Annotated in this window: 109 protein-coding genes and 1 tRNA gene (2 of these 110 only partly in view); 62 read left to right on the top strand and 48 right to left on the bottom strand. The window is 59.5% G+C overall.

Going from position 1 to position 113,573, the window contains the following annotated elements; all coding sequences use genetic code 11:
* Positions 1-140, top strand: partial view of a M24 family metallopeptidase gene (locus tag HPDFL43_RS14930; protein WP_040449262.1) — the end only. Its footprint begins 1,060 nt before the window's first position; 140 of the gene's 1,200 nt are visible here — the last part of the coding sequence; the start codon falls outside the window, past its left edge; its stop codon occupies positions 138-140.
* A 22-nt stretch (positions 141-162) separates the two neighbouring features.
* On the opposite strand, the gene HPDFL43_RS14925 is transcribed toward HPDFL43_RS14930, so the two are convergent.
* Positions 163-624 (bottom strand): Lrp/AsnC family transcriptional regulator, encoded by a 462-nt coding sequence (locus tag HPDFL43_RS14925; RefSeq protein ID WP_007198211.1) that lies wholly within the window; start codon positions 622-624, stop codon positions 163-165.
* 154 nt (positions 625-778) lie between these two features.
* Between HPDFL43_RS14925 and HPDFL43_RS14920 the strand changes: the two genes are divergently transcribed.
* Positions 779-1,519, top strand: a complete 741-nt coding sequence (locus HPDFL43_RS14920; protein ID WP_156970288.1) for a maleate cis-trans isomerase family protein — start codon at positions 779-781, stop codon at positions 1,517-1,519.
* A gap of 71 nt (positions 1,520-1,590) precedes the next feature.
* Here HPDFL43_RS14920 and HPDFL43_RS14915 read toward each other — a convergent pair whose 3' ends face one another.
* The 5 genes from HPDFL43_RS14915 to HPDFL43_RS14895 are packed head-to-tail and all read right to left on the bottom strand — an operon-like array spanning position 1,591 to position 6,401.
* On the bottom strand, positions 1,591-3,069 hold the full coding sequence (locus HPDFL43_RS14915; protein ID WP_007198209.1) for an aldehyde dehydrogenase: 1,479 nt from the start codon (positions 3,067-3,069) through the stop codon (positions 1,591-1,593).
* Between the two features lie 8 nt (positions 3,070-3,077).
* Entirely contained in the window at positions 3,078-4,112 is a 1,035-nt protein-coding gene (locus HPDFL43_RS14910) for an LLM class flavin-dependent oxidoreductase (RefSeq protein ID WP_007198208.1), read from the bottom strand.
* Between the two features lie 3 nt (positions 4,113-4,115).
* Positions 4,116-5,039, bottom strand: a complete 924-nt coding sequence (locus HPDFL43_RS14905) for a flavin reductase family protein (RefSeq protein ID WP_007198207.1) — start codon at positions 5,037-5,039, stop codon at positions 4,116-4,118.
* Complete coding sequence (locus tag HPDFL43_RS14900; RefSeq protein WP_007198206.1) at positions 5,036-5,830, bottom strand: alpha/beta fold hydrolase; 795 nt, start codon at positions 5,828-5,830, stop codon at positions 5,036-5,038. Before HPDFL43_RS14900 ends, HPDFL43_RS14905 begins: the two co-directional genes overlap by 4 nt.
* A complete protein-coding gene (locus HPDFL43_RS14895) occupies positions 5,802-6,401 on the bottom strand; it encodes an amino acid synthesis family protein (RefSeq protein ID WP_007198205.1) in 600 nt (199 codons plus the stop codon). Before HPDFL43_RS14895 ends, HPDFL43_RS14900 begins: the two co-directional genes overlap by 29 nt.
* Positions 6,402-6,509: 108 nt before the next feature.
* On the opposite strand from HPDFL43_RS14895, the gene HPDFL43_RS14890 reads away from it, so the two are divergent.
* Complete coding sequence (locus HPDFL43_RS14890) at positions 6,510-7,352, top strand: LysR family transcriptional regulator (RefSeq protein ID WP_007198204.1); 843 nt, start codon at positions 6,510-6,512, stop codon at positions 7,350-7,352.
* Positions 7,353-7,534: 182 nt separating this feature from the next.
* On the opposite strand, the gene tkt is transcribed toward HPDFL43_RS14890, so the two are convergent.
* Together tkt and HPDFL43_RS14880 are read right to left on the bottom strand one after the other, a co-directional pair.
* Positions 7,535-9,490 carry a transketolase gene (gene tkt / locus HPDFL43_RS14885; protein WP_007198203.1) on the bottom strand — a complete coding sequence of 652 codons (1,956 nt, stop codon included), beginning with the start codon at positions 9,488-9,490 and terminating at the stop codon, positions 7,535-7,537.
* Complete coding sequence (locus tag HPDFL43_RS14880) at positions 9,483-10,823, bottom strand: NAD(P)H-dependent oxidoreductase (RefSeq protein ID WP_007198202.1); 1,341 nt, start codon at positions 10,821-10,823, stop codon at positions 9,483-9,485. The genes tkt and HPDFL43_RS14880 overlap by 8 nt, the downstream gene beginning before the upstream one ends.
* A gap of 182 nt (positions 10,824-11,005) precedes the next feature.
* Between HPDFL43_RS14880 and HPDFL43_RS14875 the strand changes: the two genes are divergently transcribed.
* Genes HPDFL43_RS14875 through HPDFL43_RS14860 form a run of 4 tightly spaced genes read left to right on the top strand, consistent with a single transcriptional unit; the run spans position 11,006 to position 14,584 of the window.
* Positions 11,006-11,857 (top strand): transketolase, encoded by an 852-nt coding sequence (locus tag HPDFL43_RS14875; protein WP_007198201.1) that lies wholly within the window; start codon positions 11,006-11,008, stop codon positions 11,855-11,857.
* Positions 11,854-12,906: a transketolase family protein gene (locus HPDFL43_RS14870; protein WP_052093214.1), complete on the top strand. Its 1,053-nt coding sequence runs from the start codon at positions 11,854-11,856 to the stop codon at positions 12,904-12,906. Before HPDFL43_RS14875 ends, HPDFL43_RS14870 begins: the two co-directional genes overlap by 4 nt.
* A gap of 1 nt (position 12,907) precedes the next feature.
* Positions 12,908-13,795 carry an NAD(P)-dependent oxidoreductase gene (locus HPDFL43_RS14865; RefSeq protein WP_007198199.1) on the top strand — a complete coding sequence of 296 codons (888 nt, stop codon included), beginning with the start codon at positions 12,908-12,910 and terminating at the stop codon, positions 13,793-13,795.
* Between the two features lie 36 nt (positions 13,796-13,831).
* On the top strand, positions 13,832-14,584 hold the full coding sequence (locus HPDFL43_RS14860) for an SDR family NAD(P)-dependent oxidoreductase (RefSeq protein WP_007198198.1): 753 nt from the start codon (positions 13,832-13,834) through the stop codon (positions 14,582-14,584).
* A gap of 7 nt (positions 14,585-14,591) precedes the next feature.
* Here HPDFL43_RS14860 and HPDFL43_RS14855 read toward each other — a convergent pair whose 3' ends face one another.
* On the bottom strand, positions 14,592-15,569 hold the full coding sequence (locus HPDFL43_RS14855; RefSeq protein ID WP_007198197.1) for a LysR substrate-binding domain-containing protein: 978 nt from the start codon (positions 15,567-15,569) through the stop codon (positions 14,592-14,594).
* Between HPDFL43_RS14855 and HPDFL43_RS22175 the strand changes: the two genes are divergently transcribed.
* Positions 15,568-15,723 (top strand): hypothetical protein, encoded by a 156-nt coding sequence (locus tag HPDFL43_RS22175; RefSeq protein ID WP_210165598.1) that lies wholly within the window; start codon positions 15,568-15,570, stop codon positions 15,721-15,723. The genes HPDFL43_RS14855 and HPDFL43_RS22175 overlap by 2 nt on opposite strands.
* Before the next feature lie 151 nt (positions 15,724-15,874).
* On the opposite strand, the gene HPDFL43_RS14850 is transcribed toward HPDFL43_RS22175, so the two are convergent.
* On the bottom strand, positions 15,875-16,669 hold the full coding sequence (locus HPDFL43_RS14850; RefSeq protein WP_210165597.1) for a GntR family transcriptional regulator: 795 nt from the start codon (positions 16,667-16,669) through the stop codon (positions 15,875-15,877).
* Positions 16,670-16,752: 83 nt separating this feature from the next.
* Between HPDFL43_RS14850 and HPDFL43_RS14845 the strand changes: the two genes are divergently transcribed.
* From HPDFL43_RS14845 to HPDFL43_RS14805, 9 genes are all read left to right on the top strand, one after another.
* Positions 16,753-17,766, top strand: coding sequence for a TRAP transporter substrate-binding protein (locus HPDFL43_RS14845; RefSeq protein WP_007198193.1), 1,014 nt, complete (start codon positions 16,753-16,755; stop codon positions 17,764-17,766).
* A gap of 126 nt (positions 17,767-17,892) precedes the next feature.
* Positions 17,893-18,699, top strand: a complete 807-nt coding sequence (locus HPDFL43_RS14840; protein ID WP_007198192.1) for a TRAP transporter small permease subunit — start codon at positions 17,893-17,895, stop codon at positions 18,697-18,699.
* 3 nt (positions 18,700-18,702) lie between these two features.
* The gene (locus HPDFL43_RS14835; protein WP_210165596.1) at positions 18,703-20,328 is read left to right on the top strand and encodes a TRAP transporter large permease; all 1,626 of its coding nucleotides are present in this window, start codon (positions 18,703-18,705) and stop codon (positions 20,326-20,328) included.
* 83 nt (positions 20,329-20,411) lie between these two features.
* A complete protein-coding gene (locus HPDFL43_RS14830; RefSeq protein WP_007198190.1) occupies positions 20,412-21,500 on the top strand; it encodes a mandelate racemase/muconate lactonizing enzyme family protein in 1,089 nt (362 codons plus the stop codon).
* Between the two features lie 11 nt (positions 21,501-21,511).
* Entirely contained in the window at positions 21,512-22,453 is a 942-nt protein-coding gene (locus tag HPDFL43_RS14825) for a phytanoyl-CoA dioxygenase family protein (protein WP_007198189.1), read from the top strand.
* Positions 22,454-22,515: 62 nt separating this feature from the next.
* Positions 22,516-24,006 carry a UxaA family hydrolase gene (locus tag HPDFL43_RS14820; protein ID WP_007198188.1) on the top strand — a complete coding sequence of 497 codons (1,491 nt, stop codon included), beginning with the start codon at positions 22,516-22,518 and terminating at the stop codon, positions 24,004-24,006.
* Complete coding sequence (locus HPDFL43_RS14815) at positions 24,003-25,064, top strand: Gfo/Idh/MocA family protein (RefSeq protein ID WP_007198187.1); 1,062 nt, start codon at positions 24,003-24,005, stop codon at positions 25,062-25,064. Before HPDFL43_RS14820 ends, HPDFL43_RS14815 begins: the two co-directional genes overlap by 4 nt.
* 16 nt (positions 25,065-25,080) lie before the next feature.
* Entirely contained in the window at positions 25,081-25,971 is an 891-nt protein-coding gene (locus HPDFL43_RS14810) for an NAD(P)-dependent oxidoreductase (protein WP_007198186.1), read from the top strand.
* Positions 25,972-26,019: 48 nt separating this feature from the next.
* The gene (locus tag HPDFL43_RS14805; protein WP_007198185.1) at positions 26,020-26,949 is read left to right on the top strand and encodes a DMT family transporter; all 930 of its coding nucleotides are present in this window, start codon (positions 26,020-26,022) and stop codon (positions 26,947-26,949) included.
* 66 nt (positions 26,950-27,015) lie between these two features.
* Here the strand turns inward: HPDFL43_RS14805 and HPDFL43_RS14800 are convergent, their stop codons facing one another.
* Both HPDFL43_RS14800 and HPDFL43_RS14795 read right to left on the bottom strand, forming a co-directional pair.
* Positions 27,016-27,753, bottom strand: coding sequence for an SDR family oxidoreductase (locus tag HPDFL43_RS14800; protein WP_007198184.1), 738 nt, complete (start codon positions 27,751-27,753; stop codon positions 27,016-27,018).
* 51 nt (positions 27,754-27,804) lie between these two features.
* Positions 27,805-29,586 (bottom strand): IlvD/Edd family dehydratase, encoded by a 1,782-nt coding sequence (locus HPDFL43_RS14795; RefSeq protein WP_007198183.1) that lies wholly within the window; start codon positions 29,584-29,586, stop codon positions 27,805-27,807.
* Between the two features lie 102 nt (positions 29,587-29,688).
* On the opposite strand from HPDFL43_RS14795, the gene HPDFL43_RS14790 reads away from it, so the two are divergent.
* Genes HPDFL43_RS14790 through HPDFL43_RS14775 form a run of 4 tightly spaced genes read left to right on the top strand, consistent with a single transcriptional unit; the run spans position 29,689 to position 31,944 of the window.
* Positions 29,689-30,171: a hypothetical protein gene (locus HPDFL43_RS14790; protein ID WP_156970287.1), complete on the top strand. Its 483-nt coding sequence runs from the start codon at positions 29,689-29,691 to the stop codon at positions 30,169-30,171.
* Entirely contained in the window at positions 30,171-30,884 is a 714-nt protein-coding gene (locus tag HPDFL43_RS14785; RefSeq protein WP_007198181.1) for an AzlC family ABC transporter permease, read from the top strand. Before HPDFL43_RS14790 ends, HPDFL43_RS14785 begins: the two co-directional genes overlap by 1 nt.
* Positions 30,881-31,204 (top strand): AzlD domain-containing protein, encoded by a 324-nt coding sequence (locus HPDFL43_RS14780; protein WP_007198180.1) that lies wholly within the window; start codon positions 30,881-30,883, stop codon positions 31,202-31,204. Before HPDFL43_RS14785 ends, HPDFL43_RS14780 begins: the two co-directional genes overlap by 4 nt.
* 41 nt (positions 31,205-31,245) lie before the next feature.
* Positions 31,246-31,944, top strand: a complete 699-nt coding sequence (locus HPDFL43_RS14775; RefSeq protein ID WP_007198179.1) for an RraA family protein — start codon at positions 31,246-31,248, stop codon at positions 31,942-31,944.
* Between the two features lie 39 nt (positions 31,945-31,983).
* On the opposite strand, the gene HPDFL43_RS14770 is transcribed toward HPDFL43_RS14775, so the two are convergent.
* From HPDFL43_RS14770 to HPDFL43_RS14760, 3 genes are read right to left on the bottom strand one after another with little or no spacing between them, the layout of a single operon-like run.
* Positions 31,984-32,874 (bottom strand): phytanoyl-CoA dioxygenase family protein, encoded by an 891-nt coding sequence (locus tag HPDFL43_RS14770; protein ID WP_007198178.1) that lies wholly within the window; start codon positions 32,872-32,874, stop codon positions 31,984-31,986.
* Between the two features lie 15 nt (positions 32,875-32,889).
* Entirely contained in the window at positions 32,890-33,816 is a 927-nt protein-coding gene (locus tag HPDFL43_RS14765; RefSeq protein ID WP_007198177.1) for an NAD(P)-dependent oxidoreductase, read from the bottom strand.
* A gap of 13 nt (positions 33,817-33,829) precedes the next feature.
* Positions 33,830-34,591 (bottom strand): SDR family oxidoreductase, encoded by a 762-nt coding sequence (locus HPDFL43_RS14760; RefSeq protein WP_007198176.1) that lies wholly within the window; start codon positions 34,589-34,591, stop codon positions 33,830-33,832.
* A gap of 124 nt (positions 34,592-34,715) precedes the next feature.
* Here HPDFL43_RS14760 and HPDFL43_RS14755 point away from each other — a divergent pair, with 124 nt between their 5' ends.
* The 6 genes from HPDFL43_RS14755 (at position 34,716) to denD (ending at position 40,836) form a co-directional block, all read left to right on the top strand.
* Entirely contained in the window at positions 34,716-35,747 is a 1,032-nt protein-coding gene (locus HPDFL43_RS14755; RefSeq protein WP_007198175.1) for an L-idonate 5-dehydrogenase, read from the top strand.
* A complete protein-coding gene (locus tag HPDFL43_RS14750; RefSeq protein WP_007198174.1) occupies positions 35,747-36,346 on the top strand; it encodes a LysE family translocator in 600 nt (199 codons plus the stop codon). The genes HPDFL43_RS14755 and HPDFL43_RS14750 overlap by 1 nt, the downstream gene beginning before the upstream one ends.
* Positions 36,346-37,722: an FAD-binding oxidoreductase gene (locus HPDFL43_RS14745; RefSeq protein ID WP_052093213.1), complete on the top strand. Its 1,377-nt coding sequence runs from the start codon at positions 36,346-36,348 to the stop codon at positions 37,720-37,722. Before HPDFL43_RS14750 ends, HPDFL43_RS14745 begins: the two co-directional genes overlap by 1 nt.
* Positions 37,723-37,734: 12 nt before the next feature.
* A complete protein-coding gene (locus HPDFL43_RS14740; protein ID WP_007198172.1) occupies positions 37,735-38,886 on the top strand; it encodes a fumarylacetoacetate hydrolase family protein in 1,152 nt (383 codons plus the stop codon).
* A 64-nt stretch (positions 38,887-38,950) separates the two neighbouring features.
* A complete protein-coding gene (locus HPDFL43_RS14735) occupies positions 38,951-39,874 on the top strand; it encodes a sugar kinase (RefSeq protein WP_084594671.1) in 924 nt (307 codons plus the stop codon).
* Positions 39,871-40,836: a D-erythronate dehydrogenase gene (gene denD / locus HPDFL43_RS14730; RefSeq protein WP_007198170.1), complete on the top strand. Its 966-nt coding sequence runs from the start codon at positions 39,871-39,873 to the stop codon at positions 40,834-40,836. The genes HPDFL43_RS14735 and denD overlap by 4 nt, the downstream gene beginning before the upstream one ends.
* Before the next feature lie 89 nt (positions 40,837-40,925).
* Here denD and HPDFL43_RS14725 read toward each other — a convergent pair whose 3' ends face one another.
* From HPDFL43_RS14725 to HPDFL43_RS14705, 5 genes are all read right to left on the bottom strand, one after another.
* Positions 40,926-41,693 carry an HpcH/HpaI aldolase family protein gene (locus HPDFL43_RS14725; RefSeq protein ID WP_007198169.1) on the bottom strand — a complete coding sequence of 256 codons (768 nt, stop codon included), beginning with the start codon at positions 41,691-41,693 and terminating at the stop codon, positions 40,926-40,928.
* A gap of 10 nt (positions 41,694-41,703) precedes the next feature.
* Positions 41,704-42,642 carry a 2-hydroxyacid dehydrogenase gene (locus HPDFL43_RS14720; RefSeq protein ID WP_040449261.1) on the bottom strand — a complete coding sequence of 313 codons (939 nt, stop codon included), beginning with the start codon at positions 42,640-42,642 and terminating at the stop codon, positions 41,704-41,706.
* A gap of 374 nt (positions 42,643-43,016) precedes the next feature.
* Positions 43,017-43,106: transfer RNA gene (locus tag HPDFL43_RS14715), tRNA-Ser, on the bottom strand.
* A gap of 59 nt (positions 43,107-43,165) precedes the next feature.
* A complete protein-coding gene (locus HPDFL43_RS21715; RefSeq protein ID WP_169743254.1) occupies positions 43,166-44,308 on the bottom strand; it encodes a tyrosine-type recombinase/integrase in 1,143 nt (380 codons plus the stop codon).
* Positions 44,309-44,440: 132 nt separating this feature from the next.
* The gene (locus HPDFL43_RS14705) at positions 44,441-45,541 is read right to left on the bottom strand and encodes a porin (RefSeq protein WP_007198166.1); all 1,101 of its coding nucleotides are present in this window, start codon (positions 45,539-45,541) and stop codon (positions 44,441-44,443) included.
* Positions 45,542-46,140: 599 nt separating this feature from the next.
* Here HPDFL43_RS14705 and HPDFL43_RS22005 point away from each other — a divergent pair.
* From HPDFL43_RS22005 to HPDFL43_RS21425, 4 genes are all read left to right on the top strand, one after another.
* The gene (locus HPDFL43_RS22005) at positions 46,141-46,317 is read left to right on the top strand and encodes a hypothetical protein (RefSeq protein ID WP_156970286.1); all 177 of its coding nucleotides are present in this window, start codon (positions 46,141-46,143) and stop codon (positions 46,315-46,317) included.
* Positions 46,314-47,432 (top strand): porin, encoded by a 1,119-nt coding sequence (locus tag HPDFL43_RS14700; RefSeq protein ID WP_007198164.1) that lies wholly within the window; start codon positions 46,314-46,316, stop codon positions 47,430-47,432. The genes HPDFL43_RS22005 and HPDFL43_RS14700 overlap by 4 nt, the downstream gene beginning before the upstream one ends.
* A 184-nt stretch (positions 47,433-47,616) precedes the next feature.
* The gene (locus HPDFL43_RS21430; protein ID WP_007198163.1) at positions 47,617-49,383 is read left to right on the top strand and encodes an OmpA family protein; all 1,767 of its coding nucleotides are present in this window, start codon (positions 47,617-47,619) and stop codon (positions 49,381-49,383) included.
* Positions 49,384-49,762: 379 nt separating this feature from the next.
* A complete protein-coding gene (locus HPDFL43_RS21425; RefSeq protein ID WP_156970285.1) occupies positions 49,763-50,290 on the top strand; it encodes an NADH-quinone oxidoreductase subunit E in 528 nt (175 codons plus the stop codon).
* A gap of 59 nt (positions 50,291-50,349) precedes the next feature.
* Here the strand turns inward: HPDFL43_RS21425 and HPDFL43_RS14685 are convergent, their stop codons facing one another.
* Positions 50,350-51,276, bottom strand: coding sequence for an alpha/beta fold hydrolase (locus HPDFL43_RS14685; RefSeq protein WP_007198161.1), 927 nt, complete (start codon positions 51,274-51,276; stop codon positions 50,350-50,352).
* Positions 51,277-51,387: 111 nt separating this feature from the next.
* Complete coding sequence (locus HPDFL43_RS14680; protein ID WP_052093212.1) at positions 51,388-53,445, bottom strand: lytic transglycosylase domain-containing protein; 2,058 nt, start codon at positions 53,443-53,445, stop codon at positions 51,388-51,390.
* 341 nt (positions 53,446-53,786) lie between these two features.
* Here HPDFL43_RS14680 and dapA point away from each other — a divergent pair, with 341 nt between their 5' ends.
* Positions 53,787-54,668, top strand: coding sequence for a 4-hydroxy-tetrahydrodipicolinate synthase (dapA, locus tag HPDFL43_RS14675; protein WP_007198158.1), 882 nt, complete (start codon positions 53,787-53,789; stop codon positions 54,666-54,668).
* Between the two features lie 2 nt (positions 54,669-54,670).
* Positions 54,671-55,153 carry an SsrA-binding protein SmpB gene (gene smpB / locus HPDFL43_RS14670; protein ID WP_007198157.1) on the top strand — a complete coding sequence of 161 codons (483 nt, stop codon included), beginning with the start codon at positions 54,671-54,673 and terminating at the stop codon, positions 55,151-55,153.
* A 33-nt stretch (positions 55,154-55,186) separates the two neighbouring features.
* On the opposite strand, the gene HPDFL43_RS14665 is transcribed toward smpB, so the two are convergent.
* Together HPDFL43_RS14665 and HPDFL43_RS14660 are read right to left on the bottom strand one after the other, a co-directional pair.
* On the bottom strand, positions 55,187-55,828 hold the full coding sequence (locus HPDFL43_RS14665) for a uracil-DNA glycosylase (protein WP_040449260.1): 642 nt from the start codon (positions 55,826-55,828) through the stop codon (positions 55,187-55,189).
* Between the two features lie 39 nt (positions 55,829-55,867).
* Positions 55,868-56,458 carry a LabA-like NYN domain-containing protein gene (locus HPDFL43_RS14660; protein ID WP_007198155.1) on the bottom strand — a complete coding sequence of 197 codons (591 nt, stop codon included), beginning with the start codon at positions 56,456-56,458 and terminating at the stop codon, positions 55,868-55,870.
* Between the two features lie 351 nt (positions 56,459-56,809).
* Between HPDFL43_RS14660 and rpoZ the strand changes: the two genes are divergently transcribed.
* The 9 genes from rpoZ to HPDFL43_RS14615 all read left to right on the top strand — a co-directional run bounded on the left by rpoZ (position 56,810) and on the right by HPDFL43_RS14615 (position 64,605).
* Positions 56,810-57,211: a DNA-directed RNA polymerase subunit omega gene (gene rpoZ, locus HPDFL43_RS14655; protein ID WP_007198154.1), complete on the top strand. Its 402-nt coding sequence runs from the start codon at positions 56,810-56,812 to the stop codon at positions 57,209-57,211.
* Between the two features lie 134 nt (positions 57,212-57,345).
* A complete protein-coding gene (locus HPDFL43_RS14650) occupies positions 57,346-59,586 on the top strand; it encodes a RelA/SpoT family protein (RefSeq protein WP_007198153.1) in 2,241 nt (746 codons plus the stop codon).
* A 207-nt stretch (positions 59,587-59,793) separates the two neighbouring features.
* Positions 59,794-60,405: a DUF2062 domain-containing protein gene (locus HPDFL43_RS14645; RefSeq protein ID WP_052093211.1), complete on the top strand. Its 612-nt coding sequence runs from the start codon at positions 59,794-59,796 to the stop codon at positions 60,403-60,405.
* On the top strand, positions 60,402-60,803 hold the full coding sequence (gene acpS / locus HPDFL43_RS14640; RefSeq protein WP_007198151.1) for a holo-ACP synthase: 402 nt from the start codon (positions 60,402-60,404) through the stop codon (positions 60,801-60,803). Before HPDFL43_RS14645 ends, acpS begins: the two co-directional genes overlap by 4 nt.
* A 107-nt stretch (positions 60,804-60,910) precedes the next feature.
* Positions 60,911-61,657, top strand: coding sequence for a signal peptidase I (gene lepB, locus HPDFL43_RS14635; RefSeq protein WP_040449259.1), 747 nt, complete (start codon positions 60,911-60,913; stop codon positions 61,655-61,657).
* On the top strand, positions 61,654-62,388 hold the full coding sequence (rnc, locus tag HPDFL43_RS14630; protein WP_007198149.1) for a ribonuclease III: 735 nt from the start codon (positions 61,654-61,656) through the stop codon (positions 62,386-62,388). The genes lepB and rnc overlap by 4 nt, the downstream gene beginning before the upstream one ends.
* Positions 62,372-63,310: a GTPase Era gene (gene era / locus HPDFL43_RS14625; protein ID WP_007198148.1), complete on the top strand. Its 939-nt coding sequence runs from the start codon at positions 62,372-62,374 to the stop codon at positions 63,308-63,310. Before rnc ends, era begins: the two co-directional genes overlap by 17 nt.
* An 18-nt stretch (positions 63,311-63,328) precedes the next feature.
* Positions 63,329-64,099 (top strand): DNA repair protein RecO, encoded by a 771-nt coding sequence (recO, locus tag HPDFL43_RS14620; RefSeq protein ID WP_007198147.1) that lies wholly within the window; start codon positions 63,329-63,331, stop codon positions 64,097-64,099.
* Positions 64,096-64,605, top strand: a complete 510-nt coding sequence (locus HPDFL43_RS14615; RefSeq protein ID WP_007198146.1) for a PaaI family thioesterase — start codon at positions 64,096-64,098, stop codon at positions 64,603-64,605. Before recO ends, HPDFL43_RS14615 begins: the two co-directional genes overlap by 4 nt.
* 87 nt (positions 64,606-64,692) lie before the next feature.
* Here HPDFL43_RS14615 and HPDFL43_RS14610 read toward each other — a convergent pair whose 3' ends face one another.
* Together HPDFL43_RS14610 and HPDFL43_RS14605 are read right to left on the bottom strand one after the other, a co-directional pair.
* Positions 64,693-66,684 carry a PhoX family protein gene (locus tag HPDFL43_RS14610; RefSeq protein WP_007198145.1) on the bottom strand — a complete coding sequence of 664 codons (1,992 nt, stop codon included), beginning with the start codon at positions 66,682-66,684 and terminating at the stop codon, positions 64,693-64,695.
* 304 nt (positions 66,685-66,988) lie between these two features.
* Positions 66,989-68,224 (bottom strand): MFS transporter, encoded by a 1,236-nt coding sequence (locus HPDFL43_RS14605; protein WP_007198144.1) that lies wholly within the window; start codon positions 68,222-68,224, stop codon positions 66,989-66,991.
* 400 nt (positions 68,225-68,624) lie between these two features.
* Here HPDFL43_RS14605 and nadA point away from each other — a divergent pair, with 400 nt between their 5' ends.
* The 5 genes from nadA (at position 68,625) to HPDFL43_RS14580 (ending at position 75,903) form a co-directional block, all read left to right on the top strand.
* Entirely contained in the window at positions 68,625-69,704 is a 1,080-nt protein-coding gene (gene nadA / locus HPDFL43_RS14600; protein WP_040449258.1) for a quinolinate synthase NadA, read from the top strand.
* A 48-nt stretch (positions 69,705-69,752) separates the two neighbouring features.
* On the top strand, positions 69,753-71,348 hold the full coding sequence (locus HPDFL43_RS14595; protein ID WP_007198142.1) for an L-aspartate oxidase: 1,596 nt from the start codon (positions 69,753-69,755) through the stop codon (positions 71,346-71,348).
* Positions 71,349-71,351: 3 nt separating this feature from the next.
* A complete protein-coding gene (gene nadC, locus HPDFL43_RS14590; protein ID WP_007198141.1) occupies positions 71,352-72,227 on the top strand; it encodes a carboxylating nicotinate-nucleotide diphosphorylase in 876 nt (291 codons plus the stop codon).
* A 357-nt stretch (positions 72,228-72,584) separates the two neighbouring features.
* The gene (locus HPDFL43_RS14585; protein ID WP_007198140.1) at positions 72,585-74,375 is read left to right on the top strand and encodes a methyl-accepting chemotaxis protein; all 1,791 of its coding nucleotides are present in this window, start codon (positions 72,585-72,587) and stop codon (positions 74,373-74,375) included.
* Between the two features lie 193 nt (positions 74,376-74,568).
* A complete protein-coding gene (locus tag HPDFL43_RS14580; RefSeq protein ID WP_007198139.1) occupies positions 74,569-75,903 on the top strand; it encodes an NAD(P)H-dependent oxidoreductase in 1,335 nt (444 codons plus the stop codon).
* A 39-nt stretch (positions 75,904-75,942) separates the two neighbouring features.
* On the opposite strand, the gene HPDFL43_RS14575 is transcribed toward HPDFL43_RS14580, so the two are convergent.
* From HPDFL43_RS14575 to HPDFL43_RS14520, 12 genes are all read right to left on the bottom strand, one after another.
* On the bottom strand, positions 75,943-76,836 hold the full coding sequence (locus HPDFL43_RS14575; protein ID WP_007198138.1) for an AEC family transporter: 894 nt from the start codon (positions 76,834-76,836) through the stop codon (positions 75,943-75,945).
* A gap of 295 nt (positions 76,837-77,131) precedes the next feature.
* Positions 77,132-77,701, bottom strand: a complete 570-nt coding sequence (locus HPDFL43_RS14570; protein ID WP_245271053.1) for a c-type cytochrome — start codon at positions 77,699-77,701, stop codon at positions 77,132-77,134.
* An 8-nt stretch (positions 77,702-77,709) separates the two neighbouring features.
* Positions 77,710-78,972, bottom strand: a complete 1,263-nt coding sequence (locus tag HPDFL43_RS14565) for a PQQ-dependent sugar dehydrogenase (RefSeq protein ID WP_007198136.1) — start codon at positions 78,970-78,972, stop codon at positions 77,710-77,712.
* Positions 78,973-79,301: 329 nt separating this feature from the next.
* A complete protein-coding gene (locus HPDFL43_RS14560; RefSeq protein ID WP_040450283.1) occupies positions 79,302-80,315 on the bottom strand; it encodes an NUDIX hydrolase in 1,014 nt (337 codons plus the stop codon).
* A gap of 7 nt (positions 80,316-80,322) precedes the next feature.
* The gene (locus HPDFL43_RS14555) at positions 80,323-80,892 is read right to left on the bottom strand and encodes a tyrosine phosphatase family protein (protein WP_007198134.1); all 570 of its coding nucleotides are present in this window, start codon (positions 80,890-80,892) and stop codon (positions 80,323-80,325) included.
* A 3-nt stretch (positions 80,893-80,895) separates the two neighbouring features.
* Positions 80,896-81,510, bottom strand: a complete 615-nt coding sequence (locus HPDFL43_RS14550; RefSeq protein ID WP_040449257.1) for a YfbR-like 5'-deoxynucleotidase — start codon at positions 81,508-81,510, stop codon at positions 80,896-80,898.
* A 2-nt stretch (positions 81,511-81,512) separates the two neighbouring features.
* Positions 81,513-82,364, bottom strand: coding sequence for a CAF17-like 4Fe-4S cluster assembly/insertion protein YgfZ (gene ygfZ, locus HPDFL43_RS14545; protein WP_040449256.1), 852 nt, complete (start codon positions 82,362-82,364; stop codon positions 81,513-81,515).
* Positions 82,365-82,518: 154 nt separating this feature from the next.
* Positions 82,519-83,292 (bottom strand): hypothetical protein, encoded by a 774-nt coding sequence (locus tag HPDFL43_RS14540; protein WP_007198131.1) that lies wholly within the window; start codon positions 83,290-83,292, stop codon positions 82,519-82,521.
* Positions 83,293-83,312: 20 nt separating this feature from the next.
* Complete coding sequence (locus HPDFL43_RS14535; protein ID WP_007198130.1) at positions 83,313-83,582, bottom strand: hypothetical protein; 270 nt, start codon at positions 83,580-83,582, stop codon at positions 83,313-83,315.
* A gap of 92 nt (positions 83,583-83,674) precedes the next feature.
* Positions 83,675-84,100, bottom strand: a complete 426-nt coding sequence (locus HPDFL43_RS14530; RefSeq protein WP_007198129.1) for a TIGR02301 family protein — start codon at positions 84,098-84,100, stop codon at positions 83,675-83,677.
* Positions 84,101-84,156: 56 nt separating this feature from the next.
* Positions 84,157-85,185 carry a DUF3179 domain-containing protein gene (locus HPDFL43_RS14525; RefSeq protein WP_007198128.1) on the bottom strand — a complete coding sequence of 343 codons (1,029 nt, stop codon included), beginning with the start codon at positions 85,183-85,185 and terminating at the stop codon, positions 84,157-84,159.
* A 106-nt stretch (positions 85,186-85,291) separates the two neighbouring features.
* Positions 85,292-86,200 carry a homocysteine S-methyltransferase family protein gene (locus HPDFL43_RS14520; protein ID WP_007198127.1) on the bottom strand — a complete coding sequence of 303 codons (909 nt, stop codon included), beginning with the start codon at positions 86,198-86,200 and terminating at the stop codon, positions 85,292-85,294.
* A gap of 325 nt (positions 86,201-86,525) precedes the next feature.
* Here HPDFL43_RS14520 and HPDFL43_RS14515 point away from each other — a divergent pair, with 325 nt between their 5' ends.
* Positions 86,526-87,155: an NAD(P)H-dependent oxidoreductase gene (locus tag HPDFL43_RS14515; RefSeq protein WP_007198126.1), complete on the top strand. Its 630-nt coding sequence runs from the start codon at positions 86,526-86,528 to the stop codon at positions 87,153-87,155.
* A gap of 71 nt (positions 87,156-87,226) precedes the next feature.
* Here HPDFL43_RS14515 and HPDFL43_RS14510 read toward each other — a convergent pair whose 3' ends face one another.
* A complete protein-coding gene (locus HPDFL43_RS14510) occupies positions 87,227-87,649 on the bottom strand; it encodes an NUDIX hydrolase (protein ID WP_007198125.1) in 423 nt (140 codons plus the stop codon).
* Positions 87,650-87,687: 38 nt separating this feature from the next.
* Here HPDFL43_RS14510 and HPDFL43_RS14505 point away from each other — a divergent pair, with 38 nt between their 5' ends.
* From HPDFL43_RS14505 to rarD, 9 genes are all read left to right on the top strand, one after another.
* On the top strand, positions 87,688-88,485 hold the full coding sequence (locus HPDFL43_RS14505; protein WP_052093210.1) for an SOS response-associated peptidase: 798 nt from the start codon (positions 87,688-87,690) through the stop codon (positions 88,483-88,485).
* Positions 88,486-88,499: 14 nt separating this feature from the next.
* Positions 88,500-89,114 (top strand): LysE/ArgO family amino acid transporter, encoded by a 615-nt coding sequence (locus HPDFL43_RS14500; protein WP_210165668.1) that lies wholly within the window; start codon positions 88,500-88,502, stop codon positions 89,112-89,114.
* Positions 89,115-89,307: 193 nt separating this feature from the next.
* Positions 89,308-90,825 carry a cysteine--tRNA ligase gene (gene cysS / locus HPDFL43_RS14495; RefSeq protein WP_007198122.1) on the top strand — a complete coding sequence of 506 codons (1,518 nt, stop codon included), beginning with the start codon at positions 89,308-89,310 and terminating at the stop codon, positions 90,823-90,825.
* A 215-nt stretch (positions 90,826-91,040) separates the two neighbouring features.
* Positions 91,041-91,415: an endonuclease domain-containing protein gene (locus HPDFL43_RS14490; RefSeq protein WP_007198121.1), complete on the top strand. Its 375-nt coding sequence runs from the start codon at positions 91,041-91,043 to the stop codon at positions 91,413-91,415.
* Complete coding sequence (locus HPDFL43_RS14485) at positions 91,405-91,821, top strand: VOC family protein (protein WP_007198120.1); 417 nt, start codon at positions 91,405-91,407, stop codon at positions 91,819-91,821. Before HPDFL43_RS14490 ends, HPDFL43_RS14485 begins: the two co-directional genes overlap by 11 nt.
* Positions 91,818-92,285, top strand: a complete 468-nt coding sequence (locus HPDFL43_RS14480) for a GFA family protein (protein ID WP_007198119.1) — start codon at positions 91,818-91,820, stop codon at positions 92,283-92,285. Before HPDFL43_RS14485 ends, HPDFL43_RS14480 begins: the two co-directional genes overlap by 4 nt.
* Positions 92,286-92,405: 120 nt before the next feature.
* Entirely contained in the window at positions 92,406-93,368 is a 963-nt protein-coding gene (pip, locus tag HPDFL43_RS14475) for a prolyl aminopeptidase (RefSeq protein WP_007198117.1), read from the top strand.
* Positions 93,365-94,984 carry a citramalate synthase gene (gene cimA, locus HPDFL43_RS14470; protein ID WP_007198116.1) on the top strand — a complete coding sequence of 540 codons (1,620 nt, stop codon included), beginning with the start codon at positions 93,365-93,367 and terminating at the stop codon, positions 94,982-94,984. Before pip ends, cimA begins: the two co-directional genes overlap by 4 nt.
* A gap of 136 nt (positions 94,985-95,120) precedes the next feature.
* A complete protein-coding gene (rarD, locus tag HPDFL43_RS14465) occupies positions 95,121-96,053 on the top strand; it encodes an EamA family transporter RarD (RefSeq protein ID WP_040450276.1) in 933 nt (310 codons plus the stop codon).
* Positions 96,054-96,129: 76 nt separating this feature from the next.
* Here the strand turns inward: rarD and HPDFL43_RS14460 are convergent, their stop codons facing one another.
* Both HPDFL43_RS14460 and HPDFL43_RS14455 read right to left on the bottom strand, forming a co-directional pair.
* The gene (locus HPDFL43_RS14460) at positions 96,130-97,089 is read right to left on the bottom strand and encodes a flagellin N-terminal helical domain-containing protein (protein ID WP_040449255.1); all 960 of its coding nucleotides are present in this window, start codon (positions 97,087-97,089) and stop codon (positions 96,130-96,132) included.
* Between the two features lie 309 nt (positions 97,090-97,398).
* On the bottom strand, positions 97,399-98,016 hold the full coding sequence (locus tag HPDFL43_RS14455; protein WP_007198113.1) for an LOG family protein: 618 nt from the start codon (positions 98,014-98,016) through the stop codon (positions 97,399-97,401).
* 146 nt (positions 98,017-98,162) lie between these two features.
* On the opposite strand from HPDFL43_RS14455, the gene HPDFL43_RS14450 reads away from it, so the two are divergent.
* The 3 genes from HPDFL43_RS14450 to HPDFL43_RS14440 all read left to right on the top strand — a co-directional run bounded on the left by HPDFL43_RS14450 (position 98,163) and on the right by HPDFL43_RS14440 (position 102,821).
* On the top strand, positions 98,163-100,316 hold the full coding sequence (locus tag HPDFL43_RS14450; RefSeq protein ID WP_169743253.1) for a LysM peptidoglycan-binding domain-containing protein: 2,154 nt from the start codon (positions 98,163-98,165) through the stop codon (positions 100,314-100,316).
* Between the two features lie 209 nt (positions 100,317-100,525).
* Positions 100,526-100,927 carry an ArsR/SmtB family transcription factor gene (locus HPDFL43_RS14445; protein WP_007198111.1) on the top strand — a complete coding sequence of 134 codons (402 nt, stop codon included), beginning with the start codon at positions 100,526-100,528 and terminating at the stop codon, positions 100,925-100,927.
* A gap of 1 nt (position 100,928) precedes the next feature.
* Positions 100,929-102,821 (top strand): ABCB family ABC transporter ATP-binding protein/permease, encoded by a 1,893-nt coding sequence (locus tag HPDFL43_RS14440; protein ID WP_007198110.1) that lies wholly within the window; start codon positions 100,929-100,931, stop codon positions 102,819-102,821.
* A 20-nt stretch (positions 102,822-102,841) separates the two neighbouring features.
* Here the strand turns inward: HPDFL43_RS14440 and HPDFL43_RS14435 are convergent, their stop codons facing one another.
* Entirely contained in the window at positions 102,842-104,032 is a 1,191-nt protein-coding gene (locus tag HPDFL43_RS14435; protein WP_007198109.1) for an NADH:flavin oxidoreductase/NADH oxidase family protein, read from the bottom strand.
* Positions 104,033-104,289: 257 nt separating this feature from the next.
* Between HPDFL43_RS14435 and HPDFL43_RS14430 the strand changes: the two genes are divergently transcribed.
* Complete coding sequence (locus HPDFL43_RS14430) at positions 104,290-105,000, top strand: phosphatidylserine decarboxylase (protein WP_342586396.1); 711 nt, start codon at positions 104,290-104,292, stop codon at positions 104,998-105,000.
* 30 nt (positions 105,001-105,030) lie between these two features.
* On the top strand, positions 105,031-105,915 hold the full coding sequence (locus HPDFL43_RS14425; protein WP_052093208.1) for a CDP-alcohol phosphatidyltransferase family protein: 885 nt from the start codon (positions 105,031-105,033) through the stop codon (positions 105,913-105,915).
* A gap of 36 nt (positions 105,916-105,951) precedes the next feature.
* On the opposite strand, the gene HPDFL43_RS14420 is transcribed toward HPDFL43_RS14425, so the two are convergent.
* From HPDFL43_RS14420 to alr, 6 genes are all read right to left on the bottom strand, one after another.
* A complete protein-coding gene (locus HPDFL43_RS14420) occupies positions 105,952-108,195 on the bottom strand; it encodes an AMP-binding protein (protein ID WP_007198106.1) in 2,244 nt (747 codons plus the stop codon).
* Between the two features lie 139 nt (positions 108,196-108,334).
* A complete protein-coding gene (locus tag HPDFL43_RS14415; protein WP_007198105.1) occupies positions 108,335-109,072 on the bottom strand; it encodes an SDR family NAD(P)-dependent oxidoreductase in 738 nt (245 codons plus the stop codon).
* A gap of 9 nt (positions 109,073-109,081) precedes the next feature.
* Complete coding sequence (gene purF, locus HPDFL43_RS14410) at positions 109,082-110,593, bottom strand: amidophosphoribosyltransferase (RefSeq protein ID WP_007198104.1); 1,512 nt, start codon at positions 110,591-110,593, stop codon at positions 109,082-109,084.
* A gap of 52 nt (positions 110,594-110,645) precedes the next feature.
* Positions 110,646-111,206, bottom strand: coding sequence for a CvpA family protein (locus tag HPDFL43_RS14405; protein ID WP_007198103.1), 561 nt, complete (start codon positions 111,204-111,206; stop codon positions 110,646-110,648).
* Between the two features lie 67 nt (positions 111,207-111,273).
* Positions 111,274-112,677: a DNA repair protein RadA gene (gene radA / locus HPDFL43_RS14400; protein ID WP_007198102.1), complete on the bottom strand. Its 1,404-nt coding sequence runs from the start codon at positions 112,675-112,677 to the stop codon at positions 111,274-111,276.
* 115 nt (positions 112,678-112,792) lie between these two features.
* A protein-coding gene (gene alr / locus HPDFL43_RS14395; RefSeq protein ID WP_052093335.1) for an alanine racemase crosses the window boundary here: on the bottom strand, positions 112,793-113,573 show its 3' portion. The gene runs 296 nt beyond the window's last position; only the last 781 of its 1,077 coding nucleotides appear in the window; its start codon lies off the right edge, out of view; it ends in the stop codon at positions 112,793-112,795.

Genomic DNA, 113,573 nt, shown 5'->3' with positions numbered 1-113,573 from the left:
TGGTGCTGACACTGGAGCCGTCGGTTGATCTGGGGGGCGGGCGGATGATGGTACATGAGGAAAACCTCGTGCTGACAGAAGACGGCCCGGTCCTGCTCACTCGACCAGCGCCGAAATCCCTGCCGCTGATCACCGTTTGAGCAGGCGCGCTGGCGCCGCGGTTCAGCTCAGAGGCACATCCAGGCTGACCTTGGTGCGGTCCATGACCACGGAGGTTCGAAACCGTTTGACGTTGGAATCAGCGAAAAACAGCCGGTGTGTTAGCTGTTCGTAGTCCTCCATGTCCCTGGCCAGGGCGATCAGCGCAAAGTCGGCCTCTCCGGTGATGTAGTAGCACTGTTGAACCTGGGGCTCCGCCTTGGCTTTTCTGCGGAAGGCGTCGATCTGGTCGATGCGCTCGTGCTCCAGCTCGACAAAGACCAGGAAGGTCATCGCGTAGCCGACGGATTTCGGATTGATCACCGCGCTTTCCGCGATGATTGTGCCATTGTTCTTCAGATTGCGAATGCGGCGTTGCACCGTTGCGACGGACAACCCGGTTTCCGCCGCGATGGCCTCCAGCCGTTCGCGCGAATTTTCCTGCAGCATGCGCAGGATGGTCTGATCAGAATCCGTGGTTTCCATGATGCATCTACTCGGTCATTTTTTCATCTGAAGTGAAGGTTTTTCCCATTCTGGGTGGAATTGGCGGGAACTTCCATCAAAAAACTCTGCTAGCATTGTCTCGGTCACAACCGATCTGTCCTGGGCAGATTGGAAGCCTGGAAAGGGGTTGAGCTTGGGATTGGCATTTGAAACCGAACCGCGCAATGAACCCCGGCTGGGGCTTGTGGTTTTGCAAGCAGACGAAACCATCGAGGGCGATTTCCGCCGGATCATGCCGTCCGATGTGGATCTCTACGTGTCGCGGGTCCCCAGCAGTGTGGACGTTACGCCGGGCACCTTGGCTGAAATGGAAAATCATATCGGGCAGAGTGCCAGCTTGTTTCCAACGCCCGCGTCTTTTGATGTGATCGGCTATGGGTGCACGTCCGGCACTTCGGTGATCGGCATTGAACGGGTCGGCGATCTGGTCCGGTCGGGGGCGTCGGTCAAGGCCGTCACCGAACCGATTTCCGCCCTGTTGGCAGCAAGCGGGCATCTTGGCGTCACGCGGCTTGCGTTCCTCTCCCCCTATATCGAGAACGTGTCTTCGGCCTTGCGCTCGGTTCTGGCGGAAAACGGGATTGAAACACCGGTATTCGGCTCATTCGAGACAGGTGAGGAAGCCGTTGTCGCGCGCATTTCTCCCGCGTCGCTGATCGAGGCGGCGGTTGAAATTGGGAAAAGCACGGACGCGGAGGCGATCTTCATTTCCTGCACGAACCTGCGCACACTCGATATCATTTCCACGATAGAAGACCGGGTCGGGAAACCGGTACTTTCAAGCAACCAGGTTCTGATCTGGCACATGTGCCAACTTGCGGGCGTCAAGACCGGAAAAGCCGGGTTTGGAAAGCTCCTGTCCGGCGTGCAGTAGTCAAGGGCCGAGAAGGCAATGACGGGTTGCTGGACCGGCGTTTGCAAAGCCTTCCGGGCGCGTGTTCCAATTCAACGCATGACGAACGGATTTGCCATCGGTTTGTCCGAGGTGTTGATCCAGGTGGTTTTGGTGCGGGTGTATTCGTGGATCGCATCGATCCCCGCCTCGCGCCCGTAGCCGGACTGATTGTAGCCCCCGAAGGGCGCGATCGGGGAAACGGCGCGGTAGGTGTTGATCCAGCAGATGCCCGCCTTCAGCCGCGCAGACACGCGATGAGCCCGTGCAAGATTCTGGGTGAAGACACCGGAGCCCAGTCCAAAAGTTGAGGCATTTGCAATCGCGATGGCCTCCTCTTCGTTGTCGAAGGGGATCAGTGACATCACGGGCGCAAACATCTCGACCTTCAATGTCTCGGTGTCGGTGCTGGCACATTCCACCAGGGTTGGCGCCATGTAATTGCCGGCCTGCGCCAGTGGTTCACCACCGAAGTGTATTGTGGCGCCCTGGGCTTTCGCGGCAGTCAGTGTCGCAACTGTTTTTTCGATCTGCGCAGCCGTGCAAAGCGGACCAAGCTGCGAGCCGGCATCCATCGGATCGCCGACGACGATGTGCGACGCCTTTTCCTTGATCCTGGCAATCAACTGCTCAAGAATCGGGCGATGGACCAGACCACGTGATCCGGCGACGCAGCTCTGGCCTGACGCGCCGAAATTGCCTGCGATCAAGCCATTGGCCGCGCCTTCGAGATCGGCGTCTTCAAACACAAGGATCGGAGACTTACCACCAAGTTCCAGCGAGGTGACGGCAAAGTTCTCAGCCGAATTGCGCACCACATGGCGTGCTGTCTCGGGACCGCCGGTGAAGGCGATCCGGTCCACGTCCGGGTGTCTGGTGAGCGGGATCGCGCAGTTCTCCGCGTCGCCGGTGATGACCGAGACCACGCCTGCTGGAAAGCCTGCTTGCTCGATCAGTCTGGCGAAGGCAAGCATTGGGGCAGGGGCAATCTCGGATGCCTTCAGCACAACCGTGCACCCGGCTGCGAGGGCTGGGCCGAGCTTTGTTGCAGTCAGGAACATCTGTGCATTCCACGGCACGATCGCTGCGACAACCCCGATCGGTTCACGCCGGGTGAAGACATGCATGTCCGGTTTGTCGATCGGCAGCACAGCCCCTTCGATCTTGTCGGCAAGGCCCGCATAGTAGCGATAGTAATCGCCGACATAGGCGGTCTGGCTTGATGTTTCCGCCAGCAACTTGCCGCTGTCGGTTGTTTCGATCCGCCCGAGCTCCTGTGCATTATCCTCGATCAGTTCGGCCAGGCGGTAAAGCAGTTTGCCCCGCTGAGTCTGGCTTATGTCGCGCCATGCCGGATCGTTCAACGCCCGGCGGGCAGCAGCGATCGCCCGGTCCACATCCTGCGGTGCGGCACAGGCGAATGTTGCCCAATCCTCGCCGGTTGCAGGGTTTTGCGTGGCCATGGTCTGGCCCGTATGGCCATCGGTCCAGGCGCCGTCGATATAGATTTGGAAATGGGGAAGTTGGGACATCTTGGTTCTCACGTAAATGCTGGCATGACGTCATCGATGAAGCGCGCGAGCGATGCGCGCTTGCGCTCGGAACTCATGCCGCTGTCGATCCAGAAGGCGAATTCATCATAACCCAGATCTTCATAGCGCTTGATCTGATCAATGACCTCTTGCGTGGTTCCGATTGTCAGGTCGCGCAGCATGTTTTCGGGTGACATCATGGTGTTCGCGGCGATTTCTTCCTCGCTCAGATTTTTGATCAGCCCCTGGCTGACCGGGCGCTTGTTTTGAAACCACGCACCGAAATAGCAGTAGAACTCCGAGAGCTCTCTGGCCGCTTGTGCCACGTCATCGCTGTCGGCACCCACATAGGTGTGGTGCAGCAGCATGATTTTCGGGCGTGGCCCGTTATAGGCGGCGCAGGCCTGGTTGAATTTGTCCATCAGGCTTTCGATCTCGGCCATTCCCTGCCACAGCGGCGTGACCTGAATGTTGAACCCGTTGTCGACGCCAAAGGCGTGGCTGTTGGCATCGCGAGCGGCGATCCAGATTGGAGGGCCCTCAGGTTGCACGGGCTTTGGTGCCGATGTGGTCGCGGGGAACTGATAATATGTCCCTTCATGGGCGCAATCGCCTGCCCAGAGCTGGCGCAGCAAAGGGGCGCTCTCGCGCATCCGCTGTCCCGCATCCCAGGCGTCCATGCCGGGCATAAGCCGTTCATATTCATAGGAATAGGCACCGCGGGCGATGCCGAGTTCAATGCGCCCGTTGGTGATCAGGTCGGCGGATGCCGCTTCGCCTGCAAGTTTGATCGGATGCCAGAATGGCGCAATGACAGTGCCTGTTCCAAGCCGCAGGTTTTTGGTGTGATAGCTCAGGTCAACAAGGCTCAGGAACGGGTTGGGCGCGATGGTGAAATCCATCCCGTGATGCTCCCCGGTCCAGATCGCCCGCATACCGCCGTCATCCGCCATTTTTGCCAGCGTGATCAGGTCTTCACGCAAGGTACGCTGCTCCTGGTCTGGCCTGATCCGCTCCATATGTGCAAAGAGAGAAAAATCCATCTTCTAGTTCCCTGCTGCTAGAGTGTGGATGGCACCGTCTTCGGTGTCTCCGAGGTAAAGGGCGAAGTTTCGGGTCTGCGCTTCAAGCGCGAAACGGGTCATCATCCGCCCGATCGCGGGGGTGGCGAATGTCTGGTCCGGTAGCTCGGAAATAGGCACGGAAATGACTTCTGAGGATGCCGCTTTGAGCTGGCCCGTGGCCAGAAAATAGGTGTGGTGGGCACGAGGTTTGATGCTTTCAAAAACCGAATAGGCTTGTCCAAGCTCGGCCGTGATCCCGTTGCTCGCCAGTGTGTCGCGCAGGTCGTTGATCAATCGTCCGCGTTCGCTATGGGTGCATTGGGGTGGACGCAACCCATCAACGGTCTGGACCATCAGGACCCGGTCACCATCCTCGACGATCGCACCGCAAATGGCGGGGCCGCTGGTCTCTTCAAAGACCGCGCGTTCCAGTCCGAGGCTGAAATATTGTCCGCCGACATAGCCAAGCCCGGCACCGCCGGCATGCGCGAAATCGTCAACCCGCCCGATCAGGATGCAATGATCGCCGGCCGGAATGATCTGATCTGTGCTGCAGGAGAACTGTGCAGCGGCTCCGTCAATAAGAGGAACTCCATGCAGGTCGAGACGATGCGGCGCCTGGGCAAAACGGTCGCCCTTGAAACTTGCGAACAGGTTCGAAACAGCTTCCTGCCCCTCCGACAGGATGTTCACCGCAAAATTGGTGCAGCTGGCAAAGGTCTCGTAACTCGAGAGGAACTTGCCCGGGCAAACGAGCAGCAGGGGCGGGTCGAGCGAAACCGATGAAAACGAATTCGCTGTAAATCCGACCGGTGTGCCGTCCTTGCGAAGGGCCGTCACCACCGTGACCCCGGTGATGAAATTGCCAAAGGCGTTTCGCAGCGCGCGGGGGTCTATTTGTGTCATTTTGCTTTGTCCTGAATGAAGTGCTTCAAGATTGCGTTGACCTGTGCCGCATGGGTCATCGGCAACATATGCGCCGCTCCGGCCAGGATTTCAGACTGCCCGCGTGGCGCCAGTGCTGCCATGCGCCGGGACATTTCCGGGGTCGAATTTGGTTCGTCAGCACCTGTCAGAAACAGGGCAGGGCAATGCAGATTTCTCAGCGCCTCTTCGGAAGGGCCGTCCTGGGATGCAAACACGCGGTAAGCATCCTGGTAACCGCTCGCGTCCACTTCACGAAGCCAGCCGCGACAGGCATCTCGCTCTGCCGAGGGCTCTGAGCCGAACCATCGGACCAAGGTTGCCGTCGGGTCGGCAATTGTCATGCCGTCAAGACTTGCCGCTCTCGCGTTCACGGCCGCTTTGGCAGCATCATCGCGTTGATGTATCGCGTTGAGAGCGGCCACGGCTCGCACCTTGTCTGGATATCGGGTCGCCATATCCATTGCGATCATCGCCCCGAAGGAGTGCCCGATCACCACGGCGGGCTGATCGAGCGTTGCGGCTATGGCATCGGTGTATCCGGCCAAATGCGGCCCAACAGCCTGTGGATCAACGGGAAGCCGCGCACTTTCCCCATGTCCGGGCATGTCAACCGCCATGACATGACAGTTCTCAGCCAGTGTATCGGTTTGCGCGGCCCATGCTTCGGCACGCAAACCAACCCCATGAATCAACAGAACTTTTGGGCCCACGCCTTTGGTGATGGCGGCAATTTGCCCAAATCTAGACCGCGGCTGGGTTGTCCAGGTCATGGCCCAGATCCTTCAAGTCCTGGTAGCGATCACCAATGCGGTGATGCGGACGGCCACTTGTGGCGGCGCCAAGCACCACAACGATCTCGTCATCACGCGGTGCGTCGGGGATGGCGAACTGGATCGTGAGGTAATGCGAACGGCGGCCGGCGTCGTTCTTGTCCATCAGCGGCACCATGATCGGCGCATTCGCCCCGCCACGCGTGTTGGTGAAGGCGAGATAGGATTTTGCACCAACCGCCTCGCGGTAAAAATTGCCGAACCGAAGCGTGTGGATCAGCCCGGAGGCATGCTCGATTTCGCCGTTCAAACCGACCACGGCAGCCTTGCCATAGGCCTCGATGGCGTCGCCTGATCCTGCAAGCCGGATCATCCGCTCGGTCATCATCTCGCCCAGCACCGGGCCATATGCCTGGATTTCAGGCTTCAGATCCTCAACATACCTGCCTGCCCAGGGATTGCGCACGATGGCGGCCGTGGCGAACATGCGCCAGGGGCGTTCGGCGACCCGAAACCCCTCAACCAGAATCTCTTCGTCATACGTCACCAATTTCCTGATCTCTGGCTGCATAAGCGTCTCCTTGCTGTGTGCACCAAGACTATCGGTCAGCGCCGTGCCGTTTGACAAACGAATGATCAGGAGGCTTAGCTATTAGAATTACTAATAGGTGACTTGCCCATGGTGAAAGCGTTGCCACCCCTTGCCTGGTTCCGCGCATTTGAAGCGGCTGCCCGGCGTCTGAGTTTTACGGCGGCGGCCGAGGAAATCGGCATGACGCAGTCCGCGGTCAGCCAGCATGTCAAATCGTTGGAAATGTCACTTGGTGTTCCGCTGTTTATCCGCCGCGCGCGCGGACTGACCCTGACGGATCACGGTCGCAGACTGTTGCCGCAAGTGGGCACTGCGCTGGAGACTTTGAGCGCGGCAGCCAGCGCGTTTGATCCGATCCCGACACAGAATGTGCTGACGGTCGCGTCATCGGTCAGCGTGGCGCAATGGATCATATCGCCTGGTCTTGCCGAGTTCACCAAGATCCACCCGAATATCCGGATCAGATTCCTGAGCACGATCTGGCCAGACGATTTTCACACGGTCAGAGCGGATGTGGAAATTCCCTTCGGCTCTCAAAAACAGGTCGGGCGTGATGCAATCATGCTCGAACCTAACGGGCTCATCGCGCTGAAGTCCCCCAGTCTCGAGGGCACTTTGCAATCCCTGCCATTGATCGAATCCGTCGGCACCTCAGACGGTTGGAAAACATGGGGGGATGTCGTGGGGGGAAGCCCCAAGCCTCACATCTTCGTCGACAGCTATGGGGCAGCGTTGAACCTTGCTGTGGATGGAAACGGTGTTGCGCTTGTCAGTGAAGTGCTGGCTCAGCACGCAGTGCGAACCAGGCAACTGGTCCGGGCTGATGATGCGATTGCACCGTGCAAGGAAGGCTACTTTCTGCGCATCAATGAATCGGATCCCACCGCAAAACAGTTTCGGGACTGGTTCCTGGCACGGATCAGCCACTGAACCGAAGGAGCCACCGTTCCAGATCTTTGATGGATAATGGATGGCAGGTCAACTTGATGGCGGTGGAGACAGGATCGACAACGAACTTTCCCCATCGGGTCGCGGCCAAATGATCTTTGGGAAACGAGATCTGATCTGAGGGCGAATGGGTAACGAACCTGCCGGGGATAAAGACCGGGTGTTCAGTGTCCAGTCAGACTTTTGCCAGTCGCAACGATCCGCTCTGTGGTGATGCCGAAATGTTCGTAGAGTTCAGGTGCCTTCGCGGACGCACCGAAGCCGGTCATCCCGATGAACGCGTCGTCCGGTCTTAACCAGTTTTCCCAGCCGAACTTCAATGCCGCCTCGATCCCGATGCGCGGAGCCGCACCCAGAACAGCAGCGCGATAGGCGGCGTCCTGATCCTGGAAAAGTTCCCAGCAGGGCATGGATATGACTGCCGTGCGAATGCCGCATTCTTCCAGGATGTGCCGGGCTTTCATCGCCAAGCCGACTTCGGTGCCCGTGGCGATCAAAGTCAGGTCGCGGTCTGTTTCCGATCCTGCAAGAACGTAGGCGCCCCGGCGAGAGAGGTTTTCTGACCCATCCTTGCGCACCTGCTCTGCATCTTGCCGGGACAGGGCGAGCATTGACGGGCCGTCTCGGATTTCCAATGCAATCTGCCATGCCTCTGCGGTTTCGATGGCATCGGCCGGACGGAATACGCGCATATTGGGCATCGCGCGATAGCTCGCCAGGGTTTCCACGGGTTGATGTGTCGGGCCGTTGCTTCCCACACCGATGGAATCGTGACTGAAGACAAAGATCGCGGGCAGCCCCATCAGTGCTGCCATACGCATTGCGGCGCGTTCATAATCCGCAAAAGCGAGATAGGTCACATTCACCGGCCGCAGACCACCATGCGCCGCGATCCCATCGGCCATCGCCCCCATCAAATGTTCGCGCACACCGCAATGGACATATGACCCGTCGCGACTGTCGGCCGTGAATGCCTTGCGGCGGCGTTTGTGGTTTGTCGGTGCTTCGAGATCGGCGCACAGGACGATGGTTTCAGGAAGGCCGTCCAACAGGGCATCGCAGACATCGCCCGAGGACTGGATCGTCGGGCGCGCTTCTGAGCTGGTCTCGGGCAAGGCATCAAGCCAGCCGTCGGGCAAGGCGCCATTGGTCCAGCGGAGAAACTCTGCATGGGCGGGATGTTTTTTCAGCCGCTCCTGCCAATCGGACTTCGCCGTCCGTCCCTGCATCATCGCTTTATCCCAATCAGAGTAAACCTCCTGAGGGATATGGAATGGCGGATGGGGCCATTTGCGTGCCGCGCGCGCCTCCTGGGCATCTTGAGGCGTGAGTGGCGCACTGTGCCCGCCGCGCTGGCCCTGCAGGCGCGGAATGCCGCGCGCGATTGTGGTGCGGCAGGCGATCAGAGTTGGCCGCGGATCGGCTTTGGCCTCGGCGATGCTTTTGTCGATACAGGCAATGTCGTGCCCGTCCACCTCAATGACATGCCAGCCCGCGGCGCGAAACCGAGCCGGGATATCCTCGGAAACCGACAAGGCGGTGTCGCCGTCATCGGTGATGTGATTGTCGTCCCACAGGAAGGTCAGCCGCCCGAGTTGCAAATGCCCTGCAAGCGAGATCGCCTCTTGCCCCATGCCTTCCTGAAGGCATCCGTCGCCTACAAACGCCCAGGTCCGGTGATCCACCAGATCACGGCCAAAGCGCGCGGCGAGGCGTTCTTCGGCAACCGCCATGCCGACGGCGCAGGCAATGCCCTGACCGAGAAGACCGGTGGTGATCTCAATACCGGCATCCTGTTCGATCTCCGGGTGTCCGGCGCAGACCGAATGCAGTTTCCTGAAAGCCTTCAGCGCCTCGACCGTCACCTTTTTGTATCCCGACAGGTGCAGCAGGCCATAAAGCAACATGGAACCATGGCCGTTCGACAGCACAATGCGGTCTCGGTCGGGCCATAGCGGATCATCCGGGTCAACCTTGAGGTGTTTGGCATAAAGGGTTGCGGCGATTTCCGCCATTCCCAGTGGCACACCCTGATGGCCTTCGCCTGCGTTCAGGATGGAGTCGATGGAAAGAAACCGGATCGCATCCGCCATGTTCTGAATGTTCAGTGTTTCAGGCATCGAGCAGCCTGTTTTGGTCAGAGCGCAGGGCGTGAATGTCCAGATCGTCCACAATCTCCACATCGTCGAGAGTGACGATCTGGTCGCGTTTGATGGCGCGTTTCAGTTTGACATGATGTGCCAGGCCGATCGGCAAGGCCGCCAAGGCGGAAGCCTGGGTAGCGGGTATTGCCTTTGCCCAAACCTTGAACCCGCCCTCACCATCGAGCATCTCTCCTGCTGCAAAATCACCTTTGGACGTGGCGACCGCATCGGCGCGATAGCGTTTTGACACACCGGTGGGTTCATTTCGCAAGGCTGCGGACAGAACGGAGACTGATGTTTCCAGGCCGATCAGGTGAAAGGGGCGCCACATGCTGCCATACCAACCGGATTTGTCCGTCATCAGGCCGTATTGGTTGAAGCATTGGCGGGTGTATTCGTCAGGTGCCCGGAAGGTCACGAACATGCCGTACTGGATATTGTTGAGCACCACGCGCCCGTCGGGTTCGCGGCTGGACGCGATATCGACGATGCCGGCCTTTTCCAAGCGCCCGCCTTCACTGATGGGTTTGAAAACCTCGGCGAGGTCCTGCAGACCGGCTGGCGGGAATGCCAGCCCATCGCTGGGGCAATCCAATTCCGTGGCATTCGCGACGGCGGCCATTTCGATTGCGGCCTTCGTGCCGTCGGTAAATGAGTTGTACATCTTCGGATTGAAGTCGCCGGCCGCCACCTGTTCTTCGGTAAAGTCGAAATAGTCCCAGACAGTGCTGGGCGTCGAATACCTGTAACTCGGGCAGAAATTCATACCCTTGCCGGCTGCGACCAGCTCGAACCCACAGCTGTGGACCCAGTCGACCAACTCGCACATGGCTGCCGGTTGATCGCCATAAGCCATCGAATAGACCACACCCGCCTGGTGCGCCCGTTCAGCCAGGATTGGCCCGCACATCACATCCGCTTCGACATTGACCATGACCACATGTTTTCCAGCGCCGATAGCCGCCAGGGCGTGGCGAACGCCTGCGATTGGATGTCCTGTGGCTTCGATGATCACTTCTATTTCAGAATTGGCAAACAGGCTGGCCGCGTCATCGGTGACATGGGTCGTGCCGGTTGAAACGGCTTCCGCCAAAGAGCTGGCTGAATACCGGTCTTCATCCCAGTGCACACGTGCAAGGGATGCCCTGGCTTTGATCACGTCCAGATCCGCGATGCCAACGACGTGATACCCGGGAATATGTTTGGCCTGGGCAAGGATCATTGATCCGAATTTACCCGCGCCGATGAGGCCGATCCGAACCGGCTTTCCTTTGGCGGCACGGGCGGCGAGCAAGGCTGAAAGGTTCATGACACGGCTCCTCCGATGATCGCTCCGGATCAGGATACCGGGGCAGTGGGTGAAGAAGCCATCAATATTTCAAACGTAACTGTTAAGCTGAGCTAAATAGTGGTTAACGATTTCCCGCTTGTCGATTTCTGTTTTTCGCGGAGATTCAGTCAGTCCAGCGCGCGGACGGGAGGAGGCCAGGTTTGTCGAAGATCAGCGAGACCGAGAAATCAAATGTCAGCCTCGCACAAAGGGCATGGTCGATCCGCCGATATGCGCTTCAAATGGCTGAAGTGCAGGGACAGGGATATATCGGGCAGGCGCTTGGTGTGGCGGATGTGCTGGCTGCGTCGTATTTTCATGCGATGACCTACCGCGCCAACGATCCCGAGTGGGAAGGCCGGGACCGGTTCTACCTGTCGATCGGGCACTATGCCATTGCGCTGTACGCCGCCCTGATCGAGGCGGGCATCCTGCCTGAGGACGAGATCGAGACCTATGGCATGGATGACAGCCGCATGCCGATGTCGGGCATGGCGGCCTACACTCCGGGCATGGAAATCACCGGCGGCTCCCTGGGTCAAGGATTGGGCATTGCCGTTGGTGCAGCACTTGGTTTGAAACGCAAGAAGTCGTCGGCCTTTGTCTACAACATGCTGTCCGATGGTGAGCTTGGAGAGGGCTCGACCTGGGAAGCGGTGATGTCTGCGGTTCAATGGAAGCTGGACAATCTGATCGCAATTGTCGACTTCAACAATCAGCAGGCGGATGGACCAACACTGGATGCGCTTGCGACATCAGAAGAAGCGCCGAAATGGGCTGCTTTCGGATGGTATGCGCAGGAGGTGGATGGCAATGACCTGACAGCGCTGGTGCAGGCTTTCGACAATGCCCGCAATCATCGCGAACTGCAGCCGCGTGTCATTATCTGCCGCACCAAGATGTGCAAAGGCATTCCCTTTCTTGAGCAGCGCGAAAGCACGCATTTTATCCGGGTCGAAGCCGATGAATGGGCAAAAGCCATCGCCTTGCTGGATGAGGACAAGCCGCAATGACCATTCCCTCGTTCTCACGGCGCAAGTCGAAATACACGCCTCGTACCCTGCCCGATTCACAGACCGGGGAGCGGGTGGCAACGAGTGCAATGATTGCCTCGCTCGATTCCGAAGGACGAGAGGCTATTTCGGCCCCGTTCGGACACGCTCTGGTCGATCTGGCAAAGACCCGGGACGGCATTGTCGGAATGTCGGCGGATCTGTCGAAGTACACGGATCTGCATGTCTTCGCTGAGGCCCATCCTGACCGCTTCTATCAGATGGGGATGGCTGAGGCGTTGCTGATGTCCGCCGCCGCAGGTCTCGCCCGCGAAGGCTTTGTGCCATTCGTGACGACCTATGCGGTTTTTGCGTCCCGTCGCGCCTATGACTTCATCGCAATGGCGATTGCCGAGGAAAACCTGCCGGTCAAGATTTGCTGCGCGCTTCCGGGTCTGTCCACCGGATACGGCCCCAGCCATCAGGCGACCGAAGACCTCGCGATCATGCGTGGCATGCCGAACCTCACGGTTCTGGATCCTTGCGATGCGGTGGAGATCGATCAGGCAACCCGTGTAATCGCTGATACGCCGGGGCCAGTCTACATGCGGCTGCTGCGCGGCAAGGTGCCCAATGTGCTGGGCGAATATGGCTACCGGTTCGAATTGGGCAAGGCGAAGATGATCCATGATGGGACCGACGTGCTGTTCATCTCGTCGGGCTTCATGACGATGCGAACGCTGGATGCGGCAAAGGCGCTGGCGGCGGAGGGTGTGTCCTGTGCCGTACTGCATTCGCCAACGATCAAGCCCCTGGACGCGGAAACGATCTGTGCTGAGGCGTCCAGGGGCGGGCGCCTTGTGGTGACGGCGGAGAACCATTCGATCACGGGTGGTCTGGGTGAAGCCGTTGCTGGTGCGTTGATGCGCGCGCAGGTACATGTGCCGTTCCGGCAGATCGCGTTGCCTGATGAATTCCTTGATGCCGGTGCCTTGCCGACATTGCACGACCAGTATGGGATCACCGTCGATCGGATCACCGCGCAGGTCAAATCATGGTTGGACATGTAAGATGGCAGATGCAGCAATAGTCGGGCTGGGCATGATGGGACAGGGCATGGCCCGCAACATCATGTCTGCAGGTATCGCGTTGCGGGGGTTCGATCTGTCAGCTGTCGCGCGTGCCCGCTTTGTGGAAGCCGGAGGCAAGACCGGAGAGAGCGCGCCAGAGGTGGCTGCTGGTTGCGACCTGCTTCTGGTGATGGTGGCGACGGCTGCGCAGGCGGAGGCGGCTCTGTTTGAAGGGGTAACCGCAGCTTTGGCTCCGGGGGCGGTTGTCGTCCTGTCGTCCACGGTTGCGCCGTCTGAGGCCCGCGCGATCGCGGCACAGCTGAACGACGCGGGTCATCTGATGCTCGACGCGCCGGTGTCCGGTGGACAGGTCGGGGCCGACAGTGGAACGCTCACGGTTATGGCGTCCGGCCCTGATGCCGCTTTCGAACGGGCAGGCGATATGCTCGCCGCTGTTTCCAAGAAGGTGCACCGTTTGGGCGACCAGCCGGGCATGGGCGCGACATACAAGGTGGTTCACCAATTGGCCGCGGGGGTGCATCTCGTGGCGGCGGCAGAGCTTATGGCGTTTGGCACGAAGGCGGGGTGTGATCCTCAAAGACTGCTGGAGATCGTGTCGAGCTCGGCCGGACAAAGCTGGATGATGGATGACCGCGTGCCGCGCATGATGCAAGAATCGGCGCCCCCGACTTCGACTGTCGATATCTTCATCAAGGACCTTGGTCTTGTGGTTCAGACCGCACGGGATGCGGGCGCTCCGGTTCCGCTGGCAGCCCAGGCCTTTCAGATGATGGTCGGGGCTGGCGGCATGGGGCTGGGCCGGGAAGACGACAGCGCCGTGATCCGCGCCTACGAGGCGCTGACGGGCTGTAAGGTTCGCGAAAGCTGAACGCGGGTCGAAGACCCGGCGGACAAGGATGGTGTCATGAAACTTCTGGACGGACAAATCGCAATCATTACCGGTGCTGCGAGCCCGCGGGGCCTTGGCAAGGCGACGGCGCAGCTTTTTGCCGACCATGGCGCGCGCGTCGTGATCCTTGATCTGGATGCGGCACAGGCCGAGGATACGGCTGCAGATATCGGTGAAGGTCATATCGGTCTGGCCTGTGACGTGACGCGCAAGGCAGATTGCGAAGCTGCCGTCGCGGTGGTGCTCGAGGCCTATGGCCAGATCGACATTCTGGTCAACAATGCGGGCATCACACAGCCATTGAAGATCATGGATATCACGCATGAGGATTATGATGCGGTGCTGGATGTGAACCTGCTTGGCACCTTGAACATGAGCCAGACCGTGATCCCGCATATGCGGGAACGCAAGACCGGCAAGCTGATCAACATGTCATCGGTATCGGCGCAGCGTGGTGGTGGAATCTTTGGCGGACCACATTATTCCGCTGCCAAAGCCGGTATCCTTGGGTTGACCAAGGCGATGGCCCGTGAACTTGCGCCCGATGGAATACGGTCAAACGCCATCTGTCCCGGGTTTATCGCGACAGACATCACAGCGGGTAAACTGACGCCGGACATGATGGACCAGATTCTTGCCGGCATTCCGATGGGGCGCGCGGGCGAAGCATCTGATGTGGCCGGCTGCGCGTTGTTTCTGGCGTCGGATCTGTCCGCCTATGTGACCGGGTCCGAGTTGGATGTGAATGGTGGGTCGCTGATTCACTGATATGGTTTCAAGCGCCCGTCAGTTGACCACCGTCCAGTTTCAGTTCTTCGACGCTCAGGTCGTGCATTGTGAGGACGTGTGAAACCTGTGCGGAATGATCATCGACTTCCCCGTCCAGCCAATCGAGGAACAGATGCACGGCGCGGCGGTTGAGATATCGCGCAGGGCAAATCGTCCAATAGGACGGGAAGGTCAGCACTGGCAGTTTGGGCAAGACCGGAACAAGCCGGCCGTTGGCTACTTCAGGCAGGGCGAGGGCCAGCGACTCCAGCACGATACCGGCTCCGTCCAAGGCCAGCTGCAACGCAATTGATGACCTGTCCATGAGGATCGATTTGCGGTTGCTGCTTGTTTCAATACCATTGTGATAGAGCCAGAAATCCCACTGGCACAATGCCCTGGCGCTGTCGATCAGCCGGGCTTGATCGAGCAGGGCACCCGGATTGTCTGATGCTTTCAAACCGGAGAGATACCTGGGGCTGCACAGGGGCAGGACATGATCGTGAAGCACTGGCCGGGCATGCAAACCCTGCCAGTCGCCGTTGCCATAGCGAATGTCGAGGTCCATCACTTCGCGTTCGAAATTGGTGGGGTCGGGTGCGGCATCGACCCGCAGATCCCAATCGGGGTGTTCAGCAACAAACCCTGCAAGCCGTGGCGCCAACCAACGGACACCGAAACTGGGTGTCACCCGCAGGTTGAGCCTGTGGGTTTCACGGGTTTTTCCAAGGTGCCGTCCGGTGTCGCGCAGCATTCTTAGCGCTGTTGTTGACACCTGAAACAGCTGTTCCCCTTCCAGCGTCAGGCTCAGCAACCGACCGTCACGGCGAAACAGTTTTACCCCCAGCCGCTGTTCCAGAAGTTTGACTTGCTGGCTTACAGCCGAAGGCGAAATCGACAGTTCCTCCGCGGCGTGGGTGATGGTGCCGCGCCGTGCAACAGCTTCGAAATACAGATAGGCGTTGAGGTTCGGGGTCAGTGCCATGAACGGTTTTCGCACCTCGCCGAATACTGGTTGCGTGATCTCATGTTGCGATGACGGTCGGTTGGCGCCGGCCACCAAGGCCCTCGACTTCGATCTCAATCACATCGCCGGGCTTGAGGACGCGCGGGGGTCTCATGCCAAGGCCGGCGCTTGATGGCCAAACTGAAACGACCGCTGCGACACATGGTTGCCGGCAAGATCATCGACTTTGCCGGACAGATCACGAACCTGCTCAACAACGTCCAGCACGCCTGATCTTTCCTGGCCCCTGGGGCCATATCGCAAAAGCTTCACCGCTGTCGTCCTCAGCTGTCTCGGTGCGCAATCTCGTGTTGGATGACGGATTGGATGTCATCGGCCAGGTTTTGCAAATGGTTGTTGATTGCGTCGCGTGCGGCTTGCCCGTCGCGGGCATGCATCGCATCCAGGATTGCCGTATGCTGGTTGACCACGCGTTCCCGATTCCGCCGTTGCCGTGCTGCCAGGTATCGCGCACGCCACAGCCGCCTTAGAAAAGTCCCATGCGTCTCGGCCAATGCCTTGTTGCCCGAGGCTACCGCGATGGCCGTGTGAAAAGACATGTCGACTTCAAACATGTCCAGCGGGTCAATCGAGTTATAGTGCTCCGCCATGTAGGCGACGATGGTTTCAAGGCGTTTGAGGTCCGCTTCGGTCGCGTTCTTGCAGGCCAGCTCTGCGGACAATTTTTCCGGTGCAATCAACACCTCGGTCTGATCGGCGATTTCCTTGAAATCGGACAGCGCAACAATCGGGCTGCGCGAAGGCCGCAGCTCGACCAGACCTTCCTTGGATAGAATTCGGATCGCTTCACGTATTGGCGTCCGGCTCACATTCATGTCCGAAGCAATGTCGCGTTCTTTGACTGACATGCCGGGCGCGCGGTTTCCCCGAAGGATGTCCCGACGCAGGTGATTGGCAATCTGTTCGGCCAGGGTTTCTTTAGGCATCCGAATTTCCTGCACAATAAATGCGCTGAACATGCGTGGCAGAACGCAAAATCTCACCCTCTCGGAAGAGATTGAATTTTGGTATACCAAAAATTGTTGATTGTCGAGTTTCCATTCGCTACGTTCCCCCATGATGGTATACCATCTTCACGGTGCGTTTCCATGCACCAAGGTTGGACAGGCGGTTGAGGAGAGCCGCCAAGGGAGGACTAAACATGAAATATATGTCGACACTGATGGCGGCAGGTGCAGCTGCACTGATGGCCACCTCTGCTCTGGCCGATCCGGTCACGCTTCGGATCCAGACACACTATGCAACCGAGCACCCCACTGGCAAAATGCTCGCTACATGGATTGACGACGTTCAGACCATGTCGGGCGGCGACATCACCATCGAGATGTTCTATTCGTCTTCGGTTGTTGCCACGACGGAAACATTCGACGCAGCGATCAACGGCATCGTCGATTGTGACGCGACCGGTGGTGCTTACCAGACCGGCAAGAACCCCGCGTTCCAGTTTGTCGGCGATATCATGGGTGGCTATGACACGCCCTGGCAGCAGTACAGCTGGCTGTACTACGGCGATGGCTATGAGGCCGCACAAGAGCTTTACAATGCGCAGGGTATGCAGCTGATCGGTTGGGCCATCTACGGTCAGGAATCGTTCGCATCGTCCAAGCCGATTGCCGGTCCGGAAGATCTGGTGGGCTGGAAGTTCCGTTCGCCTCCGGGCATGGAGACAGAGATTTTCGAAAAGTTGGGTGCGTCACCCATCGTGATGGATTTCACCGAAATCTTTACCGCGCTTGAAACCGGCATCATCGACGGTGCTGATGCGTCTGGCCTTGCGAACAATGTGGGCCTTGGCCTCTATGACATCGTGAAACACGCAAACTATCCGGGCTTCCACTCGATGCCCTCTGACCACCTTGCGTGCAACAAGGATGTCTGGGACGGCCTGACAGAACAGCAGCGCCGCATCATGGACACAGCGTGGCAGAAGCTTTCCTTCCAGATCGCCATGGCCAATGAGAAGGCAAACACCGAGGCAGCCGCCGAGCTGCAAGCCAAAGGTGTGACCCTTTACGCGTGGTCTGACGAGGATCGTGCAGCCTTCCGCAAGGCCGCACAGGCCGCGTGGGATGACTGGGCAACCCGTAGCCCCGAAGCCGGAGCGCTTGTGGAAAGCCACAAGACCTATCTCAGGCAGCTTGGTCTGATCGATTGATCCAACGGGCCCGATTGATGGCCTGTTGACCAAATCATTCAAGGGCCCCGTTTTCGGGGCCCTCATATCCTACTGCTTGAAAACAACAGACAATAGTTTCGTTTTGTCTCTCCGGGGAGGATGAGCATGGAACAGAAAAGTGTATGGCTTGGGTCCATGCGGCGACCCGTGCGCATGATTGCGGTTGCGCTAACGGCCTTGGTCGCTTTGATTTTTCTGTGGTTGGTGGCGAACCGGATCATATCGGACGATGCGTTTGGCATGCACGAGATGATCCGGCCCGAGGGGCGGCCACTTGTCTCGGTTATGTTGTGGGCCATTGCCGGCTCCATTTTGTTTGTGTCTTTGTATCTTTCGGACACGCGCGGTGCGATCGAGACAGAACCAGACGGGTTCTTTGACATCGTGTCTCTGGTCTGTTCGCGCATCGCGATGATCATGACCGCCCTGATCGTGATCGTGATGTTCTATGAAGTGGTTTCGCGCTACGTGTTCGCGCGACCGACCCTTTGGGCCAACGAACTTTCTCTCTGGATAGCGGCTTTCGTGTTCCTGCTGGCTGGCCAATACGCCATGCAGCAACGCAGCCATATCCGCATCTATGTCATCTACGACATGATGCCCCGCTTTTTTCAGAAGGCTTCGGACGTCTTGTCCCTGGCGCTGCTGCTCTTTTTTGTCTTTGCGATGATTTGGGGCGGATATGACGATGCCATGCGCAGGTTCTTGCGGATGGAGACCTTCGGCACGGCCTGGGATCCGCCCATTCCGGGGATCGTGAAGCCAGCCATTCTCATCATCATCGTCCTGGTGGCGATTCAGGCAATCTCAAACCTGATTTCCGACTGGAAAAAAGCGCCCGAACACCACGGCCCCGACGAGATCGATGAGGTCGAAATCGAAAACATCCGCCGCACTCTTGAGGACAAGTAAATCATGGAACTCCTACCTTACCTCGAGTGGATGAAGGCTCCCGACATTGCAACGCTAAGCGTTGTTCTGCTGTTGGGTATGTTTTTCCTTCTTGCCATCGGGATGCCGCTTGGCTTTGCGTCGGCCTTCCTGGCTGTCGCCGTTCTGGTCATGAAATTCGGTCCCGAGTTGCTGTTCAGCGATTTCGGCAAAGGGCCCTTGTCGGTGCTGTCGCAAGCGGTCTACCGACAAATGACGAATTACGTTCTCATATCGATACCCCTGTTCATATTCATGGCCGCGCTTCTTGAACGCTCGGGGATCGCCAAGGACATGTACAACTCGCTCAATGTCTGGTTGTCAGGCACCCGTGGCGGGATTGCCATTGTCACCTCGATCATGGCGGTGATCATGGCGGCTATGTCCGGCATCATTGGCGGTGAGGTTGTTCTTCTTGGCCTGATTGCACTGCCGCAAATGCTCAGGCTCGGCTACAATCAGAACCTCGCGATCGGAACGATATGCGCCTCAGGTTCTCTGGGGACGATGATTCCACCGTCCATCGTTTTGATCTTCTACGGCCTGGTTACGGAGACTTCGATCAAGGCGCTGTTTACGGCATCGTTCCTGCCGGGTTTCATGTTGGCGTCCTTCTTCATCATCTACATCATTGTCCGCACGCGCTTGAATCCCTCGCTTGCGCCGCTGCCGGAAATCGACCCGGAAGCGCCTGCAGGTCGGGAAAAAGGGCTGATGTTTGTCGGTTTCCTGGCCAAGTTTGGGCTCTGGATTATTGGCGTGCTTTTCCTGCGTGCGCTGTTTTTCACGGTGACGGGCCAGAACACCTTGCAAGAGGGTGAAGACCCGATTGCACTCGGGATGGTCTATCATCTGCCCTGGATTGCAGCCGCCTTTGCCGTTGCCCTGGGGATCGTGTTCGCTGTCGGAAAAGAGCGTGTGGCAACTGGTTGGGACATGGGCAAAGGGCTGATCGCACCCGTCGTGGTGATCGGCGTTGTGCTAGGCTCTATCTATATGGGCATCACCGGCATCACGGAAGCTGCCGGTATGGGGGTTGTTGCGGTCTTCACCATCAGCCTGATCCGGCGCGAAATGACGTTCGAGATCGTCTGGGACAGTCTGATCCGCACGTTGAAATCCACCGGAACAATCATCTGGGTGACCATTGGCGCAGCCGCACTTGCGGCGGCATACACCCTCTCGGGGGGGCCGACTTACGTCGCAAACATGATCATCGCAGCGGAGCTTCCGACCATGTCGATCATCCTGGTCATGATGCTCATTTTCCTGATCATGGGAATGTTCATGGACTGGGTTGGTATCGTGCTCTTGATCATGCCGGTGTTCCTGCCGATCGTGCTGAAACTCCCGATTGAGGAAATCGGCTTCTTTGGCCAATTGGAACCGCGCCATGTGGCGATCTGGTTTGGTGTTGTGTTCTGTATGAACATGCAGGTCAGTTTCCTGTCACCCCCGTTTGGGCCGGCGGCGTTCTATTTGAAGTCTGTTGCGCCGTCGCACATCACCCTGACGCAGATCTTTGCCGGGTTCTTGCCTTTCATCGTGCTCCAGTTGATCGCGCTGACGGTGCTTGTGGTTTACCCGTCGATTGTGACGGTGTTCCTGTGATGGGTGAACCAATTGTTTGAAACATCCCGATGGGGGCGGAGTGACTCCGCCCCCGTTTTTTGGCTCAAGAGGCTGGCAACTCCATGACCACCACCATTTCTCATGTCAAAACCGACCACTACCTGATCCCTCTGGCTCAGGTGCTTGAGGACAGCATGCATGGCGTGATGACCGGGTTCGAGGTTGTGACTGCCCGCGTCACCGACAGCGATGGGGCTGAAGGGGTGGGTTACACCTTCACCTGCGGTGTGAACGGCGGGGCGATTGCTGACATTCTGGCGCGCGAGATGACACCACGGGTCATCGGCCGTGACCCCTCGCTGATTGAAGCGATCTGGAAAGAGCTTTGGTGGGCCTTTCACTATGGTGGGCGCGGTGGACCAACGGTCCTGGCCCTGTCGGCGCTCGACATGGCGCTCTGGGATCTCAAGGCGAAACGCGCAGATATGCCGCTCTGGCGATTGCTCGGCGGATATGACGCCAGGGTGCCTTGCTACGCTGGCGGCATCGACATGCATCTAAGCCCCGAAGAACTGGTCGCCCAGACCCATGACAACATCGCCAAAGGTCACCGCGCAATCAAGATGAAGGTGGGACGCGACCTGTTGCGTGAAGACATTGCCAAGCTTGCTGCTCTGCGCGACGCTTTTGGGCCGGACATGCCGCTGATGGCCGATGCGAACATGAAATACAGCGTTGATGGCGCTGTCCGCGCCGCCAAGGCGTTTGCCCAGTTCGACCTGACCTGGTTCGAAGAACCGATTCCACCCGAAGATCCTGCCGGCCATCGCCGTGTTCTGCTCGAAGGCGGCATCCCCATCGCATCGGGAGAAAACCTCCGGTCTGTTTGGGAGTTCCGCACCGCAATTGAAGGCGGTGTGACGTTCCCCGAACCTAACGTGACAAACTGCGGCGGCGTGACCCCGTTCATGAAGATCGCCCGTCTGGCCGAGGCGTTCCACCTTCCTGTCACAAGTCATGGCGCACATGACATCACGGTTCAATTGCTGGCCGCTTGCCCGAACCGGTCTTACCTGGAGGCCCATGGATTCGGGCTGGAAAAATACATTGAGAGTCCGCTTCAGATCGTCGACGGATATGCCATTGCGCCCGAGTGTCCCGGCCACGGCGTGGCCTTTGATTGGGAGCGTTTGAATTCCTTGCGCGTTTGAGGACAGCCGCCATGTTGACACAGCAGCAGATCGACGAGTTCCACAGCAACGGCGTCATCATTGTGCCCGACGTGTTGCCAGCGGCGGTGCTGAACGCGGTCAAAGACGAATACGCGTTGCTGCTTGATGAGCTTTATGAGCACTGGCATGCTCAAGGCTTGGTGCCCGCGCCCGATGGCATGGATTTCTGGCAGAAGCTGCTGGTGAGTTATGCGGCGGGCTGTGACTGGTTTCAACCGATGGATATCTCCTTGCCTGGTGGAGAGATCCGGCCTGATACCCCATTTCACTTTGGTCCGGCCGTCTTTGACATGATCACCGCGCCGAGGCTGCTTGATCTGGTCGAATGCCTGATCGGATCCGAAATCACGTCGAACCCGATCCAGCATGTCCGGCTGAAGCCGCCGGCGCCAACGTTGAGCGGCGTGGAAAACCGCGCGCATATCATGATGACCGACTGGCATCAGGATCGCGCTGTTGCACATGAAGAGGGCGACCGGACGGATATGGTCACCGTCTGGCTGGCGATTTCGGATGCGACTGTCGAAAACGGGTGCCTGCAGGCGATCCCTGGAAAGCCGCAGATGTATCCGCATTGTCCCAGGAAGCAGACCGCCATAGCTGATGGGTTTCTGGATTTGGAAAAGGCACAGCCATTGCCGGTAAAGGCGGGCGGGGCGGTCATTTTCCATCCGCTCACACCGCATGCGTCGCTGAACAATGTTTCGGACAGGTTCCGTTGGTCCTTCGACATCCGCTACAATGTGACCGGCCAGCCGACCGGCCGCGCGCATTTTCCCGACTTTGTTGTCCGGTCGCATAGAAGGCCTGAAAACGTGCTGACCGACTGGCAGGAATGGCGGCGCATGTGGCTTGCCGCACGTGCGCGTCTTGCAGGTCAACCTCATATCCCGATTCACAGATGGACAAGTGACAGCCCCGCCTGCGCATGACCGTTGCTTTTCAGTCGCAAGTGGCCGTGTGCCTTCCTTGACCCCAGCAGAGATGCCATACCATGAAGACTGTACGCCTTGCCCCTGAAGACAATGTCGTCACCGCCATCGCGCCGCTCGATGCCGGGCAGGACGGGGCCATCCAGTTGATCCCGCGTGGTCATAAGATGGCCGTCAGCGATATCCCCAAAGGTACCGCTGTCAGGAAGTATGCGCAGGTCATCGGTTACGCGGCCGAGGATATTGCGATGGGGGCGCATGTGCACACGCATAATCTGGAATTCCGCAACGTCGAGACCGAGTACGAGTTTTCCACCAATCTGCGTCCTGTCGCTCCCGCTGCTCAACAGGACACGTTTATGGGGTATCTGCGCAAAACTGGACGGGTCGGGACCCGCAACTATATCGCGGTTTTGACGTCGGTGAACTGTTCGGCCACCGCCGCGCGCATGATCGCAGGACATTTTACGCCAGATGTGCTTGCGCCTTATCCCAACGTCGATGGCGTCACGGCCTTTGTGCACGGCACAGGGTGTGCCATGGGCGGAGATGGCACCGGGTTCGAACTGCTCCAGCGCACGCTCTGGGGCTACGCACGCAACCCCAATGTCGGCGGTGTTCTCATGGCGGGCCTGGGCTGCGAAATGATGCAGATCGACTGGCTGATCGAGGCTTATGGCCTGACGCCCGGCCCGTTGTTCCAGGCGATGAACATTCAGGATGTTGGCGGGCTGGCCCAGACCGTCGAAATGGGCATCCGAAAAATTGAGGCGATGCTGCCTTTGGTCAATGACGTGCAACGTGAGGAATGCCCTGCATCCGAGCTGATGGTCGCCTTGCAATGCGGCGGGTCCGATGCATGGTCCGGCATCACGGCGAACCCGGCTGTGGGGTATGCCTGTGATCTGCTTGTTGCGCAGGGGGGGACCGGTGTCCTGGCCGAAACGCCGGAGATTTATGGCGCCGAGCATCTGTTGACCGCCCGCGCAGTGGATCGCGCGGTGGGGGACAAGCTGATCAGCCTGATCAAGTGGTGGGAGGATTACACCGAACGCAACCGCGGGAACATGGATAACAATCCAAGTCCCGGCAACAAAAAGGGCGGTCTGACGACGATCCTTGAAAAGTCGTTGGGCGCTGCGGCCAAGGGGGGCACGACCCCGCTGACTGGCGTGTTCAAATATGGCGAGCCTGTCACTGCGAAGGGGTTCACCTTCATGGACAGCCCCGGATATGACCCGGCCAGTGTCACCGGACAGATAGCCAGTGGCTGCAATCTGGTCTGTTTTACCACCGGTCGCGGATCGGCCTTTGGATCCAAACCTGCGCCGACGATGAAGGTGGCGACCAACACCGAGATGTATGAGCGGCTGACACCTGACATGGATGTGAACGCAGGACGGATCCTGTCGGATGGAGCCAGTGTCGAAGAGGTGGGCCGCGAGATTTACGCCATGTGGTTGCGCATGGCGAGTGGTGAAAAATCGAAATCAGAGGCGCAAGGGCTTGGGGACTATGAATTTGTACCCTGGCAGGTCGGGTCGGTGATGTGACGCAGCTGCCGGTCGCCATCATCGGGGCAGGTTCGATAGGAATGCGCCATGTCGAGGTTGCGCAAGCCTGTCCTGCCACGCGGATATCCGCCGTGGTCGAACCATCGGAGGTGCGACGTGCGGCCTTGGCGGCTCTGGGTCTGAATGCGGTTGCAACGCTCGATGCGGTTCCGACCGAAACGCGCGCGGCCATCGTGGCCACACCGACACAGGACCACCACGTCTCCGCGCTCGCTTGTCTCGACCGGGGATGGCCGGTGATCGTGGAAAAACCAACCGCTGCAACGCTTGATCAGGCGCGGGAGGTTGTTTTGCGCGCGGCGCAGAAAGGAGTTCCGCTGTTCACCGGGCACCATCGCCGCTGTCATCCGTTTTCACGCGCAACCCGTGATGCCTTGACCCAGCTCGGTGATCTTGTCGGGGTTCAGGGCCTTTGGTCGCTGCGAAAGCACGATACATATTATGATGCGGACTGGCGCCGTCAGCCTGGGGCGGGACCGCTGCTCACCAACCTGACCCATGAAATCGATCTTTTGTGCTTCTTCCTGGGCGAGATTGACGAGGTCACCGCCCTGTCCTCAAATTCACGCCGGGGGTTGGCGATCGAAGACACCGCAGCGCTGGCATTCCGCTTCGGCGATGGCGCGCTTGGGTCCTTTCTGATTTCTGATGCCGGTGCATCGCCCTGGTCATTCGAGGCGGCATCTGCAGAAAACCCTGCCATCGCCGCGTCGCATCAGGATTACATCCGCTTCGTGGGCACCGCAGGTGCGTTGGAGTTTCCGTCCTTGACGTTCTGGGGACGCTCCGGCCCGGGGGAGATAGAATGGTCCAAGCCGTTGATTGCAACGCCCGGGCCGCATTTCGACAAGGTGGATCCGGTGCTCAAACAGATCGGGCATTTTGCTGCAGTGGTTGCGGGCGGCGATAATGACCTTCTTTGCTCCGGTGAAGACGGGATGAAGGCGCTGGAAATCACGCTGGCCGCCGCGTTGTCGGCCAAGGAACACAGGCCGGTGCGCGCAGGCGAGGTGCCGGGGGACTATACTGGCGTTTAATTCAAGGGAGATCGAGATGACGAAACCAAAAATAGGGTTCATCGGGTTGGGGCTGATGGGCCGGGCCATGGCAGAGTGTCTTCAGACCGCAGGCTATGAGTTGATCGTTCTCGGAAATCGCGACCGCACCGGTGTGGACGAGGTCTTGGCCCGCGGCGGGGTTGAGGCAAAGAGCGGCAAAGCCCTGACCGAGCAGAGCGACATCGTGATGATCTGTGTTGGAACATCTGAACAGGTGGAAAGCCGCATTTACGGCGAGGACGGTGTTCTGGCGGGTGTAAAACCTGGGCAGGTGGTGATTGATTTCGGAACCTCTTTGCCGGAATCGACACAAAAGATCGGTGCGGATCTTGCCGCGCAAGGCGCGACCTATCTGGATGCCCCTCTGGGCCGCACGCCAGCCCATGCGAAAGAGGGCAAGCTGAACATCATGTGTTCTGGCGACAAAGAAACATATGACCAGGTGAAACCGGTGCTCGATGTGTTGGGAGAGAACGTCTTTCACCTTGGCGCTCTTGGAAACGGGCATACCATCAAGCTGATCAACAACTTCTTTGGAATGACAACCGCTGTTGCCATGTCTGAGGCTTTCGCGGCGGCCGATGCGGCGGGAATTGACCGGCAGGCTCTTTATGACGTGATGTCCGCCGGGCCACTGCGCTCTGGCATGATGGATTTCATACGCAACTACGCGGTAAACGGTCAGAACGATCTTGGTTTCGCCATCGGCAACGCGGCCAAAGACGTGGGGTATTACGGTCAGATGCTGTCAGACATGGGCATGCAAAGCCGCATGTCCGGTTGCACTGTGAACGCGCTTTCCGCTGCCGTGGACGACGGGGACGGGGACCGGATGGTGGCGGAAATGGTGGACTGGATGGGCAAGAACCTGAAGGGAAAAGCGTGACCCATCCGGCGGAAAATCCGGCTTTCATCGCGGTGGACGGGCCGTGATATGAGCGCCCCCATCCCGCGCGAAGACCGCGCCGCCGCAGGCGTCTTGACCATGTTGTTTGCAGTGGTCTTTTTCACCTGTATCGACACCTCGGCCAAATGGCTGGTGCTTGCGGGTTTGCCTGTCATACAGGTGGTCTTTGTGCGGTACTTCGGACATTTCGTCTACGCGATGATCTTCTATTTGCCGAAAGAGCGCGCCGAGGTTTTTGTGTCACGTGCGCCGTTCAAGCAATTTCTGCGGTCGCTGTTCCTGTTTGGGTCGACGATTTGCAATTTCTATGCGTTGCAGTCTTTGCCAATCACGCTGACGACAACGATCATGTTCGCAGGGCCGATTGTTGTCACGCTTCTGGCGATCCCGATCCTTGGCGAAAAGGTCGGAATCCGGCGGATCGCGGCGGTTTGCGTGGGTTTCATCGGCGTGCTTGTGGTGATTCAGCCCTGGGGGGCCGAGTTTGACCCGGCAATGTTCTTTTCCCTTGCGGCATTGCTGATCGCTTCGCTGTATTTCATCATGACGCGGATGCTTGCCGGGGTGGAAACCAACGCGACGCAGCAGGTCTGGTCCTCCGGTTTCGCGTCGATTGCGCTGGCGCCCTTTGCCCTGTCGGCCTGGATCTGGCCGGAGAATGGGCTGCAATGGCTGATCATGTGTCTGATCGGCGGGTTCGGGATGATGGGGCACAGTCTTGCGACCCTTGCGCATCGCTGGGCCGACGCATCGATCCTGGCCCCGATGGTGTACAGCCAGATCTTTCTTGCGGCCTTGGCGGGGATATTTGTCTTTTCCACCACGCCGACCATCTGGACGCTGGCCGGTGGGCTGATCATTATTACATCGGGACTGTATATCTGGCGCCGTGAGCGGCAAAGGGGACACAAGCAAACCCGGGTCGCGCAGCTCCCGCCCCATTCGGGGAACCTTTAAGCTTCGGGGCTTTGGCTTGATCCGATCCCTGCCCACAGGCTCCCGTGGCGTGGCGTTGCCGCCGGCTCAGCCCCTGCCGATATAGGGCATGTTGGTCGCCATCACCGTCATGAACTGCACGTTGGCATCCAGCGGCAGGTTTGCCATATGCAGTACCGATTTGGCGACGTTGGACACATCCATCACTGGTTCCACGGCGATAGACCCGTCAGCCTGAGGGACGCCCTTGGTCATTTTCTCCGCCATGTCAGTCAGAGTGTTGCCGATGTCGATCTGCCCGCAAGCAATGTTGAAGGCACGCCCGTCAAGCGAGACCGAGCGGGTCAGCCCGGTAATCGCATGCTTGGACGTGGTGTAGGCAGCTGACCCCCAACGCGGCACATAGGCTGAAACCGAACCATTGTTGATGATGCGGCCGCCTTGTGGATCCTGCTCGCGCATCAGGCCAAAGGCGACCTTGGCGCAGAGAAAACTGCCGGTCACATTGATGTCGATGAGATCGCGCCAGGCGGCGACATCGATCTCATCGATCGTGGATGACGGCATGGAAACGCCTGCATTGTTGAACAGCGCATCCACCCGGCCCCAGGCCTTGGCTGCCTTTCCGAAAGCTTCAACGACGTCTTGCTCCTGGGTCACGTCGCAGGGCAGGGGCAGCGCGTTTTCGCGTCCGCCTGCCACATCTTCCAGCGCGCCAAGCGTGCGCCCGACGAGGCCGACCCGCCAGCCCGCGTCAAGAAAGGCATTCGCAGTCGCCTTGCCGATCCCCCGGCCAGCGCCGGTGATGATGATGGATTTGCTCATGGTTTCTCCCCCGAATATCATGCGTGGATGGGTATTTTGCCCATTGGTTTGTCAGTGATTGTCGCGTGGCAGATTGCGTCCCACCTTCTGGTAGGCTGTCGCAAGCTCCAGGCACCCTCCATTGGACAATTGTCCGACATTGCTGCGGTAGATTTCCTGCCAGGGCGTCTGGTTCACCAGTTCTGGTGGGGTCCAGGCATCGATGCGCGCCTGCCATTCATCCTCCGGCACCAGGGCATCCATCCGGCCTGCGTTGAGATCAAGGCGGACCTTGTCTCCGGTCTTGAGATAGGCCAGTCCACCGCCAACGACGGCTTCGGGCGAGGCGTTGAGGATCGACGGGCTTTCAGATGTTCCAGATTGGCGGCCATCTCCCACGGTTGGCAGGTGATTCACACCCATTTTGATCAAAGCATCCGGGGGCTGCATGTTTACGACTTCGGCACTTCCGGGATAGCCGACGCAGCCGACACCGCGGATGAACAGGATCGTTTTCTCGTCGATGCCCAGCGCCGGGTCGTTGACCCGGTCATGGTAGTCTTCAGGGCCTTCAAACACGGCCGCGCGCGCTTCGAAGACGCCCTCGTTTCCGGGTTCAGAGAGAAAACGTTTGCGGAAGTCTGCGGAAATCACACTGGTTTTCATCAAGGCCGAATCGAACAGGTTTCCCGACAGGACCTTGAAGCCGGCCTTCTGCCGCATCGGTGCGTCATACGTCTTGATCACATCATGGTCGAGGCTTTTTGAGCCGGTAAGGTTGGCGGCGAGGGAATTGCCGGTCGCGGTCATGACATCGCCATGGAGACGGCCCGCCTGCATCAGCTCGGCCATCACCGCCGGCACGCCGCCGGCGCGATAGAAGGATTCGCCGAGATACTCTCCAGCGGGCTGCATGTTGACCAGCAAGGGCACGTCAAACCCTATGGTTTCCCAGTCTTGTACGTTGAGGTCGACACCAATATGGCGCGCAACGGCCTGAAGATGCGGCGGGGCGTTGGTCGACCCTCCAATCGCGCTGTTTACGACAATTGCGTTCTCGAATGCCTGGCGGGTCATAATGTCAGACGGTTTGAGATCATCCAGCACCATCTGAACGATCCGGCGGCCCGTCTGGTAGGCCATCGCCATACGCTCGCGGAACGGCGCCGGGATTGCCGCATTGCCGGTCAGCGTCATTCCAAGCGCTTCGGCCATGGCGTTCATCGTGCTGGCGGTGCCCATCGTGTTGCAGTGACCCAGCGATGGCGCGGACGAACAGACGCGGCTCATGAACTCTTCATAGTCGATCTTGCCTTCCGCCAGGAGACGGCGGCTTTCCCAGACGATTGTGCCGGAACCGGCGCGCTTGCCTTGCCACCAGCCGTCCAGCATGGGGCCGCCATTGAGGGCAATCGCCGGAAGGTCAACCGTTGCGACCCCCATCAACATGGCGGGCGTGGTCTTGTCGCAGCCTGTCGTCAGCACCACTCCATCAAGCGGATATCCATGCAGCACTTCGACGAGCGACAGATAGGCAAGATTGCGATCCAGCGCTGCTGTTGGGCGCTTGCCGGTCTCCTGAATCGGGTGGACTGGAAACTCCATCGGGATGCCGCCCGCCTCGCGGATGCCGGCCTTGATCCGGTCCATCAGAAAAACGTGGATCTTGTTGCACGGGGCAAGATCGCTGCCGGTCTGGGCGATGCCGATGACCGGGTGGCCGCCCTGCAGCTCCTCACGGGTATACTCTTGGTTCTGATAGCGTTCGACGTAGAGCGCGGTCATTCCGGGATTGTTCGGGTTGTCGAACCACTCCTGCGACCGGAACCGCTTGTTTGCGCGCGTGTCTGACATCTTTCTCCTCCCGAAGGCTCAATTGAGGCCCTTTGCATAGCCTCCTCGAATGGTATACCAAATGCAAGTGCTTAGATGATCCGAATGATCAGGACAACTGTGATGCTGCTTCGTTCCCTTTGCCTTTTGGCACCACTTGCCGTTCAGCTCGCGCTGCCGGCTCCGGCGATGGCGGAGATGGATCTGAACGGGATAAACGCTTGCCTGAGCGACCGGCTTGAAGCGGGACAGCCCGCTGCAACTTGCCTCGATGAGGCACATTCGGCTTGTATGTCTATCAACATCGACACACCCGCCGTCGCGGCGCTGTGCTTTGTCGAATTGGAGAAGGAGTGGCAGGCGGGCATTGCCGCTTTGATGACCGGAATCAAACAGAAGGCGTCCGAAGAAATAGCCGCGGTTGCGGGTGTCGAAGGCAAATACGACCTGCTGTCGGCGCTGCTTCAATGCAGCCGTATGGAAGAGCTGGCGCTTATCGTTGGCCGCGAGAGCGACGACGCGATCGTTCGGCAGAACGCGCGCTGCAAGGCCAATGCTGCAGGGTTGACCTATGCGCGGCTGTTTCTGAGATCTCGGGATTTGTGATGACACCGCGGCAGGCGTTCTGGCGCGGATACTGGGATTGCGCGCCCTTCATCTTGATTGTCGTGCCTTATTCGATGCTGTTCGGAGTGGTGGCGCGGGATGCGGGGCTGGATGTTTTGCAGACCATGTCCATGTCCGTGCTGGTGATCGCCGGGGCCTCACAATTCACCGCAATCGCCTTGTTGCAGGATCAGGCGCCGGTGTTCATTGCCCTGCTTGCCGCGCTCGCTGTCAACCTGCGTATGGCCATGTATTCGGCTGCCCTTGTGCCTCATCTGGGGCACGCCCGATTGGGCGTGCGGGCTTTGATGGCGTATCTGATGGTCGACCAGGCCTTCGCGGTTGCCGTCCGAACCTATCAGGATTCGCCTGACATGAAACCGGCGGCCAAGGTTGCCTACTACTTCGGCGCGATGCTGCTGATCTGTCCATTCTGGTATGCGTTTACGCTGATCGGAGCCCTTGTGGGGCAGGCGATTCCTGCCTCGTTCAGCCTCGATTTTGCGGTGCCGGTCTGTTTTATCGCTTTGACGGCGCCATTGTTGCGGTCCGGCCCGCACATCTTTGCCGCGTTGATCGCCAGCGGTGCTGCCTTGGCTTTTTCATGGGTGCCCTGGTCGCTCGGGCTGATCATTGCCGCCCTTTTGGGGGTGTTCGCGGGTGGGCAGGCCGAACTCCATGTAACGCGCCGTGCGCAAAGGCTGATCTCATGATCGACACAGCTTCATTCTGGTTGCTGACGGTGCTGCTGGGGATCGGTACCTTCCTGATCCGTTTTTCCTTCCTCGGATTGTTGGGGGGCCGTCAATTGCCGGATTGGGCGTTGCTGTATCTGCGCTATGTCGGCGTTGCGGTCTTTCCCGCACTCGTCATGCCGTTGCTGGTCTGGCCCGAAGCAACAGGGGGCATGCCGGACCCGATACGTTTGCTCGCAGCCCTTGCCGCGCTGCTTGCGGGGCTGCGGTTTGGCGTGATCTGGGCCATCATCGCCGGGATGGGCGCGCTCTATCTGATGCAGTTTTTCTTGTCATAGGCAGTGGTCTTTTCAGCCCATCGCAAACCGGAGGATAAAACATGATCGAAGAACCCCCAAAACTGCAGATTCGCAAAACCATCCGGCGTCCTGGCGCTGACCAGATCGCAGCCTTTCGGGACATTCCCACAGGCTTTTTGTGCGATGCGATGGAAGGGCAAGGCGCTCTTTGCTCTACGATCCAGCCCGTAGGCGGTGGGCGCGATTTGCCGACGCATGCCTATGGTCCTGCCGTTGTGGCCGAGAATGGGCCCGCTGAAATCCTTGCGACGATGGGTGCAGTTCATGTTTCCCAGCCCGGTGACATCATTGTTTCGGCGGTGCATGGGCACAAAAACTGCTCTGCTGCGGGCGACAGGTTCTGCGGGATCATGAAGAACCGGGGCGTTGCGGCTTTTGTAACAGATGGGCAGATGCGCGATTATCCTGGAATCGTTGCCGCAGGCTTGCCTGCCTGGTGCGCCGGACTGAGCCCGAATTCACCCTACTCCAATGGACCGGGCAAGGTCGGGTTTGGCGCCGTGGTCGGCGGCAGATACATCGAAACCGGCGATATGATCGTTGCCGATGTCGATGGCGTCGTTGTCATCCCGTTTTCCCAGATCGATGCCGTCATCGCACAACTGGCCGCGATTCAAGAGCTTGAAACCGCGCTTGACGCAAAAGTGCAAAATGGTCTGAGCGAGATGGCGGCGATCGAAGCGATGCTGGCAGACGGAACCGCAAAGCTCGTGGACTAGAGCCGATCCAATCCAAAGATGACCGGCTCCAAAGGGCACTCACGTGAACGCGCTCTTGGCGCCTGCGCTTTCCTGTGTCTTGAAGATCGATCCGGTGTCTGGGGCGGGGGGCAGCGGCATCCGGATCGGGACATTCGCCACGCGCGGCGCCAATTGCGGCTCACCGGTGATCTGGCGGTCCTGAATGTCAGCCCAATACGCGCGCTGCCCGAGGGAATGTATGTAGCTCGATGCCCCAAGGATCGGCCAGGCATCCGACGCACTGCATTCGTAAAAAAGGATCAGTCGGTTGCGGTCGCTCATGTTTGGCGCAGACCCGTGCAGAATGCGCGCGTGATGCACGGTCATGTCTCCGGCCTTCCCGGTCAACGTCACCGCCTTGTCCTTCTCGAATTCCGGATCGTCGGGGTCGATGGCTCCAGCGAAGTACCCGTTGGCCTGATGGCTCAAGACCGGCCCCTTGTGAGTGCCGGGAATCACCATGAGCGGTCCGTTGGCCTCGTCCACATCTTCAAGCATGAGGCCGAAGGCCAGCAGGCTGTCATTGGTCGCCGGATAGAATGCCCAATCCTGATGCCACTCCACGGCCCGCCCGCCGCCAGGGGCCTTGGTGTTCAATTTCGAGGTCAGCAGATTGGTGTGCGGCCCCAGAAGGCCTGTCAGCACCTCGGTCAGTTTCGAGTTGCGGATAAGCTCCCAGAAATAGGGATCGCGCTTGTGCGGCAGTTTGATTCGGGTGAGACGGGGGGTGTCTGACGTGTGCCCCTTATCAAGATCGTAGACCTCGTTGCTTTCGACGATGTCTCGCGACCCGTCTATCAGCGCATGGGTGATCTCGCGAAGCCGCTCAAGCTGCTCGGCGGTGACGGCATTCTCCACCAAGAGATAGCCGTTCTCCTCATAAAACGCCTTTTGACCTTCGGTGAGCATGCATCGGCCCTTTCCCTAGCTTTCGTTGGCTTTCTTGACCGCTGCGGGCAGGTCACAGCCGTTCAATGCTGCAATGTGGTTGGCGATCGTCGGGACGAAATCCCCGCCCTTGCCGGTGGCCACGGCTTGATCAAAATAGTTGCGCACGGCCGCCCCTATGGGGTTCATCACACCTGCAGCAGTCGCCATGCTGGCGACATAGCGCACGTCCTTGGCTGCGTTTGCGATCGCGAATTTATGCGCATTCGGATCGCCACCAACCGCGGCCGAGAAGAATGTATCAAAGAATCCGCAGCCCATGCGTGACGGCGCCATAACGTCCCGTACCGACTGGGGTGTGAGGCCGGACTTCACCGCGATGCTCAACGCCTCTGCATAGACTGATGCATAGGACATCGACATGAAGTTCATGATGAGCTTCATCTTGTGCCCAGAGCCGACAGGTCCGATGTGATTGATCGAACCGCTCCAGCATTCGATCACCGGTTTCACTTTTTCAAAGGCTTCGTCTGAGGCGCCGACCATGGCGTCGAGTGTGCCCGATTCCGCTTCTTTCGGGGTCCGGCCCAGAGGGGCGTCCACCATGTGAACGCCTTTGGCTGCCATTTCTTCGGCCAGCGCCATTGTCGAGGTGGGATCGGCGGTGGTCGTATCCACAACGATCAGGCCCTCCCGGGCGCCGGCCAAGATGCCATCTGGCCCGCGCATCATTGCCTCGACCTGTGGCGAGTTGGACAGGCACAGATGGATAATATCGCATTGCTGGGCCATTTCCCTGGCTGACCGCACCTCCGTCGCCCCCATGCCGAGAAGGCTGTCCACCGGCACCCGGTTGCGATTGCCCTTGATGACGAGCGGATATCCACCTTTCAGGATGTTCTTGGCCATGCCGTGGCCCATCAGGCCGACACCGATAAAACCAATGACGCGTTTGTCGCTCATGTTCTTCTCTCCCTTAGAGGCTTGCCGTGATGCCGCCATCAACGAAAAGCGTATGACCGTTTACGAAACTTGCAGCGTCGGAAGACAGGAAGATGCAGGCACCTATCAGCTCTTCAACGTTGCCCCAGCGGCCCGCCGGTGTGCGTTTTTCCAGCCAGGCGCTGAACTCCGGATCCGCAACCAGCGCCGCATTCAACGGCGTGTCGAAATAGCCAGGCGCAATGGCGTTGCAATTCAATCCGTATTTCGCCCAGTCGGTCGCCATTCCCTTGGTCAGGTTCGCGACCGCCCCCTTGGTGGTTGTGTAGGGCGCGATACCGGGGCGGGCGAGGGCCGTCTGTACGCTGGCGATGTTGACGATCTTGCCTGCGCCGCGCTTGATCATATGCCGCGCAACCGCCTGGCCGACGTAGAAGACCGAATTCACATTGGTGAGCATGAGCTTTTCGAACATCTCAGCGGGAAAATCCTCAAGCGGCGTCCGGTGCTGCATGCCGGCATTGTTGACGAGGATATCGATCGGGCCATGCTCGGCCTCATAAGCGTCCACTGCTGTTCGCGCCGCATCGGGATCGGTCACGTCAAAAGCAAGCGTAACAATGTCGGCCCCTTCGGCGCGCAGGGTGTTGGCCGCCTTCTCAAGCCGGTCTGCGTTTCGCGCGTTCAGCACAAGCTTTGCGCCCGCTTGCGCCAGGCCACGCGACAGGGCAAAGCCTATGCCCATGGATGATCCTGTGACAATCGCGGTCCTGCCGCTCAAGCTGAACAGTTGCATGTGTCCTCCCGTGTGCCGGCTGTTTCCGCGGCATTGACATTGCGGGGTAAACCCGTCTTGATTAAAATGGTATACCATCTTGGGGGCATTGCAAGCGCAACCCCGATGGAGGGAGGAGCTTGCCATGAAAGCGCTTTATGCCCACGCGGCCCATGATCTGCGTCTTGATTCCTGTGAGGACGCTGTTCCGGGTCCGGGGCAGGTCGCCATTCGCATGCGACGCGGCGGAATTTGCGGCTCAGACCTGCACTATTTCAACCATGGCGGCTTCGGGTCGGTGCGCCTGCGTGAACCCATGATACTGGGTCATGAAGTCGCCGGGGAAATCAGCGCCTTGGGAGAAGGAGTGACCGGATTTAAAGAGGGTGATCTGGTTGCTGTGTCGCCCTCGCGCCCCTGTGGTGCGTGTGGTGAATGCCTCCGCGGTCTGCCGAATCAGTGCCTGAGCATGCGCTTTTACGGTTCAGCCATGCCATTTCCGCACATTCAGGGGGCGTTTCGCGAGACGCTTGTGGCCGACGCCACGCAATGTGTAAACGCGCAAGGGCTGACTGCCGCTCAAGCGGCGATGGCTGAACCGCTCGCGGTTTGCCTTCACGCCGTGCGCAACGCAGGGGAAATGCTGGGCCGACGGGTTCTTGTCACAGGGTGCGGCCCGATTGGTGTGCTGGTGATTCTTGCCGCCCGCCGCGCCGGTGCAGCACAGATCATTGCGACAGACATTGCTGACACCGTCCTTGATTTTGCCAAGGCAGCCGGTGCCGATGTGGTGTTGAACACCAGAACAGAAGCTGATGCGCTGACACAATATCAACAGGGCAAAGGCAGCATGGACGTTCACTTCGAGTGTTCCGGCGCAGAGCCCGCTTTGGCCGCCGGGATCGCAGCGCTGCGTCCACGCGGTGTGCTTGTTCAACTCGGCCTGTCCGGAGACATGTCCGTCCCGATGATGCAGATCACCGCCAAGGAGTTGGTGCTGCGTGGTTCATTCCGCTTTCACGAAGAATTTGCCGTCGCGGTTGATCTGATGCGCAAGGGACTGATCGACGTCGCGCCTTTGATCACGCACAGCTTCCCCTTGTCTGAGTACGAGACCGCCTTCGCCACTGCATCTGACCGAAGCAAGGCGATGAAGGTGCAGTTGGAGTTCTCCTGATGCTGACATTCGCGGCTGCGGTGCTGTTTTTGATCATCACCCCCGGACCAGGCGTGATGACCACAGCCGGCTTCGGGGCCGCCTATGGGTTTCGCCCGTCGCTGCGCTACGTCCTGGGTCTGTTCATCGGCACAAATCTCGTGATGCTGTCAGTTATGACAGGGCTTGCAGCGATCATCCTGTCGGTGCCTTGGCTGCGCATGGTGCTGATGGTCGGGTCGGTCGGGTATCTGCTTTATCTCGCGGCGCGGATCGCCTTCGCCGGGGCCAAGATCTCCTTCATGGAGGCCAAGACGGCGCCGGGTGTATTGGGTGGCGTGATGCTTCAGGCGATCAATCCCAAGGCCTATGCTGTCAACAGTTCACTGATCCTCGGGTTCAATTATGCTCCCAACAGTTTCCTGTTCGAGATGGTCACCAAGGCGCTGATCATGAACGCGATCTGGATTCCCATTCACCTTGCATGGCTGTGGGCCGGGGTGTCCCTAAACCGACTCAACCTGCCAACGCGGACCCAACGCGCAATCAATATCCTCATGGCATTGTCCATGCTGGGCGTCGTCGCACTGGCGCTTTGGTCCACATCACGGAGCGTGTAATGGCAATTGCAGGGGCCATAAGCCAACTGGCTGGGCTGCTGGGCGACCGGCTTGTCACCAGCGGCGCGGTCCTCGACCAGCATGGTCAGAACGAAACCTACTATCCCCTGACGCCGCCCGATGCGGTGGGCTTTCCAGAGACCACTGAAGAGATTTCCGCGATTCTCAAGATTTGCAACGCGGAAACATGTCCCGTGGTTCCATATGGCGCGGCGTCGTCATTGGAGGGCCAGCATCTGTGCACATCTGGTGGCATCAGCCTCGATATGGGGCGCATGAGCAACATACTGAAGATCAACGCAGAAGACCTCAATGTTGTCGTGCAACCGGGCATCACCCGCATCCGGCTGAACGAAGAACTTCGTGCAACCGGACTGTTCTTTCCGATTGATCCCGGCGCCGATGCCAGCATCGGCGGAATGGCCGCGACACGGGCCAGCGGCACCACTGCCGTACGCTATGGCACGATGCGGGAGAACATTCTCGCGCTTGAGGCGGTGATGGCCGATGGGACGATCATCCGCACGGGCAGCCATGCGCGCAAATCATCGACGGGGTATGATCTTACGCATCTCCTTATCGGATCTGAAGGGACGCTCGGAATCATTACCGAAGTGACCTTGCGTCTGCAGGGCATTCCGGAAGCCATCAAGGCCGCGACCTGCCGCTTCGCGTCGGTGGAGGATGCGGTCAATTGTGTGATCCTGACGATCCAGTCCGGTCTGCCAATGGCAAGGATCGAACTCCTGGATGAAATGATGGTTCGGGGCTTCAACAAGTACTCGGGAGCGGGCCTGCCGGAAGAACCGCATCTCTTTCTGGAGTTTCATGGCACGCAGGCCGGGGTCGAGGAACAGTCCGCGACGTTTGAAGAGATTGCCGCCGATTACGGCGCGAAAGGCTGGGAAACCGCCGACACCACCGAGGCGCGGAACGCGCTTTGGGCGATGCGGCACAAGTCCCATTACGCCAGCGCCGCACTTGGCGCAGGTGGTCATATCTGGCCAACCGATGTCTGTGTTCCGATCTCACGGCTGGCCGAGGCGGTGCTTCAAGCCCAACGGGATGCAGTGCGGCTTGGCTTGACATCAACGATTGTCGGTCATGTCGGCGATGGCAATTTTCACGCCGGGCTGAGTGTCGACCCAAATGACCCCGACGAAATGGCCCGCGCGGAAGAGTTCACGAGCGCATTGGCCGAAACCGCGCTGCGTCTGGGCGGGACAGTCAGTGGCGAACACGGGGTCGGTTTGGGCAAGCAGAAATTCATGACCGCCGAACACGGACCGGCGCTCGCCTATATGCGGGCGATCAAAGCTGGGTTCGATCCCAGCAACATCCTGAACCCGGGCAAGATGTTGCCCGCCGCAAACTGAGGAAGCCTGCCGATGCTGCCAGAACACAATCCATCACCAGAGGCCACATTTGTCGGCCGCGTCTGGCGTCCCGGGACCGGTCCCGCGCTGGTGCGGTTGGACGGTGATCGGGTGATCGACATCACTGTGACCGCGCATCCGACAATGGCTGATCTTCTGGCCTCTGCCGATCCATTGGCAACAGCGCGCTCTGCCGCAGGCGAAGATATCTGCAGCCTTTCCGATCTTTTGGCCGGCTCCACACCTGATGCCGGACCAGATGATCTGCGTTGGCTGGCACCTTGCGATCTTCAGGCGATCAAGGCCTGTGGCGTGACCTTTGCATCCTCGATGGTCGAAAGGGTGATTGAAGAGCAAGCGGCGGGTGATCCTGACCGGGCTGAAGCAATCCGGGCAAAAGTCGGCGGTATCCTTGGCGACAGCCTTGCCGGACTTGTGCCCGGATCGGCCCATGCTCAAGAGGTCAAAAACGTCCTTCTTGGCGAAGGGCTCTGGTCGCAATATCTCGAGGTCGGAATCGGGCCGGACGCGGAAGTCTTCACCAAGTCGCAGCCGATGTCGTCGGTTGGCTGGGGGGCGGCAGTTGGGCTTCATCCTGTTTCAAGCTGGAACAACCCGGAGCCTGAAATTGTTCTGGCGGTCAACCCCGATGGCCGTATTGTTGGTGCAACCCTTGGCAATGACGTTAACCTGCGGGATGTGGAAGGACGCTCCGCGTTGCTTTTGGGCAAGGCGAAGGACAACAATGCCTCTTGCTCCATCGGGCCGGCCATTCGCCTCTTCGATGACAGCTTCACGCTCAATGAGGTTCGCGCCGCGGAGCTGCGAATGACGATCAGCGGAACGGATGGCTTCGAACTGGAGGGGTCGTCCTCGATGTCGGAGATCAGCCGCGATCCTGCCGATCTCGTCGCTCAGACGATTGGGGCGCACCATCAATATCCTGACGGATTCATGCTTTTTTGCGGAACGATGTTTGCGCCGGTGCAAGACCGCGATGCGCCGGGGCAGGGGTTTACGCATCATGTCGAAGACGTGGTCAGAATCTCGGAAAGCTCGTTGGGCACACTCACAAACACGGTTCGCCTGTCCACGGAGTGCCCGCAATGGAAATTCGGTCTCCGCGCGCTTATGACCAATCTCGCCAAAAGGGATTTGCTGTGATCAAGGCCGGCCTCTTTGAAGCCATACGATGTGATCCGGGGCAGGCGGACAATCGGGTGCCCCTGTGAAGCAGCATTTTCTCTCCATAGGTGAATGCATGGTGGAACTGGCACAAATTGCGCCAGATACCTATCGCCGCGGGTTTGCCGGCGACACGTTCAACACGGCATGGTACGCGCGCCGATTGCTGCCCCAGACCTGGACAGTGGGGTATCTGTCGGGAATCGGTGAAGATGCGGTCTCCGATGAGATGTGTGGTTTCTTCCGCGAGGCGGGCATTCAAACCGATGCCTTGCGGCTCGTTCCGGCCCGGACCGTAGGGCTCTACATGATTTCAACCGAGGCGGGCGAGCGCAGCTTTTCCTACTGGCGCAGTGAGTCGGCAGCGCGGTTGCTGGCCGAGGACGAGCGGTTCCTGGCGCAGCATCTGGCACAGGCAGGCATGGTGCATTTTTCGGGCATTACGCTCGCCATACTCTCTCCGCAGCACCGCAGCAGCCTGTGCTATGCGATCGGCCAGGCAAGGGCGCAAGGCGCGATGGTTTCATTCGATACCAACTTGCGACCGCGACTCTGGGAAGACGCAGACACAATGCGCGCGGGGCTGATGCTGGGTGCAAGTGTGGCCGATGTTGTCTTGCCCAGCTTTGATGAAGATGGGGCCCTGTTTGGGGACGCCACCCCCAAGGACACGATAGAACGTTATTGCAAAGCCGGTGCCAAAACGGTGCTGGTCAAGAATGGCGCGGATCCGCTCACCGGCTTTTCGAAAGCCGGCGGCGCTTTCGAATTGGCGACAAGTACGGTCGACAAGGTCATCGACAGCACCGCAGCGGGTGACAGTTTCGCAGCAGGTCTGATGGCCGGCCTGGCAACGGGCAAATCACTTCAAGATGCGGCAAAAGCCGCCACAATTCTGGCCGCGCGGGTGATTCAAGCGCCGGGCGCCTTGGTGCCGGAGATTTTCCAACAGGGAGAACAACCATGAACATTTTGATCATTGGCGGCGGAGGTGTTGTCGGACAGAAACTTGCGGCCTCCCTGGCCACACGAGGTCTTCTGCGTGGGCAGCCGATTTCCAGACTTGTCCTCGCCGACGTGGTCGACCCGGCTCCTCTGGCTGCCCCTTTTGAGGTCCAAACCACGACATGCGACATTGCCGATCCGGCTTCAGTTGCCAGCGTGGTGACGCAAGACACACAGGTGATCTATCTCCTGGCCGCCATCGTGTCTGCCCATGCCGAAGAAGACTTCGAGGCAGGCTGGCGGATCAACATGATGGGGACACTCAATGTGCTCGAACGCGCGCGGACTTTGGGCACGAAACCGGTCGTGATCTTTACATCGTCCATTGCCGTCTATGGTGGGGAAGTGCCGGATCCGATTGTCGACCACACCTTCCTCAACCCGCAAACATCCTACGGCGCACAGAAGGCAGTCGGTGAACTCCTGATCAATGATTATTCGCGCAAAGGCTTTGTGGATGGGCGCGGCTTCCGGCTTCCTACGATATCGGTCCGGCCGGGAAAACCGAACCGGGCCGCGTCAAGCTTCATGTCCTCGATTTTGCGCGAACCATTGAATGGGCAGGAGGCGATCTGCCCCGTCGATGACGATTTCCCGCATTATTATCTGTCTCCCCGAAAATGCGTTGAAAACCTCATCAAAGGAGCTGAGATCCCGGAGGCTGACCTGGGTCAGAACCGCTGCATGATGATGCCGGGCCGGATGTGGACCATTCGCCAGCTGATTGATGCCATGACCGCTGTCGCAGGACCCGAACCGGCCAGGCTCATCAAATGGGAAGCGCAGCCGGATATCCAGCGGATTGTCAAAGGATGGCGCTTTGACATGCGTCCGGAAAAAGCGATCAAGCTGGGACTCGAGGCTGATGACAGTTTCGAGGACAACATCCGCTACTACCTGGAGGATGACAAACCAGCGCCATGAGCATACCCCTTGGGGCTTTCAGACGCGCACTCCGGCAGGGCAACCCGTGTGGTGGTGGCGGCATCGGATTGCGAAGCTTGCCGCCGGGGTCAGGCTTTCCATCCCTTGCAGGCGTCCAAGCGCAGCTTGGCCGAGCGCTGGAGAAGGCCGGCGTCGATATCGATCGCGGTGAAGATACAGCCCGCTTCGACCACCAGATCCAGCAGTTTTTGATCTGCCGACAGGAACCCTGCAGGCTTGCCTGCTGCCCGGATCCGGCGAATTGCCTTTATGATAGCCTCCACCACTTCGGGATGGCTTGGATTGCCGGGGTGTCCCATTGAAGCTGCCAGGTCGGCAGGTCCAATGAACAACCCGTCAATGCCCGGAACAGCCGCGATCTCTTCAAGTCTTTGCAATGCCGCGACTGTTTCGATTTGCAGGATCAGGCAAATCTCGTCGCGTGCATTTTCGAAGTATCCCGGCACATTCCCGTACTGGCTGGACCGTGTCCCGCCGGCGACGCCACGAATTCCGTGCGGCGGGTAGGTCACGGCCGCTACCGCCAGCTCCGCCTCTTCGACGGTTTGCACATAGGGCACGATCAGTGTCTGTGCGCCAATATCGAGAAGCCGTTTTATCTCGGCGACGTTGAGATGGGTGGGCCGCACCGCGGGCGCGGTCGCGCTGCCATTGAGCGCCTGCAGCTTGGCCAGGACGTCAGCCATTGAATTCGGCGTGTGTTCGCAATCGATGAGCAGCCAGTCAAACCCACAGCCTCCCAGCATCTCCGTCAGCTGCGTGTCGCGTGTCATGTTCCAGATGCCAATTTGCTGGCGGCCTTCGGCGATCGCCTGCTTGAAAGCGTTCTTGCGCATGCGGTGTTCCTCAGTTCACTGCTGTCAGCAGGGCCTCACCAGCGTGAAACGCAGCGATATTGTCGCGCTGCAATTGCGCCATGGCGGCGCGGGTTTCAACGGTGCCGGACCCCTGATGGGGCTGGATCACCACGTTCTCCAATGCATAGAACCGGGGATCGATGTCCGGCTCATTGAGGAAAACATCCAGTCCCGCGCCGGCGATCTTCTTTGCCTCCAGAGCCTCGAGAAGGGCGGCCTCATCCACGGTCGTCCCCCGTGATATGTTGATCAGCACACCACGCGGACCCATTGCTGCAATGACCTCTCGCGAGACGAATTTCTCGGTATCCTTGCCGCCGACAAGCGCCACGACAAGGAAATCCACGGCGGCGGCCAGTTTCACGGGATCAGAGTGATAGGTCCAACCCGGCGTGTCCTTCTCGGAGCGGGCATAGTAGTGGATGTCCATCTTGAACGCGGCCAACCGGTTGGCAATTTCCCGTCCGATCCGTCCAAGCCCAAGGATACCAACCGTGCTGCCGGTCACCTTGCGGTTGAGACGGTATTCGCCGTTCTTGGCCCAGTTTCCAGAGCGTGCCCAGGCGCTGGCCTGCATCATTTCACGTCCCTGGCACAGCATCATGCCGACGGCGATATCGGCGACATCATCATTGAGGACATCAGGCGTGTTGGTCACCTTGATCTGCCGCGCATCTGCGGCATCAACGTCAATGGCATCATAACCCACGCCGTAATTGGCGATCAGGCCCAGATTTGGCAAAAGGTCCATCTGCGCCGCGCCAAACGGCTTGTGCCCCTTGTAGGCCACCGCTGTCACATCTGCACGAGCCGCGTCATCCAGACCGGCCAAATCCTCCGGACCGGCAAGGAACAGCGGATCGAACGTTCTTGACAGGTCCGCTTTATCCCCGTCGCTGTAGCCGCCGATTACAAGTGTCTTGGTCATCTGGTTTCCCCCTCTGTCAGTGTCATGGTCCGCGTCCTCACCCGGCACAGATCTCCTTAGCGGATTTCCTGACGACCTTCAGGCTGAAAATTCGATCAGGCAAGTGTTTCTTGAAGATCAATGACTTCGCCTGGTCGATTGCCGTGCGGGAATCGTATGGTGAAGCGCCTGCCGGTCATCCGGCGCCAAAGGGGCTGACAGAGCTGACGGCAAGTGCGATTGGAGACGTTTGTCCTAGGTTTAACCGCTGCCGACTTGCAAAGTCTACCAGCTGCCTTGGTCGCTAAAGTGCCCGTCAGCCGGAGGAGAGAGGACCAAGTCCGAACCGGGGTCATCGCGCTTTGGGTCGGCGGGTGGCAGAGCGAAATGGAAAATGGCGGAGAGGAAGGGATTCGAACCCTCGATACCCTTCCGGGTATACTCCCTTAGCAGGGGAGCGCCTTCGACCACTCGGCCACCTCTCCGTTGGCTGTCTGTTAGCGCAGCGTGGCTCTGTAATCAACCGCAATTACGGCCCAGGCGGTCATTGTGGTCCAGTCGTTCTCCCCGGCGCTTTGCTGGTGGCCCTGGCTGCAGCATTCGCGCGCTTTCTGGGTGTGGTTTTGGCGTGCTTTGTCTGTCGCTTTGCATTTTTCTGGGGCGCAGTGGCCTTGTTTGAGACCATTGATGCGGCGGCCGCTGATTTTACAATTGTTTTCAACCTGTCGGCGGCAACAAGATTGGCGGCGTTGAGGGCCATGGCGCACTGGTCCAGGTCGTTTGTCGCCAGGTGAGCGTAGCGCAGGGTCATCTGAATGGTCTGGTGGCCGAGATATGTCTGCACGCGCCGCAGGTCGATGCCTGCCTGAACAAGCCGCGAGGCGCAGGTGTGACGCAGAATGTGCGGCACCATGTAGGGATCGTTGGTAAAGCGGTTTTCCTTGCGCGCGTGGTTCCAGTTGTATTTGAAATTGGCGTAGGAGATGTCCGAAAACGGGCCCGATCCGGCGAAGTCGCGCGCCAGTTCTACGGCATGGGCTGCGCGGACTGTGAGCGGGACTGACCGGCTCTTGCCGGATTTGGTGATCCAGAAAGTGGCGACATTGTTGTGAATATCATTCCACTTGAGTGCCAGGGCTTCCCCGATCCGGGCTCCGGTGTCGACCAGAAATCGGCACAACAGCTCGTGGTGGGCATTTCGAACGCCGATCGAATCAAACATCGCCGACTCTTCTTCCGCGGTCAGAAACCGCACGCGTGAATTGCGTTCACGCAGCCGAACATATGTCGGAAGTCGAGATATCTGACCGCTCCTCTCCGCCTTCCGCAGCAAGCGATAGAGTGCGGAAAGTTTTCGATTGATGGTTGAGTTTCGGTTTCCAATATTGCGGAAATAATCAATCAGCCGGTCTATTAAAGAATCATCATAGGCTGTAATTTTTTGCAATAACATGAACTCATGGATTTCAATTATGAATGCCTGGCAGTTGTCTTTATGATTTCCCTTTTCCCATAAAATACTTGAGTAGCTATCCCATAGGGATGCTAAATTAGGATATTCAGAATTTTCAACGGAGGAGTAAGTATGTACTCCTCCAAGAAATTTCTCAGTTTTGCCATCATTCGGATTCATTGTTCCGAGATAGCTGTGTCTTACTGAAAAATCAAAGTTTGTTACATTTTTCATTCGTTGATTTGAATACGTATGCGACATTCTACATTAGAAATGTAGTATACTTATGCAAATCTAATTCTATTCTAAGACAGTAACCGGCGGCGAATGCCGCCGGTCCTGTTGTCTGATCAAGCCAGGACTTGATTAGAACGAGCGCTGAAAACGCACCATCGCACCGAACTGGCCGCCAGCGGCGTCGCCGGCGTCGGTGTAGTAGAGTTCCGGAGTAACAACGAAACCAGGAACAACGGTGTAATTCAGGTTACCGGCAACCTGAAACCCGTCAGAAAGGTTTTCGGCTGCGACGCTCTCCATCCACTGGCCCTGGATGTTGAACCTGAGCTTGTCAGAAGCCCGGTAAGAACCACCGGCGATGATGGACAGTGATTCCTCACCTGCTGCGGCGTTGGTCCGGTCCCAAGTGGTGTAGCCTGAAGTGCTTTCACCATACATCGCCATTGCGAAGACGGACAGCTGATCGTTTACGGTCACGTCTGCACGAACCTTTCCAGACCAGCCACCGCGGGCAACACCACCGAAATCGTCGCGTGTGTCGTAGCCGAGCACTGCGCTGAGGTCGACCATGCCGGCATTGTAGCCAACACCTGCCACAACATGCGGCATGTAGTCGTCGATACCCCATGCTGTGGCGGAATTACTGTCGTCACCCTGCTCAAGCGAGATGCCAGCACGGAAAGCGCCGCCATCGTATGTGTAGCTGATCAGGTTGGTGTCGAATGGCCCGTAGGTTCCATCGGTGATGACAGCGCCCGCATAGCCGGTCCATGTGGTGAAGAGCGTTTCGTCCTTACCAACGCGCAGACCGCCAAGCTGGATCCATGCGAAATTGAGCGAAGGTGCTGTGCCGGTCGTGTAGCCGCCGGTTGTGGCGCTGGTGTCCCAGTTGAAACGGAACTCTGAATATGTACGCAGGGTGCCGAGCTCGGTTTCCGAGGCGGTCGAGGCGCGGATCGAAGCGCGAGCATGCGCACGGTAGGTGCCGTCACCGGTAAACGAAGTGCGTTCGTAGGCCTCACCGGCTCTCACATCGTAACGGATGTAGCCGTGGATGCGCAGGCAGGTTTCAGTGCCCGGGATGTAGAAGAAACCGGTGCCGAATGCATCGCAAACGCGGACGTATTCAACGGGCTCAGGCTCGGCAGCGACGATTGCGTCGGCAGCGCGAGCGCCGGAAACAGCGACGAGAGCCGCTGCGGAGCCGAGGAGAAGGCTCTTGATGTTCATTTTCTGACCTCCAGTCAAAGGACAAATTGCGAAAAAATGAAGTTCGCTTAAAGAATTGTATTTCTTCAGGATTTCGCTTTCTGCGAGGATTCTGCCTCTCAAGCCTCAACGCAGGTGTGTTTTCTGAGTGTCAAATGAGCAAGTGTCAGAAAGGTCGAACGCCGCCGCATAGCCATTGAACAAACAGCCCTCGATGAAGAGGTGCGGATGGATCCGCCAGATGGAGCGACTTGCGCTGTTCACATGGGCCAATGCTGCGCTGTTCATTGCCGGGCGCAAGCCGTTGGAGTGCCGTCCTGTCAAATAAGGATGGGGTCCGTTTGTCATGGAAGCCAAATGCTGGGGTCAGGGGCTGGTGATTCTCCGCGGGCAGGGAAACCAGTGTCGAATCAAGGCAGAATTGACGATGGCTCCATGAAAATGGACGGTGGAATCGGGGATTTGCGGACCTCTCCACGAAGCGAGTCGCCTGAAACAGCGGAGAAACCGGTGGTCCGGCATGCTGCTGAATGCCGATTTTCCTAACCAAAGGTAAACAAAGCAGCCGGCGACCGCCGATTTCGTGTCATTTGTGCAACAGCCGTGGGGGAAGGCACGGCGTGACTGTCCCAAGCCGGTTGATCGGCGTTGCACGGCAGCGGCTGGCGAGTATGTTCAATCTCGAAGTCAAGGCGGGCATCCGTTTGTCTTCTTCCATCGTGGGGATGGGGCAGGGAATGCTGTCCTTCAGCGAAAACCCAGACCCTTTATTAATTTTGACTGGAGGTCAAACATGAACATCAAGAGCCTTCTCCTCGGCTCCGCAGCGGCTCTCGTCGCTGTTTCCGGCGCTCGCGCTGCCGACGCAATCGTCGCTGCCGAGCCTGAGCCCGTTGAATACGTCCGCGTTTGCGATGCATTCGGCACCGGCTACTTCTACATCCCGGGCACCGAAACCTGCCTGCGCATCCACGGCTACATCCGTTACGATGTTGGCGCTGGTGAGCTTTTTGAACGCGCTACCGTGACCGGCGACGAAACCTACAACAAGCGCGCTCGCGTTTCGGTTCGTACTTCGACAGCTTCGGAAACCGAACTCGGCACCCTGCGCACCTACTCGGAACTCCGCTTCCAGTGGGACACCAACACTGCTGTTGGCGGCTACTCGAACGACAACGAGTTCTCGGTCAACTTTGCATGGATCCAGCTCGGCGGCCTGCGCATTGGTAAGGACGAGTCGTTCTTCACCACATGGACCGGTTACGCTGGCCCAGTCATCAACGACGGTCTTATCTACGATCCAGGCCCGTTCGACACCAACCTGGTGAGCTACACCTACAATGGCGGCGCTTTCCGTGCTGGTATCGCGCTCGAACAGGGTGACGACAGCAACACTGCTGCTCCGGCCTGGGGCATCGACGACTACGCACCGCATGTTGTTGTGGGTCTTGGCTACACAGCTGGCATGTTCGACCTCAGCGCTGTTGTCGGCTTCGACACACGTGATGACCTCGCTACTCTTGCTCAGCCGATCCGCGGTGGTTGGTCCGGTAAGATCCGCGCTGACGTGACCGTCAACGATCAGCTCTCGCTGATGGCGATGCTCCACTACGGTGAAAACTCCTCGGCTTACACCACCTGGGCAAATGGTGCTGTGACCGACGAGACTTTCGCGGTTACTGCCGGTGGTTCGTACAAGTTCACCGACAAGGCGACCTTCAACATCCAGGGTCAGTGGCGTGAAAACAACGTTGTCGGCAACGACGATGCGTTCAGCGTTGCAGCGAACGTTGCCTACCAGGTCGTTCCTGGCCTGATCGTCACTCCGGAAATCGCATGGCGTGATCGCGGCACTACTGCTGCAAACTCCGACCAGTTCGGTGGTTTCTTCCGCGTTCAGCGCTCCTTCTAATCAAACTTCGGTTTGAGCAGACAGAACCCGGCAGCCTTGGCTGCCGGGTTTTTTGGTTGAAATCCTTGCCGTGCCGGCGTGTCTGACCGGCAGACAACCCGATGACAGGTGTCCGGTTTTTGACTTGGCCTGATTGACGCGGGGGTGTTAGGTTCACCCATTGCACGACCGCTGCGGGGAGCCCATGCGAAACTGGAAGTTCTGGATATGGCCCGGTGTGGCGACTGTCGCCTGCCTGACATTCCTGGCCTTGTGGCTAAGACTGGATCCCATAGAAGCCGACCTTCGATATCGCGCAACAGCAGCACTGGCGGTGGATCATGGCTGGGCAGGGGTTCTGGTGAACGGGAGGGATCTGACGCTCCAGGGCCTTGCTCCCGATCCCGAAAATCAAGCAGACGCAATCGAAACCGTCCGGCAGACCTATGGTGTGCGTGTCGTGACCGACGCTACAGGGTTGCTGCCTGTTCAATCGCCTTACTTTCTGTCTTTGGAAAAAACGGAAAATGGCTTGCTGCTCAGCGGATTTGCGCCAAATGATGCCGCGCGCCGCCAACTCGTTGCCCTTCTGAGTGAAAACCTGCCTGGGATTGCGCTGCTGGACCAGCTGAAGCTGGCGCGGGGCGCTCCTGATGATTTCGTAGCGCTCGCGGCCTTTGGTTCGGCTCCCTTTTCCCGTTTTTCCACCGGCCTCATGGAAATGAACGGCAATGCCCTGCGCATTTACGGCCAGGCGCTCAATCCGGAGGACCACGAAGCGGCACTGGCTCTTCTTGCAGCTTCACCGCCCGGTGATGGATTGCTTGAGAGCGTCGAGATTACGCCTGTGCAGGTGATGGGCGAATACACCTGGTCGGTGACGTCGTCTTCAGCGCAGGTCATGTTGTCAGGCTATGTCCCCGATCAGGTGGCGCGGTTGGCTCTTGTCGAGGCGGCGAAGGCGGCTCACCCGGATCTGGATGTGATAGATGGAATGCGGTTTGCCGCGGGTGTGCCGGAGGGAGTTGACTGGTTGCGCGCTGCCAGTGAAGCCATCTCATTGTCTGCCCGCTTGACCCGGGGAACTGCTTCTCTGAGCGGTGGCCAGTTGGATATGTCAGGCGAGATTGCCGATGGTGACGCCTTTCGTGCGCTGCAGGCGCGGCTCGATGAGGGACTGGTCGAAGGGCTCACGCTTGGCACTGTTGATATAGGCCTCGCGCGCGTTTCACCCTACATCTGGTCTGGCGCTCTGTCATCGAATGCGCTTGTGCTTGATGGTGTCGTCCCAAGCAAAGCAATCGCCGATCGCCTTTTGGAAAGTGCAGCGTTGAAATTTGGCCGCCTCAAGATTGATGACCGGCAAAGGGTTGCGGCCGGCGCGCCGGGAGGGTTCGAAACCGCAGCGCTTGCCGCGTTGCAGGCGCTCAGCCGCCTGGATGAAGCCTCTGTGGTTCTTCGTGACGGGGCGCTTTCGGTACGCGGTGAAGCCTTAAGTGGAAATGCGGCTGCTGATCTTCAGCGTCAACTCGAAGCAGATCTTCCCGAAGCCTTTGCGGCACAACAGTCTGTTGCGCTCAAGCCGTTGCCGTCCGAAGATCTTTCCGGACCAAGCTGCCAGAATGTCCTCAATCAGTTGTTGGCGGCAAACACGATTCGTTTTGACACTGGCCAGGCGGGCATTCAGCATCATTCATTCGGATTTCTGGACCGGATCGCCTTTGCGGCGCGGCAATGCCGGGATGTCAGGCTGGAGATTTCCGGCCACACGGATGCCGATGGCGACGAAGGCGCCAATCAAACGCTGTCCGAACGGCGTGCGGAAGCGGTTGTTGCCTACATGGTCGCGGCCGGAGTTGGTCCGGACAGAGTTGTTGCGATAGGCTATGGTGAGAGCCGTCCGGTTGCGGACAACGAGACTGATACGGGCAAAGCTGCGAACCGACGCATCGAAATCCGCGTCGTCAACTAGCGGGGCAAGGCCCCAAGGAGGGTGAGAATGTTCTATGTATTTGCGCATATGTGGCTTTGGATAGTCGTTGCATTCGTGATCGGCTGTCTTGTCGGCTGGAAAACCTGTGCGGGCAAAAAGGCGTGAGCCGATATTCGTGTGACTGGGAGCGGGAGAAGTGATGATGTTGTTTTTGCAGACTTTGTTTTTTATCGCCTTGGCTTTTGCGGCCGGCTGCTTTGTCGGTTGCTGGCTCAAGGGTCAATTCGCCCCTGGCAAGAGCGCACATTCGGGGTCCGCAGGGGCTGTGACCCGTGAGGGTACCGCCAAAACTGCAACTGCCGGCGAGCTGGCAGCACCGACGCCGCATTATGAACCCGCGAGCACCCCGCAGCCGGCAGTGGCTGTTGACTTGGTGAGCGAAACTCCCACGGTTCCGGACAGCCCGAAAGAAACGCCCAAGGCGGCCACACCTGCAAAGCCGGCTGCGGTGGCCAAAACTGCCAAAGCGAAAACCAAATCGGCGCCGGCCAAGTCGTCGGCGAGCAAAGCTGCCGCTGCCAAGGAAAAAACCCCGGCCAAGCCAAAAGCGGCAGCCAAGGCAAGCCCTGCCAAGAAGAAGCCCAGCATTGCCGCGGCGCCTGATGATCTGAAGCGGATCAAGGGGGTCGGCCCACAACTCGAAGCAAAGCTGAACGCCATTGGCATCACCAGTTTCGCTCAAATCGCCAAATGGACCAAGAAGGATCAGGCGGACTTCAACGAGCAATTGTCTTTTTCGGGCCGGATAGAGAGGGATGACTGGGTGGTGCAGGCAAAGATACTGGCCAAAGGCGGTTCAACTGAGTTCTCAAAGCGGGTTGCCAAGGGCGAAGTGGTAAGCTCTGCGGGTGGGGCACCCAAGCGGGGATCCAAGAAGTCTGATTAGACTTCAAGCATCCCGGCCTGCGACAATGGATGCAAGGTGGAGCGGTTCACTGTCGGATTTCAGTGGCCGCGGGCCTTGTCCACTACAGCAAAGAACTTGTTGAGGATCTCGGGTATCCCGGACAGGTGGAGGATTGGAGCGTGGCCCTGGCCTTTGACTGTGGCAGTCTGAAGGCTGGGAACGCGCGCTTTCATTAGATCCAGTGTTTCTGCCGACAGAAGTGAAGAATGCTCTCCGCGCAGAGCCAGAAGCGGCATGGCTCCAAGTCCCTCGAACTGCGGCCAGAGCGTCGGCAGTCGTGTGCCAAGATCAACGCCCTTGAGTCCTTCAAGAAGTGCGGGATCATAATCAGGCAGAAGCGCACCGTTCTTTTCGGCAAAGACCGCGTGGGCGAAATCGATCCAGTCTGCGTCGGTCAAGGCGGGGAAGCTTTTGCCATGTGCTTCGGAGAGGGCTGTGGCTGCCTCATCCCAATTCCGAGGCTTTGGCGTGCGTGACAGATATGCCTTGATCTGGGCAAGCCCGGCGCCTTCGATCACCGGACCGATGTCATTGAGAACGCCACCGGCCATAACGCCGGGACGGGTTGCGGCGAGGACGTGCATGATCAGCCCGCCACGTGAGGTGCCTATGAAAATCGCGTGTTCAAGGCCAAGCGCTGCCATGCCATTGAGGATGTCGTCGGCTTCTGTGGTGATTGTGTAGCGGGCGGGGTCCTTGTCCCAGGCAGATTGGCCACGGCCGCGATAATCGAAACTGACGACCCGACGCGGGGTCTTCGGGTGGCGTGAAATCAACACCGCCAGATCGTGAAAGTCGCGCGTGTTGCGGGTCAGGCCGGGCAGGCAGACGACCGGAAGGGGGCCGCGGGTGAGCGGGTCGTGGCGGCCATAATCCGCCGCATGAAGCCTGAGGCCTTCGCGCGATGAATAAAACACATCTTCATGGGTGACCGGCGCAAGCGTCTCGATATCCTGATTGACCATGGCTGTTGCGGGTCTCCTGAATGCTGTCTGTCAATGCTATAGCGCATTTTTCGGTTCAGACCACCCGGCGCTCGATTGGCGGACAATCGCGCTTGCCTGCTGGCAGCACTTTCAGCGGCGTCCGAAGCGGAGGTCCTTTTCGATGCTGGCGCTCTGGCCCAGCCGGGCCTTGTAAACCTGATAGTTTTCAAGCACCCGCTGCACATAATGCCTTGTTTCGGTGAACGGGATCATCTCGATCCAGTCGATCACCTCGTCGAGAGACTTGCCGCGCGGATCACCGAAGCGTTCAATCCACTGCGGCACCCGGCGCGGCCCGGCATTGTAGGCGATGAATGTCAGGATGTAGGAGCCGCCAAAATCCTCAATCTGCTCGCCAAGGAAATGCGCGCCAAGCGTGGCGTTGTAGCCGGCATCTGTTGTCAGGCGGCCCTTCGAGTAGGGCAGCCCATGGCGAGAGGCGACGCCCTTTGCGGTGCCGGGCAGCAGTTGCAGAAGCCCTCGCGCGTTGGCAGGTGAAACGGCGGCCTTGTTAAAGGCGCTTTCCTGGCGCGCGATCGAATAGGCGAGCGCCTTGCCTGACCCGGCAATATTGGCGCTGGCGGGGACGGCGCCCAACGGATAGGCAAGGGCGGCGACGTCGAGGCCGCGGTTCCAGGCGATCTTGCCGACCTGCAGGGAGACCTGATGGTCGCCGCGTCTTTCTGCCATGGCGGCGAGGATCGCCAGTTCACCGGGACTGTCCAATTCGGCAGCAAGCGCGCGGTAGAGGCTGTCGGCGCGCCATTCATAGCCTGCGTCCTCGAGCTTGCGGATGGCTTGAACGGCTTCGCGCGATGTAAATCTGGTGCGTTCGGCATTGCTGGGGGCGGGGTAGGTGATGTTGAGCGATTTGTGGCCGAGCTTGGCGCCAGCCAGTTGGCCGTAGAACGTGGTGGGGAATTGCGCCGCGCGGGCGTAATGATCTGCGGCCTGTCCGCCGCCACCGGACTCGGCTGCACGTCCGAGCCAGTAATGCGCGCGCGCGGTCGAGATCTGGCCATCAACTACCTTGAGAATATTGGCGAAATGCCTGGATGCGGTCTTTGCATCCTTGAGACCGCGAAGCGCGTACCAACCGGCATGAAATTCGGCTTCGGCATAGTCCGCCGGGCTTTGTGCCAGATGGGCGGCGGCAAGCCGGTAGGCGGCCTTGGCGTCTCCCAGCTCATAGATTCCGCGGCTGATGATACGGGCCTCTATCCACCATTCATCGGGATCCACCAAGACTGCCCGGTCCCGTGGCATCTTGGCGAGCAGTGCGGCGGCGTCCTTGTCGCGCTCCAACGCGCGCAGATGCCGAACCCTCAGATAGAGATAGGCAGGATCGTCATGCCAGCTTGGGTGCACCTTCGAAATCGCGGATGCCGCTTTTGCGGGGGCTCGGATTACCGAAGTCCATGCCCGATAGAGCGATTGCGCCTGTGCCAGTTCCGCAAGCGGTTTCGCTTCGGAAACCCGGTCGCGGTAGAGAAGCATCTCCATCCGGCGCAGGTGATCGGCCTTGCTCAAGAGCGCTTTGAATTCCTTGAGGAAGATGTTGGACTCTTCCTTGTCCATTCGTTCTGTGCGCCAGAACTCGACCGCGACTGACCTGGCACGGTTGGTCTGGCCTGCCGTCATCAGCGCGCGGGTTAGAGTGATCGCGCCTTTGGCGGTTTCGGGGCGTGTGTCGCCAAAGGCTGCGAGCACCTGGGCTGCGGGAGGATTTTCAAAGAAAATGGCCCGCTCCGAGAGCGCGCGAAGGGATTTCAGCCCCGGCCAGCCCTTGAGCTCGGCAGCTGCAGCGGCGATTTCGCCGGACGGCACGCCCTCCAGTCCCGAAAGGGCGATCGCCCAGGTGAGGATTTGATGGTCGAGCGTCCCGCGGCGCATCGCGTCGCGCGCTGCTCGTGCTGCGTCGACATCCCGGTCGCTCAGCGCATCAAGCCCCGCCTTGAGCTCGCGGCTCGCAGTGGTGGATGCAGCCGCATTGACACGCAGGACCGATGAGGTTGTTTCGAGGCTGACAGCAGCAGGGCGCGGCGTGGGTTCCGGAACATCGCCCCGGGGCAGGGGCGCTGCCATCGATATGCCGGCAAATGAGGTTGAGAGGCACAGCAGAGCTGCAACGGGGGTGTTTAGCTTCATGAAGATCGGTCCGGATCAAGTGTTCCAGGCTAAGTGAAAGAGCGACGCTTCCCCGACCCGCAGCGCTCCAGTTCTGTCATTCCGGCGGGATCATGGCATGCGTCGGTGAAACAAAGGTTAAGCAAAACTTATTGAACCCATTCAAATTCAACATTCAGGCAGAATTGGGAGCATGAATGGCTTTGCAACCGATGAGAAAGATGGTCAAACCACTGCGGGGCGGCGCAAAACCGCTCTACAGCGGACCGGCAAGGCTTTTCCACGGCGCAGAATTCCTGTATCCGCTGCCATGACAATTTGAAGACACAATACGCGCCTTGCGACCATTTTTGGAGACCAGCATGTTCAAGGGTTCCATGCCAGCCCTCATTACCCCGTTTGCCGATGATGGATCGGTGGACGAGGACGCATTCGTTCGCCACGTCGAACGTATGATCAAGGCTGGCAGCCATGGCCTGGTGCCGGTCGGCACGACGGGTGAATCTCCGACTCTGACCCATGCCGAGCACAAGCGTGTTGTGGAATTGTGTATCAAGGTCGCCGATGGCCGGGTGCCTGTGATTGCGGGTGCCGGATCGAACAATACCGCCGAGGCGATCGAGCTTGCCGTTCATGCTGAAAAGGCTGGCGCGGATGCCGTTCTGGTGGTGACCCCCTATTACAACAGGCCGACCCAGAGGGGGCTGTACGCCCATTTCAAGGCGGTGGCGGAAGCCACGTCACTTCCGATCATCATCTACAATATTCCGCCGCGTTCGGTCGTCGACATGTCGGTGCAAACGATGGCTGCGTTGCACAAGGATTTTCCGACCATCATCGGGGTGAAGGATGCGACCGCCAATCTCGCGCGGGTTCCCGAGCAGCGCATGGCCTGTGGCCCCGATTTTGTACAGATGTCGGGTGAAGATCCCACCGCGCTCGGCTTCAACGCCCATGGTGGAGTCGGCTGTATTTCTGTGACTGCCAATGTGGCACCGGCGGAGTGCGCGGCGTTTCAGGAAGCCACGCTTCGTGGCGACTACCCGGCAGCGCTCGCGATGCTTGACCGGCTGATGCCGTTGCACAAGGCGATCTTCACCGAGCCAGGGGTCGCGGGTGTGAAGCATTGTCTGGCCAAGTTGGGTTTGATCCGTAACGTCGTGCGCTCGCCGCTGACCACTGTGGAACCTGCCACTGCCGCGTTGCTGGATTCAGCTCTTGAGCATGCGGGTGTTTCGGCCTGATCATGGCACCAAAGAACCAAGACAAGTCCCAGCACGGAAAGGTCGTCGCAGAGAACCGCAAGGCGCGCTTCAACTACGAGATCGTCGACACGTTCGAAACCGGTCTGGTCCTCACCGGAACCGAAGTGAAGTCGTTGCGTGAGGGCAAGGCAAACATCGCGGAATCCTACGCCAATGAAGAGGGCGGGGAAATGTGGCTGATCAATTCCTATGTGCCTGAATATCTGCAGGCCAACCGGTTCAATCATGAGACCCGCCGCAGACGAAAGATCCTGCTCAAGGCGCGCGAGATTGCGCGGCTCGGCCAGGCAGTTCAGCGCGACGGGATGACGCTGGTTCCGCTCAAGATCTACTTCAATGACAAGGGGCGTGCGAAACTTCAGCTGGCGTTGGCCAAGGGCAAGAAGCTGCACGACAAGCGCGAGACCCAGAAGGAACGCGACTGGAACCGTCAGAAATCCCGGCTGCTGCGTGATCGCGGCTGATCCTGTCCTCGTCGCGCGGGTGATGCGACCGGTTCAGGTGGCCAGAAACCTTGCCACATCGGTAAAGACCGCGTTGAACATCTCCGGTGTCAGGCGGCCAGTGTTGGTGTTGTAACGTGAGCAGTGATAGCTCGAGAAAATTCGCACGCCATCGATTTCGGTTTCGCGCTGATGGCCAAAGGAGTGAGCGGACAGCTTGCCGCCGAGGCCGCGCACGGTGCTGTCATGGGAAATCTTGCCCAAGGTCACGATAGCCCGGAGATTGTGCATCCCGGTGATCGTGCCGTTCAGGAATTTGCGACAGGTGTTGATTTCAGCACCCACAGGCTTGTTTTGCGGTGGTACGCACCTGACGGCATTGGTGATTGCTGTGCGCCTGAGCCTCAGGCTGTCATCGCGGCGGGCTTCGAAGGTCCCTGAAGCAAAGCCGTGCGCGCCTAGGGTTTCATACAGAAGGTCGCCGGCAAAATCGCCGGTAAAGGGGCGTCCTGTCAGGTTTGCCCCGCGCAGACCTGGCGCCAGGCCGACAACAAGCAGCTCGACCGAACCCGCTCCCTCGGGCGGGATCCAGGTCGGCACCGGACCATTGTGCCATTCCGGGTGAAGTTTCCGGTTCTCAAGAATGAAGCCACGAAGCCTTGGGCATAGGCCGCAATCATAGTCTGGTTCTGTCATCGTGCCGCCGGTATGCGCTTTGGCCCGAGGCCCGGACCGTTAATCGTCGAAATCGTCGTCGTCGTCTTCATCAACGGCAGGTGCATGACGTTGCGGCCGTTCTGAAGACTCCCTGCCGATTTCCGACTTGAGAGTGGACAGGTCAAGGAAATAATCGGCCTGGCGGCGCAGATCATCAGCAATCATTGGCGGCTGTGTCGAAAGCGAGGAGACCACCGTGACCTTGCGGCCCTTGCGTTGCAACGCCTCGACCAGGGAGGTGAAATCCCCATCGCCGGAGAAGATGACAAGATGGTCAACCACCTCCGCCTGTTCCATGGCGTCAATGGCGAGTTCTATATCCATGTTGCCCTTGACCTTGCGGCGGCCCATGGAGTCGGTGAATTCCTTGGCGGGCTTGGTGACGACCTTGTAACCGTTGTAGTCCAGCCAATCGATCAAGGGACGAATTGAGGAGTATTCCTGGTCTTCGATCAGCGCTGTGTAGTAATAGGCGCGGAGAAGATAGCCGCGCCCCTGAAACGATTTCAGGAGCTTTCTGTAGTCAATGTCGAAATTCAGGCTCTTTGACGCTGCGTAAAGATTCGCACCATCAATGAAAAGTGCGATTTTTTCTCTTGGGTCAAACATCGGCGAAAATCCTTTTTATCAAAATTACTTTTGAGTCTCTACCTGTGCAGCTCCAATTATTGAATGCACAGCCTTTGAGGAATGTTTTTGAATTTCAACGCAATTCATGGGAGAGGCCCGGATTACTATATATTCTAATTTATGCAAGTGTCTCTCTTCCTCATAAATTTCAAGTGATGACTATTTGGGAGTTAGAACTCGGTTCGGGTGCAAGCAAATTGGGCCCGCTCGGATCGACGTCAAGATGCGGCCCCGATAAAGTGGGTGTTGAGGCCAAATGACTTGAAATTGCCGCACAATATGTTTACGGCAGTGCTAATCTCCCCATTCGCAGTTTGCAAAGGACAGGCAATGGCCCGCGTCACAGTCGAAGATTGCATCGACAAAGTTGAAAATCGTTTTGAATTGGTCCTGCTCGCCAGCCATCGCGCCCGGCAGATATCGCAGGGCGGCCAGATCACGATTGCTCGCGACAATGACAAGAATCCTGTCGTTGCCCTGCGTGAGATCGCCGATCAGACTCTTTCTCCCGGCGACCTGAAGGAAGATCTCATTCACTCCTTGCAGAAGCATGTTGAAGTGGATGAGCCAGAGCCCGATCCGGAGAAGTTCATTCAGGCAGGCGAAGCCTCGGCAGAGGCTGTGGTCGAGGACGATCAGCCGGAAGCGGTTTCGTTTGCTTCGATGTCGGAAGAAGAGTTGCTCGCAGGTATCGAGGGACTTGTGCCGCCGGAAAAAAGCGACGACTATTGATTAGGTTGCTGGTCGCATCTGCCGGTCTTTCGGGACCGGCGCTGTTGCCACGCCACAGCCGATAGACAACTGATGCGATAGAATGCGCCGGTCGTTGGATTCGGCGCATTGTTCGTTTTTGGAGTGCTGCTTCCATGATGCGTCAGTACGAGCTCGTCGAGCGCGTGCAAAAATACAAGCCTAATGTCAACGAGTCTCTGCTGAACAAGGCTTATGTCTACGCCATGCAGAAGCACGGCAAGCAGACGCGTGCCAGCGGCGATCCCTACATCTCCCACCCGCTTGAGGTGGCTGCCATCCTGACCGAGATGCGGCTTGATGAATCCACCATTGCGGTGGCTCTTCTGCACGACACCATAGAGGATACCTCGGCCACCCGTGCCGAAATCGACGAGTTGTTTGGGGAGGACATCGGACGTTTGGTCGAGGGGCTGACCAAGATCAAGAAGCTTGATCTGGTGACCAAGCGGGCCAAGCAGGCGGAAAACCTGCGCAAGCTTCTGCTGGCGATTTCCGATGATGTCCGGGTCCTGCTGGTGAAACTGGCTGATCGGCTTCACAACATGCGCACGCTTGAGCATGTGGCGCCGGAGAAGCGGGCGCGGATTGCCGAGGAAACGATGGATATCTATGCGCCACTGGCCGGACGCATGGGCATGCAGGCGATGCGTGAAGAGCTGGAAGAGCTTGCGTTCCAGAACATCAATCAGGAAGCCTACGACACGGTGACGGGCAAGCTGGCCGAGCTTTCCGAGAGCAACCGCAATCTCATCCATACGATCGAGCAGGAGTTGTCGGGGCTGTTCGAGCGGCAGGGTCTGAAGGCAACCGTCAAGGGGCGTCAGAAAAAGGCCTATTCGGTCTTTCGCAAGATGCAGTCAAAGTCGCTGTCTTTTGAGCAATTGTCGGATGTTTTCGGCTTCCGGATCATCGTGGACACCGAAGCCGATTGCTATCGGGCCCTGGGCATCGTGCATATGCGCTGGTCGGTGGTGCCGGGACGCTTCAAGGACTACATCTCCACGCCCAAGCAGAATGATTACCGCTCGATCCACACCACCATTGTCGGCCCCTCGCGCCAGCGGGTTGAGCTGCAGATCCGCACCCGACTGATGCAGGATATCGCTGAGCGCGGCGTTGCGGCGCATGCGCTTTACAAGGACACGACACAGGACAGCGATAGCGAACTCCTGTCGAAGGATTCGCGTGCCTATTCGTGGCTGCGTCAGACAATCGAGGCCCTTTCGGTTGGCGACAATCCGGAGGATTTTCTCGAACATACAAAGCTGGAATTGTTCCAGGATCAGGTGTTCTGTTTTACCCCAAAGGGCCAACTGATCGCGCTGCCGCGCGGAGCCACCCCGATCGATTTCGCCTATGCGGTGCATACCGATATTGGTGACACCTGCGTGGGCGCCAAGATCAATGGCCGTATCATGCCGCTTGTCACCCGCCTTACCAATGGCGACGAGGTTGAGATCCTGCGCTCGGGCGTACAGGTGCCGCCACCGGCCTGGGAGGAAATTGTCGTTACCGGCAAGGCGCGGGCAGCGATAAGACGCGCAACCAAGGCGGCGGTTCGCAAGCAGTATTCGGGGCTCGGGATGCGGATCCTCGAGCGTACCTTCAACCGTGCGGGCAAGCCGCTGTCGCGTGACAGTCTCAAGCCGGTCTTGCACCGGCTTGGCCACAAGGAGGTCGAGGACGCGCTGGCTGCCGTGGGGCGCGGTGAATTGGGATCCGACGATGTCTTTCAGGCTCTCTTCCCCAATCATCAGGAGACCCGCGTCTCGACGCGCAAGCCGGTTGATGAAGGCTGGTTCAATCTTCGCAGTGCAGCCGGCCTGATCTTCAAGCTGCCAGGACTGGGCAAATCCAAGAGTGCTCCCAAAGCCTCACGCATGGCCGGCCTGGGCAATGAGACCGACGCCATGCCCATTCGGGGCATGGATGACAATTCTGTTGTGCGGTTCGGTCCCGGCGGAGCGGTTCCAGGCGACCGGATAGTCGGGATTCTGGAGCCTGGTGCCGGCATTACGATTTATCCGATCCAGTCGCCCGGATTGACCAAATTTGATGACCAGCCCAATCGCTGGATCGATATTCGCTGGGACATCGACGAGAACAACAAGAACCGTTTCCCCTCTAGGATACTGGTGACGGCGATCAATGCGCCCGGCACGCTTGCTGACGTTGCTCAGGCCATCGCCGCGAGCGAAACCAACATCCAGAACCTGTCCATGGTCCGTGTGGCGGCGGACTTTACCGAAATGCTTGTCGATCTGCAGGTGTGGGATCTCAAGCACCTCAACCAATTGATCGCTCAATTGAAGTCGCTGGATTCCGTTTCCACCGTCGAACGCATCTATGAATAGGCTGACAGTGCCCACATGAGATGGTTGAATGGTTTTGCCCGCAAGGTTGCTGGTTTCAACGTGTTGAAATCCGTCGCGCCTTTACCAGTTCTTCGGGGTTGCCGCTTATGCTCGCTACTGAATGTGACCGGCACGGTGTGTAACTTGTGAGAAAATCTGCCGGTCTGACTTAGGACTGACACAAACAGAGCGATAAACGACCCTATCATGCTGTTTCGACGCCGAAGACCAGAGGGTATTTTTGACCGGATGCGAACCGCGCTCTGGCCACGGCGCTCGTTTGGCAGGTCGTTTCAGTATTTCATAAAAAGGGTGTTGCGGCTTACTGCCACACCTCACGCCATCGCTGCAGGTGTGGCGGCGGGCGTCTTTGCCTCATGGACACCGCTTCTGGGGTTTCATTTTGTGCTGGCCTTCGTTCTGGCTTACGTTCTTGCGGGCAACATGGTGGCCGCGGCGCTGGGAACGGCTTTCGGCAATCCGATTTCGTTTCCGTTCATCTGGGCCTCGACGCTCAAGCTCGGCAATCTTCTGATCGGCGTTCCTCAGGGTGCTGGCCACCGGCACGTGGACTTGCATTCCTTGCTGACCCATCTCGATGTGGGCCAATTGTGGGAGCCCGTAATTAAGCCAATGCTGATTGGCTGCGTTCCGCCTGGGCTTTTCACTGCGATTTGCTTCTATGTTTTGACCTATTGGGGGGTGACGGCATTCCAGACCCGGAGAAAGTCGAAGCTTGCGGCGCGCGCAAGGCTTCGGATACAGGAGCTTGCCGCAGCGCGTGCTGAACGACGTGCCGAAAAGGCCAACCGCGCGTGATCGTCGGGATTGGCAGCGATCTGATTGATATCAGGCGAATCGAGAAAACCCTGGAGCGGCACGGCGAGCGATTCACTGCGCGCTGTTTTACCGAGATAGAGCAGGCGCGTTCAGATCGCCGTGCCAACCGCGCGGCCTCTTATGCGAAGCGGTTTGCGGCCAAGGAAGCCTGCTCAAAGGCGCTGGGAACCGGGCTGTCCAAAGGTGTGTTCTGGCGTGATATGGGCGTGGTCAATCTTCCCGGTGGAAAACCGACCATGAGACTTACCGGTGGGGCGGCAGAGCGGTTGCAGTCAATGCTCCCTGCGGACATGACCGCCGCCATTCATTTGACAATAACTGATGATTATCCGCTGGCGCAGGCGTTCGTGATTATTGAAGCGCTGCCCAGACCCTGAAACCACAATCGGAGGCGTCGGGAAACGGTGAATGCCTCAATGGTTGCCGGAACCCGTGCAAACCGCTAGAGAATGCGCTCCCGCGCCATATCCAAGGAAAATCACGCGTGTCAGAATCTACGAAAGACCAGTCCGGCGGCCTTTGGGAAAACGTCAAGGTGCTCATCCAGGCGCTGCTGCTTGCAGTGATCATCCGCACCCTGTTTTTCCAGCCCTTCAGCATTCCGTCCGGCTCGATGATGTCGACGCTGCTGGTTGGTGACTATCTGTTCGTTTCGAAATTTTCCTACGGATACTCGAAGTATTCGATGCCTTTTTCGCCAGACCTTTTCTCGGGACGGATCTGGTCGGATGAACCCGAGCGCGGTGACGTGGCGGTGTTCAGGCTGCCGAGCAATCCCAAGCTCGACTACATCAAACGCGTTGTCGGGCTTCCGGGGGACCGGATCCAGGTCAGGGACGGGGTCCTTTTCATCAACGGCAATGCAGTGGAGCGAGAGCTGGTCGGGAATTATACGCCAGAGGGCCGCTACAACCGCGGCACCGATGTGCCGATCTATCGCGAAACCCTGCCCAATGGGGTGACCTACACCACACTGGATCTCAATCCGAATTCGCCGGGCGACAACACACGTGAGTTTGTCGTGCCCGCAGGTCACTACTTCATGATGGGTGACAACCGGGACAACTCGCAGGACAGCCGGTTTGATGTGGGTTTTGTGCCACTAGAGAATTTCATCGGCCGTGCCACCATAATCTTCTTCTCCATTGCCGAGGATGCCTCGCCGCTGGAGATCTGGAAATGGCCAACCGATCTGCGTTTTGACCGGTTCTTCAAATCCGCACAGCGATGAGCCGCGCGCAGAAAAAACAGGCAGATCTGATAGCCCGGGCGGAAGAGCGGATCGGCCATCAGTTCAGCAGCCCGGTCCGGCTTGAGCGTGCACTCACCCATGCCAGCACCAGGACCAACACGAATGGCAATTACGAACGGCTGGAGTTTCTTGGCGACCGGGTGCTTGGGCTTTGTGTGGCGGAGTTGCTGTTCGGCCATTTCGGCAACGCCACGGAAGGCGAAATGTCGGTAAGGCTGAACCAGCTCGTCAGTGCCCAGACTTGCAGTGAAGTGGCCGATGATCTGGGGCTGCATGAATTTATCCGCACCGGTGCGGACGTGAAGAAACTCACCGGCAAACGCATGGCCAATGTGCGTGCCGATGTGGTGGAATCGCTGATTGCGGCGATCTACCTTGACGCAGGTCTCGAGGCTGCGCGCTCTTTCATCCACAAGCACTGGAAGGCGCGGGCGCTGGCAGAGGACGGGGCGCGACGTGACGCAAAAACCGAACTGCAGGAATGGGCTCATGCGCGCTTTGGCGTCACACCGGTCTACCGGGTGACCGATCGCGCGGGCCCTGACCATGAGCCTGTCTTCACCGTGACTGTTGAAATCAATGGGGCCAAGCCGGCCAGTGGCGAAAGCAGCTCCAAGCGCGCTGCCGAACAGGCCGCCGCCACCGCCGTACTCGAACGTGAAGGCGTCTGGCAACGCCCGTCAGGACAAGACAATGACCGAGACACCTGAAACCGATGTTCCTTCCACACCGCCGGAAGGGCCGACCCGATCCGGGTTTGTCGCGCTGATCGGTGCGCCAAACGCGGGCAAATCGACGCTGGTCAATCAGCTTGTCGGTGCCAAGGTGTCGATCGTCTCTCACAAGGTTCAGACCACGCGGGCGATCGTGCGCGGCATTGCCATTCACGAGCGCGCCCAGATCGTGTTCATCGACACACCAGGCATCTTTGCGCCCAAGCGGCGGCTTGACCGGGCGATGGTCACAACCGCCTGGGGCGGCGCCAAGGACGGCGACATGGTTCTGGTGCTGATCGACGCCGAGCGTGGAATCAAGGGCGATGCGGAGGCCCTGCTGGATTCGCTCGCCGATGTGCACCAGCGCAAGATCCTGGTTCTCAACAAGGTTGACCGGGTCAAGCGCGACACGCTGCTGGCGCTGACGGCGCAATGCCACGAGAAGGCCCAGTTCGACGAAACCTTCATGATTTCGGCGCTTACCGGATCAGGCTGTGCCGACCTGATGGACTACCTTGCGCGGACCCTGCCCGAGGGGCCGTGGTACTATCCGGAAGATCAGATTTCCGATCTGCCGATGCGCCAGCTTGCGGCTGAAATCACCCGCGAGAAGCTCTATCTGCGCCTCCACCAGGAACTGCCCTATGCCTCGCATGTGGAAACCGAGAGCTGGGAAGAGAAGAAGGACGGCTCGGTTAGGATCGAGCAGGTGATCTATGTCGAGCGCGACAGCCAGAAAAAGATCGTTCTTGGTCACAAGGGCGAGACCATCAAGGCGATCGGCCAGGCTTCGCGCAAGGAGATTGCCGATATTCTCGAGCAGAAGGTTCATCTGTTCCTGTTTGTCAAAGTCCGGAGCAATTGGGGCAATGATCCCGAGCGCTACCGTGAGATCGGGCTTGAATTTCCCCAATGAGCAGTCAATGTCGTTGCCATGGAGTGGCGTGACGAGGGAATCATCCTTGGCCTGAGGAAGCATGGCGAAACCTCGGTGATTGCCGAGGTGATGACCCATGCCCATGGCCGGCACATGGGCATTGTCCGTGGTGGCCGCTCGAAGCGGCTGCAACCGGTGCTCCAGCCCGGCAATTCAGTGGATCTGGTGTGGCGCGCCCGACTTGATGAGCATCTCGGCCAATACCAGGTGGAGCTGATCAATGCGCGCGCCGGAAGGCTGATGCAAAGCGCCATCGGTGTTCACGGTGTGCAGGCGATGGCCGCGCTGCTGCGCCTGTTGCCGGAGCGGGATTCCCACCCGCGATTGCACGATGCCTTTGCCGTGATCCTCGACAGTTTCGATGCACCTGAGGAAGCCGGTGCGCTGTATGTGCGTTTCGAACTCGCGGTGCTTGAGGACCTTGGCTTCGGGCTTGATCTGACGGCCTGTGCTGCGACCGGGGCAAGCGAAGATCTTGTCTATGTGTCTCCCAAGTCAGGCCGTGCGGTTTCGGCGGCGGCCGGTGCGCCATGGGCGGAGAGAATGCTGGCCTTGCCGGCGTTTCTCGCTGACCGGTCTCAGGCTTGCGGTGATGCTCAGATGCTGGCGCACGGGTTCAAGTTGTCGGGGTATTTCCTCGACCGTCATGTCTTCGAGCCACGTGGCATTGAAGCGCCGATCAGCCGCGAGAGTTTTTGCACTGCGGCGCTCAAGGCGATGTCGCAGGTGACTGCATCCGATGATGAAACCCAGGAAACATTGCCATGAATGATGACGCGACGGATTTTCGTTCATTGCAATCTGCCGGCGTGGTGCCGCTTGATCTGGTGGCGCGGGAGAGCGGTCTGTCGGTAATGCAGGGCATTCTTGAGGGCCGGCTGCCCGGTGCGACAATCGCCCGGACGCTGAATTTCTGGCTCAGCAAGGTGGAGGAGGGCACCGTTGCCTTTACCGGCGCGCCCAATGGCGAGCATCTCAATCCGCTCGGCACCGTGCATGGTGGATGGGCAGCGACGATCATGGATTCAGCACTTGCCTGCGCGGTGATGACCACATTGGTGCCGGGTGAGGGCTACACGACCGTGGAATTCAAGGTCAATCTCACGCGGCCGATCCTGCCCGATACGGGAGAGTTCGTCTGTGAGGGCAGGGTGGTGCATCGTGGCAGGACAACCGCCACCTCGGAGGCCTATCTGCGCGATGGAGCCGGCAAGCTTCTGGCCCATGGGACCGAGACCTGCGCGATTTTTCCGATCGCCAAGCTGATGCGCTGAGGCGCAATCCGCGGCAGGAAAAATGATCGCAGCATGCAAAAAGGGCGCCCGGGAGCGCCCTTTTCGATTTCCTGACTGCGTTGATGATCAGGCCATGCCGATCTTGCCGCCGCCCTGTTTGGTGACCGCCACAACAGCCGGGCGCACCGGCATGTCATCGCGGAAATCAGGCCAGCGGGTGGCGGGCTGCTCATAAGTGGCGAGGCCTTCATCGCCCGGATGCTGAACAGCGAGGAAGACTGTTTCACCGGTGGGATCGAACAGCGGACCGCACATCTCGGCGCCGACCGGAACCCGGAAGAACAGTTTGGAGGTGGCGCGAGCATCACCCTCCGTGTCAACGGCCCAAAGGCCATCGGTGCGGCCGGTCTTTTTGGCCGAGTTGCCGTCGGTGGATACCCAGAGGCGGCCATCGGCGTCGATGGCGCAGTTGTCGGGCATGCCGAACCAGCCATCCTTGGTGGTGGCGGAGGAGAAGCTGGCGCCGACTTCGGCAACAGACGGATCACCGCATTTGATCAGGATTTCCCAGGTCGACTTGGTGGCGGCGAAATCGCCATCGGTTTCGCTGATTTCGATGATGTGACCGAAGGCATTGTCGGCGCGCGGGTTGGCGGCGTTCTCGTCGCCAGCCTTGCGGCGGGTGTTGTTGGTCAGCATGCAATAGACCTTTCCGGTCATTGCGTTGGGCTGAACGTCTTCGGGGCGGTCCATCTTGGTGGCGCCCAGAAGATCGCCTGCGCGACGGGCTTCAATCACCACATCGGCCTGGCTCGTGAAGCCGTTGTCGGCGTTGAGCGGGCCTTCTCCATGAACCAGTGGCATCCAGTCGAGCGTACCGTCCGCATTGAAGCGCGCCACATAGAGCGTGCCATCGTCGAGCAGGTCCATATTGGCTGCACGGTCGTCCGGATTGTAGGTTCCTGCGGTGACGAACTTATAGACATAGTCGAAACGCTCGTCGTCGCCGCAATAGAACACCACGCGGCCATCCTTGTTGAGCACGCTTTCAGCGCCTTCGTGCTTCATGCGGCCCAGTGCAGTCCGCTTCTTCGGCACAGAATTGGGATCCGTCGGGTCGACTTCGACCACCCAGCCGAAGCGGTTGGGCTCGTTGGGCTCCTTGGAAACGTCGAAGCGGTCATGATGAGTGCCCCAATTGTACCATCCCCTTGGGGCGCCATAACGCTCGTAGTTCACGGTCTCGGGATGGCCTTCGGGCAGTTCTCCGACGAAGTAGCCGTGGAAGTTTTCCTCAGCCATCAGCCATGTGCCCCAGGGGGTGACGCCACCGGCGCAGTTGTTGAGCGTGCCGAGGACCTTGGTGCCTGAAGGATCTGCATTTGTTTTGACACGGTCGTGACCGGCGGCCGGACCGGAGAGCGCCATTTCGGTTCCCACATGAAGGCGGCGGTTCATGGTGCCGTCAAGAACCGGTACCCACTTGCCATTCTCCTTGCGGATTTCGATCACGGTGCCGCCATGGGCCGCCATTTCGATGTCGACGATGTCCTTGGTGAACTCGCCCATCATCACCTTGTCCTTGCCTTCACCATCCTTGCCGATCGAAGCCCAGTTGGGGAACATCAGTTCGGCATTGGTGTATTCGTGGTTGACCACCAGCAGGCCATGGTCGTCAGCACCATCGAGCGGGATGAAGCCGACATAATCGTTGTTGTAGCCAAACTGCTTGGACTGGCTCTCAGCGGTCTGGTTCATCGGATCGAACTCGGGCGAGTCGGCGAAAACCTTGTCTCCCCAGCGCAGCAGCACATCGGCGTCGTAGCCTTCGGCAACATGATGGGTTTCGTCGACCCCGGCCTCGACTTCGGTGAAGGAGAATGCGCTCACGCCTTCGGCACGGGCCTCATCAGCGATCATCAGCGCCAATGGGCTGACGGTGGTGGCAATGGCGGTGACGGCCAGCGATCCGCCAAGGAAGCCGCGGCGTGAAAAGCGGCGATTGATGACATCGCCCATGGTTGGATTGTCCGAGGTGTTGCGACCGACATCTTCTTCGGCTTCGCGGATCTCGGTAAGGTTGATCATCTCGTCTTCTGGCTTGAACATCTCGTTCATGGCTATCTCCATCGTTTTGACATGACCCCGATGGCAGCAAATGTACCAATTTCAGTAACAGGCGTATGACAAATTACGTGTCGCAGCGCGCATTGTTTGTGTGCATCAAGTCCGCCTGCTGGAGGTCTTGCGCGACAACGCAGCCTATCCTTTACCAGTCTGACCAGGATCTCGTTCCTGTCAGAAAAACAAACAACGCAATCCATTAGGCCGCGGATCATGTCGATCCGGTCCGTGAGCGTTTCAGCAATAAGCCGGGCGGGAGCTGCGGTCACTTGGACCGCAAGGCGTTGATTGGAAGAGCTTATTCAGCTGGCGCCAGTGCGGATCGGTCGACTGCCTGTTCCCGGATCGGCCAATGCACCACGGCTGCAAACAGCCCGAGCGCCACGCCCAACCACCAGACCGGGTCATAAGAGCCGAAAATGTCATAGAGATAGCCGCCGAGCCAGACCCCCAGGAAGGAGCCGACCTGATGGGAGAAGAACACCACGCCTCCAAGCATTCCCAGATGGCGGGTGCCGAACATGATCGCCACCAACGCGTTGGTGGGCGGGACGGTGGAGAGCCATAGCAATCCCATGACGATGGCGAAGACAACCACCGAGGTCGGTGTCTGCGGCAGCAGCAGGAAGGCGGTGACCGCGATCGAGCGGCCGATGTAAATCAGCGACAGGAAAACAGGTTTTGAATGGCGTTGGCCGATCACGCCGGAGGCGAGCGAGCCGATGATGTTGAAGAAGCCGATCAGTGCTATCGACAGCACCGCGTAGGTGGCTGGTATGTTGATGTCTCCGAGATAGGCGGGGAAATGGGCGGTGATGAAGGCAACCTGAAAACCGCAGACAAAAAACCCCGACACCAGCAGCACGAAACTGCGATGGCCGAAGGCTTCGCGCAGCGCTTCGCCGATGGTCTGCTCTATGTCGGTCTGCTTCTGGCTTCCGGACGATGAATTGCCGCGCAGCGGGATGGCAATGACCGGGATGATCAGCATCATGATTCCGAGCCAGACCAGCGCATCCGACCAGCCGAGCGCATCGATCAGTCCCTGGCTCAGGGGCGCGAAAACGAACATGCCTGCCGAGCCGGCGGCGGTTCCGAAGCCAAAGGCAAGAGAGCGCTGCTCGGGTGCCACATTGCGGGCAAAAGCCGCAAGAATCACACCAAATGAGGCCGAGGCGATGCCCAGGCCCACCAGCACGCCGCCGCCGATATGCAGCCACACCGGGCTGTCGGCATTTGCCATCATCAACAGCCCCGCAGAATAGATCAGGGCTGACAGGGCCAGCACGCGCCAGGAGCCATATTTGTCGGCGATTGCCCCGAAGATCGGCTGTCCGATGCCCCAGAACAGGTTCTGGATCGCCATGGCGAGGCCGAAAGTGGTCCGGTCCCATCCGGTGTCGGCGAGCATCGGCAACTGGAAGAAACCCATCGCCGAACGTGGCCCGAATGACAGCAGTGCGATCAGGCAGCCGGAAATGATGATCAGCCACGGCAATGGCGGGCTGGCTGAGGCAGTGCTTTTGACGGACATGGAAGGCTCCTGATCTGAAGCGCGACTTTACGCAATCCAACGCATTGGACAAGCGCATATATTTGTAGTTTTTGATCAATGGAATTGATCAGTCGCCCTTGCGCAGGCTTGCCGGTTTGGTGATGTTTGCTGGTGTTGCCCTTGCGCGAGCGCTGGATGAAGACCACAATTCCTTCGATTCTGACAGAGGGACTGGTGCTGCGCCATTTGGTTTCATCTCAGCCAAATGGCACGCGCCAGGACAAGGGCTGCGTTGTTCGCGAACCCGTCGGGTGGTCTGCCTGCTCGCTTGCAATCAGCCATTCGACGCCTTATGTAAATTGTTCACCGGCATTGCCGGTTTCTTTTGGATGCAATTATGCTCAAAATGAGCATAATTGATTTGACGGGAGGGTTTGCAATGACCCGTTTGGACACGACCAACGGTGGCAGGGCGGGTAAGCGCCTGGTGAGTGCGGCGGAGAGGTTTGGGACCCTGGAGCGGCCGGAGCTCAAATACACGCCTGCGGTGGCGCGCGAGACGGCGCATCTTTATGAGCGTGTGCGCGACCATATTCCGGAAATCGAATGGCCGGTCTATGCGCCTTATGTGCACGCGATCAACCGCATCAAGAAGGAGCGGGGGGCCGCGATCCTCGCGCACAATTACCAGACCCCGGAAATCTTCCATTGTGTTGCCGACATCGTTGGAGACTCGCTGCAGCTGGCGCGCGAGGCGACGCTGGTGGATGGCGAGATCATCATCCAGTGCGGCGTGCATTTCATGGCCGAGACTTCGAAGCTTCTCAATATGGACAAGACCGTGCTGATTCCGGATGCGAAAGCCGGGTGCTCGCTGTCGGATTCGATCACCGGCGCCGATGTGCGGCTGCTCAGGGAGCGCTATCCCGGTGTACCGGTGGTGACCTACGTCAACACCTCCGCTGACGTGAAGGCGGAAACCGACATCTGCTGCACCTCTTCAAACGCTGTTGCTGTTTGCGAAAGCTTCGAGTCCGATACGGTGCTGTGCATTCCCGACGAGTATCTGGCGATGAATGTCGCCAAGCAGACCTCGAAGAAGATCCTGACCTGGAAGGGCCATTGCGAGGTGCACGAGCGCTTCACGGCCGAAGAACTGCTGGCCTACAAGGAAGCCGATCCGACCATCGAGATCATCGGCCATCCCGAATGCCACCCGGACGTGATTGCCGTGTGCGATTACTCCGGCTCGACGGCCGGAATGATCAACTACGTCAAGGACAACCGTCCGCCGCGGGTGCTGCTGGTCACCGAATGCTCGATGGCATCCAACATCCAGAGCGAGGTTGAGGGCGTCGAGTTCATCAAGCCATGCAATCTGTGCCCGCACATGAAGCGCATCACGCTGCCCAAGATCCTCGACAGCCTTTTGATGATGACCGAAGAGGTCACCGTCGACCCGGCCATTGCCGATCGCGCCCGCCAGGCGGTCGAGCGGATGATCAATCTGAAGAACTAGGGTAAGGGCCCGGGGCCTGTCTCCGGTCGTTCCTTCAGGGAGCCTGCCATGGCATCGACTGCTGTCGCCGCCTATCAACCAAAGCCGTCCAAGGGCTTTGATGATGTGATCATCATCGGTGGTGGCCTTGCCGGGCTGTTCTGTGCGCTCAAACTCGCGCCCAAGGCTGTGACCATTCTGGCGGCAGCCCCCATCGGGCGGGGTGCGTCCTCGGCCTGGGCGCAGGCGGGCATCGCGGCGGCGGTCGGGCCTGGCGATACGGTCGAAAGTCACGTCCATGACACGATCATCGCCGGTGACGGCATTGTGGATGAGCAGATCATCCAGATGATGGCATCGGAAGCCTCGGACCGTATCTTTGATCTGCTTGGCTATGGGGTCCCCTTTGATAGGGATCTTGAAGGGCACCTGGCCGTCAGCCGTGAAGCTGCGCATTCGCAAAGCCGGATCGTGCGCGTCAAGGGCGACATGGCCGGGCGCGCGATCATGGAGGCCCTGGTTGCAGCGGTTCGCAAGACACCGTCGATCCGGGTGCTTGAAGGCTATGTGGTCGAGAATCTGATCTCCGAGAATGGCCGTGTCAACGGCGTGGTGGCGCGTGATCATGCAGGCAGTGGCGAGACGCTGCACCGGCTCACGGCGAGCCATGTTGTGATGGCGACCGGGGGCATAGGGCATCTCTATGAGGTCACGACCAATCCAACCGAAGCCCGTGGCGGCGGTATCGGCATGGCGGCACGTGCCGGGGCGCGGATGGCGGATATGGAATTCGTTCAGTTTCACCCCACTGCGATCAATGTCGGCAAGGATCCCGCACCTCTTGCCACCGAAGCGCTGCGCGGCCATGGCGCCACGCTGCACAATTCGGCCGGTGAACGCTTCATGCTCAAGCTGCACCAGGATGCAGAACTTGCGCCACGCGATGTGGTGGCGCGCGGCATCTTTGCCGAAGTGAAAGCGGGCCGCGGCGCATTTCTCGATTGCCGCACGGCGGTGCATGATTTCGCCGCGGAATTCCCCACCGTGTTCGGTTACTGCCAGGACGCGGGCATCGACCCGTCGGCTGAGATGATCCCGGTGATCCCGGCAGCGCACTACTTCATGGGCGGTATCTGGACGGATGCGGACGGGCGTTCGTCACTCCCGGGTTTCTGGGCCTGTGGCGAATGCACCTCAACCGGCGCACACGGGGCCAACCGGCTGGCGTCGAATTCGCTTCTGGAAGCCGTGGTGTTCGCCGCCCGCATTGCCGGCCGGCTGGGTGCCGAGATGAGCGGCCAGGCTCCGCCTGGCTGGCGGGACGGGTCGGTCAACTCAAGCGAATATCTGACTGAGAATGATCACCCCAATATGGTGACGCTGCGCCAGACCATGAGCGCGCATCTTGGTGTGCTGCGCGATTGCGAGGGCATGCGCGAGGCGCTTGCCACCATCCTGCATCTGGCGCGCGAAAGCCATTCGGTGCGGTTTGACAATGTCATCACCACGGCCAAACTGATTGCGGTGTCGGCACTCAACCGGCTTGAAAGCCGGGGCGGGCATTTCCGCACCGATTACCCGGATGAAAGCCCGGACTGGAAGCGGCGGACGATCTTGACGCTTGATCAGGCCAATGCCGTCATCCCCGACCTCCTGGAGAGCTGAGACATGAGCACTGCATTTCTTCCCGAATTGCCGGGCCTGATGGTCGAGGAGCAGGTGCGGGCCGCATTGCTGGAAGATCTCGGCCGCGCCGGTGACATCACCTCCAACGCCACCATTGGTCCGGACAAACAGGCGACGGCTCAGATGAACAGCCGCGAGGCCGGTGTCATCGCCGGTCTGCCATTGGCTGCGGCCGCGTTCCGGCTGACAAATCCGGAAATGCGCTTCGAAGCGCTGGCGGTGGATGGCGCGCGGGTGGAACCGGGAACGATGATTGCCAGGATCTTTGGGCCTGCGCGTGGACTGCTGTCAGCCGAACGGGTGGCGCTCAATTACCTGATGCATCTCTCCGGCATCGCCACCCACACCGCGCGCTTTGCTGATGCTATTGCGCACACAAAGGCAAAGGTCACCTGCACCCGCAAGACCATTCCTGGCCTGCGGGCGGTGGAGAAATACGCCGTGCGCTGCGGCGGTGGCTCGTCGCATCGTTATGGCCTGGATGACGCGATCCTGATCAAGGACAATCATATTGCGGTCGCGGGCGGCATCGCTGAGGCGTTGAAGGCGGCCAAGGCCTTCGCCGGGCATCTGGTCGGGATTGAAATTGAAGTCGATACGCTGGAGCAGTTTGCCCAGGTGCTCGCTGAGGGCGCCGATGTCTGCCTGCTGGACAATATGGCGCCGGACATGCTGCGGGAGGCGGTCGCGATGAACACTTCCAGGGGCGCTGGCCGGATCACGCTTGAAGCCTCGGGCAATGTCAATCTCGACACGATCAAGGCCATCGCCGAAAGCGGTGTGGACTATATCTCGACCTCGAAGATTACGATGGCTGCACCTACGCTCGATATCGGGTTGGACATGGCAATTGTTTGATCTCAAAGCGTTCTTGTTTTTGTTCTGCGATATCGTGTGACGACGCACCGCTTCGTCCGCTCCAGACACCGTTCTTCAGTTCGGCTGCAATCGGGTTCCGGAAAAGATAGTTTTCTCGATTGCTAAGGCAAACTGTATACAATGAAATCATGATCTAACTATCTGAAATTGCGAATTTAAAGACTATCTTCGAGATAATTTTCCTGACTAATTTATGTGCAATTTTCTCAAAATTGTATTCATGGTTATAAATTTGTTTACGCTTCTACCTCATTTTTGATTGCGATTTATCGAACCGCTACGCGGAAACAGGAGGGCATTGTGTACGGTTTTCAAGGCAAAGACGCGCGCTCGAAAATGCTGGCAATCGCTGGATTGCGCGCCAACGTGATGATCGCTGACAGCAATCTGAACATCACGTATCTCAATGATTCCGTTAAAACGATGCTTCGCGAAGCAGAAACGGAGCTCAAGGCGGAGCTTCCAGCTTTCAGCGTTGATACGCTTGTTGGCAGCAACATCGATGTCTTTCACAAAAACCCATCGCATCAGCGCAACATGCTCAGCGCGATGAAGGAACCACACAGCGCGACCATTCGTGTCGGCAGCTATGCGTTCGATCTGTTGGTCACTCCGCTGACGGAAAGAGGCAAGACCTTGGGTTTTGTGGTCGAGTGGGCCAATGCCAAGGAACGTTTGCTCAATGTCGATTATGCCGCGCAGATGGCCGCCATTGGCCGGGTTCAGGCGACGATTGAATTCACCCCTGATGGGACGATTATCAACGCCAATGAGAATTTTCTCAATGCGGTGGGTTACAGCCTCGAGGAGATTGTTGGTCAACATCACAGCATGTTTGTTGACCGCGATTATGCCAAGAGCGACGACTATCGCTTGTTCTGGGAAGAATTGCGTTCTGGCAAGTTCAATGCTGGTGAGTTCACCCGTTATGGCAAGGGTGGGAAGGTTGTCGAGATCAATGCTTCCTACAACCCGATTCCTGATGAAAACGGAAACATCGTCAAGGTTGTCAAATTTGCTACCGATGTGACTGCGCGCGTGCGTGCCGTCAACGCACTCGGAGAGGCGCTCCGGGAGCTGGCAGATGGCAACCTTGAACAGCGCATTGACCTTAAATTCCCCGAGAACATGGAGAAGCTGCGCCGCGATTTCAACGAATCCATTTCCAAGTTGAACGCCGCCATTAGCTCTATTGGCAGCAACGCCGATGCAATTGCGTCTGGAGCCGAGGAAATCCGATCGGGTGCGGACGATCTTTCCAAGCGCACAGAACAGCAAGCAGCATCGGTCGAAGAGACTGCAGCAGCGCTTGAGGAGATCACGGTTACGGTCAATGATTCCACCCGTCGGGCGGAAGAGGCCGGCGAACTGGTTGGCAAGACCAAGGAAAACGCAGAGCGCTCTGGCCAGGTTGTCAAGGAGGCGATCCTGGCCATGGGGGAAATTGAAACGTCCTCAGACCAGATCAGCAATATCATTGGTGTGATCGATGATATTGCGTTCCAGACCAACCTGCTGGCCCTCAATGCCGGGGTTGAGGCTGCGCGCGCTGGCGAGGCCGGCAAGGGCTTCGCGGTGGTTGCCACGGAAGTGCGTGAGCTGGCGCAGAGATCTGCCAATGCGGCCAAGGAGATCAAGACGCTGATCAACAAATCCGGCGATCAGGTCAAGCAAGGGGTGTCCCTGGTGGGGCGCACTGGTGAAGTGCTTGAGGAAATTGTCGGTCAGGTTCAGGACATCAACAGAAATGTTGTTGCCATTGTCGAGGCTGCGCGTGAACAGACGACCGGTCTCAAAGAGATCAATGTCGCCGTCAACTCCATGGACCAAAGCACCCAGCAGAACGCCGCCATGGTGCAGGAATCCAATTCGGCAACTCAGTCTCTTGCATCCGAATCCGTTGCGCTGAAAACGCTTCTGAGCAAATTCAAGACCGGTGGGGGGGCTTCTTATGGCGGAGCATCGAAACCGGTCGAGTACAAGCCCCAGCCCGCAGCCAGTTCCGGAAAGGAAAAGCCGATCGCTTCGCCGGCCCGGGAGATGAACAAGACACTGGCCAAAGCGTTTTCGACCGGTGGAGGTGCTGCGAGCGCAGCGGCAGAAGACGCGAGTTGGGAAGAGTTCTGATCCCGAAGGTGATCTCATCTGAAATCCACAGCAAAAGAGGCGCTTAACGGCGCCTTTTTTACTGTCTGGTTCCGTCTTGTGGGACTTTCCTGATCCCGCGCGTTTGCTGTTGATCGAAGAAACCCCTTCGCAGAATTGGTGCTTGGGTTCGGAGCGCTAGGGACATAGGCTGGCTTTGGGAGGAGCACATTACATGAATCTGTTTTCAATGATGAACAAACGCGCGGAGGATGGCAATCCGATCCGCATCGGAATGATCGGGGCCGGCAAGTTCGGAACAATGTTCTTGTCGCAAGTTCGCAAGCTTGCTGGCATTCATCTGATCGGTGTTGCGGATCTCTCACCCGCGAGTGCGCGCTCGAACATGGAGTTCGTCGGCTGGACAGGCGAACAGTTCGGGGCCGTTTCGCTTGATGCAGCGGCGCAGACCGGGACTACCCATGTGGGTGATGACTGGCAGGCACTTGTGGCCCATCCCGCCATCGACATCGTGATTGAATGCACCGGTGCACCGGTGGCTGCGATCGACCATATTCTGGGCGCGTTCGGGCATGGCAAGCATGTGATCAATGTGACCGTCGAGGCGGATGCTTTCTGTGGCTATGCACTCGCCAGGAAGGCTGAGGAAGCCAGGGTTATCTACTCCATGGCTTATGGCGATCAGCCGGCGCTGACCTGCGATCTGGTCGACTGGGCGCGCAGCTGCGGCTTCAACGTCACTGCGGCCGGACGCGGGCACAAATGGCTGCCCGAATTCCGCAAATCGACACCGGAAACGGTTTGGGACCATTGGGGCGTGAGTCGCGAAAAGGCCGAGCGCGGCCGGCTCAATCCAAAGATGTTCAACTCGTTCCTGGATGGCTCCAAACCGGCCATCGAATCCTCGGCGATCGCCAATGCCACCGGTCTGCTGGTGCCCGCCAATGGCCTTCAGTTTCCGGTCGGAGGCGCGGAGGATCTGGCCAACATCATGCGGCCGGTGTCAGAGGGCGGTGCACTAGAGCAGAAGGGCATGGTCGAGGTCGCGTCCTCACTGACGCTTGAGGGCGAGCCCGTGCCCTATGATGTGAGGCAGGGCGTCTGGGTGGTGTTTGAAGGCGAGACCGAATATCTGCGCAACTGTTTTCAGGAATACCTGGTCCGGACCGACGACAGCGGGCGCTATTCCTCGCTTTACAAGCGCTGGCACCTGATCGGGCTGGAACTGCCAGTGTCGGTCGCCTCGGTCGGTTTGCGCGGCGAGCCGACCGGCGTTGCACGATGCTTCAATGGCGATGTTGCGGCCATCGCCAAGCGGGATCTGGCCGCCGGCGAGATTCTTGACGGGGAGGGCGGTTATACCGTGACTGGGGGTCTGCGCCCGGCGCAGGCCTCTGTTGCTGCGGGGTATCTGCCACTGGGTCTGGCGCACAACGTCAAGCTCAAACACGCCATCGCCGATGGTGAGCCGGTGCGCTTCGAGGATGTCGAGATTGACGAAACAACCACTGCCTACAAGCTGCGCAAATGGATGGAAACACTGTCCTGAGCGATGCGTAACGGTTGGGTTGCCGGTTTTGGAAAGCTGTCAGGTCAGGAAGTAGATCCAGAGCGGAAGCGTTACGGCCGAGAGCAGCGTTGATTGCGCAATCAACGTGGCGGGAAGCCGCCGTTCCGCACCGTAGACCGATGCGAGCACATGTGCTGCCGAGGCTGTCGGCAGGGCCGAAAACACCACCAGCACATTGGCTTGCGCCTGCGGCAACCCGGCAAGGGTGACGCCGGCCCAGGTCAGGGCGGGTAGGATCACCAGTTTGATCGCGGTAATGCCGCCGGTAAAGCGGTTGAGCTTGACGAGTGCGCCCCAGTCCATGGTGGCGCCAACGGCCATCAGCGCGATGGGAATGGCGGCGCCTGCGAGATAGTCGACGCCCTGTTGAACCACTCCGGGCAGTGACAGACCGGATGCCCCCACCAGCATGCCCGATACCGAGGCTATGAAAAACGGATTGCGCACAATCCGGCCGAGAACTCCCAATGGCCCCAGTCCGCTGCCGCGCGACAGCGCTGAAATGGCAAAGACATTGGCCAGCGGCACGGCAAAGCCAACGGCCACCGACATCAGTGTCGCGGCATCACCTACGGCGCTGACGGCCACAAAGGCGATGGCCGTGTTGAACCGCCAGGCGGTCTGCCATGCGCCTGCGAAATCAAGGAATTTCTCAGGCCCGAAAGGTCTGAGCAGCCAGCCGAGACACAAGCCCAGAGCGAGGATGATCCAGACGCCGGCTCCGATCACTGCGGCGTCATCAAGCGAGATCGGACGCGATGCGGCTGCAGAGAAGATCAGGCATGGAAACAACAGCTCGAAATTGAGGCGGTCGATACCACGCCAGGCATCCACGCTGAGCCGCTCGCGAAACACCCGGCCGAGGGTGATGACGCCCATGGTGGGAATGAGAACCGAGAGAATGGGGATCATGATCGGGGCCGTATGAATCGAGGCTTGCTTTTGCCCGGCACAGTTCCAGTCGGGGGATCGGTCGGGATCGGCAAGCCAGCCTCTAGTCTCGTTGGTGTCGAGGAGCCCCCTCTTGTCGCAGATCGGCAGTCTTTGGCAAGGCCTGGCGAAGAGCCGGTCATTTTGAAATGGAAGCAGTCTGATGGAGTGAATTCTTGCGCCAGCTTGGAAAACACCGCAAGCTCGATCCCGGGCCGCAATCCGCAAGACGGGCGTCCTTTGCGCATCTTTGCGCGGCAATGAAACCGCGAACTTTCTAATTCGGCACGGTAATGTCCAGTTTGACGCCCGCATACCAGTCTGCGGCGGCGCGGATTTCAGCATCGCTCATCTCTGCCGCAATGGCGCTCATCACCTCGTGGGTGCGCTTGCCGAGGCGGAAGGCCTTGAGCTGGGTGTCGATGTAGATATTGGTCTCACCAGTCAGGTTTGGCGCGTCCTCGATTACGGCAATGCCATCGGCACCATGGCAGGCGATGCAAGCCTGGGGCGCGCCGGAGGGATCCGCAGTCAAGGTTGCGGTGGCAATGGGGTAGGCGAACCACGCCGCAACATCGTCGATCTGTTCATCGGTCAGCATCTTTGCCACGATCGTCATCATTTCATGCGTTCGCGTTCCGTCGCGAAACGCGGTCAGCTGATTGCGAAGATAGGATGCCGGCTCGCCGCCGATATGCGGTGCGATCGGAATTCTCGCATAGCCGTCGAGACCGTGGCAGGTTCTGCACTGGCCGGCGATTGCCTTGCCGGCGACGGGGTCGCCAACAGGAAATTCGCCAGCCAAAGCAGTCCCGGCGAGCAAGAGCCCGCCGAGAATGGCTGTCACTGCAAACCTCATTCCGAAGTTGCAGGATTGTAGGCGATGCGCCAGATTGCCCCGGCGAAGTCGTCGGAGATCAGCATCGAGCCATCGGGCAGGAATTCGATGTCCATCGGCCGGCCACGGTACTCGCCGGTATCCTCGTTGAGCCAGCCATCCGCAAAGATTTCGGCACCGGCAGCGTTGCCCTCTTCATCAAGCGCTGTGAACATGACCCGCGCACCAACAGGTGTGGTCCGGTTCCACGAGCCATGCTGTGCCCAGAAGATGCCGCCCTGGTATTTTTCCGGGAAGCTTTGGTCATGGTAGAACCGCATTCCAAGGTCCGCCGCATGCGCGGTCAGTTCGAGCTGCGGCTCGACAAAGGTCACGCCCTCCGGCCTTGGAACACTCTTGTAATCGGGGATCTCGACCCGGCTATTGGTCCAGGGAAAGCCAAAGTGCTGGCCGGCCTCGGTCTGGCGATTCAATTCACCCGGGGGGATATCGTCGCCCATACCGTCCACCTGGTTGTCGGTCCACCAAAGCTCCCCCGTCTCCGGATTGAAGTCCTGGCCGACCGAATTCCGCACGCCGCGGGTGTACACCTCGCGCCCTGACCCGTCGGTGTTCATCCGGATGATCCCGCCGATTCCGGTCTCGTCATACATCTCAAGCTTCTCAACCGGCTGCACGTTGTGCGGCTGACCGAGCGAGATGTAGAGCTTGCCGTCCGGGCCGATGTCACACACCCGTGCGGTGTGGTTGAAGCTTTCCTCCTCGACCGGGATCAGCTTGCCCTGATCGACAACCACGCCAACAGCCGGATCCGGGCCTTCGAAGAAAAACTCGGCTGCCGGGAAAACAAGAACGCGGTTGCGCTCGGCGATGTAGAGAAAGCCGTCGGGCGAGAAACATGGCCCGTTTGGGATGTCGAAGGTTATTGAGGGTGCGAAGTCCTTGACCTCATCGGCCACCCGGTCACGGTCACGATCGACGATGGACCACATCTTGTCTTTCCGCGTTCCTGCAAAGAGGACGGTCCCCTGCGGTGCCATCGCCATCGACCGTGCGTCCGGGACCACGGCATAGAGACTGACTTCAAAACCATCGGGCACATTGATGTGCTCAATAATCGCCTTGAGCGCCTCTGCCCGATCTCCCTCCTGATCAACAAACGTAAATGTTGCGTCCGTCTTTTGCATGTTGGTGAGTTTTTCCATGTTGTCCTGAGCCAGAGCTGGCCCTGCCAACATGGTTCCGAGCAGAAGTCCTGCAAAAACCTTGCGATGCGTCATATCTTCCTCCCGTTATTCTGGTGAAGCGGCCTGCCGTCTTTACGTCGATCTCGCCACCAAAGAGCGATCATCGCTTTATGTTGGTGAAACTGTCAATGATTTTGACTTATTTTCAGGCATCGTGATTATATTTTGATCAAACACTGTTGGCTGCCAAACCGTGCGTTGATCAGCATGTCCGCCATGCCCGCGAGGCGTTGTCTTGACACAAACTCCGGAAGCTCTCGAACGGGCTCAGAGAAACAGTCTGCCGACTCCAGGCACTTGATGGAGCCTGATCCCGGACTTGATGCAATTTAAAAAATGAGGGCCTTCTGGGGTGTGGCGCCTTAGCCGCGCCCACCAAGTCTCAAACCCGGCACCGGGCGTTCTTCCAGGATCTGGGCGCGGAAGCGATAGAGCGCTGCAGGCCGCCCGCCGGTTGCCGAGCTTGTTGCTCCGGTGGGTTCCACCAGCTCCGCGCCTTCGACGAGGCGGCGGAAATTCTGCTTGTGCAGGTGCCGGCCGGAGATCGCCTGCACTGTTGTCTGCAACTCGGTGAGGGTGAATTCGGGCGGCATCAGCTCGAAGATCACCGGGCGGTATTTGATCTTGGCGCGCAGCCGCTGCACGGCGGTGGCGGCAATGCGGCGGTGGTCGAAGCGCATGGCCTGGCCGAGCTGGGCTGACAACCCGGTGGACGCCACCCGCTGGTCATTGACCGATTCCACCAGCAGACCGGCCTCATAGAGAAGTTCGTAGCGATCCAGCACACGTTCTTCGTCCCAGGGGAACTCCTTGAGCCCAAACGCCAATCTTATGCGTGCCTTCCGGCTGGGACTGTGCTGGGCCTTCAGGGGTTCGCCGGCCCAGGCCTCAAGCCGGGGCAGAATTGCCGCATCGAGCATTGCCGGGCGGCCGTTGCGCCAGTCCTCCCATGGAAACAGCTCGTACCAGCCGCGCCAGCGCGCGCCGGTTGCCGCCAGCGCCTCCGGGTTTCCTGCATCGGCACGGGTGAGCGCCAGATAACCGACCGAGACGAGATGCGGGCCGCTTTCTTCCCTGGCGGCATCATCACGGCGGTGCCGGCCGCGGTCACCAAAGGTGTAGAGCTGCTCGACATAGCCAAGTTTGAGCGCGGTCTGCTGTTCCACGCTGTCGCGCAAGCTGGCCTCGAAGGTGCGGTGGCGTGCGGGGTCAAACGGGCCGAAGGGCAGGCCGTCAGCCCGCCGCTGCCCGGGAACTGCGGGCACGGCGAGGATGCTTGGTGTGTGATCGGTCACCGCCACGATGGCTGCGTTCAATCCGATGCGCAGCGGCGGAATATCGTCGGGTTCGGTGTCAGACTTGGCGGTGGGCTCCATGGCCACCTCACTGTGTCCGCTTGGCGGCTGGGCGGTCCGGCGTAGCGGGTGGAACATCGTCATCAGGGCGTAGCCCCAGGCAGAAACGGCTGCCCTGAAATGCCTCGGCTCCGCGACCGATCTTCTGGACGGCATGTGTCAGCTTTCCGCCGCGGCCCAGCATGGTGTCACCGATTTCGATCAGCCGCTGGTTGGGGGTGGCATAGGGGGAGGCGTCACGCAGGCGGCGTGCAAGCGCCCCATCATCCTGATCGGGCGCCAGTGCGAGCGCTGCAATCAATGCACTGGCGGGTGAGCGCGAGATTCCCATCCAGCAATGGATCACCAATGGCGCGTTCCGGTCCCACTCCCGGGCGAAGGCGATGATGCGCTCCACATGATCTTCTCCCGGTGCCACAAGGCCTTGTCTGGCCTGTGAGATGTCGTTGACGCCGAGATTGAGATGGCGGTCGGGATCAATCACGCCGGGCCGGTGGAACTGCTGGTTTTCCGCCAGGAGGCTGATCATTTCGCGCGCGCCGTGAAGCACGGCACTTTCCGCGATCTGATTGAGAGGGCAGACGACCAGATAAGGCATCGCTCAGGGTTTTCCCTTCTGGCGCAGGGCTTCGATGGCCTCGAAGCGATCGAGAAACTGCCGCTCGATCTGGGCGGCAGGGCAGGGGCTGACATCGAGCATGTCACGGCTGATGCCGCGTGGAGGGCCGAAGAAAGCACGCGCTTCGGTGTCCGAAAAACCTGCCAGTTCGGTGGCTTCGAAATAGGCGGAGATGCGGTCGGCGCGCTTGATCAGGGCCTTGGTGGCCTTTGGCAATGTTGCAGGCAGGCCAAAGCGGATGTGGATGGCGGCTTCCAGTTTTGCCTCCACCGTCTTGTAGCCGCCGCCGACAACCGATTTGAACGGTGAGATCATGTCGCCGATCACGTATTCGGGCGCATCATGCAACAGCGCCAATTGCCGGATTTCGGGCGAAGCTGCCCCCAGATGCCCGATGATGGTTTCAACCATCAAGGAGTGTTGTGCGACGGAAAAGGCATGATCGCCCCGGGTCTGGCCGTTCCAGCGCGCCACCCGCGCCAGGCCCTGGGCAATGTCGGAAATCTCCACATCGAGCGGTGAGGGATCGAGCAGGTCCAGCCGCCGCCCCGAAAGCATGCGTTGCCAGGCGCGTGGCGGCTTTTCAGAAACAGGCATGATCAGGCGTCCGCAGCGGTTTGGGTGTCCGGATTGATACTCAGGCCCGTCCAGTCCGGCAGCGTGAGCGTTACGGCAATACCATCCGCGGTCAACTGATGCTCCGCCGCCATCGCATCGGCAACGCGGTCGATCCGCACAATCGCCAATGCACGGTCGCCGCTTACCGTGCCAAGTTCGCCGACCGGTTTTGTGCCTGCCTGAATGCTGGTGCCGGATGGGGGAAGCGTTGCCTCTCCGCTCACCGTGACCACACGCCGGCGCGCGGTGCCGCGATGGTGCATCCGCGAAACCACTTCCTGGCCGACATAGCAGCCCTTGCGAAAGTCTACGCCGTGGTTCTTGTCCATCAGGATGTCATGGGGGAAAGCATCGGAGAGCGCGTAATCGCTCCCCGATTCGGCCACGCCATAGGCAATGCGGAGACTATCCCAGTCCGCTTGTCCGGCGCCGAGGTTGGCGTTGCTGCCATAAAGGCGCCAGACGCCTGCAGTTTCAGGGAAACGATTGTCAATCAGGGCCGCGTCTGGCCGCGGTTGGTCCCAGCCAGCAATCACCGGTGTGTCTGCCTGCCTGTCAAAACTCACGTTGGCACGCAGCTTGTAGAGCGTCAGGCGCTTCATGAAACCGTCGGTCAATTTGCCGTCGATATCGAGATGGAAACCGCCTTCAGGAGCGCGCGAGATCAGAAAGTCGAACAGGATCTTGCCTTGGGGGGTCAGGAGCGCGGCCGCCTGGACACACCCGGACTTAAGTGTTTCGACATTTGCCGTGATCAGGTTTTGCAGGAAATGCTCTGCCTCGGCGCCATCGACATGCACTGTTGTTCGGTCAGTCAGAATGAGGGCTGGCACTGGGCGGCACTCCGGGTTGATGGCACATCACATCGTCAGCCCGTTAGGTAAGCGGTTGCAACGGCGTGGACAAGGGCCTCAGCATCACAGTTCCGGTTGGAGAACAGAAGAAGCCTGTCAAAGCTGCGTTGGTGACATGCCTTAAGTCCTGCCCCTAGTCACCCGCCATGAAAAAGCTCCAGGCACCGTCCGGCGTGATGCCGATACGGAAAAAATTGTAGGCACCATAGGCCTTCATATCCTCGATATCGCCGGCTGTCACAATCCGCAGCAACTCGACCCGCTGCGGCGGTGCCAGGCTTTCGAGCGGCACGGCTGCGAAATAGGGCCACACGAAGGCTTCTTCGGGTCCGTCCGCGTCAAGCCGGACGAAACCTGCGTCGAGCAGGTCGATCATGATGGCCAGGATTTCGAGGCCCTCACCATCTCCGGAAATCGCACGGATGTAGGTGACCGGGTCGCCGTCGATCTCGCCAAAGGAAAGACGGGTCGCCGTCGGGCCTGTGCCAAGCAAAGCCCGCAAACGTTCCGGGTCACCACTCGTCGCAGCCTCGATAATCAGCGTTCGCATGCGTTGCACCGGCTCGGGGAGCAGTGAGAGGTCACGCATCAATTCAATGGAAACGGCCTGTTTGTTCTGCTCGTTCGCATCCGAGGCCTGGTCCTTCGCTGGCAGCGGTGTCCGGATAACCGGGTCGGGCAAAGGCAGGCCGCCGTCTGGCCCGCTCAAGGGTCCTTCAAGCGGTGGAAGGTCGTTTGCGTCCAAGGGGTCAGTGCCCGGTGTTTCCGGGGATGGTGCTTCGGCGGGTTTGAGTTCGCTCAGCGCAAGCGCGTGTTCAGGCGCAGCTCCGATGAAGACCGGTGCGGCAAACAGGAGACCGGCAAGGACTCTGCCGAAGGCGGAATGGCGTCTGCTTTGATCGCCCACCTGTCTCCCCGTTCGATGGTCTATTGCAACACGCGTTCGGGCGAAAATTCACCGGCCAGAATGCGTTCGCGCAGCGAATCGATCAGCGCTTCGGCCTGATCTTCGCCCATTGCCCTGACGGTTTCACGAATTGCGGTGATCATTGCAGCATCCGCGATGATTTCCGGCTCGATGCCATCGGCTGTGCTTTCAGCCCAGGCGTCATGTTGTAACTCTAGTGCCACTTGAAGCTTCTCCTGAATGATCAGCTCGTCAAGTTCTTCGGGAGTGTGATGCGTGGTATGTGTCATGCGGATCAACTCTTACTTACCATGTCGTTAACACCCTAGCATGGCTTGATCGATTTCGGCACGGGTGCGAGACGATATCGGTTAACAAACCCTCAATTTCCGTAGCGTGCAACAATTTCCGACACAAGTGTTGCACCTTCGCGACGGTATCGGGCCTCTGCAACCCGTGCAGCATCCGTACAGGAGGCGTAAACTGAGGCAAAAGCGCGAAAGCCACGATTGTAACCGGCGGTGAGAGATTCGCGCCGTTGGGGCTCTCCAGCCGTCTCGCTGTCAATCAGTGCCTGCATGGAGTCACGCCACGAGGTTTCGGATTCGCCATTGCAGAGATCCCGCAAATACTGAACCGAACCAAGGATTTCTGCCAGACGCAGCAGCCGGTCCTGATAGGGTGGCGGCTCGGTGTAGGTCGCCACCGGCGCGTTGTCTTCCGTTGTCTGGGCGTGTGCTGTCGCACCGCCACCGATCAGCGGCACAGATAGAACAAGACCGAGTATCACAAAAAGACTGCGCAACATCCGCGCTCAATACACCAAGAGCGTGGCGGATGAAATCCCGCCAATGCTCCAAGCCTTCAATCCAGAATCGGCGTTCCGGGCAAAAAGGCCTCTGCCACGAAGGCGAAGGTCAGCTCATGGGCCAGATCCTCGCCGTTCCGGGTGACGGTTATGCTGCCGATTTCGCGCCCCTGGGCAATGGAACTGTCATCGAGTGCCGAGCGGACGCCCGGCACCCAGGTGATGATGGTGCCATTTTCAAGCTCGATCTCGCCATCGCGGCGCACCCGGTCCAGGGAGACAGCCACCGGTGCAGGGTCTTCGCGCACCACAACGACGTAGGAAAGGGGCAGGATGCCTTCGGGCATCGGACCGCGATAAAGAAACGGGACACCGGAGGTGTCGTAACCTGCATAGGGGTTGCGGCCATAGTCACGAAAGCCGGGATTGTTGGGTGTGAGAACCTCGCCGTCGGGATGGCGCGTGCGGAACGTCTCCCATGCTTCGAGCCGCGAGGGGATCACTTCCAGCTCCACTCCGGTTCGCGCGCCGGTAATTGCCTCGCCGGTGAATTGCTGCCACCAGCTGTCGGTCTCGCGATCATACATCACCAGATCCGAATTGCGCAGTTTGCCGGTGGTTCCAAAGGTCGTTTCCGAGCCTTCGACCGTGCGGTCAAACACGATTGCCGCATTGCAAAGAGGGCAATAGGTCACCGCGATGGCCCGTCCGGCCAGCGTGTCGTTGACGATCTCGTGCCAGATCATCACCCGCAGCGGGTAGGCGCGGGCCTCGCCATCGATGACCACCGACATGACCGGTTCCTTGTCGTCAAGACCGGCGGCCTGGGCGACCGGCAGAAAGGCTGGATCGTCAATGGATGGAATACCGTCACGCGGAGGTCCGCCCGACATGATGGTGGAAAAATCGATGATCGATTGAGAGAAATCGGTCTTCCAGCCTTCCGCACGCCAGCGGTCGGGATCGGCGGCTGCGACCGTTGCAGAAACAGCAAGCCAAAGTCCGGCGAAGAGCGTGAGCGCAATCGCGCTGAAGCATTTGTTCTGCCCGGATTTCGCGGGCGATTGGTAATTGAAGCCTCTCATTGGGGCATGATGGCTGCGTTGCAGCGCGACCTCCAATCAAGCCCGCTCACAATTGGTTTATCGGCCAGCTTCGCAAACGATGCCGGGTTTGCCGGCGGGACGGTGTTCAGGCTTTCAGGTCTTCCGCAAGACGACGGATCTGCGAAGCACCAATTCCGCAACAGCCGCCGACCAGTGTGGCACCAGCGGCCACCCAGGACCGCGCGAATCCGATGTAGCCTTCGCCTTCAAGTTCCGCGCGCATGCCGCTCAGGCCCTCATTGGCTTTTTCGCTGGCGGTTTCCTGCTCGAAGGCATTGGCGTAGACGCCGATCTCGATGCCGACGCCCTTTTGCTCAAAGACTGCGGCGGCCTGGGCAATTGCCGCTTCCATGATTTCGGGCCTTGAGCAATTGAACAGAAGGGCCTCGATTCCGGATTGCGCAGCCCATGCCACTGCATCAGCGACGGTCTCACCCGATCGCAGTACCGGTGCCTGGCTCAACGCAGCCACATCGTCTTTGAGGGTGAAGGCAACCCAGAGCGGCTTGCCGGTGTCGGCGACCGCAGTTTTCACGGCCTCGGCTTCGGCAATCAGGCTCAAGGTCTCGCCAAGCCAGACATCAACATTCGGCGCAAGGTTGCCGACCAGAACCGAGAGATATTCCGGTGCCCGAGCGGCATCGAAGTTCTCCGGCTCGTAGGAGCCGAACAAGGGGGGCAGCGAACCGCAGACCATGATGTTGCGGACTTTGCTTGCATCGGCCGCTTCGCGTGCCAGCCGCCCGGAGAGTTCGATCAGCGCTGCGCCATCAGATGCAAACCGCTCTTCGCCAATATGGAATGGCACCAGCGCGTAGCTGTTGGTGGTGATGGCGTCGGCGCCGGCATCAATGAATTCCACGTGCACCTGGCGCACGATTTCCGGGCTTTCGATCAGAGCCAGTGCCGACCATTCCGGTTGCACCAGCCGGGCGCCCAGTCGTGTGAGTTCACGGCTCATGCCGCCATCAAGGATACGGACAGTGTGTGGCATGCGGTTTGTCCCTGCCTGGGGCGGCACGATGCCGCCTTGCGATTGCCTTGCGCCGCAGCGTTTCCACCGCCGGGCTGATCTGCTTGTGAGGACAAAATGCTCAAAAGGTCAACAGGTTTTCAGTGTCCGATGCGCAATCGGGACCCTTCACTCCAACCGGAATGTGGGGTGAGGCGGTGGTATGCAAAAAGTGCCTACTTGCGGTTCGGACGGCGATCCATAAGTGAAACGGGCCATACCAAAACCCTCATTGTTCGCAGGCTGGCGCAAACCTCCCAAGCCGCTCCTTGCTTCGCGATCACTTCCCACTGAAAGGCCTGCAAAAATGTTGCTCGAAAAGCTCAACTGGCGCTACGCGACCAAGAAAATGAATCCGGACAAGAAGGTTTCCGAAGACAAGCTCAACGCCATTCTGGAAGCCGCGCGGCTTGCGCCGACATCCAGCGGCTTGCAGCCGTTCGAGATCATTGTGGTGAATGATCCGGACACCCGCGCGAAAATCCGCGAAGCGGCCTGGGATCAGGCGCAGGTGACAGAGGGCTCGCATCTCCTGGTGTTCGCCGCCTGGGACAATTACACCGCTGACCGTATCAACGCCATGTTCGATCTGGTCAACGAGGAGCGAGGCGGTACCAACGAGGGCTGGGAAGCCTACCGTCAGAAGCTGCTCGCTGGCTACGTGCCGCGTGATGCCGAGGAGAATTATCAGCATGCAGCCCGCCAGGCCTATATCGGGCTGGGCATCGCACTGACAGCGGCCGCTTTCGAGGAAGTGGATGCAACCCCGATGGAAGGCTTCGATCCGGCCAAGGTGGACGAGATCCTCGGCCTCAAGGAACGCGGATTGCGCTCGGTCACGCTGATGCCGATCGGCCAACGGGACAGCGAAGGTGACTGGCTGGTCAATCTCAAGAAGGTCCGCCGCGCCAAAGAAGACTTCGTCAGCGTCGTCTAGAATCCCTGATCGCCGCGCTCTTGAGACGGGGCGCGGCGTTTTTCGATCAACGGGCTTAGGGCCCGGCCCGGTCAGCCCACTGCGAGCATATCCATACAGTCCAGCATGCTCTGCGGCACCGGCAGGGCCTTGACTTCGCCGGGTGTAAACCAGCCAATTGCCTTGGCATCATCAAGCGCAAGGGCCTCGCCGCCGGGATCGTCGGCCAGGAAGACGGTCAGCATGAAACCGGATCTGCCGGGATCATCGGATGTGAGGTCGAAACTGGCGAAGGGGCGCGGATTGGAGGCCCTGAGCCCCGTTTCCTCCTCGAGTTCACGCAGGGCGGCGTCGGCAAGCGCCTCGTCAGGCTCCACCCGGCCTCCCGGGAAAGCATACATGTGCTGCGCCGGCGGGTTGGCGCGCAGAACCAGCAGATATCTGCCATCGCGCTCCAGAGCCACCGACACGGCAAGCGCTGGCCCTGATTGTCCCCGTTCTTCCCGTGCGCTCATTGCTTGACCCAATCTCCGTCCTCAGTCATGGGTTGGCAATGTGTGGACGTTTTTCACTCACCGCAACCCCCCAGGAGGTGCAGGAACTTTTCGGGCTCGAGGAGATCGAGGATTTCCCGCCGCGTTACAATATTGCGCCGACGCAGCCGATCCTGATTGTCGCGGGGGATCTTCGCCGCGAGGAGGGTGACAACCGCACGGACCGTCGTGCGCTCCTGGCGCGCTGGGGCTTCCTGCCGGGCTGGGTCAAGGATCCGGCGGATTTTCCGCTGCTGATCAACGCACGCTCTGAAACGGCGGCCGAGAAGGCCTCGTTCCGCGCCGCCATGCGGCACCGCCGTGTGTTGATCGCAGCTTCCGGGTTTTACGAGTGGCAGCGCCCGCCCAAGGGATCGAAACAAAAATCGACACCCTACTGGATCAAGCCCCGGCAGGGCGGCATCGTTGCCTTTGCCGGATTGATGGAAACCTATATGAGCGCCGATGGCGCCGAAGTGGACACCGCGGCGGTGCTCACCGTGGGGCCGAACCGCGAGGTGGCGCCGATCCATGACCGGATGCCGGTGGTGATTGCGCCTGAGAATTTCCCGCGCTGGCTCGATTGTCTCAACCAGGAGCCGCGGCATGTGGCGGATCTGATGGTTCCCGCGTCGGATGATTATTTCGAGGCAATCCGGGTCTCCGATCTGGTCAACAAGGTTGCCAACAGCGGCCCGGAGGTGCAGGAGCCTGCAGGTGACGACGCAGCTGTGGAGGTCGAGCCAGCCAGGCCCGCAAAACGCGCTGCAAAAACCAAGGCGCCTGAGACCCCACCCGATCAATTGAAGTTGTTCTAGACACCATGACATCCCTGTTTGCTCCTGCCATTGCCGGACTGCTGCTCGGCGGATCACTGATCATCGCCATCGGCGCGCAGAACGCCTTCATCCTGCGCCAAGGGTTGATCCGCCAGCATGTGTTCATCCTGTGCCTCATTTGCGCGGTCTCGGATGCCATGCTGATCGGGCTTGGCGTGGCGGGGCTCGGGGCGGTGATTTCGGGCTCCGATCTGCTGATCGCGATTGTGACGCTGGGCGGTGCGCTGTTTCTCGCCTGCTATGCGGTGCTGGCGCTCAGGCGCGCGCTTGCGCCTACGGCACTCACGGCCGCCAAGTCTGGCGCCGGATCGCTCAAGGCTGCGGTGTTGACCTGCCTTGCCTTCACCTTCCTCAACCCGCATGTCTATCTCGACACGGTGCTCTTGGTGGGCGGGCTGAGCGGGCGCTATCAGGGGGAGGCGAGGCTGGCGTTTGCAATCGGCGCGATGTCTGCTTCGTTCCTGTGGTTTTTCGGGCTGGGCTACGGCGCGCGGGTGCTTGAGCCGTTGTTTGCCAAACCATCTGCCTGGCGGGTGCTCGACGGGTTGATCGCGCTGGTGATGGCGGCGCTTTCCGCGTCACTGCTTTACCGCTTCCTGACCAGTTGATCTGCCGGCATCGTGTCTCTTGACCAGCACCGCGCAATCGGGGATAAGACGGCCATGAAAACGGCACACGGCGCGCGCGCCATTTGCATTTGCGGCATTATTATTCGCTAGCGTTTCGCTGGCTCGGCCGTTTTCGTCTTTTCACATACAGGACAAACGACCCGGGGCCAGGGGCCGGCATCGGGGAGTTGACATGAGCGAGCTCAAATTCTGGAACACGCTGACGCGGGTCAAGGAAGAGTTTCAGCCAATCGACAAGGACAATGTCCGCATGTATGTCTGCGGACCGACGGTCTATGACTTTGCCCATATCGGCAATGCGCGGCCGGTGATCGTCTTTGACGTGCTGTTCCGGCTTCTGCGCCATGTCTATGGCGCGGATCACGTCACCTATGTGCGCAACATCACCGACGTCGACGACAAGATCAACGCCAGGGCGCTCAGGGACTATCCCGATCTGCCGCTCAACGAGGCGATCGCGAAAGTCACCGAGAAGACCGCCAATCGCTTCCACAAGGATGCGGCGGCGCTCGGCTGCCTTGAACCGACGCATGAGCCACGCGCCACTGCCCATATCGATGGCATGGTCAAAATGATCCAGACGCTGATCGACAAGGGCAACGCCTATGTGACATCGGGGCGCGAGGGCCGCGAAGTGCTGTTCGCTGTCTCGTCGATGCCGGACTATGGCAAGCTGTCGAACCGCAAGCCCGAGGACCAGCAGGCCGGCGCCCGCATCGCGGTCGAGGACCACAAGCGCAATCCGGCGGATTTCGTGCTGTGGAAGGAATCCGCGAGCGACGAGCCCGGCTGGGACGGGGTTTTTGCAGACGGCGGCCAGACCATCAGCATTCATGGCCGCCCGGGCTGGCACATCGAATGCTCGGTGATGAGCGAGCATCATCTGGGCGCCACCTTCGACATTCATGGCGGCGGGCTGGACCTGATCTTCCCGCACCACGAAAACGAGATCGCCCAGTCCTGCTGCGCCCACGGCAATGACCGGATGGCCAACCTGTGGATGCACAACGGCTTCCTGCAGGTCGAAGGCAAGAAGATGTCCAAGTCCGACGGCAACTTCGTCACCATTGCGGAATTGTTGGAGACGGACAAATTCGGTGGCCGCAAGTGGCCGGGCGAAGTGCTGCGGCTGGCGATGCTGATGACGCATTACCGGGAGCCGATCGATTTTAGCGTCAAGCGGCTGGAGGAGGCGAACATCAGTTTGAGCAACTGGTTGGGACCTCATGCCCGTCGCGGTGTTCCTGAGGACGGATCAGTTTCAAAGGAGGTTGTCCGAGCGCTCTCGGATGATCTCGATTTTTCGGCCGCAAAATTGGTAATTGATTTCATGTTGGCTGAATCACGAAAAGTTACGGATTTAGACCAAGAATCCATCGGAAAAACGAAACTTAGGAATGATCTTGCTGCAACACTTGTTTGGCTTGGCCTTGCCAAACAAGACGAGGATTTCGCAGTTGCTCGCGCAAACAAGCAGGGACTAAGAGCCGTTGTCGAGGCTGCCTTGGTCGGTTTGAAAGCGTCAGACGTTGATTCTCGCGTGAATGAACGCCTCGCCTTCATCGCCGCCAAGAACTGGGCCGAGGCCGACCGGATCCGTGATGAACTGCTTGCTCAGGGCATTCAGCTCAAGGATGGCAAGGACCCCGAGACCGGTGAGCGGGTGACGACATGGGAAGTGAAGCGGTGAAGCTTTGTTTGGGAAAAGACCCCTCCCCAACCCCTCCCCACAAGGGGGAGGGGCTCGGCTCCGTGCAGCTGGCGCCTGCCGAAACATCCATCACCACTGCAAAGAGCGGATTGCTGGATGCGATGGTGCGGCCTGGTAGCCCCTCCCCCTTGTGGGGAGGGGTTGGGGAGGGGACTTCCTTTGCCCCGAATTCAATGCCGCGGGGAACATGACCAATGCCCCATTCCAACATCACGCCCAAGACACGCGAGAGAGCTCGGAAGCTTCGTACAGAGCTGACGCGTGCAGAGGCGAAGATGTGGAACTTGTTGCGTGATTTCCGACCGCGCGGCGCACGCTTCCGGCGTGAGACGCCGATCGGACCCTATATCGCCGATTTCGCCTGGCTGTCGAAAAAGGTCGTCATCGAAGTGGACGGCGACAGCCATGAAACCGTTGCGGGCCGTGCCCATGACAATGTCCGTGATGCGTGGATGAAAGATCAGGGATACACTGTGCTCAGGTTTGACAATTCAGACCTGATTGATGCCGAGGACCACGTGTTCCTCGAAATTGAAAAAGCCATCAGCACGTATCTTGATGACCACTGAACTCAAAATGATGCTGGATCATGTCAGCCTGAGCGTTGCTGACCTGGACAGGGCGAAGCGGTTTTATGCGGCTATCCTTGCCGAGATCGGCATGGAGCTGGTGGGCGAGGTGACGGCGGAGCAGACCGGCTCTGTCGCCCATGCCGGGTTTGGGATTGGCCGCAAGGGGCAGTTCTGGCTTTCAGGCGATGGCCCGCAGACGCCGCATGCCCATATCTGCTTTCGCACCGACTCGCGCAAAGCGGTGCGTGGCTTTCATGCTGCCGGGCTTGCCAATGGCGGGAGCGACAACGGCGCGCCGGGCATTCGCGAGATCTATCATCCGGAGTACTACGCCGCCTTTGTGACGGACCCCGAAGGCCACAACATCGAGGCCGTCTGCTTCGAGCCGGAGGACGAACAATGAGCGCATTCCACACCGGTGGCTGCCAGTGCGGCGCCGTGCGCTACCGGTTCACCACGCTTGGCAAGGCCTCCATCTGCCATTGCCGGATGTGCCAGAAGGCGTTCGGCAATTACTTTGCGCCGCTTGTTGAGGTGGAGGGGTTCGAATGGACCCGCGGAGCGCGCGCCGTGTTCGCCTCATCCAACCTATCGAACCGAGGTTTCTGCAGGGATTGCGGCACGCCGCTGACACTGGAGACAGGCGATGTCTACGAGGTTGCAGTGGGCTCGCTTGACGATCCCGCAGTGGCCCGGATCGACTATCACGCCAACATCGCCGACCGGCACGAGGTCACCCTGCGGTTCCATGAAATTCCCGAGGCAACACCTGATCGCGAGACGGATAACGAGGCGTGGAACGCCCGCATCGTGTCCCACCAGCATCCCGACCACGACACCGATACCTGGCTGGAGCGGACATCATGAATGAGCGCAAGCCGGGAACCGAAATGCCGAAATGGCTGCTTTATGGCCTGATCGGCAAGGGCGCGCTGGTGGCCGTCGTGACGGTCGCCGTGGTTGCCTGGGTGAATTGGGGGTGATGGCATGAGCGGGCTGCGCGAATTGTACCCGGAGATCGAGCCGTTCGAGACAGGCTTTCTCGACACTGGCGACGGGCATCAGGTCTATTGGGAGCGGGTCGGCACCAAGGGGGGCAAGCCGGCGGTGTTTCTGCATGGTGGCCCCGGTGGCGGCTGCGGACCGGTGCACCGGCGGCTGTTTGATTCCGAACTCTACGACGTGATCCTGTTCGATCAGCGCGGCTGCGGGCGATCCATGCCCTTTGCCTCGCTTGAGAACAACACCACCTGGGATCTGGTCGCGGATATCGAGCGGCTCAGGCAGATGGCCGGGTTCGATCAGTGGCTGGTGTTCGGTGGATCCTGGGGGTCGACGCTGGCGCTGGCCTATGCCGAGACTCATCCGGGCCGCGTGAGCGAGTTGGTGCTGCGCGGCATCTACACGCTGACCAAGGCCGAGCTTGACTGGTATTATCAGTTCGGCGTCTCGGAGATGTTTCCCGAAAAATGGGAGCGCTTCCTGGCTCCGATCCCGCAAGCCGAGCGTGGTGACCTGATGGCGGCCTACCGTAAGCGGCTGGTTGGCGATGACGAGGCTCAGCAGCTTGAGGCCGCCAAGGCCTGGAGCGGGTGGGAGGGCGAGACCATCACGCTGTTGCCCGAACCCTCGACCAGCGATGTCTTCCACGAGGATCAGTTTGCTCTGGCGTTCGCGCGCATTGAGAACCACTTCTTTGTCCATGCGGGCTGGCTTGAGGAAGGGCAGTTGCTGCGCGACGCGGGACGGCTGTCGGGCATCGACGGCGTCATCATTCATGGCCGCTATGACATGCCATGTCCGGTGCGCACCGCCTGGCACTTGCACAAGGCCTGGCCGCGGGCTGACTTTCATCTCGTCGAGGGGGCAGGGCATGCCTTCTCGGAACCTGGAATTCTCGATCAACTGATCCGCGCAACCGACCGGTTTGCGGGCAAGGCAGACACATGACAGACAAGCAACGCATCTACCTGTTCGACACCACGCTCAGAGATGGCCAGCAGACGCCGGGCATTGATTTTTCGGTCGAGGACAAGATCTCCATTGCGGGGCTGCTCGATGGTTTCGGCTTCGACTATGTCGAGGGCGGATATCCCGGTGCCAACCCGACCGACAGTGCGTTCTTTGCCAAGCCGAGGACCGAGAATGCTTCGTTCGTTGCCTTCGGCATGACCAAGCGCGCGGGCGTGTCGGCGTCCAATGATCCCGGACTGGCTGCGCTTTTGCAGGCCTCGGGCGATGCGGTCTGCCTGGTCGCCAAAAGCTGGGACTACCACGTCAAGGTGGCGCTCGGCTGCAGCAATGAGGAGAACCTCGCGTCGATCTCCGAGTCGGTCAGAGCTGTCATCGAAGCCGGCAAGGAGGCGATGGTCGATTGCGAGCATTTCTTCGACGGCTACAAGGCCAATCCCGGCTATGCGGTCGCCTGTGCCAAAGCCGCGTTCGAGGCTGGCGCGCGCTGGGTTGTGCTGTGCGACACCAATGGCGGCACGCAACCCTCCGAAATCACCGAGATCGTGACAACCCTGATTGCCGATGGCATCCCGGGCGAGCGGCTCGGCATTCATGCCCACAATGATACGGGGCAGGCCGTCGCCAACTCGCTGGCGGCGGTGGACGCCGGTGTCCGCCATATTCAGGGAACGCTCAACGGGATCGGTGAGCGCTGCGGCAATGCCAACCTGATCACGCTGGTTGCCACGCTTGCGCTCAAGCCGGTCTATGCAGACCGGTTCGCGATCTCGATCAGCAAGGACAAGCTCGAGGGGCTGACCCGGCTGAGCCACGCCTTTGATGAACTGCTCAACCGGCCGCCTGCCACCCAGGCGCCCTATGTCGGGGCTTCGGCCTTTGCCACCAAGGCCGGCATCCATGCCTCGGCACTGCTCAAGGATCCGCGCACCTATGAGCATGTGCCGCCGGAAAGCGTCGGCAATTTCCGCAAGGTGATGGTGTCGGATCAGGGCGGCAAGTCGAATTTCATCAATGCGCTCAAGCAGCGCGGCATCGATGTGGCCAAGGATGACCCGCGGCTCGACAAGCTGATCAGCATCGTCAAGGAGCGCGAGGCCACCGGGTATGCCTATGAGGGCGCGGATGCGAGCTTCGAGCTGCTGGCTCTGAAGACGCTTGGCCGGGTGCCGGACTATTTCACGGTCAACAGTTTCCGGGTGATGGTCGAGCGGCGCTTTGATGCCATGGGCCGGTTGCGCACGGTTTCCGAAGCGGTGGTGAAGCTGAGTGTTGATGGCAAGGAAATGATGTCGGTGGCCGAGGGCCACGGACCGATAAATGCGCTCGACATTGCGCTGCGCAAGGATCTTGGCGTCTACCAGTCGGAAATAGAGGATCTGGAGCTGGTCGACTACAAGGTGCGCATCCTCAATGGCGGCACCGAGGCGGTCACCCGCGTTCTGATCGAATCGGCTGATGGAACCGGCGCGCGCTGGTGGACCGTGGGCGTGTCGGACAACATCATAGATGCCTCGTTCCAGGCGCTGATGGATTCGATCACCTTCAAGCTTATGAAGAACCGCGAACTTGCGGGGAAGGTGGCCGCGGAGTAGCAGCCTGCCCGGACGTATCAATCATTGTTATGGGTTGATCAGAATCGTGGCGTTGTGTTGATGGACGCGGGCAGGTAGTTCTGCTTTTTGCACTGTGCATCTGCGGTCCGGTTTGGCCGGGATCGCCGGAGTTTTCATGTCCAAATTGCCAATTCTTGCAGATGAAGACACGCCGCGCGGCTTTGCGTTCGCGCTTGCCGCCTATCTGTTGTGGGGCTTTATGCCGTTCTACATGAAGGCGGTGGCGCATATTCCGGCGCTGGAAGTGGTTGCCCACCGGGTGGTCTGGTCGGTGCCGATTGCCGCGGTGGTGCTGATCTGGCTTGGCCGGACGCAGGATATCCGCGCCGCCTTCAGGTCTCCGCGGACCATGGGCATGGCGCTGATCACTGCGGCGCTGATCACCGTGAACTGGAGCATTTATGTCTGGTCTATCGGGGCCGGACGGGCCATCGAGACAGCGCTCGGCTACTATATCAATCCGCTGTTTTCAATCTTCCTGGGAGCCGTGCTGCTCAAGGAAAGCCTGGATGGGCGGCAGAAGGCTGCGATCGCCTTGGCAATCGTCGCGGTGGCGCTCCTGGCCTATGAGTCCGGCGGTGTGCCCTGGGTGTCGGTCGGGCTGGCGCTGACCTGGGGGTTTTATGCCTTCTTCAAGAAGTCGCTGCCCGTCGGCCCCAATCAGGGGTTCTTCCTTGAGGTGCTGATTCTGACGCCTCCCGCCATCGGCTTCATCCTCTATGCGCAGATGGCGGGGATCGGACATTTCGGCGGCACCGGGATGGTCGATGTGATGCTGCTTCTTGGCTGCGGTCTGGTCACGGCGGTTCCGTTGATGATCTACGCCAACGGCGCCAAGCTGCTCAGGCTGTCGACCATCGGCATCATGCAGTACATCGCGCCGACCATGATCTTCGTGATTGCGGTGTTCATCTTCAAGGAGCCGTTCGGCCCCTACAAGATGGCGGCTTTCGTGCTGATCTGGACCGCGCTTGCGATCTACAGCTCCTCGCTGTTGCGCAGCCGGAAGATCCGGCGCGCCGCCGAGGCTGCCCAGACGCCCGTGTGATCGCAAAGTGCATCATCCTCAACGCGCGCCTGTCGGCCTTTGGCTTGCTGGATCATTCCAGATGAGCAGCGCCAGCCTATCTGAACAGGGTGAGGAACGATTGCGAGCTGGAATTGGCAATCGAGAGGGCCTGGATGCCCAGTTGTTCCTGGGCCTGCAGGGCTTTGAGCCGCGTTGATTCCTTGTTCATGTCGGCATCGACGAGGCGGCCGATGCCGGCGTCGATCGATTCAATCAGGTTGGCCACAAACTCGGTTTGCATGTCTATGCGATTCTTCAAGGCACCCATCCCCGCAGCCGCATCAATCAGTTCGATCGAAGCCAGTTCTGTCGCCTGGATCTGAAGCAGCAATTGGTCGGTTGTCATTGCAGTCAGGTCGAAATCGATGACGCCGCCCGCGGCCGTGCCCGTGGCAGTGGCGCCGCTGGAATCGGTGTAATCGATGTTGGTTCTGATGTTGGAGAGTATCCCGTTGCCGCTCGTCGCGACCGGCCCGCCGAACCCGAGTTTGACCAGAGAGGTGAACTCGGTGTCGACATTCAGCGTGGTCATTTTCAGGTTGCCCGAGGCGTCACGGTTGACGGATCCTACGATCGACTTTTGCGACGGAGTGTTTTTGCCAAGCTCGTGATAAAGCCAGTTCTCGCCCGAGAAGCTGGCGGATTTTGCAATCGAGATGATCTGTTCCTGAAGTTGATCAATGTCGAGCTGCAGCTTGTTCCGGTCTACACCGGGCTCGAGCGCCGCAAGCATCTTGTTCTTGATTTCATCCACGATGCCGATCGAAGCGTCCATCGCCGTATAAGTCACGTCAACCATCGCAGCGCCAAGTCCGAGTCCGTCATTGACGGTGCTCAACACCTTGTTTTCCGACCGCATGGATGAGGCAATGGACCAGTAACCCGAATCGTCAGCAGCGCTGCTAACCCGGTATCCAGTGGCAATACGGTTTTGAGTTTTTTCCATTTCACTGTCAATATTGCGAAGGTTTAGAAGTGCGGTGCGCGCAGCGGTATTGGTTACTATACTTGGCATTGGGCTACTGATACTCTTGCTGAAGCAATATACAATATTGCTAATTTAGAATTATCATTTTTTATTGAGTCGACATGATGTCGAAAACCCAAATCAAGCTAGGTCACCTGATTTGTTGCGGGTAATTTTTTATCTGATGAAATGGTTTATGAAAATTTAAACGAGCATCCTAAGATTTGACACTCCTATTGGTTGTGCTACTGGAATCGTCCTCATTGGACGGATCATGACGCATATTCAGCACACCTGACCGTCCGAGCGGGCAACAGGCCGACCGGGTTTTCCGAGCTTTGCCGGAACAGGTTGTGGCTACAATTTTGCGATCAGATCCGTTTCACCACCGGTGTTCTGTGATCCATTGGCGGCAAGAATTGCGGGGACGATGTCTTCGACATTGTCGATCACCATCGGGCGAACCAGATGCGCGGTATGAATGAAACCTTCCTGCGCCATGTGGCCGAGCAATGCGTTGAGAGGATCCCAGAAACCCTCCACATTGGCGAAAACCATCGGCTTGGTGTGGCGGCCAAGCTGGCCCCAGGTCATGATTTCCACAATTTCTTCAAGCGTGCCGATTCCGCCGGGCAAGGTGACGAATGCATCGGCCCGCTCGAACATCATGTGCTTGCGTTGGTGCATGTCCGTAGTGACATGAAGCTCGCTGAGACTGCCCAGCTCTTGCCGGGAGGCTTCCTTGTCCATCAGGAACTCGGGAATTATGCCTATCGCCTTGCCGCCGGCTGCCATCACGGATTCGGCGACAGCACCCATGATTCCTCTGGTGCCGCCACCATAAACCAGGTCGATACCATGTTTGGCCATGGACGCGCCGAGCGTTTGGGCGGCGGTGCGATACGCGGGGTTGCTGCCCGGCTGGGAGCCGCAATAGACACATATCGAGCGGATGGAATGTGGCTTCGTGTTCATTCCTGAAACAGACATGAGCGTTGCGGCAGGGTCAAGGCCGGGGCATCAAGGATCATCGCTTTTTCTTGTGCCAGATACCCAAAGCAGATAGGTTTTTCACGCAGTGGCGGGGCGCCGCTGGATCGACGGAGCATATGGACATGAACATGAGTGCCGGACTGAAGGCCTTTCTCGGGTTGCTTTTTGCCATTGGGGCGGGGGCGGTGTTCATCGTGCCAAAACTGTTGGAGAGGGACGCTGCCAGTGTCGCGAGCCAGGTCGTAAGTTCGCCGGCTGAGCCGGGCACACAAGAAGCTCCGGAAGCGCAGGATTCCGCGGTGACACAGACTGATGTGTCCGGTGACGCTTCGCAGGCGGCTTCTGATGCGGGCGTAGAGGAGAGTGTTGAAGTCGCAAGCCTGGGCGAGATGTTGGAGCAGCCGAGCTTCGATGTCTTGCGCGTCGAGCCCGATGGCTCAACCGTGATTGCCGGCAAGGCTGAACCCAACACAACGCTCGACATCATGAACGGCGAAACCGTGATTGCCTCTGCCTCGGTGGGCTCCAGCGGCGATTTCGCCGCGATTCTCGATACGCCTCTCTCGCCCGGTGACTACCAGCTCACGTTGCGCACGACGGGCGACAATGGTGCCATGATTGTTTCCGAGGAGGTGGCGACTGTCTCGATACCGGATAGTCCGGAGGGGGAGCTGCTGGCCATGGTCAGCAAGCCTGGCAAGGCAAGCCGCATCATTGCGCAACCATCTGCTCCTGCTCAGCGTGCGGCTGCAACGGACGCGGATGATGGGGATGCGGTTGCAGATGTGGCCAGTGCCTCTGATGTTGATATCGGTTCCGATGTGAACGCTGGTTCGGATCTGGCCAGTGCTTCCGATGTTGAAGCGACTGTGGAGCCCGAAACGGAAGTGGCTGCAGCTTCGACGGGCGATCAGCAGTCGGCTGAAGGCATTGCAAGTGGAGCCGGACCGCAGAGTGCTTCCGAAGCGGGTATCGAAACCCCGCCTTTGCCGGAAATGTCATCCCTGCTGACAACGTCAGCACCTCAAATTGAGGCGGAGAGTCCTGAAATTGCGGCCCCTGAGGCGACTCCGACTCCAGACAATTCGGCAGCCGGCAGTGGCGATCAGACCGCGGTGGAGCAGGCCGAGGTGGCGGCAGTGTCTCGTGATGTTGCGGACGCTACCGCGCCGGAACCATCAATTGACCCATCGGTTCGCGTCGATGCGGTTGAGATCGAAGGCAGCAAGATATTTATCGCAGGTTCTGCCACTCCCGGCTATCCGGTCACGGTTTCTGCCGATGGCGTGGCGATCGGCACCGAGAAGGCTGACTCTGACGGCAGGTTCATTCTCGAGGCGGATGCCGATTTGGCAGTAGGTGAGCACATTATCACTGCTGACCTGATTGATCCCGCCAACGGAGAGATCCTGTTGCGTGCGAGCGTTCCGTTCAACCGGCCGGAGGGCGAGGCCCTTGCCGCAGTGTCGCCAGCGCCCGCTGAAGCAGTTGCGATGGCTGAGCCGGATGCTGATGCAGCGAAGGATGCTTCCACGGCGTCAGAAGCAGATGCAGTTAAGAAAGCAGTCGCGGCGACAGAAGCAGATGCGGGGCCGTCAAGCGAAGGATTGATCCTTCCCGATGTAGCCGGCATCTCGCAATTGCGTGAAGAAGCTTTCGCGGCGATTACCGCACTTGAGCAAATGGTCTCGGCCGAGGTTGCGCCGGAGTCTGCTGATATTGCCGCGGCGCGCGAGGCTGCGCTGGAAAAGCTCAAGATGGCCGCAATGGCGGATCTTGCCGGCGAAAGCAGTGCTGAAGCGCTTGCAATTGCCGAATCGATGCGGGCACAGGCGAAAGCCGCTCTGGTGCTTCTCGAATCCGGAACCGGTGCTGAGGGGGTGGACGCAGGCTCGGATATTCTGACAGGTGACATGGCTGACATGCGAGAGATGCTTGGCCAGGCGCGCACCGCGCTGTCCACGCCGTCTCAGATTGGTGTTGCCGTTGCCAATGAGGTGGCGACGGATGGTTCGGTGAACGAGCCGCGCACGATCCAGCAGGCCCCCCTGGCCTCGGCACCGGGTGCGGTGATTATCCGCCGCGGTGACACCTTGTGGCAGATCTCGCGCCGGACCTATGGTCAGGGTGTGCGCTACACGACGATCTATCTCGCCAATCGCTCACAGATCCGCAATCCCGACCGGATTCAGCCCGGTCAGGTGTTTTCCGTGCCTGAAACGCCGCTGGATAATGCCGAGGAACTGCACCGCAAGCGGCTTGATGGCGAGAGCCTGCGCTGACGTTGTTGCGGCGACGCGATGGCCGGTCCGGCCTGCGACCGGCAGAGGTCAGGCTGGCCGATCCTCTTGTTGGCGACTGAACCAGTTCGGACAGAGCTGGCTTTTTGATCTGTCCGGCCCATATTCCAAAAGGCGGTCGCAAGACTTCAACTGTGCAATCGACATCCGCGCTTGACCCTGAGGGGTTCATCGTATATCGCCGATGAACGATGAATGGCCAGGCAAACAGTTTCGACCAACGCGATGAGGAAGTGGCGCGCAAGCTCGCGGCACTTGGTCATCCGGTCAGGCTGCGTTTGCTCAGGCAGATCGGCTCCATGCAGAGTTGCTGTGTCAAGGAAATGGTATCTCAGGTCGGCATGGCGCAATCGACCGTGTCGCAACATCTCAAGGTGCTGGTCGAAGCGGGGCTGATAAGTTATCGACCGGAGCGGCCGCGTTCCTGCTACCGGATCAACGCGGCTGCGCTGGGTGAACTGGCCGGCGATATCGGTGAGACAATCGATCATTGCTGCAGCGGGAATCGCGCCAACGGCCTCGGCTGTGATTCCGGCAGAATTTCATGTCATGCGGATGCGAGCATGCCGCAGGACGTCAACAAGGACATTTGATTTGGCTTCCAAGACAGTCTCCGCTGATCAGGGCAATCCTATCGGCACGCTCAAGAACCTGTGGCCCTATATGTGGCCGGCGGATCGTCCGGATCTGAAGATGCGGGTGTTGTGGGCGGCGCTTTTCCTGCTGTTGTCGAAGATTGTGCTGATCACCGTTCCCTATTTCTTCAAATGGGCCACGGACGCGCTCAATGGTGAGTTTGCTGCACCTGGCTGGGTTCCGGTGGCGCTTGCCACGCCGGTGATGCTGGTGGTGGCCTACAATGTGGTGCGCATTGTTCAGTGGGGTTTCAACCAGCTGCGCGATGCGCTGTTCGCCCGGGTTGGCCAGCATGCGGTGCGCCAGCTCGCATTCAAGACCTTTGTGCACATGCATGAGCTGTCGCTGCGCTTCCATCTCGAGCGGCGCACCGGCGGGCTGTCGCGGGTGATTGAGCGCGGCACCAAGGGTATCGAGACCATTGTCCGCTTCACCATTCTCAACACCGCGCCGACGCTGATAGAATTTGCGCTGACTGCCATCATTTTCGGCGTGGCCTATGGCTGGTCCTATGTTGCGGTGACTGCGGTCACGGTGTGGTTCTACATCTGGTTCACCGTGCGGGCGTCGGACTGGCGCATCGCCATTCGCCGGTCGATGAACGAGTCGGATACGGACGCCAACACCAAGTCTGTCGATTCGCTGCTCAATTTCGAAACCGTCAAATATTTCGGCAATGAGGACATGGAAGCCCGCCGGTTCGATGCCTCGATGGCCGGCTACGAGAAATCCGCTACCCAGGTCTGGACCTCGCTGGGATGGTTGAACATGGGCCAGGGCGTGATCTTCGGCGTCGGCATGACGATCATGATGGTGATGTCGGCCATGGCTGTGCAGGCCGGTGAGCAGACGCTCGGTGATTTCGTCTTCATCAATGCCATGCTGATGCAATTGTCGGTGCCGCTCAACTTCATCGGCTTCGTCTATCGGGAAATCCGCCAGGGCCTTGCCGACATCGAGCAGATGTTCGAGCTTCTCGATGTCGAGCCGGAGGTCAAGGACGCGCCGGGCGCCAAATCCCTGGTGGTTGGTGATGGCTCGATCCGTTTCGACAACGTCAATTTCAGCTATGATCCGGCACGGCCGATCCTCAAGGGCATTTCCTTCGAGGTGCCGGCTGGCAAGACCATTGCCATCGTCGGGCCGTCGGGCGCGGGCAAATCGACGATCTCACGGCTGCTCTACCGTTTCTACGACATCCAGTCGGGGGCGATCTCGATTGATGGGCAGAACGTCAATGACGTGACCCAGAAGAGCCTTCGCGCGGCGATCGGCATGGTGCCGCAGGACACGGTGCTGTTCAACGACACCATCGCCTACAACATTCGCTATGGCCGGGTTGGCGCCAGCGAAGAGGAAGTGACCAACGCCGCGGATCTGGCGCAGATCAGCGGCTTCATCAAAACCCTTCCCGAGGGCTTCAACTCCATGGTTGGCGAGCGCGGGCTGAAACTCTCGGGCGGCGAAAAGCAGCGTGTCGCCATCGCCCGGACGATCCTCAAGGCGCCGCCGATCCTGATCCTTGATGAGGCAACATCGGCGCTTGATACCGCGACCGAACAGGAAATTCAGGCCGCACTCGATTTTGTCTCCAAGGGGCGCACCACGGTTGTGATCGCCCACCGGCTGTCGACTGTGGTGAGTGCTGATGAAATCATCGTGCTCAAGGATGGCGTGATTGCCGAACGCGGCCGCCATTCCGAATTGCTGGAACACAAGGGGCTCTATGCCTCGATGTGGGACCGCCAGCGCGAGGCGACAGAGGCTGAGGAGCAGCTCAAGCGGATGCGTGAGGCGGATGAGTTGGGTGTCATCAATCGCCGCCGCACGCCGGAAGTTGACGATGCGTGATGCGCTTTGGCGCTGATGTTCTAACCGAATGTCCTGCGCCAGATGTCCGTGCGTGTCCGGTCGCGCGCTTCGTAAATGGCAATTGCCTCATCCAGCTTCGCAGTGTCCGGCGCTGGGCCGTTCTCGCCGATGGCCGTCAGACACATCGTGTACCAGGCCGTGACGCCTCCTTCCGGCGGATCTTGAAACCGCGGGAATGCCGGCTCCGGCATCTTGCCCTGCTGCCACAGGGCCGGAAGACCGGGTTCAAGCGCAAGGGCTCGTGCCAGTCCGACCATATCGACGGTGCCGCTCGACACCGCATCTGAGGCCTGCGCCAATGTCTTGAAACCGCCTGTTGCCATGAGCGGCTTGCGGGTCACTTGCCGGGCGCGTTTTGCGAAATCCAGGAAATAGGGCCCCTTGCCGCCGCTGTCCGATGCCGATTTCGCGCCGGGGAAGTAGGTCCCGCCACTGATGTCGAGCAGGTCGATGCCGGTCGCGTCAAGGGCTGCGGCAACCGTAAGCGCATCCTCCTGACCAAGACCGCCCTCAAGCTGATCCGTGGCATTGAGCTTGACTGCAATCGGCATGTCAGGGCCGAGCGCATTGCGCACCGCGTCGATGACCTCCAGGAGCAGCCGCATCCGGTTTTCGATGGAGCCGCCATAGCCATCTTCGCGGCGATTGAAGAGAGGCGAAAGAAACTGGCTGAGCAGGAAGCCGTGCGCCGCATGGACCTGGACACCGGTGAAGCCGGCCGATTGAGCAAGCTTTGCGGTTTGCGCAAATTGCGCAGGCAAGGCGGCAATTTCGTCAGCGGTCATCGCGGAAGCCGCCAATCCTGGCAGATCGAGTGCGCTTGGCCCCTTTGGATTGCTGATCGGCGGATAAGCCATTGCCCCTGCATGGCCGAGCTGGGGCCAGAGGTGCATGCCATTTGCCGTGCCGCGGCGGGTCAGATCGTGAAAACGCGCGAGATCGGAGTTGTGGTTCAGAACCAGGTTTCCCGGCTTTTCGGCGAAGCCCGGATCCGCCTGCACCTCGCCGATGATCGACAGGCCGGCGCCGCCTTCCGCCCAGCGTTCATAGAGCCTGATCTGGGCTGCGGTTGGGTGCCCGGTGCCGTCGCCAAGCGAATCGGACATCGCTGATTTCGAGATCCGGTTCTTGAGCGTGATACCGCAGGGAAGAGTGAGTGGCTCGAAGAGGCTCTGGTCAGGATCTGACATATCTTGGGCTCCTGACTGATGTTGCTCTGTCGCTTGCATGTTCTGGTTAAAACCTAGCTCAGACTTTCACTTAGCGCTACCTGGTTCGCATCACCATCTTCGCCAGTGAGCAGGTTTGACACCCTTTCAAAGCTCAAAATTCTGCGACCAAGCGCCTCGTTTGATGCATATTCCGCATTTGTTTTGACCCAAGCACACGAAATCGGTTTTCACAGCGGGCTGAATTGGGTTAGGCACAGCCATCGAGTTCGCGAGGGATTTCAACCATGAGCATCATTGACAGCGTCCGCAACAGCCTGGTTCCTGTTCACAAGGAAGGCTATCGCTTTGTGGCGATGTTTTTTGGTGCCTCGCTGCTGCTGGGCCTGATCGCCGATCCCTTGTTCTGGATCGGCATGGTGCTGACGGCATGGTGTGCCTATTTTTTCCGTGACCCGGAACGCGTGACGCCGATCGATGAGGATCTGGTGATCAGCCCGGCCGATGGGCGGGTGTCATCGGTGGTGCGGATGACGCCGCCGGCTGAACTCGGGCTTGGCAGCGAAGACATGCTTCGCATTTCGGTGTTCATGAATGTGTTCAATTGCCATGTGAACCGCGCACCGGTTGCCGGGCGGATCAAGAGCAAGGTCTATTCGAAGGGCTCGTTCCTCAATGCTGAACTCGACAAGGCCAGCAGCGAGAACGAGCGCAGCGGTCTGGTGATCGAGACCGAGCGCCATGGCGACATCGGCGTGGTGCAGATTGCGGGTCTGGTGGCGCGGCGTATCCTGTGCTGGAGCGAAGAAGGCGAACAGCTTGATGCGGGTGAACGGTTTGGCCTGATCCGCTTCGGATCGCGGCTCGATGTGTTCCTGCCTGCCACCGCGCGGCCGCTGGTGAGCGTCGGACAGACTGCGATTGCGGGCGAAACTATGCTTGCCGAGTTCGGGTCCTCCAAGGGACCGGTGGTCAGCCACCGCGATTGATGCGGAAAGCACGGAAGAAGGATCTCGAAGATGCAGACGCCGTTTCCACCCTATGATGACCATGACCCCGGCCACGGGGGCAGGGGACCGCGGTTGAGGGAAATTCCGTTCCGGATGCTGATCCCGAACCTGATAACGGTTCTGGCGATCTGCGCGGGCCTGACCGGCATCCGGCTTGCTTTCGAGAACCGGTTCGAACTGGCGGTCGGGATGGTTCTGATCGCAGCCTTTCTCGATGGCATTGACGGGCGGGTGGCGCGGCTGCTCAAGGCCCAGTCGAAATTCGGTGCGCAGATGGATTCGCTCGCCGATATCGTCAATTTCGGTGTGGCGCCGGCGCTTGTACTTTACGTCTTCATTCTCGACCAGGCGCGGTCCTTCGGCTGGATTGCGGCCATTGTCTATGCCATCGCCGCAGCACTCAGGCTTGCGCGGTTCAATGTGATCTCGGAAAGCGGCGTTAAGACCGCCTGGCAGAACTATTACTTCGTTGGCGTGCCTGCACCGGCGGGCGCCATGCTGGTCTTGCTGCCGATCTATTTCGGCTTTCTCGGATTGCCGATTGACCGTACCACGGGCTTTGTGGCCGCCGCCTATACGATGTTTGTCGGTTTCCTGCTGGTCAGCCGTGTCCCGGTCTATTCCGGCAAGGGTGCGGGCGTGAAGGTGCGGCGTGATCTGGTGATGCCGTTCATCCTGGTCGCAGTGGTCTATGTCTCGCTGCTGATGAGCTTCACCTGGGAAACGCTGACGCTGACGGCCATTGGCTATCTGGTTTCCTTGCCTTTCGGGGCGCGTGCATGGTCAAAGAAATATGGGCCGCGGTCGCGCCAATCCGCTGCCGCCAAGGCTGGGCAAGGTGGCAGCGATGACACCAGAGCCGGTGGTGATGATGCCGACGGTTCATCCACCTGAAGCTCCAAGACCTGAAAGGGTGTGACCGGAGCTCCGTCACTCCACCTTGCGGCCTGCGCGGTGGGCGCTGACCCACTGATCGGCGATTTTTTGCGCGGTCACATAGTCCGTCTTGCCTGATCCCAGCACGGGAATCTCGGGCACATTGACGATTTCGCCGGGCACCATCAGATCGGTGGCCCCGAAGCGGCGTGAGTAGTCCCGCAACTCCTCGCGCAGCGCCGGCATTCTGGTGGTGACCAGCACGATCCGCTCGCCCTTGCGCCGGTCCTCCACCGCGACCGCCGCATGGACATCCTCGGGCCAGAGTTTCTGCACCATGATTTCCACCGCGCCGAGCGAGATCATTTCACCGGCAATCTTGGCGAACCGCTTGGCACGGCCGCGAATGGCGATGAAGCCGTTGTCGTCAACCGCGACGATGTCGCCGGAATCGTGCCAGCCGTCTTCCAACGGTTTGAGAACGCCCGGTTCGGCTGAAAGCATATAGCCAAGCATCGTGTTCGGCCCGGCAACAAAAAGCCGCCCGCCTTCGTTGATCCCCTCGACCGGCTCCAGCCTGAGCTTCATGCCGGGCAGAAGCCGGCCAACGGTTCCATCCTTGAAATGACTTCCGGAATTGACCGCCGCCACCGGGGAGGTCTCGGTCATCCCGAAACCTTCAATGATGCGCGCGCCGAAGCGCTCCTGGTAGATCCGCCTGGTTTCCGCGCGCACGGCCTCCGCACCCGCCACGATCAATCGGAGGCTGGCAAAGTCTGTGTCCTTGGCGGTGCGCGCATAGCCCGAAAGGAACGTGTCGGTGCCGAACATGATGCTCGGTTTGATCTCGCGCGCCACCGCCGGGATGATGCGGTAGTGCAGCGGCGAGGGGTAGAAGAACAGCCGCACGCCATACAGCAGCGGCAGGATCGCACCGCCGGTCAGACCGAATGAATGAAACACCGGCAGCACATTGAACAGCTTGTCGCGCACGGAGATGTCGATCCGGGCTTCGGCCTGGGCTGCATTGGCGTGAATGTTGCGGTGTGAGAGCACCACGCCCTTGGGCGTTCCCTCCGAACCCGAAGTGAACAGAATCACCGCCGGATCGCTTGCCCTGACCGGCCGCAGCGGCCTGCGCCAGCCTGCAAAGGCGCGCGCTTTTTCCAAGGCCCCGATGCTTTCGCGCAGCTCTTCGAGCCAGACGATGGTGCAGCCGGCCTTCTCAATCGCCTCCACCACGCCTTGAAGATCTGCTTTTTCGATAAAGGCACGGCTTGCGAGCACGGTCCTTATCTGTGCGGTCGAGAGCGCTGACAAAATGGCTGCAGGGCCGGCGGTGTAGTTGAGCATGGCCGCCACGCGTCCGGCCGACTGGATTGCGAGAAAGGTCACCATCACCGCGTTGGCGTTGGGCAACAGCACACCCAGTGCTTCACCGGGGGCGCTCATCTTCTCAAAGCGCGCCCCGAGCGCCCGTGCGCCGATCAGCAGACGCTTGTAGGTGAGCTTGCCGCCCAGAGCGTCCTCGAGCACCGGACCCGCATTGCCGTAGCGATCGGCTGCATCGCGAAAGGCGAGGAACAGGCCGCGATCAAGATCATTGCTGCCAAACCGGGCCAGCGCCAGGAGGTCATGGATCCGGTCCTCGTCGCGCGGGCCGGTCGCACCGTTTTCGGGCGGAGCGGGATCGGCAAGATCAAGGGCGGGAGAGACGGCCAGCCTCAGCCATGGCAAGAGGGCCCGTGGGGCCTCGGCAGCAGGGCGCGCTGACCACAGTGAGAAGACGGAGCCACCCACATGCAGCGCGCGGAACGGCGCGCCGTGCTCCCGCGCCAGGGCCGCGAGGGTCTCGTAGCGGGCGAGCGTTGCCGTTGCGGGTTCAATGTCGGGTGGAAACGGCACGGTCACTGATGCGCCGGAAGCCAGCGCTTCGGTCAGGGCGTTTGCATCACTGATACCGGCGGTGCGGGCGAAGAGCCTGAAGCCGAACAGGCTGAACGCATTCCGGTCGTCGTCGGTCAGAAGATGCAGGCAGTTGCGGTCAAGTACACTCCACAACACGGCGGCGTCCAGGCCAGACTGACGTGAATAGAGGTGGATGACAGGGCCGGTTTCGTTGCCTGTGGGTTCGCGAAGGATGGCATCGTCAGGCAGTTGCAATCGCAGCAGCAGGCGCAGCTTCAACAGCGCAATTCCCTGCGGCAATGAAAGGCTGCGCTGATTTGCAAGCCGGTAGGCTGCTATCAGATAAGCCGCAAGCGCCAAGACAAGCAACGTCACCGCCAAACCGGTCATCCATCCTCCTCCAATTGCACCTGGATCCCGGTCAAATGAATGACGGGAAAGGGTACAGAGATGCTCCTGAACCGAGCCTAAGGCTGATCAGAGGAGTATGGAAGAGGAATGATGGATCGCATTCGAACCACCGAAGCGCCTATTCCGGCAGGCGGTAGTCGAAAAAGCGGTTCTCGGCGACGCGGAACAGTTTTCCGGTCTCGATGCAATCGGTCATGCACAGCGGGATCAGCTTTGCCGCAACCTCTGAAGGATGAGGCAAGGTGTCCGGATTCTCGCCCGGCATCGCTTGTGCCCGCATCGCGGTGCGTGTGGCGCCCGGGTCGATGGAATTGACGTTGAGTGCGGTCTTCTCGGTTTCCGCTGCCCAGACCCGCGCCAGCGTTTCGACGGCAGCCTTTGAGGCGGCGTAAGGTCCCCAGAATGCGCGGGCCGAATGGGCAACGCCCGATGACAGGATCAGCGCCCGTCCGGCTTCCGACTTGATCAGCAGCGGTTCCACCGAGCGGATCACCCGCCAGGTGGCGGTCACATTGACGGCCATGACCTTGTCAAACACCTTTGCCTCGACATGGCCGACCGGCGAGATGGTGCCCAATACGCCTGCATTGGCGACGAGAATGTCGAGCTTGCCCCAGCGGTCATTGATCGCGCCGCCGAGCCGGTCGATGGCCGGCATGTCGGTCAGGTCCATCGGCACCAGCGTAGCCGAGCCGCCGGCTTTCTGGATCTCGTCGTCGAGTTCTTCCAGTCCGCCTGTGGTGCGGGCAATCGCGATGACATGCGCGCCTTGTTTTGCGAGCGCCAGGGCGGTCCAGTACCCAATGCCACGGGAAGCGCCGGTGACGAGCGCGATGCGTCCTTCGAGAGATGCCATGCTGAGAAACTATCCGTTGTTGGCCAGCAGCGAGAGGCTGCGGACATTGCCCTGATCCTGCTGATCGGTGAGCGTTGTCGGGTATTCGCCGGTAAAGCAGGCGTCGCAGAACTGCGGGCATTCGGCGTTGCGGCCGGGTTCACGCACAGCGCGATACAGGCCGTCGATGGAGACAAACCCGAGGCTGTCGACACGAATGAAATCCGCCATCGCATCAACCGACATCCGTGAAGCCAGAAGCTGCGCCTTTTCCGGTGTGTCCACACCGTAAAAACACGACGACATGGTCGGCGGGGATGCTATGCGCATATGCACTTCGCGGGCGCCGGCTTCGCGGACAAGCTGCACGATCTTCTGGCTGGTGGTGCCGCGGACGATGGAATCATCGACCAGCACCACGCGTTTGCCTTCGATCATGCTCTTGTTGGGATTGAGCTTGAGCTTGACGCCCATATGCCGGATTGCCGAGGACGGCGCGATGAAGGTGCGCCCGACATAATGGTTGCGGATAATGCCGAGCTCAAAAGGCAGGTTGGCCTGTTGTGCAAAACCGATCGCGGCGGGGGTTCCGGAATCCGGCACCGGGATGATCACATCGGCATCGACCGGGCATTCCTTGGCCAGTTCCTCGCCGATCCGCTTTCGGGAATCATAGACATTGCGGTTGTCGATGGTCGAGTCGGGCCTGGCGAAATAGACATATTCGAAAATGCAAAGCCGCGGCGGCTGCTTTTCAAACGGGAAATGGCTCTCGATTCCCTTGCCGGTGATCACCACCACTTCGCCCGGTTCGACCTCGCGCACGAAACGCGCGCCGATGATGTCGAGCGCGCAGGTTTCGGAGGCCAGGATATAGGCGCCATCGAGATCGCCGATGCACAGAGGCCGGATGCCCAGAGGATCGCGCGCGCCGATCATCTTCTTCTCCGACAGTCCGACCAGCGAATAGGCGCCTTCGAGCCGGGTGATGGCATCAATGAATTTGGGCACGATGCGGCTCTTCTCGCTGACCGCGATCAGATGCAGGATCGTTTCGGTGTCCGAGGTCGAGGCAAATATGGAGCCGCGCTGTTGCAGTTCGCGCTGCACGGTCAGGGCGTTGGTGATGTTGCCATTGTGGGCAATGGCAAAGCCGCCGCCGGCAAACTCGGCAAAGAACGGCTGGACGTTGCGCAGGCCTTCGCCACCGGTTGTCGAATAACGGGTGTGGCCAATGGCGCGGTCGCCGGGAAGGCGGTCCATGACCGAACGCTTGGTGAAGGTGTCGCCAATCAGGCCGACATGGCGCTCGACCGAAAACTGCTGACCGTTGAAGGAGACGATACCCGCTGCTTCCTGGCCCCGATGCTGGAGCGCATGCAGGCCGAGGGTGACCACGGCTGCGGCATCCTGCTTGCCGAAAATGCCAAACACACCGCATTCATCATGGAAGCAGTCAGCCTCGTTCTCCGCCGGGTTGAGGGTGCCGCTCTGAAGGTCGGGGCCATCAGGTTCGGTATCAAGGGATCCTGTGTCAGTCATGTCGTCGGACCTTTCCCTGCAGGCCGGCCGGAGTGATCCCGGACGGAAACAATCATCCGCTTGTGGCGGGTGCATCCTCGGCAACGGGTTCGTCAGAGCCGCTGCCACGCAACCGCTCGAGAATAGTCGCATCTGCATCATCGGGCAGCATGTTGACCAGCCGCGCACCGAGCGTATCGAGCATTGGCTTGGACTTGGCCGTCGCCACCCATTCAGGCTGCTTGGGTGCAGGCACCAGCCAGTTGAAGAACAGCATCGCCACGACGACCAGCAGCACACCACGCGCCGCACCGAAGACGAAGCCCAGGGTCCGGTCGAGTGCGCCGATGCGGCTGTCGATAATGAAATCGGCGATCCGCATGGTGATGTAGGAAACGACAATCAGCGCCACCAGAAAGATCACCGCTGCCGAACCGATCATCGCGATCTTGTCAGAAGAGGTGTACTGCAGCGCGAAGGGCGTCAGGACCGGATAAAGCAGATAGGCTGCAGCCGCTGCGGCAATCCAGGAGGCAACCGCAAGGACTTCGCGCGAAAAGCCGCGCACCATGGCGAGCACTGCCGAAAACAGAGTGATGGCAATCAGGATGCCGTCGAGAAGGGTAATGGGCATATATCGCGTTCCGTTCCGGCTCCGCCCCCCATCACCATTCCAAGGTGCCGGATGGGCCGAGATCAGTTTAGTCCTCTTCACCTCCGGTCAACCCGGCGGCTTTCGATCCGGCGATGCGGACCACCAGATCCGGCAGGCCCTCCATCAGCGCAAGGCTGCCGCCGCGGTTGGACGGCAGATCGGCCGAACCCGAAGGCAGCACCGCACTTGCAAACCCGAGTTTTTCGGCTTCCTTCAACCGCAAACCGGTTTGCGCGACCGGTCGGATTGCCCCCGACAGGCTCACTTCGCCGAAATAGACGCAATCGGCAGGAAGGGCAAGCCCGGCAAGCGAGGAAACAAGGGCAGCGGCCACCGCCAGGTCAGCTGCCGGTTCACCGATCCGGTAGCCGCCCGCGATGTTGAGATAGACATCATGGCTGCCTAGGCGAACACCGCAATGGGCTTCAAGCACGGCGATGATCATGGCGAGCCGCGATGAATCCCAGCCGATCACCGCCCGGCGTGGTGTGCCGAGGCTTGAGGGGGCGACCAGTGCCTGAACTTCGACCAGCACCGGCCTGGTGCCTTCGATGCCGGCAAACACGGCAGCACCGGGGGCTTTTGCGTTGCGTTCGCCCAGAAAAAGCTCGGATGGATTGGCAACTTCGCGCAATCCCTTGTCCGACATCTCGAACACCCCGATCTCGTCGGTCGCGCCAAAGCGATTCTTCACCGTGCGCAGAATGCGGTAGTGATGGCCCCGATCGCCCTCGAAATAGAGCACGGCGTCGACCATGTGTTCGACCACGCGCGGTCCTGCAATCTGGCCATCCTTGGTGACATGGCCGACCAGGACCATGGCCGCACCGGTCTGCTTGGCGTAGCGCACCATGGCATGAACACCGGTGCGCACCTGGGTCACGGTGCCCGGTGCGGAGCCCGCCAGATCGCTCCACAGCGTCTGAATCGAATCAATGATGACGAAATCGGGACGTTTGCCTTCCGCCAATGTGGCGAGGATATCCTCGACATTGGTTTCGGCGGCCAGCAGCACGCCCGAATCGGCCGCGCCCAGCCGTTGCGCCCTGAGCCGGACCTGGGCGACCGCCTCTTCGCCGGAAACATAGATCACCCGGTGTCCCTGCCGGGCAAGCGCGGCGGCGGCCTGCATGAGCAGCGTGGATTTGCCGATTCCCGGATCGCCGCCCACCAGCACGGCTGATCCGCGCACAAAGCCGCCACCGGTGACCCGGTCAAGCTCGCTGACCCTTGTCGGTATGCGCGGCGCTTCCTCGATCTCGCCGGACAGACTGGCGAGCGCAACGGCCCGGCCCTTGCGTGCGGCCTGACCGGGACCGCCGCCGACGCCCGCGGACGGATCATCCTCGACAATGGTGTTCCATTCGCCGCAGCCATCGCATTTGCCGGCCCAGCGTGTATGCACGGTGCCACAGGCCTGACAGACGAATTGGGTGCGGGTTTTGGCCAAGAGGATGCTCCCTTTGTTTGAAATGCCGGTTTGTCAGGAAGACGGCTGTTTGTCCACTGTTTGTTCTGTTTCCCGCCGGTCATCCAAGTGAATGTCTGATGTCCCGCTGGCGGAATCAGCCGGTATAGCGCCGTGCATGGCGGCGTCCGAGCGAGGTCAGCATTTCGTAGCTGATCGTCCCTGCGGCCTGCGCCGCCTCCTCAAGCGAGATCGTCGGGCCGAACAACTCGATCCAACTGCCTGCACCGATCTCGTCTTCGCCAAGATCAGTCACATCGAACATCGTCAGATCCATGGTGATCTTGCCGATCACCGGAACGCGCTTGCCATTGATTGCGCCGAAAGCACCCTTCGGTGCTGCCGACCTCAATGGCACACCGGCACCCGATCCGGCTCGCAGAAACCCGTCAGCATAGCCGATGCCACACACAGCAATGCGGCTGTCGCGGCTCAGGAAATGCGCTGCGCCATAGCTCACCGGCTGACCGGCCCTGGCCTGACGGATCTGGAGCACACGGGTTTCGGCGGTGACGACCGGGCGCATCTTCGGATTGGCGTCAGCGACCGGGTTGCCGCCATAGAGCGAGATGCCCGGACGGGTGAGATCATGATGGGCGGGTTTGCCCAGATGGATTCCGGCTGAATTGGCAAGACTTGCCTCGATGCTGGGAAAGCAGGCTTTCAGCGCCTCGAACATCTCGATCTGGCGGGCATTGAGCGGATGACCGGGCTCGTCGGCGCAGGCGAAATGGCTCATCAGCAGGGCAGGGGGCGGCGCGTCGCTTTGGGCATATGCGGCAGCCTGTTCCGGCGTCAGGCCGAGCCGGTTCATGCCGGTGTCGATATGCAGCGCGTAAGCCCGGCCATCCGCGGTGCCCGTCCAGAAAGCGGCTTGC

The organism is Hoeflea phototrophica DFL-43 (assembly GCF_000154705.2).
Lineage (GTDB): Bacteria > Pseudomonadota > Alphaproteobacteria > Rhizobiales > Rhizobiaceae > Hoeflea > Hoeflea phototrophica.
The sequence above is the reverse complement of the archived record's forward strand: the minus strand, read 5'-3'. Positions and strand labels throughout refer to the sequence as shown.

Excerpts from the sequence above, each read along its gene's own strand:
- HPDFL43_RS14925 (WP_007198211.1), bottom strand. The coding sequence starts at position 624 with ATGGAAACCACGGATTCTGATCAGACCATCCTGCGCATGCTGCAGGAA.
- HPDFL43_RS14915 (WP_007198209.1), bottom strand. The coding sequence starts at position 3,069 with ATGTCCCAACTTCCCCATTTCCAAATCTATATCGACGGCGCCTGGACC.
- HPDFL43_RS14910 (WP_007198208.1), bottom strand. The coding sequence starts at position 4,112 with ATGGATTTTTCTCTCTTTGCACATATGGAGCGGATCAGGCCAGACCAG.
- HPDFL43_RS14905 (WP_007198207.1), bottom strand. The coding sequence starts at position 5,039 with ATGACACAAATAGACCCCCGCGCGCTGCGAAACGCCTTTGGCAATTTC.
- HPDFL43_RS14900 (WP_007198206.1), bottom strand. The coding sequence starts at position 5,830 with ATGACCTGGACAACCCAGCCGCGGTCTAGATTTGGGCAAATTGCCGCC.
- HPDFL43_RS14895 (WP_007198205.1), bottom strand. The coding sequence starts at position 6,401 with ATGCAGCCAGAGATCAGGAAATTGGTGACGTATGACGAAGAGATTCTG.
- HPDFL43_RS14890 (WP_007198204.1), top strand. The coding sequence starts at position 6,510 with ATGGTGAAAGCGTTGCCACCCCTTGCCTGGTTCCGCGCATTTGAAGCG.
- tkt (WP_007198203.1), bottom strand. The coding sequence starts at position 9,490 with ATGCCTGAAACACTGAACATTCAGAACATGGCGGATGCGATCCGGTTT.
- HPDFL43_RS14880 (WP_007198202.1), bottom strand. The coding sequence starts at position 10,823 with ATGAACCTTTCAGCCTTGCTCGCCGCCCGTGCCGCCAAAGGAAAGCCG.
- HPDFL43_RS14870 (WP_052093214.1), top strand. The coding sequence starts at position 11,854 with ATGACCATTCCCTCGTTCTCACGGCGCAAGTCGAAATACACGCCTCGT.
- HPDFL43_RS14865 (WP_007198199.1), top strand. The coding sequence starts at position 12,908 with ATGGCAGATGCAGCAATAGTCGGGCTGGGCATGATGGGACAGGGCATG.
- HPDFL43_RS14860 (WP_007198198.1), top strand. The coding sequence starts at position 13,832 with ATGAAACTTCTGGACGGACAAATCGCAATCATTACCGGTGCTGCGAGC.
- HPDFL43_RS22175 (WP_210165598.1), top strand. The coding sequence starts at position 15,568 with ATGAACGGTTTTCGCACCTCGCCGAATACTGGTTGCGTGATCTCATGT.
- HPDFL43_RS14855 (WP_007198197.1), bottom strand. The coding sequence starts at position 15,569 with ATGGCACTGACCCCGAACCTCAACGCCTATCTGTATTTCGAAGCTGTT.
- HPDFL43_RS14850 (WP_210165597.1), bottom strand. The coding sequence starts at position 16,669 with ATGGGGGAACGTAGCGAATGGAAACTCGACAATCAACAATTTTTGGTA.
- HPDFL43_RS14845 (WP_007198193.1), top strand. The coding sequence starts at position 16,753 with ATGAAATATATGTCGACACTGATGGCGGCAGGTGCAGCTGCACTGATG.
- HPDFL43_RS14840 (WP_007198192.1), top strand. The coding sequence starts at position 17,893 with ATGGAACAGAAAAGTGTATGGCTTGGGTCCATGCGGCGACCCGTGCGC.
- HPDFL43_RS14835 (WP_210165596.1), top strand. The coding sequence starts at position 18,703 with ATGGAACTCCTACCTTACCTCGAGTGGATGAAGGCTCCCGACATTGCA.
- HPDFL43_RS14830 (WP_007198190.1), top strand. The coding sequence starts at position 20,412 with ATGACCACCACCATTTCTCATGTCAAAACCGACCACTACCTGATCCCT.
- HPDFL43_RS14825 (WP_007198189.1), top strand. The coding sequence starts at position 21,512 with ATGTTGACACAGCAGCAGATCGACGAGTTCCACAGCAACGGCGTCATC.
- HPDFL43_RS14820 (WP_007198188.1), top strand. The coding sequence starts at position 22,516 with ATGAAGACTGTACGCCTTGCCCCTGAAGACAATGTCGTCACCGCCATC.
- HPDFL43_RS14810 (WP_007198186.1), top strand. The coding sequence starts at position 25,081 with ATGACGAAACCAAAAATAGGGTTCATCGGGTTGGGGCTGATGGGCCGG.
- HPDFL43_RS14805 (WP_007198185.1), top strand. The coding sequence starts at position 26,020 with ATGAGCGCCCCCATCCCGCGCGAAGACCGCGCCGCCGCAGGCGTCTTG.
- HPDFL43_RS14800 (WP_007198184.1), bottom strand. The coding sequence starts at position 27,753 with ATGAGCAAATCCATCATCATCACCGGCGCTGGCCGGGGGATCGGCAAG.
- HPDFL43_RS14795 (WP_007198183.1), bottom strand. The coding sequence starts at position 29,586 with ATGTCAGACACGCGCGCAAACAAGCGGTTCCGGTCGCAGGAGTGGTTC.
- HPDFL43_RS14790 (WP_156970287.1), top strand. The coding sequence starts at position 29,689 with ATGCTGCTTCGTTCCCTTTGCCTTTTGGCACCACTTGCCGTTCAGCTC.
- HPDFL43_RS14785 (WP_007198181.1), top strand. The coding sequence starts at position 30,171 with ATGACACCGCGGCAGGCGTTCTGGCGCGGATACTGGGATTGCGCGCCC.
- HPDFL43_RS14780 (WP_007198180.1), top strand. The coding sequence starts at position 30,881 with ATGATCGACACAGCTTCATTCTGGTTGCTGACGGTGCTGCTGGGGATC.
- HPDFL43_RS14775 (WP_007198179.1), top strand. The coding sequence starts at position 31,246 with ATGATCGAAGAACCCCCAAAACTGCAGATTCGCAAAACCATCCGGCGT.
- HPDFL43_RS14770 (WP_007198178.1), bottom strand. The coding sequence starts at position 32,874 with ATGCTCACCGAAGGTCAAAAGGCGTTTTATGAGGAGAACGGCTATCTC.
- HPDFL43_RS14765 (WP_007198177.1), bottom strand. The coding sequence starts at position 33,816 with ATGAGCGACAAACGCGTCATTGGTTTTATCGGTGTCGGCCTGATGGGC.
- HPDFL43_RS14760 (WP_007198176.1), bottom strand. The coding sequence starts at position 34,591 with ATGCAACTGTTCAGCTTGAGCGGCAGGACCGCGATTGTCACAGGATCA.
- HPDFL43_RS14755 (WP_007198175.1), top strand. The coding sequence starts at position 34,716 with ATGAAAGCGCTTTATGCCCACGCGGCCCATGATCTGCGTCTTGATTCC.
- HPDFL43_RS14750 (WP_007198174.1), top strand. The coding sequence starts at position 35,747 with ATGCTGACATTCGCGGCTGCGGTGCTGTTTTTGATCATCACCCCCGGA.
- HPDFL43_RS14745 (WP_052093213.1), top strand. The coding sequence starts at position 36,346 with ATGGCAATTGCAGGGGCCATAAGCCAACTGGCTGGGCTGCTGGGCGAC.
- HPDFL43_RS14740 (WP_007198172.1), top strand. The coding sequence starts at position 37,735 with ATGCTGCCAGAACACAATCCATCACCAGAGGCCACATTTGTCGGCCGC.
- denD (WP_007198170.1), top strand. The coding sequence starts at position 39,871 with ATGAACATTTTGATCATTGGCGGCGGAGGTGTTGTCGGACAGAAACTT.
- HPDFL43_RS14725 (WP_007198169.1), bottom strand. The coding sequence starts at position 41,693 with ATGCGCAAGAACGCTTTCAAGCAGGCGATCGCCGAAGGCCGCCAGCAA.
- HPDFL43_RS14720 (WP_040449261.1), bottom strand. The coding sequence starts at position 42,642 with ATGACCAAGACACTTGTAATCGGCGGCTACAGCGACGGGGATAAAGCG.
- HPDFL43_RS21715 (WP_169743254.1), bottom strand. The coding sequence starts at position 44,308 with ATGAAAAATGTAACAAACTTTGATTTTTCAGTAAGACACAGCTATCTC.
- HPDFL43_RS14705 (WP_007198166.1), bottom strand. The coding sequence starts at position 45,541 with ATGAACATCAAGAGCCTTCTCCTCGGCTCCGCAGCGGCTCTCGTCGCT.
- HPDFL43_RS14700 (WP_007198164.1), top strand. The coding sequence starts at position 46,314 with ATGAACATCAAGAGCCTTCTCCTCGGCTCCGCAGCGGCTCTCGTCGCT.
- HPDFL43_RS21430 (WP_007198163.1), top strand. The coding sequence starts at position 47,617 with ATGCGAAACTGGAAGTTCTGGATATGGCCCGGTGTGGCGACTGTCGCC.
- HPDFL43_RS14685 (WP_007198161.1), bottom strand. The coding sequence starts at position 51,276 with ATGGTCAATCAGGATATCGAGACGCTTGCGCCGGTCACCCATGAAGAT.
- HPDFL43_RS14680 (WP_052093212.1), bottom strand. The coding sequence starts at position 53,445 with ATGAAGCTAAACACCCCCGTTGCAGCTCTGCTGTGCCTCTCAACCTCA.
- dapA (WP_007198158.1), top strand. The coding sequence starts at position 53,787 with ATGTTCAAGGGTTCCATGCCAGCCCTCATTACCCCGTTTGCCGATGAT.
- smpB (WP_007198157.1), top strand. The coding sequence starts at position 54,671 with ATGGCACCAAAGAACCAAGACAAGTCCCAGCACGGAAAGGTCGTCGCA.
- HPDFL43_RS14665 (WP_040449260.1), bottom strand. The coding sequence starts at position 55,828 with ATGACAGAACCAGACTATGATTGCGGCCTATGCCCAAGGCTTCGTGGC.
- HPDFL43_RS14660 (WP_007198155.1), bottom strand. The coding sequence starts at position 56,458 with ATGTTTGACCCAAGAGAAAAAATCGCACTTTTCATTGATGGTGCGAAT.
- rpoZ (WP_007198154.1), top strand. The coding sequence starts at position 56,810 with ATGGCCCGCGTCACAGTCGAAGATTGCATCGACAAAGTTGAAAATCGT.
- HPDFL43_RS14650 (WP_007198153.1), top strand. The coding sequence starts at position 57,346 with ATGATGCGTCAGTACGAGCTCGTCGAGCGCGTGCAAAAATACAAGCCT.
- HPDFL43_RS14645 (WP_052093211.1), top strand. The coding sequence starts at position 59,794 with ATGCTGTTTCGACGCCGAAGACCAGAGGGTATTTTTGACCGGATGCGA.
- rnc (WP_007198149.1), top strand. The coding sequence starts at position 61,654 with ATGAGCCGCGCGCAGAAAAAACAGGCAGATCTGATAGCCCGGGCGGAA.
- era (WP_007198148.1), top strand. The coding sequence starts at position 62,372 with ATGACCGAGACACCTGAAACCGATGTTCCTTCCACACCGCCGGAAGGG.
- recO (WP_007198147.1), top strand. The coding sequence starts at position 63,329 with ATGGAGTGGCGTGACGAGGGAATCATCCTTGGCCTGAGGAAGCATGGC.
- HPDFL43_RS14615 (WP_007198146.1), top strand. The coding sequence starts at position 64,096 with ATGAATGATGACGCGACGGATTTTCGTTCATTGCAATCTGCCGGCGTG.
- HPDFL43_RS14610 (WP_007198145.1), bottom strand. The coding sequence starts at position 66,684 with ATGAACGAGATGTTCAAGCCAGAAGACGAGATGATCAACCTTACCGAG.
- HPDFL43_RS14605 (WP_007198144.1), bottom strand. The coding sequence starts at position 68,224 with ATGTCCGTCAAAAGCACTGCCTCAGCCAGCCCGCCATTGCCGTGGCTG.
- nadA (WP_040449258.1), top strand. The coding sequence starts at position 68,625 with ATGACCCGTTTGGACACGACCAACGGTGGCAGGGCGGGTAAGCGCCTG.
- HPDFL43_RS14595 (WP_007198142.1), top strand. The coding sequence starts at position 69,753 with ATGGCATCGACTGCTGTCGCCGCCTATCAACCAAAGCCGTCCAAGGGC.
- nadC (WP_007198141.1), top strand. The coding sequence starts at position 71,352 with ATGAGCACTGCATTTCTTCCCGAATTGCCGGGCCTGATGGTCGAGGAG.
- HPDFL43_RS14585 (WP_007198140.1), top strand. The coding sequence starts at position 72,585 with ATGCTGGCAATCGCTGGATTGCGCGCCAACGTGATGATCGCTGACAGC.
- HPDFL43_RS14580 (WP_007198139.1), top strand. The coding sequence starts at position 74,569 with ATGAATCTGTTTTCAATGATGAACAAACGCGCGGAGGATGGCAATCCG.
- HPDFL43_RS14575 (WP_007198138.1), bottom strand. The coding sequence starts at position 76,836 with ATGATCCCCATTCTCTCGGTTCTCATTCCCACCATGGGCGTCATCACC.
- HPDFL43_RS14565 (WP_007198136.1), bottom strand. The coding sequence starts at position 78,972 with ATGACGCATCGCAAGGTTTTTGCAGGACTTCTGCTCGGAACCATGTTG.
- HPDFL43_RS14560 (WP_040450283.1), bottom strand. The coding sequence starts at position 80,315 with ATGGAGCCCACCGCCAAGTCTGACACCGAACCCGACGATATTCCGCCG.
- HPDFL43_RS14555 (WP_007198134.1), bottom strand. The coding sequence starts at position 80,892 with ATGCCTTATCTGGTCGTCTGCCCTCTCAATCAGATCGCGGAAAGTGCC.
- HPDFL43_RS14550 (WP_040449257.1), bottom strand. The coding sequence starts at position 81,510 with ATGCCTGTTTCTGAAAAGCCGCCACGCGCCTGGCAACGCATGCTTTCG.
- HPDFL43_RS14535 (WP_007198130.1), bottom strand. The coding sequence starts at position 83,582 with ATGACACATACCACGCATCACACTCCCGAAGAACTTGACGAGCTGATC.
- HPDFL43_RS14530 (WP_007198129.1), bottom strand. The coding sequence starts at position 84,100 with ATGTTGCGCAGTCTTTTTGTGATACTCGGTCTTGTTCTATCTGTGCCG.
- HPDFL43_RS14525 (WP_007198128.1), bottom strand. The coding sequence starts at position 85,185 with ATGAGAGGCTTCAATTACCAATCGCCCGCGAAATCCGGGCAGAACAAA.
- HPDFL43_RS14520 (WP_007198127.1), bottom strand. The coding sequence starts at position 86,200 with ATGCCACACACTGTCCGTATCCTTGATGGCGGCATGAGCCGTGAACTC.
- HPDFL43_RS14515 (WP_007198126.1), top strand. The coding sequence starts at position 86,526 with ATGTTGCTCGAAAAGCTCAACTGGCGCTACGCGACCAAGAAAATGAAT.
- HPDFL43_RS14510 (WP_007198125.1), bottom strand. The coding sequence starts at position 87,649 with ATGAGCGCACGGGAAGAACGGGGACAATCAGGGCCAGCGCTTGCCGTG.
- HPDFL43_RS14505 (WP_052093210.1), top strand. The coding sequence starts at position 87,688 with ATGTGTGGACGTTTTTCACTCACCGCAACCCCCCAGGAGGTGCAGGAA.
- cysS (WP_007198122.1), top strand. The coding sequence starts at position 89,308 with ATGAGCGAGCTCAAATTCTGGAACACGCTGACGCGGGTCAAGGAAGAG.
- HPDFL43_RS14490 (WP_007198121.1), top strand. The coding sequence starts at position 91,041 with ATGCCCCATTCCAACATCACGCCCAAGACACGCGAGAGAGCTCGGAAG.
- HPDFL43_RS14485 (WP_007198120.1), top strand. The coding sequence starts at position 91,405 with ATGACCACTGAACTCAAAATGATGCTGGATCATGTCAGCCTGAGCGTT.
- HPDFL43_RS14480 (WP_007198119.1), top strand. The coding sequence starts at position 91,818 with ATGAGCGCATTCCACACCGGTGGCTGCCAGTGCGGCGCCGTGCGCTAC.
- pip (WP_007198117.1), top strand. The coding sequence starts at position 92,406 with ATGAGCGGGCTGCGCGAATTGTACCCGGAGATCGAGCCGTTCGAGACA.
- cimA (WP_007198116.1), top strand. The coding sequence starts at position 93,365 with ATGACAGACAAGCAACGCATCTACCTGTTCGACACCACGCTCAGAGAT.
- rarD (WP_040450276.1), top strand. The coding sequence starts at position 95,121 with ATGTCCAAATTGCCAATTCTTGCAGATGAAGACACGCCGCGCGGCTTT.
- HPDFL43_RS14460 (WP_040449255.1), bottom strand. The coding sequence starts at position 97,089 with ATGCCAAGTATAGTAACCAATACCGCTGCGCGCACCGCACTTCTAAAC.
- HPDFL43_RS14455 (WP_007198113.1), bottom strand. The coding sequence starts at position 98,016 with ATGAACACGAAGCCACATTCCATCCGCTCGATATGTGTCTATTGCGGC.
- HPDFL43_RS14450 (WP_169743253.1), top strand. The coding sequence starts at position 98,163 with ATGAGTGCCGGACTGAAGGCCTTTCTCGGGTTGCTTTTTGCCATTGGG.
- HPDFL43_RS14445 (WP_007198111.1), top strand. The coding sequence starts at position 100,526 with ATGAATGGCCAGGCAAACAGTTTCGACCAACGCGATGAGGAAGTGGCG.
- HPDFL43_RS14435 (WP_007198109.1), bottom strand. The coding sequence starts at position 104,032 with ATGTCAGATCCTGACCAGAGCCTCTTCGAGCCACTCACTCTTCCCTGC.
- HPDFL43_RS14425 (WP_052093208.1), top strand. The coding sequence starts at position 105,031 with ATGCAGACGCCGTTTCCACCCTATGATGACCATGACCCCGGCCACGGG.
- HPDFL43_RS14420 (WP_007198106.1), bottom strand. The coding sequence starts at position 108,195 with ATGACCGGTTTGGCGGTGACGTTGCTTGTCTTGGCGCTTGCGGCTTAT.
- HPDFL43_RS14415 (WP_007198105.1), bottom strand. The coding sequence starts at position 109,072 with ATGGCATCTCTCGAAGGACGCATCGCGCTCGTCACCGGCGCTTCCCGT.
- purF (WP_007198104.1), bottom strand. The coding sequence starts at position 110,593 with ATGACTGACACAGGATCCCTTGATACCGAACCTGATGGCCCCGACCTT.
- HPDFL43_RS14405 (WP_007198103.1), bottom strand. The coding sequence starts at position 111,206 with ATGCCCATTACCCTTCTCGACGGCATCCTGATTGCCATCACTCTGTTT.